Here is a 115343-nt window from a genome sequence, read left to right on the forward strand (position 1 = left end):
CCCAGCCTGGGCCTGAAGAAGGGCGCGGAGCCCGAGGGCTTCGACGTTGACGTGGCCAAGGCCGTGCTCAAGGAGATGGCCGGCGGCAAGGATGTCAAGATCGAATGGAAGGAGTCCGCCTCCTCCAATCGTGAACCCTTCCTGGCCAACGGCACGGTCGACATCATCTTCGCCACCTACTCCATCACTGACGAGCGCAAGCAGAAGGTGACCTTCGGCGGGCCTTACATCGTCGCCCACCAGGATGTGATGACGCGCGGTGACGACACCTCGATCAACGCGCCGACGGACCTGAAGGGCAAGAAGATCTGCAAGGCGTCCGGCTCGAACTCCTACAAGCGGATCACCGACCCGCCGCCGGACGGCAAGCTCGACATCGACGCCACGCCCGTCGACGCCGCCAACTACTCCGAGTGCATCCAGAAGCTGCAGGGCAGCAACCTTGACGCGGTGACCACCGACGACCTGATCCTGGCGGGCTTCGCCAAGCAGGCGGCGGCCTCCGGCGGCAAGTTCAAGGTCCTGGGCCAGGGCTTCACCGACGAGAAGTACGGCATCGGCCTGAAGAAGGGCGACACCAAGACCTGCGAGGCGGCCAACGCGGCCGTGGCCAAGCTCTGGCAGAACGGCACCATGAAGCAGCTGTTCGACAAGTGGTTCGGCGGCATTCAGGGGCTCAAGCTGGCGGACAGCGCGCCGCCTGCCGAGGGTTGCGCCTAGGAAGACACGACGCGGCGGCCGGTGACCCGGCCGCCGCTGTCATATCGACGGTGGAGCACGATGGACGAACTTATTACATACGGCCCTCAGCTGCTCGAGGGTTTCCTGGAGAACATCAAGCTCTCCCTCGTGGCCGGGGTGTTCGCACTCATCGTCGGCACACTGCTGGTGGCGATGCGCGTCTCGCCGACCCCCGTGCTGCGCGCGGCGGGCACGGTCTACGTCAACGTCGTACGGAACACGCCGCTGACGCTGGTGCTGGCCTTTTCCGCGCTGGGCCTGAGCGACACGCTCGGACTGGTCTTCTCCGATGTGCCGCGCACCAACTCGTTCTGGCTCGTGTCGCTGGGCCTGGGCGCCTACACCGCGGCCTTCGTCTGCGAGGCGCTGCGGGCCGGCATCAACACTGTGCCCACCGGGCAGGCCGAGGCGGCCAGGGCGATCGGGCTGACGTTCTTCCAGTCGCTCACGCTGATCATCCTGCCGCAGGCCTTCCGCGCGGTGGTGGCCCCGCTGGGCAGCGTGATGATCGCGATGATCAAGAACACCACGGTCGCCACGGCGGGCGGGCTCCTCACCGAGTCCGCGGCGAACATGAAGGAGATCTTTGACACCACCGGTGCCTCGATCCCGATCTTCCTGGGCATCGTGGCGGGCTTCATGATCCTGACCATGCCCATCGGCTTCTTCACTGGCTGGCTCTCCCAGCGCTTGGCGGTGGTTCGATGAGCACCTCGGTCCTGTTCGACACCCCTGGCCCGCGCGCCAGAGTCCGCAACGCGGTACTGACCGTCCTGGGCGTGGCGCTGGTCGCGACGGTCGTCTACCTCATCTACGCGGGCTTCGACGCCAAGAGCCAGTGGGACGGCCGCATCTGGGAGCCCTTCCTCAAGTACGAGACCTGGGACTTCTACATCATCCCCGGCCTGCTGGGGACGCTGAGGGCCGCCGCGGTCGCCGCGGTTCTCGCGCTGGTCTTCGGCGCGGTGTTCGGCCTGGCGAGACTCTCCGACCACCGCTGGATCAGGATCCCGGCAGGAGCGGTCGTCGAGATCTTCCGCAGCATCCCGTTGCTGCTGCTGATCTTCTTCATCTTCTACCTGGCGCCTTCCCTCTTCGGCGGCGGCGACTACGCATTCATCGCCCTGGTCACCGCGCTCATGCTCTACAACGGCTCGGTGCTGGCCGAGGTGGTCAGGGCGGGCGTGCGCGCCGTGCCGAAGGGGCAGTCGGAGGCGGCGTACTCCATCGGCATGCGCAAGAACCAGGTGATGCGGCTGGTGCTGCTGCCGCAGGCGGTCACCGCCATGATGCCGGCGATCGTCAGCCAGCTCGTGGTCCTGCTCAAGGACACCGCGCTCGGCTACATCATCGCCTACGTCGACCTGCTCAACACCGGCTTCAAGATCCTGCCCGCGGTCTTCTTCGGCTCGCTGATCCCGGCCGCGATCGTTATCGGCATCATCTACATCGGTCTCAACATGGCGCTGAGCGCTCTGGCCAACTGGCTGGAGAAGCGCAGCAGGCGCAGCCGCAAGACCGCGGCTCCGCCTGTCGTCCCGCCAGGCGCGTCGGTTCTCGGCGTCGGCCCAGGCGCGGGTGGCGGCGCGGGAGCCGAAGCCGTGGCGACGATGGAGTAAGGGCCACGGGAGGCACGGTTTTCGGGCAGGATGCCGCTATGCCTCTCTGGCCTTCTCCCATCTCCACCACCGATGTCGCGAGCTCGGGTCTGCGCCTGGCCTGGCCCACCGTCGTGGGCGACGAGGTCTGGTGGACCGAGGACCGGCCCGACGAGGGCGGCCGCACCACCATCGTGCACCGGGCCGCCGACGGCACCCGCACCCAGGTGCTGCCCGCCCCGTGGAACGCCCGCTCCAGGGTCCATGAGTACGGCGGGCAGCCCTATCTCGTCACCCCCCGTGGCGTGGTCTTCGTCAACTTCGCCGACCAGCGCCTCTACCTGGTCACCTCCGGCGAACCCGAGCCGCTGACCCCCGACGACGGCTCCCGCTACGCCGACCTGCACCTGGGCCGAGACCATCTGTGGTGCGTGCGCGAACGCCACGACGGCAAGGTCACCCGCGCCATCGTCTCGATCCCCCTCGACGGCGGCGAGCCGCGCGAGCTGGTGACCGGCAGCGACTTCTACGCCTTCCCCACCCTCTCCCCCGACGGCCTGCACCTGGCCTACATCTGCTGGAACCACCCGCGCATGCCGTGGAACGGCACCGAGCTGCGCATCACCCGCCTGTCCGACGGCAACTCCTGGACGGTCAAGGGCGGCTCCACCGAGTCGGTCCTCGCGCCGCAGTGGCGCGACGACAGCCACCTCTACCTGATCTCCGACTGGTCGGGCTGGTGGAACCTCTACCAGATCGGCATCTACGGCACCTCCTCCCAGGCGCTTCACCCCGCCGAGGAGGAGTTCGCCTGGCCGCTCTGGCAGCTGGGCGGCCGGCCGTACGTCGTGCTGGCCGACGGCCGGCTCGCGGTCCTGCACGGCCAGGGCGACCTGCGCCTCGGCCTCCTCGATCCCGGCACGGGCGAGCTGCGCGACCTCGATGTGCCGTACTCGGGGTGGGACCCGGCCCTGTCCGCCGACGGCACGACCCTGGTCGGGGTGGCGTACGGCGCGGCGATCCCCCGCTCGATCACCAGGCTCGACACGGTGACCGGCAGGGTCGAAGGACTGCGGCGCGACATCGGCGAACTGCCCGACGTGGCCTACCTGCCGTCGGCTCGGCCCGTGGAGTTCCTCAGCAGGTTCGGCCGGCACGTGCACGCGTTCCTCTACCCGCCCGCCAATCCCGAGGTCGCGGCCGAGGGGCCCGTGCCGTACGTGGTGTTCGTGCACGGCGGGCCCACCGGGCACAGCACCTCGGCGCTCGACCTGGAGAAGGCGTTCTTCACCTCGCGCGGCATCGGCGTGATCGACGTCAACTACGGCGGCTCCACCGGCTACGGCAGGGCCTACCGCGACCGGCTGCGCGGCCAGTGGGGCGTCGTCGACGTCGAGGACACGATCGCCGCCGCCGAATGGCTGGCCGCCGAGGGCCTGGCCGACCCGGCGCGCATCGCGGTCAGGGGCGGCAGCGCCGGCGGCTGGACGGTGATGGCCGCGTGCTGCAGGTCTTCCGTGTTCGCGGGCGGGGTCTCCTACTACGGGGTCAGCGCGCTCGCGCCGCTCAACGCGACGACCCACGACTTCGAGTCGCGCTACACCGAGTGGCTGGTCGGCCCCGAGGACCCGGCCCTCTACGCCAGCCGCGAGCCGCTCGCCCTGGCCGACGGCGTGACCTGCCCGATGCTGCTGCTCCAGGGGCTGGACGACCCGGTGGTACCGCCTGCGCAGTCGTCGGCTTTCGCGGACGCGCTGTCGGAACGCGGGGTCCCGTGCACGTACCTGTCCTTCGAGGGGGAGTCACACGGCTTCCGTCGCATGGAGACGAGAACCGCTGCCCTGGCCGCCGAACTGGCCTTCTACCAGCAGATCTTCGAACTGTACTGAGCTCGGCCAGCGGTTCGGCAGAACCCGGCGGAATGTATCGGGCGAGCTGACCACGGCCGGGGGTTTTCGAAGGACCCGGCGGAGTGGGGTGAGCGAGCTGACCACGGCCGGTCTGCCGCGAACCTCGGCCGGCGGTTTTCGAAGAACCCGGCCGACATGCCTGACGTAACGGCGGGGACCGAAGTCCCGCTGGAGTGGCGTGGCAGGACAGACGGGCACCGGTGACCCCGGTGGCCTTTCGTGGGCTGTGCCGTACAGGATGAAGAAAGGATCTAGCGGGCGAACTCTGTCGCGCGGGATTCGCGGACGACGGTGATGCGGATCTGGCCCGGGTAGGTGAGCTCCTCCTCCACCTGCTTGGCCACGTCGCGCGCGATCACCTGTGCCTGGATGTCGTCGATGGCGTCGGGCTTCACCATGACGCGGATCTCGCGCCCCGCCTGCATCGCGAAGACCTTCTCGACGCCCTCGTAGGAGGTGGCGATCTCCTCCAGTCGCTCCAGCCGTTTCACGTAGGCCTCCAGCGACTCGCGCCGCGCGCCCGGCCTCGAGCCGCTGATCGCGTCGGCCGCCTGGGTGAGCACGGCCTCCACGGTCCGCACCTCGACCTCGTTGTGGTGCGCCTCGATCGCGTGCACGACGTCCTCGTGTTCGCCGTAGCGCCTGGCGATCTCCGCGCCGATCAGCGCGTGGCTGCCCTCGACCTCGTGCGTCAGCGCCTTGCCGATGTCGTGCAGCAGCGCGCACCGCTTCATCAGCGGCTGGCTCATCTTGAGCTCCGCCGCCATGATCCCGGCGATGTGCGCGGACTCGATGAGGTGCTTCAGCACGTTCTGCCCGTAGCTGGTGCGATACCTCAGCTGTCCGAGCAGCAGCGTCAGCTCCGGGTGCATGTCCGTGATGCCGAGTTCCACCAGCGCGTCCTCGCCCGCCCGCGCGCACAGATCCTGCACCTCGGTCCGGCTGCGGTCGTAGGCCTCCTCGATGCGCTGGGGGTGGATGCGCCCGTCCAGCACGAGCTTCTCCAGCGTGAGCCGCGCGGTCTCCCTGCGCACCGGGTCGAAACAGGACAGCAGCACCGCCTCGGGCGTGTCATCGATGATCAGGTTGACGCCCGTCGTCGACTCGAACGCCCTGATGTTGCGTCCCTCACGACCGATGATCCGGCCCTTCATCTCGTCGCCGGGCAGATGCAGCACGCTCACCACGGACTCGGCGGTCTGCTCCGCCGCGATGCGCTGCACGGCCAGCGTCACGATCTTGGTGGCCCGCTTCTCGCCCTCCTTGCGGGCGGCGCCCTCGATCTCCCTGACGATCAGCGCCGCCTCACGCTTGGCCTGGTTCTCGATCTCCCTGACGAGCTCGTTCTTCGCCTGCTCGGCGGTCAGCCCCGACACCCGTTCGAGTATCGCCCTGCGCTCGCTCTCGACCTGCAGCAACTCCTCGCGCCTGTCGGCCAGCTCCGTCTCGGTCTCGGCCAGCTTCCTGCCGCGTTCGACCTGCCTGCGGGACTCCTCGTCGAGACGCTGCTCTCGCTCGGCCAGCCGGCTCTCCCTGCGTTCGAGGTCGGCGCGCAGCTCCTTGAGCTCGTTCTTGAGGATGCGGCTCTCTTCCTCGACCTCCTTGCGCATCTGCGCGGCAGTTTCGGCGGCCAACTCCGACCTGCGCAGGATCTCACCGGCGTCCGACTGCGCCTTGTCCCTGATCAGTACGGCTTCGCGGCGCGCCTCCTCCAACTCACCGTGCACCTCGGCAAGCTGATCGGCAGAGGGCTGGACGGCGGGAGAGGGCTGGGCGGCGGGCGACGGCGCCAGCGCGGCGGTTCGGCGCAGCAGTATGACAAACGCGACGATCATCACGCATGCCAGCAGGAGCACTGCCACCGCCAGCACCACGACAGGCGTCTCCATGTGCGCCCCGCCCTCCTCGCGTCATAGATAGGCCAAACGCTCCAGGAGGGGTCACGCGCGCAGCACAAATCGCCCGATCGGTGTCGCCACCAGGACAAATATCAAGCCAAGGCAGACGGGGCACCGACCTGAGTGGCCGGCACCTTCCCTTCCTCGGGTCAATCGAGCTCGCTCGTCCGTAGTTCACCGGTATGGCAATCCGCACTGCGCGGAGTAACTCCTCACTGCCGTCGAGGTTATGCGTCGAAGAGGTAACGGGCAAGCAAAGACGTGCTGTCAAGCACGTCTTACCGTCAATCGAACGCAAAACCGCGCGATCTTGTCGGACATAGCCGACACGCCCTCATTTACCCAGCTAACTCCCTCCTGACGCCACTTCCCGGGGTTATGTCGGAAACAGATTCCATCGTCCCCAGTTCTGACATGGCCCCGGCCCCAGCCAGCACCGTCGAGCACTGAAACAACGCCGACCCGACACGCCCGAAGACCGCCTCCCCCAACGAAGGCAGGCCATAGATCGACGACCACACGAGAGATCGACCACAGCCTGGCCGCATCACCGCACGCCGCCGAAGACCCACTACTACCTGGCGAGATCACCGCACCGCCGAGGGCCGACGGGCGAGATCACCGCACCGCACGAGGGATGAGCAGGAAGCCTCCGCCGCGCTCCGGTGCCGTCGCGAAGGCGCAACTAAGCTGGTAATTCGCATTAGCTTATTGACATGCTCATTCCGGCTGAGTGACCGTGTGCGCCATGCTCAATCGCCGCACCCTTCTGACCGGCGCCGGTGCCGCCGCCCTCTTCGCCGCCTTACCGCCCGGCCGGGCCGAGGCCCTCGCCCTGGCGCCACTGCCACCCGGAGCCCCCGACCGCCGGCTCTTCGCGCCCGCCGAGCAGCGCTTCGCGCCCTACCTGGTCACGCTCGCCCCGCTGGTCCACGACATGGACGCCTCCGGCTTCTTCGCCGGCGGCTGGTGGCGCAACCCGGCAGCGCCGTACAACGCGCGCGTGCAGGAGCACGCCTACACCCTGGCCTGGTTCCTTTCCCAGCAGCGGGCCTGGAACCCGTACTGGGGCGACCCCGCTCTCCTGGCCGCCCTGGACGCGGCACTCGGGCACTACCTCGGCCTGCAGCACGCCGACGGTTCGTTCCCCGAGTACGCCAGGGGCGAGCACGGGCTGGCGCCGACCGGCTTCGCGCTGGGGTACCTCAGCAAGACCCTCGCCCTGCTGCGCCCGGCCAACGTGCTGCCGACGCGCCAGGCTCAGCTGAGCGCGGCGTTGCGGGGCGCGGCAGGCTGGCTGCTCAATCCGGCCAACCGCTCGGCCTGGCAGAGCAGGCTGGCCTTCGCCAACCAGACCATGGCCGGCGTGGCCGGAGCGGCCCTCACCCTGCGGCTGGACCCGGACCCGGCGCTGCAGCAGCAGCTCACCGACGCCTTCGCCCGCATGGCGCAGACCGGCCAGAGCCCGGCGGGTTTCTTCTACGAGGAGTCCGGGCCGGACCTGAACTACAACTTCGAGGTCATGCTGCCGGAGATGGCCGACGCCTGGCGCCAGTCGGGCGATCCGCACATGGTGCAGATGGCCGCCAGGTACACGGACTGGCTCGGCTACAACCTGCTGCGAGAGCCCGACGGATCCGGCTGGCTGACCAACATCGCGTCGTCCTCGCGGACCAGCTCCCGCTCCTACGACGACACCCGGCCCGACCCGGAACGGACCGCGCTCAACAACCAGTTCGTGCCGGAGGTGCCCGCGCTGGCCGCTTTCCTGTCCGCACGGGAGGACCTGGCCGCAGCACGCGCCGCCTGGGCGGCGGATCCGACGCCGGTTCCGGTGCTGGCCAAGCAGGACACCTCGCCGCGCATCCTCACGCACGCCATCTACGGCGAGCGCTATCCGCTTCGCGCGGGCAAGGACGCGGCCATCGACGGCCTGCCGTACCTTCGATCCAATCGGTTCGAGGAGATCCGCAGCGACAACGGGCAGGAGTTCTTCTTCATCCGGCGGCCCAACCTGTACCTGGGCGGCTACTTCGGCACCAGGCGGGCAACCACTCTCACCCGTACCGGGCTGAGCTTCCTCTGGCATCCGGTCGCTGGGACGATCATCCAGTCGCTGAACAACAACAACCACGCCTGCTGGGCGACGGTCTTCCCCGGTCAGCGACCGGACGCCAACGGCCCCATGCCCGTGGAGTTCCTCGGCGGCAACCCCTACCGGCTGCGCTTCCATACGCCGGACTCCTCGGTGGTCACCGACGTACGGATCACCGGCGGCCAGATCCGCCGCTCGGTCCAGGCGGTCTCGGCGGCCACCGAGCAGATCCCGATCGTCGTGCACCCCACCGACCAGGTCACCTTCACCGACGGCACGGCGGCGCCGTACGGCGGATCGGTGACCGCGACCGCGGACGGGCTCGAGCTGCGCCGCGGCGGGGGCGTGGTCCGGTTCAGCTGGGGTACCCGACGCCCGGCCACGTTCGGCGTCACCTCGGTGTCCTATCTGCGGGACGGCAAGCGGCGCCTGCACGTGCTCCGGGTGCCGCACGAGGGCGCCATCGAGGTCACGATCACGTCCCACTTCTGAGCATCTGCTAATTCGTATTACTCCCGCGAACTCTATTGACGGGCCCGAAACACGTGCTTGACACTCTCTTCCACGACCCAGCGCTAATGCGCATTACATCAGGGAAGACGAGATGCGACCCCCAGAAGCCCCCCGCCGCATCACGCAGCGGGACATCGCCCGGCTCGCCGGCGTCAGCCAGACCACCGTCTCGCTGGTGCTGAACAACCGCGCGGGAGCCGAGACCCGGATCCCGGCGGAGACCAGGGACCGGGTGCTGCGCGTCATCAGGGAAACCGGCTACGTGGCCGACCCGCTGGCCCGACGGCTGGCGGCAGGCAGGAACCGGATCCTCGGCGTCTTCACCTACGAGCCGGTCTTCCCCAGTGCGACGGGGGACTTCTACCACCCGTTCCTCGTCGGCATCGAAGAGTCCGCCGAGCAGGTGGGCTGTGACCTGCTGCTGCTCACCAGCGCTCCGCTGGTGGACGGCCGCAAGCGCATCTACCACCAGGACCACCGCCTGCGCCTGGCCGACGGTTGCGTCCTGCTCGGCCGGGAGCTCGACCACGAGGAACTGGCCCGGCTGGTCGCCGAGGGCTACCCCTTCGTCTCGGTCGGCCGTCGCGACGACGCCGGGGGCCCGATCTCCTACGTCGGCGCCGACTACGGCAGCGCGGTGCGTGAGCTGGTGGAGCAGGCGCGCAGCCTGGGTCACGAAAAGTTCGCGTATGTCGGGTACGGCGCCGGTCCCGAGTCCTTCGCCGACCGGCACCGCGGATTCAGGGAGGGTACGGCGGGGCTGCAGACCGTCACCCTGCCACCGGCGAACGCCGAGGACGTGCTGCTCACCGGCGCCACTGCGATCTTCGTCGAGGAGTACGCCGACGGCGCGGTCATCCTCCAGACAGCCAGGCAGCGCGGCCTGGCCGTACCGGGAGACCATTCGATCGTCACGCTCGGCGATCCCACCAGGCCCGCGCCGACCGACATCGACTTCACCGGCTTCCGCATCCCCCGTGCCGAGATGGGCCGGCAGGCGGTGGAAGTCCTCACCGAACTCATCGAGGGCAGCGGCCGGGTCCAGCGGCTGCTCCCCTGCGAACTCGTCAAGGGCTCGACCCTGGGAAGGAACAACGTTGCATGAGCTGAGCACCGAGGTGCTGGTCGTCGGAGGCGGCCTCGGGGGGGTGGCAGCGGCGCTCGCGGCGCTCAGAGCCGGGAAACGAGTGGTACTGACCGAGGAATTCGACTGGCTCGGCGGCCAGCTGACCAGCCAGGCCGTGCCGCCGGACGAGCACACGTGGGTGGAGCGGTTCGGCGTCACGGCGAGCTACCGCGCGCTGCGCGACGGCATCCGCGACTACTACCGCCGGCACTTCCCCCTCACCGAGGCCGCGCGAGGATGGAGGGAGCTCAACCCCGGCGCGGGCTGGGTGAGCCCGATCTGCCACGAGCCCCGGGTGGCGCTGGCGGTCATCGAGTCCATGCTGGCTCCCTATCGCGGGGGTGGGCAGCTCACCGTGCTGCAGCCGTACAAACCCGTGGCCGCCGAGACCGACGGCGATCGAGTTCTTTCCGTACGGCTCAGCGGCCCGGGCGCGGACGACGTCGTGGTCACCGCGCCCTACATCCTGGACGCCACCGAGACCGGCGACCTGCTGCCGCTCACCGGCACGGAGTACGTCACCGGCTTCGAGTCGCAGACCGACACCGGCGAGCCGAGCGCCCCCGCCGAGGCGCAGCCGCTCAACATGCAGGCGGTCTCGGTCTGCTTCGCCATCGACCACGTGGACGGCGACCACACCATCGACCGGCCGGCCAACTACGGCTTCTGGCGCGACTTCGAGCTGCCCTTCTGGGGTGGCAAGTTGCTGGGCTGGCGCAGCCCGAACCCGCGCACGCTGGAGATCGGCGAACGCAGCTTCACTCCCAACCCGGACGACGATCCGCTGCTGGTCCGGGCCGACCAGCGGCGCAACCCCGGAGACGGCAATCTGTGGACCTTCCGCCGGATCGCCGCCCGCCGCCTGTTCACCTCGGGTGCGTATGCCAGCGACATCTGCCTCGTCAACTGGCCGATGATCGACTACGTGCTCGGCCCGGCCTTCGACGTGCCCGACGCCGCCGAGCACCTGGCCGCCGCCCGTGACCTGTCCCGTTCTGTCCTGTACTGGATGCAGACCGAGGCTCCACGGCCCGACGGCGGTACCGGCTGGCCGGGCCTCAGGCTGCGCGGCGACGTGACCGGTTCGGCCGACGGTCTGGCCCAGGCACCCTACATCCGCGAGTCGCGCCGGGTCCTGGCCGAACACACCATCATCGAGCAGGACGTGGTCAAGGGCGCCCGCTACCACGATTCGGTCGGCATCGGCATGTACCGCATCGACCTGCACCCCTCGACCGGCGGCGACAACTACATCGACGTGCCGAGCAGCCCCTTCGAGATCCCGCTGGGCGCACTCATTCCGCGCCGCGTGCAGAACCTGCTGCCGGCCGGTAAGAACCTCGGCACCACGCACATCACCAACGGCTGCTATCGGCTGCACCCTGTCGAGTGGAACATCGGCGAGGCCGCGGGCGCGCTGGCCGCCTTCTGTCTGGACCGGTCGGTGCCCCCGCAGGCCGTTCGGAACGATCCAGACCTTCTGGCTTGCTTCCAGGATCGGCTGGAAGCACAGGGGATCGAACTCCACTGGCCGGAAATCTCCGGATATTAACGCCCCCAAGGAGTAACGACATGCGCATCAAGGTGACCGCGCTCGGGCTGGCGGGTGTGCTCGCCCTCGCGGCCTGCGGATCCTCCGCAGAACCGAAGGACAGCCCCGTCTCGCTGCGGATGACGATCTGGACCGGCAACGAGGCCCATCTCAAGCTTTTCAACGACATCGGGGCCGAGTACAAGAAGACGCATCCAAACGTCTCGGTGAAGTTCGACACCCTGCCGGTGGAAACCTACACGACCACGCTGACCACCCAGATCGCCGGCGGCAACACCCCCGACCTGGCCTGGATCTTTGAGAACAGCGCACCCGACTTCGTCAGCTCCGGCGCGCTCGCCCCCCTGGACAACCTGGTCAAGCCCGAGGAGTTCGTGCCCAGCACCACCAGGCTGTGGCAGAAGGACGGCGCACTCTACGCCTACCCGTTCTCCACCTCGCCGTTCGGCGTCTTCGTCAACGCCGACCTGCTCAAGCAGGCTGGGCAGAGCGTGCCCGCGAAGGGCTGGACGTGGGACGAGGCCGTCAAGATCGCGTCAGCCGTACAGGAGAAGACCGGCAAGGCCGGGCTGGTCGTGCGCGACTTCGACTACAAGGGCTGGGACAACCTGGCCTCCGTCTGGGGCGGATGGGGAGCCGAGGCCTGGAGCGAGGACGGCAAGGTCTGCGGCTTCACCAAGCCCGAGATGATCGAGGCGATGAGCTTCTTGCACAAGGCGATCTTCACTGACAAGGCCATGCCCGCCCCCGGCACCACCGCCGACTTCTTCGCCGGTGAAGCCGGAATGACGATCACTCAGATCTCCCGCGCGTCGCTGCTCAAGGACGGTCCGTTCGACTGGGACCTGGTGTCGCTGCCCAGCGGTCCCAAGGGCGAGTACAGCGTGATCGGGCAGGCGGGCATCGGCGTGATCAAGAAGTCCAAGAACGCTCAGGCAGCCGCGGACTTCCTGTCCTTCTTCACCAACCCCGACAACTCCGCCAAGCTCGCCCAGTTCTTCCCGCCGCCCCGGCAGCCGCTGCTGACCGCCGAGTCGCTGGCCAAGAGCAACCCGCTGCTGAAGCCGGAGCAGCTCCAGGAGGTCATCGTCGACGGCATCGCCGACGGCCGCGTCAAGCCCAGCCACGCCGGGCAGGCCGAGCTCAGCCAGGCCGTTCGAGCCGGGCTTGACCAGCTGTGGCAGCCGAACGCCGACGTCGCGACGGTGATGAACGGCGTCTGCACCGCCATCCAGCCGATGCTGGCCAAACGATGACGGTCCAGTCCCAGTCCCAGTCCCAGTCCCTGGCCCGCACCGCGCGGCACACCGGCCGTGCGGGCTGGTGGACCACCCGGCGGCGCGACCACCTGCTCGGGTACCTGTTCATCGCGCCGCAGCTGGCCGGCAGCCTGCTCTTCGTCTTCCTGCCGCTGGCGCTCGTGTTCTACTACAGCCTCAACGAGTGGAACGTCCTGGCGGACACCTTCAGCTTCGTCGGGGCCGAGAACTACCAGCAGTTGCTGAGCGACCCCAACGTGCCATCGGTGCTGATGGCCACCGGGTTCTTCTCGATCGGCCTGGTCGTCTTCAACCTGTCGCTGGCGTTGCTGCTGGCCGTCCTGCTGAACCAGCGGCTGCGCGGGACCACGGTGTTCAGGACGCTGTTCTTCTCCCCGGTGGTCGTCTCGCTCGTGGCGTGGACGATCGTGTGGGGATTCCTGCTGCAGAAGAACGGTGGGATCAACGCGATCCTTCAGGTCTTCGGCATCGAAGGGCCCAACTGGCTGCGTACCGGCACGTGGGCGATGGTCTCGGTGATCGTGGTACAGGTCTTCAAGAACGTCGGCCTGAACATGGTGCTCTTCCTGGCCGCCCTGCAGGGCGTGCCTCGCGAGCTCTTCGAGGCGGCCCGGCTGGACGGCGCATCGGCGTGGACCCAGTTCCGGCGGATCACGCTGCCGATGATCAGCCCCACCGTGCTGCTCACCTCGATCATCACGGTCGCCGGGTCGCTGCAGGTGTTCGCCCAGATCGCGGTGCTCACCCAGGGCGGTCCCGGCACCTCGACCACCGTGCTCGTCTACTACCTGTACCAGCAGGCCTTCCAATTCCACCACTTCGGCTACGGGGCCACGCTGTCGGTGCTGCTGTTCGTGATCGTGCTCGCCCTCACCCTGCTGCAGTGGCGCATGCGCAGGAGGTGGGTGTTCCATGAGGCGTAAGACGCTGCTGTACGGCCTGCTGTGCGTGCTCTGCGTGCCGTTCGTCTTCCCGACCTGGTGGATGGCCACCTCCTCGCTGAAGCCGGTCAGCGAGGTCTTCGCCTTCCCGCCGTCGCTGTGGCCGGGTCGCCCGACCCTGGAGGCCTACCAACAGGTCTTCGAGTTGCAGCCGTTCGCGCAGCAGTACTGGAACAGCCTCTACATCGCGGTGGCCGTCACCCTCGGCACACTGGCCGTTTCCGCGCTGGCCGGCTACGCCTTCGCGCGCATCCGCTTCCGCGGCTCGAACGTGCTGTTCGTGATCGTGCTGACCGGCCTGCTGATCCCGAGCGAGGTCACGATCGTGCCGCTGTTCCAGCTCTTCCACGGCTGGGGGCTGACCGACACGCACTGGCCGCTCATCCTGGTGCCGGTGGTGGGCGCGCCGAGCGTGCTCGCCACCTTCATCATGCGGCAGTTCTTCCTTGTGCTGCCCCGCGAGCTCGAAGAGGCCGCGGCCGTCGACGGCCTGGGGCGGTTCGCCACGTTCCGGCGCATCGGCCTCCCGCTGGCTCGCCCCGCCCTCGGGGCCGTGGCCATCTTCACCTTCCTACACAGCTGGAACCTCTACCTTGAACCGATCGTGTTCCTCTCCAGCCCGGAGAAGTTCACCTTGCCCCAGGCTCTGACGCAGTTCGTCGACGCCTACGGCGGTCCCATGTGGAACGTCCAGCTCGCGGCGGCCTCCATGACGGCGCTGCCGGTGCTGGTTGTCTTCGTCCTGGCACAGAAGCAGTTTGTCGAGGGCCTGGCCCACACCGGCCTGAAGGGATGACGGGCGCTCACAGCAGCCTGTCCTGGGTGATGGCAGTCGTCGGCGTACTCGGAGAACGAGGCATGGGCCTCGGTGCACACGGCGGCCGACCAACAGCGAGAATCGCGCCCAAGGTCTCCCGGGGTCATCGCGGCACTACGGGAACTCGTCCTCCACCTCGACGCCCTCGTTCTCCAGTGCCTCGCGAACCACCCGATACGCCAGCCCGGCGCCGTAACCCTTGCGCGCCAGCATCCCGGCCAGGCGGCGGGTGCGGGCCTGCGGATCGAGCCCACGTGTCGAAGCCAGCTTGCGTTCCACGAGCCTGCGCGCCGTGTCCGCCTCCTGATCGGAGTCGACCCGCTCCACGGCCTCGTTGACCGTTTCACTGTCGACACCCCTGTGCCGCAACTCCGCCGCCAGCGCGCGCCTGGCGAGCCCGCGCCCGTGGTGGCGTGAATCCACCCAGGCCTCGGCGAACGCCTCGTCGTTGATCAGGCCCAACTCCGTGAACCGATCGAGTACGGCCTCGGCGACCTCGTCCGGCACATCTCGCTTACGCATCGCCTCGGCGAGTTGGCCCCTCGTCTTGGGCGCCATGGTGAGCAGCCTCAGGCAGATCGCCCTCGCGACCGACTCCGGATTCGCCGCAGGACCCGACCTCCCCGACTCCCGGTTCCCGCTGGAACCCGACTCCGCGGACTCCCTGTTGCCTGTAGAGCCTGACCCTGCGGACTCCCGGTTCCCCGCAGAACCCGGCCAGGTCGCCGAACCCTCGTCGGACCCATCCGACCAGCCCGAGGAACGCCGCCTCGCCGAACCTCGCCGCCCGCCCCCGCTACCGCGCCGCCCTCCCGAGCGTCGCCGCTCACCAGAACCACCCCCCGCCGAACCCACGTAACCCTCATCGCCATCCGGATCCGTCGAATCGCGACGGAGCCACTCACCAACGAAGCGTCCATTCGCCGAACCCGCGTCGGCCTCGTGAACCTCGTGGCCTTCGGGGTTTGCCGAACCGCTGCCGAGCGGATCCCTCGTGAGGGCGGTTTCGTCGTGGCCGTGGGAGGGGGCGGTGGGGTTGTCGTTCGGAGCAGTTTGGTCCCGCGCCCATTCGGGAGGCTCTCCGGCCGAGTCGAAGGGATCGGCCGGTCGGCCGGCGCCTGTCCAGCCGCGGGACGCGGCGGTGCGCCCTCTGGACGAGCGGTCCATGGAGGATCGCGCCTTGGATGAACGGTCCGTGGCGGAGTGGTCCGCTTGATGGGTTCCAGGGTTGTCGGGGCGAGACCTGGAGGGGCCGCCCTGCCAGGTAGAGCCTCTGACGCTCTGGGTGGGCTCGTTCGTGCCATCGAAGCCGCTGGCGCCTGGGGTGGGCTCGTTCGTGTCACGGAAGAAGGCGCCGGCACCGCGGGTGCGCTCCCTCCTGGCGGGGAAGATGTCACCGGAGTCTCGGGGAGAGGCGTTGGTGCGCCGGGTGTTTCGGCGCGTGCGGCGACGGCTTGTTGATCCGTCGTCACCAGAGGCCAAGCCGTGTTCTTGGACGTCGCCGTCATCGCCGGATGCCAGCCACGAGGACGGCATGCCGTCGTCACCTGAGTCGAGCCACCGGTGAGCTTGGACGCCGTCATCGCCTGAGCCGAGGCCTCCCTCAGGGATGGCCCACTCCGCCTCCGGGGCACGTTCACGCAGCCGACGCTTCGGACGAGTGGTGCGCCGGGGGACATCCGGCCACGCACCCCAGTCGTGCGCGGCCCCAGGATGCTCGGGCTCGGGCGCAGGCGCGGGCGCGACAGTTCGGAGCTCACGACCGTCGATGGGGCGTCCGGACTCGTCAATCAGGCGTTCGGATCCGTCGGAAACGCGAGAGTCAGCCTCGTCCCCGAGACGGTCAGACCCGTGGCGAGGAGGGTCTGTCGCAGCCCCAGGATCAGCCGCCACACCTTCCCTGCGGTCGGCGTTGTGTCCGAGATCGACGGCCACACGCTTCCTATGGTCGGCCTCGTATCCCGGATCGACAGCCACGTGCTGGCCCGCTCCGTGTCCGGACTCGGTGGTCGCAGCCTCCCGACGGTCGGCCTCGCGACCGGGATCGGTGGCCACACGCTCCCGGTGGTCGGCCTCGTGTCCCCATTCGTTGGTCGCACGGTTCCGGTGGTCGGCCTTGTGGCCGGTTCTGTCGCGGTGGTCGGTCGGACCGGAGGGGGTGGGGTCGTCCGTGGATCCGCTGGGCCTGGGTTGTGGATCTCGGGTGGCTGTCGGAGTCGCTGGCGGGTCTGCTGGTGCCGACCATGGCGGGCGGTGGGAGGGCTCGAAACGCCAGATGGGGCCGTCGTCCTCGGGCTCCCGTGACTGCGAGCGGTTCCTGCGGCGGGAGGCGGGGCGGGCGAGGTCGGCGACGCCGTTGGGGATGCGGGACCAGGCGCCCTGATCGTCGCCGCCCGTGCCCCAGCCGCCAGAGTTCCATCCACCGGAGTTCCACCCGCCGGAAGCCGGGCGGTCCGGGTTCCAGTCGTCGTCGGGCACGGCTCTGCCTTCGTCGGCTGGCGTGCCGTTCATGTCCCAGCTGCTCCTGGCCGCCGGGTCGTTCGTGGTCCAGCCGTTGTCGCCGGACGTGTCGTCCTGGCCCCAACGGACAGTGACCGCTGTGCCGTCCTGCTCCTGCGCGTCGGCATCCGACGCGCTGGCCGTCCCCCAAGCGCTCCGAGCCGACGAGCGATCCTGAAGTGACGGATTCTCCGCATCGCGGAGAGAGCCGTGCGGCTCGCGGGTGTTGCTGGGCTCCGGGGTGGGAGTGGGTGGGGCGGTGGGCCCGCCGTCCCTGTGGGGGGCGGCGGGGGTTGGGCGTCGAGCAGGGTCCGGCGACTTACTCATGCGTCAAAAGCCGGATCAGACGTCACCGGGCTTGGGGGTGGCGGCGGCCTTGGACCCGCGGCCGGAGGGCGCGGCGGCGGCGACCGGAGGAGTGGCGGGAGGCTCAGCGGGGGCGTCGACGCGCGGCCCCACACCCAGCTTCTCCTTGATCTTCTTCTCGATCTCGTTGGCCACGTCGGGGTGGTTGCGCAGGAAGTTACGCGCGTTCTCCTTGCCCTGGCCGAGCTGGTCGCCCTCGTAGGTGTACCAGGCGCCGGACTTGCGGACGAAGCCGTGCTCCACGCCCATGTCGATGAGGCCGCCCTCGCGGGAGATGCCCACGCCGTAGAGGATGTCGAAGTCGGCGACGCGGAAGGGCGGCGCCATCTTGTTCTTGACGACCTTGACGCGGGTGCGGTTGCCGACCGCCTCCGTGCCGTCCTTCAGCGTCTCGATGCGGCGGATGTCGAGACGGACCGAGGCGTAGAACTTCAGCGCCTTACCACCGGTCGTGGTCTCGGGCGAGCCGAACATGACGCCGATCTTCTCGCGCAGCTGGTTGATGAAGATGGCCGTGGTGCCGGTGTTGTTGAGCGCACCCGCGACCTTGCGCAGCGCCTGGGACATCAGGCGGGCCTGGAGGCCGACGTGGCTGTCGCCCATCTCGCCCTCGATTTCAGCCTTGGGCACCAGGGCCGCGACCGAGTCGATGACGATGATGTCGACGGCGCCCGAGCGGATCAGCATGTCGGCGATCTCGAGCGCCTGCTCACCGGTGTCGGGCTGGGAGACGAGCAGCGCGTCGGTGTCGACGCCGAGCTTCTTGGCGTACTCGGGGTCGAGGGCGTGCTCGGCGTCGATGAACGCCGCGATGCCGCCGGCCCGCTGCGCGTTGGCCACCGCGTGCAGCGCGACCGTGGTCTTACCGCTGGACTCGGGACCGTAGACCTCGATGATGCGGCCCCTGGGGAAGCCGCCGATGCCGAGCGCGACGTCGAGCGCGATCGAGCCGGTCGGGGTCACCTCGATGGGAGCCCTGACGTCATCGCCGAGGCGCATGACGGAGCCCTTGCCGAACTGCCGCTCGATCTGTGCGAGGGCAGTCTCAAGGGCCTTCTCGCGGTCGTTGATAGCCATGGGAACTCCCCTGGAGGGTCGTGTCTGGTCGGTCGAGTGAAAGCTACGCGGTGGGACCGACAATTTTCCGCCGAGCCGGGCAAGAAGCGGTTCGGCGAGTTTCATAGTAGCCGAACGGCTGTTCGATGGCGCCTCGAACACGCCGAGTCGCACGACATTCCCTGACAATACGCCGGGCGTGTTGCCAGGGCCGCTGAGCTGGGGAGATCCTGAGGAAAAGGTCGAGAGGCGGCGACGTGACGAGCACCTACACCGGGCAGCGGCGCACCCACCTGGAAGCGCTCGCCGAGCTGCTCCCCGGCCACGGGCTCGTCGGGCGCATGGTCGGAGGAGACGATCCCGTGCTGTGGGTCTGGCACCCGCGCACGGGCCGGCAGACCATCGTCTTCGCCACACCGTCGACGTCGGCGTGGGTCTTCCTGTGGTCGCCAGGCGGCCACGGCACGGCCGACGACCTCGAGGGGACGGTGCGGACGCTCGCGGCCACCCTAGCCGACGACGAATGAGCTCCGCAGCGCGGTCACCGTGGCGGCGAGGCCGTCCGAGGCGGCGCGGTCGAGGGCCGCGGTGAGCGTCTGCTCGTAGAGGTCACTCGCCCCGCCCTTCCGCTCCCTGCCCGCCTCGGTGATCACCGTGTAGACGCCGCGGCGGTCGTTGGCGCACAGGTCACGGCGGGTGAGCCCGGCCGCCTCCAGCCGTCCGACCAGGCGAGTGACCGAGCTCTGGTTGAGCCCGAGCAGGTCGGCCAGCTCCTGCATGCGCAGCTCCCCGTCCTTCGCCGTCGACAGGTGGCACAGCGCGCGGTACTCCGACAGCCCCAGGCCGTGCCGCTGCAACGCGGCGGCCAGCTCGTGCTCCACCCTCGCGTGCAGCCGTACCACCCCGACCCACATGTCGTCGTCGAGCGTCGCCATCTCTTCCTCCTCCTGTGTTGACACTCATCCTATTTGTATGCACAGAATATGTATGTGCATACAAGAACTCAAGCATGGTCCTATCTGCTCATCGCCGCCGTCTTCGAGGTCGTCTTCGCCCTGGGCACCAACGCCACCGAGGGCTTCACCCGGCTCGGCCCTTCCCTGCTCACCGTGGCCGCGGCCGGCGGCGGGATCTTCTTCCTGAGCCTGGCGCTCAAGACCCTCGACGTGGGCGTCGGCTACACCGTCTGGACCGGCATCGGCTCGGTCGGCACCGTCGTGTTCGGCACTTTGATCTTCGGCGAGTCGCTGAGCGCCTGGAAGGTGCTGGCCTTCGTGTTGATCATCGGCGGTGTCCTCGGCCTCAAGCTGGCCGACCGCCTCTCCCCCTCCACCACCGCCTGAGGAGCGACCATCATGGCCTGGATCTATCTCTCCATCGCGATCGTCTTCGAGATCGGCTTCGCGCTCGGCACCAACGCCACGCAGGGCTTCACGCGGCTGTGGCCGTCCGTCTTCACACTGCTCGCGGCGGCGGGCGGGATCTTCACCCTCAGCCTGGCGCTCAGGACCCTCGACGTGGGCGTCGGCTACACCGTCTGGACGGGCGTCGGCTCCATCGGCACCGTGCTCCTCGGCGCGCTGATCTACAAGGAGCGGATCACCGTCCCCAAGCTGGTCTCCTTCGCCGCGATCATCGGCGGGATCGTGCTGCTCAAGCTCTCCGCAGGTGTCTGAGCACGAAACCGGCCTCTTCCGTACGGCGGAAGCCCGCCGCCTCCAGCGCGTCGATCAACGTGCTCTTGCCCGCCCCCGGCCCGCCCGTGACCACGTGGAACGTCATCAGCGCAGGCGAGGGGACACGTTCTCGACCTGGCACACCGCCCGCCAGACCTCCTTCGCGCTGACGCCCTCGGCGAGAGCCTGTTCGACGGTTCGTCCGCCCAGGGGGGCGATCACGAAGTCGCGGGCCCACGACTCGGCGTACGGATCGCCGAAGTGGACGCGCATCCGTCTCCAGAACTCGGTCAGGCGCATGCCCCAAGTATGGAACCCGCTTCCGAGTGGGTAGGACCAACCTCATGGCGAAAACCCCCAAAACGGCTCCCAAGCCGTCAGCCACCGCCAGGACACACCGGGAGCGTCGCCGCAGCCTGCTCCTCCAGCTGCGCCTCGCCGTACAGAAGGACAAGGCCGACCGCGCCGAACGGCACGCGGGCCTGAAACGGCAACCACGGCAGGGCACGCCGCGTACCCGCAGGGCGTCGAGGAGATAGCCGCCTACAGCACGCGCGTGCCGTACATCTCTCCGAGATGGTCGGCGAGCAGCTCCAGCCTGGCGCCGTCGGGGTCCCTGAAGTAGATGGAGGCGCCGCTCTCGATCTGGTGCGGCACGCCGGCCATCTCGAGCTTGCCCCTCAGCCGTTCCCACGTGGCGGGGTCCACGGAGATCGCGATGTGGTGCAGCCCGCCGAGCACCTCCTGGTACGGCGCGAGGTCGAGGCCGGGGAAGTCGAAGAAGGCCAGCAGGTTGCCGTTGCCGATGTCGAAGAAGAAGTGGTTGGACCCCTTGTAGTCACGGTTCTCGAAGATCTCCGTGAGCGGGAACTCCAGGAGGTCCTGGTAGAAGCGGATGGTCTGCTCCACGTCGGAGGAGAGCAGCGCGAAGTGGTGCAGGCCGCGCGCGCTGCTCGAGGGACGGTGCGGGAGGAGGTACTGCCGCCTGATGCGCTCGCGATCAGCCTCGATCGCCGAATGGTCGATGGTCACGTCGCTCACCTCTCCCGCTCTATGTCCCCGCAATTCCCGCCTCAATCGCGCATGGTGGCGACAATCTCCTTCACGATCTCGATCGTGGTGCCCGGGTGCAGGAAGGCGAATCGCGCGACGGTCTCCCCCTCCCATCCGGTCGGGGTGACGAAGCCGACCTGTCCGGCGAGCAGGCGCTCGGACCAGTCGTAGTAGTTCTGGGAGGTCCATCCGCGGCGGCGGAACAGCACCGCCGACAGCTCGGGTTCGCGGATGAGCTCCAGGTGGTCGCTGCTCCTGATCAGCTCGGCGCTCTCCCTGGCCAGCGTGAGTCCTCGCTCGACGGCCTCGGTGTAGGCGTCGGTGCCGTTGACCGCCAGGGAGAACCACAGCGGCAGGCCGCGGGCGCGCCTGGTCAGGTGGTAGGCGTAGTCGGTGGGGTTCCACTCGCCGCCGCCGGTGTGCAGGACGTCCAGATACGAGGCGTCCTGTGTGTGTACGGCACGCGCCAGGTTCGGGTTGCGGTAGATCAGCGCGGCGCAGTCGAACGGGGCGAACAGCCACTTGTGCGGGTCCACGACGAACGAGTCGGCGTGCTCGATGCCCTCGTAGCGGTGGCGCACGGAGGGGGCGAACAGGCCCGCGCCGCCGTACGCGCCGTCGACGTGGAACCACAGGCCGCGCTCGCGGGCCACCTCGGCGACGCCCTTGAGGTCGTCGACGATGCCCGCGTTCGTGGTGCCCGAGGTGGCGACGACGCCGATGACGTTCTCCTGTCCTTCGAGGGCGCGCCGGAGGGCCGCGCCCGTGAGGCGGTGGTCCTCCGACGGCACGACCAGCGCCTCGACGCCGATGATGCGCAGGGTGTTGGAGATCGACGAGTGCGCCTGGTCGCTGACGGCGATCTTCGCGTTCGGCAGGCCGGCCGTGTCGCGGGCGACGACCAGGGCGGACAGGTTCGCCGCGCTGCCGCCCGAGACGAAGCAGCCCCCTGCGGTGGCCGGCATGCCGGCGCGGTCGGCGATGAGCCTCAGGACCTGGTTCTCCGCGGCGATGGCGCCCGAGGCCTCCAGCCAGCTGATGCCCTGCAGGGAGGCACAGGAGACGACCATGTCGAACAGCAGCGCGGCCTTCGTGGGGGCGGCGGGGATGAAGGACAGGAAGCGGTTGCTGTCGGCGGAGATGACCGCGCGGGAGAGCTGCTGGTCGTAGAGGTCCAGCACCTTGGCGGGATCGTTGCCCTCGGGCGTGATGAGCCCGGCGAGCGCCGCGTCCAGCTTGTCCTTCTCGCCGGGGTGGTCGAGGGGGACGGGGTCAAGGGCGAGGCGCTGCCTCATGTAGTCGAAGACCAGGTCGGTGAGGCGCTCGTCATAGCTGTGCACGCGTGCATTATGAGGATAAAAGCGAAAAAAAGGGTAATAGTGGGCAATGATCTCCCTTTTTGCCCGCCCGGGACGGCAGGGCGGGGTTTTGTCGGTGCGGCGAGGCACCATGGTGGGGTGAGCGCGCTCGACCACTTCAGCAGGATGACCCGCGACTGGTTCACCGGGGCCTTCCTGGCTCCCACGCAGGCCCAGGAGGGCGCGTGGGAGTCGATCGCGCGGGGCGACAACACGCTGGTCGTCGCGCCCACGGGGTCGGGCAAGACGCTGGCCGCCTTCCTGTGGTCGCTCGACCGCCTGGCGGCCGAGCGCGCCCTCGACGACGACGGAAGCCGCAGGTGCAGGGTCGTCTACGTCTCGCCGCTCAAGGCGCTGGCGGTCGACGTCGAGCGCAACCTGCGCGCGCCGCTGGCCGGGCTCAAGCAGACCGCGCGACGGCTCGGCCTGGCCGTGCCCGAGATCTCGGTGGCGATCCGCTCGGGCGACACCCCTGCCGAGGATCGCAGGAGGTTCGCCACCAAGCCGTCCGACATCCTCATCACCACGCCCGAGTCGCTGTTCCTGCTGCTCACCAGCCAGGCGCGCGAGGCGCTGCGCGGGGTCGAGACGGTGATCGTCGACGAGGTGCACGCGGTGGCCGCCACCAAGCGGGGCGCCCATCTCGCGCTCAGCCTGGAGCGGCTCGACGCCCTCCTCGACCGGCCCGCCCAGCGCATCGGGCTGTCGGCGACCGTACGGCCGGTGAGCGAGGTGGCCGCCTTCCTCGGCGGGGCCAGGCCGGCCGCCGTGGTGCAGCCGCCCTCCGACAAGCGCATCGAGGTGGAGGTCGTCGTCCCGATCGAGGACATGACCGAGCTGGAGACCACCACCGCGCCCGATCCCGAGGCGTTCGCGCCCGAGCCCGCGCGCCGGTCGATCTGGCCGCACGTGGAGGAGCGGCTGTTCGACCTGATCGAGGCGCACAGGTCGACGATCGTGTTCGCCAACTCGCGGCGGCTGGCCGAACGGCTGTGCACGCGGTTGAACGAGCTGGCCTACGAGCGGCGGCAGGGCGTGGAGGCGATCGACCTGTCGATCTGGGAGACCGCCCCCGAGGACCACGAGGACCTCGGTCCCGAAGACCCCCGTCTGACGGCCGATCCCGAGGCCCGCCGTCCGGATGGTCCGGAGGCGGGAGGGCCGGCTGGTTCAGAGGCGCGCGGGCCGGGTGGGCAGGCGCCCGAGGGATCTGCGGCGCGCCGGCCGGGTGGAGAGGTGACGGGTCCCGGAGCGCGGCGGGCGCCGGCGGAGATGATGGCGCAGGCCGGGGCGAGCAGCGGCGCCGTCCCCGAGGTGGTGCGCGCCCACCACGGGTCCGTCTCCAAGGAGGAGCGGGCGCAGATCGAGGAGGCGCTGAAGTCGGGACGGCTGCCCGCCGTGGTGGCGACCTCCAGCCTGGAGCTCGGCATCGACATGGGCGCCGTCGATCTGGTGGCGTGCGTGGAGGCGCCGCCCAGCGTGGCCAGCGGCCTGCAGCGCATCGGCAGGGCGGGCCACCAGGTGGGCGCGATCTCCAAGGGTGTCATCTTCCCCAAGTACCGCGGCGACCTGATCCAGACGGCGGTCGTAGCCGAGCGCATGCAGAGCGGCGAGATCGAGGAGATGCGCTACCCGCGCAACCCGCTCGACGTGCTCGCCCAGCAGATCGTCGCCATGACCGCGCTCGACGACTGGACCGTCGACGAGCTCGAGGAGGTCGTCAAGCGGGCCGCGCCGTACGCCACGCTGCCGAGGACCGCGCTGGAGGCGACGCTCGACATGCTCGCGGGGCGCTACCCGAGTGAGGAGTTCGCCGAGCTGCGTCCGCGCCTGGTGTGGGACAGGGTGACGGGCGTGCTGCAGGGCCGTCCCGGCGCGCAGCGGCTGGCGGTCACCAACGGCGGCACGATCCCCGACCGCGGGCTGTTCGGGGTGTTCCTGGTCGGCGAGAAGGGGTCGAGGGTCGGTGAGCTCGACGAGGAGATGGTCTACGAGTCGCGGGCCGGCGACGTCTTCGTCCTCGGCGCCACCTCCTGGCGGATCGAAGACATCACCTCCGACAGGGTGCTGGTCTCCCCCGCGCCCGGTCAGCCGGGCAAGCTGCCGTTCTGGCACGGCGACGCCCCCGGACGGCCGGCCGAGTTGGGCAGGGCGATCGGCGCGTTCCTGAGAGAGCTGTCGGCCGAGGCGACCGCCCCAGGCGCGACGCGCGCCGGATCCACCAAGACCGGGCCCACGAAGACCGGCTCTGCGAACACGATGTCTTCGAACAAGACGGCCGGATCCCCGAGCCGGACAGCCGGGTCCTCGAGCAAGGCGACCGTTTCCAGCAAGGCCGCCGTTTCGAGCGAGACGGGAATCGGTTCCGGCGAGCCGAAGGCCGGTGGGGCGATCGAGCGGATGCGGGCCGCCGGGCTCGACGAGTGGGCGGCGAGCAACCTGCTCTCCTACCTCGACGAGCAGCGCGAGGCGACCGGCTACGTCCCCGACGACCGCACGCTGCTGGTCGAGCGCTTCCACGACGAGCTGGGCGACTGGCGAGTGGTGATCCACTCCCCGTACGGCGCGCGCGTCCACGCCCCGTGGGCGCTGGCCATCAACCGGCGGCTGCGCGAGCGCTACGGCGTCGACGTGCAGGCCGTGCACTCCGACGACGGCATCGTGCTGCGCATCCCCGACACACTGTCCGAGCCGCCGAGCGACGTGGCCGCCTTCGACGCCGACGAGATCGAGCAGATCGTCACCGAGGAGCTGGGCGGCTCGGCGCTGTTCGCCTCGCGCTTCAGGGAGTGCGCGGGGCGCTCGCTGCTGCTGCCCCGCCGTACGCCGGGGAAGCGGACCCCGCTGTGGCAGCAGCGCCAGCGGGCCGCGCACCTGCTGGGGGTGGCCTCGCAGTACGCGAGCTTCCCCGTGGTACTGGAGACGATGCGCGAGTGCCTGCAGGACGTCTTCGACGTGCCGGGCCTGGTGCGCCTCATGCGTGACATCGCGGCGCGGCGGGTGCGGGTGGTGGAGGTGGAAACCTCACAGGCCTCGCCGTTCGCGGCGTCGTTGCTCTTCCACTACATCGGCGCGTTCATGTACGAGGGCGACGCGCCGCTGGCCGAGCGGCGGGCGCAGGCGCTCGCGCTCGACACCACGCTGCTGGCCGAGCTGCTCGGCCAGGCGGACCTGCGCGAGCTGCTCGACCCCGATGTGATCGCCGACGCCGAGCGGGAGCTGGCCAGGCTCGACCGGCCGTTGCGCGACGCCGAGGACCTCGCCGACCTGCTGCGCTCGCACGGGCCCCTGCTGGCGGCCGACGTGAGCGTACGCGGCGGCGACCCGGGCTGGCTGTCCGACCTCGAGCGGGCGCGCAGGGCGATCAGCGTGCGCGTCGCCGGTGAGGAGCAGTGGGCCGCGATCGAGGACTCCGCCAGGCTGCGTGACGCGCTCGGCGCGCCGCTACCCGTGGGCATCCCGCACACCTTCCTCGAGCCGGTCGCCGATCCGCTCGGCGACCTCGTGGCCAGGCACGCCCGTACCCGCGGCCCCTTCCACGCGAGCACGGCCGCCGCCAGGTTCGGGCTCGGCGTCGCGGTGGTCACCGACGCGCTGCGCAGGCTGGCGGCCTCAGGGCGGGTGGTGAACGGCGAGTTCAGGCCGGGAGGGCGCGGCGAGGAGTGGTGCGACGCCGGGATCCTCAGGATGCTGCGGCGCAGGTCGCTGGCCCGGCTGCGCAAGGAGGTCGAGCCGGTTCCGCCCGAGACGCTCGCCCTGTTCGCCCCGACCTGGCACGGCATCGCCGGTCGGGGCCAGGCAGGCTCGGCGGGTTCGGCGCGCTCCGCGCCGGGCGGCGTGGCAGGTTCGGCGCGCGGAGCGGCGATCAGCTCGGCCAGGTCGATGGACACGCTGGTCAACGCCATCGAGCAGCTCCAGGGCGCGGCGGTGCCCGCCTCCTCCCTCGAGACGCTGGTGCTGCCGTCCAGGGTGCCCGGCTACCACCCGGCGCTGCTCGACGAGCTCACCTCCTCCGGCGAGGTGATCTGGGCGGGGCAGGGGTCGCTGCCCGGCGGCGACGGCTGGGTCTCGCTCTTCTTCGCCGACACGGCCCCTCTCCTGCTCCCGGCTCCGGTCGAGATCACGATGACGCCGCTGCACGAGCAGGTGCTCGACGTGCTCGGCGGCGGTGGCGCGCTGTTCTTCCGGGGCCTGTCCGACCGGGTGGGCTCGATGGACGACCTGACGCTGACCACCGCGCTCTGGGACCTGGTCTGGTCGGGCAGGGTGTCGGGCGACACGCTCGCGCCGCTCAGGGCCACGCTCGGCTCGGGGCGTCCCGCCCATCGCCCCGCCACCACCAGGCGGCGGCGCGCGGTGCTGCCGAGCAGGAGCGGCTCGCCGCTGGTGGGCGGCAGGTGGTGGCTGCTGCCCTCGCCCTCGCCCGACAGCACCCAGCGCGCGCACGCGCAGGCCGAGGTCCTGCTCGAACGGCACGGCGTGGTGACCAGGGGCGCGGTCATGGCCGAACGGCTGCCCGGCGGGTTCGCGGCGGTGTACCAGGTGCTGAGGGCGTTCGAGGAGAGCGGGCGCTGCCGGCGCGGCTACTTCGTCGAAGGGCTCGGCGGCGCGCAGTTCGCCCTGCCGGGCGCCGTCGACCGCATGCGGGCGCTCTCCCCCGGCGCGTCGGGCTCCGTCGCCGACACGGGGTCGGGGCAGAGCGCGGTGGTGCTGGCCTCGGCCGACCCGGCCAACCCGTACGGCGCCGCGCTCCCCTGGCCGGCTCGCCCAGGCGACGCCGGGCACAAGCCGGGCCGCAAGGCGGGAGCGCTCGTCGTGCTGGTGGACGGGCACCTCGTGCTCTACGTCGAGCGGGGCGGCAAGACGCTGCTGTCGTTCGCCGACGACGGGCGGTTGCGGCCCGCGGTCGACGCGCTGGCGCTGGCCGTACGCGATGGGGCGCTCGGGAAGCTGACGGTCGAGCGGGCCGACGGCGGCTCGATCACCGACTCGCCGCTGGCGGCGGCGCTGGAGGCGGCCGGATTCCACCCCACGCCACGAGGTCTCCGCCTGCGCGCCTGACCGTCCTTGCCGGAATGTGAATGGGCGTTTACCTGCTCGCACTCGTCGAGATCAGCACGCACGACCGGTCGGCCCGTACGGCGACCAGCCCGAGGTCGCCATCGCCGATCTGGAGAAGATCCTGGTCTGGGGCCGGCGGAGCGGAGAGTTCCGCGACTTCGACACCAGGACCATGGCCATCGCGATCCGCGGCGCCATCGACGCCATACCAGCCCAGATCTCGAAATAGACCGTGCCTGATCTGCCCGGCGGAAGCTACGTGGGGCCTGGCGGGCCGTTCGAGGTGTGGGGGTATCCCAAGGTCGAGGCCACCGCCGCGCGATTGTGGGAAATTTCCGAACAGCTGACGAATGTCCGCTATTCATTCACGGCGTAGGGCAGACTGCCCGTGTGAGCGATCTTGACGTTGCGTCGGTCTGCGACAGGTTCGGGCTCGGACTGGCGGTGACGCCGGGATTGCGCGTCACGGGCTACTACCACAACCAGGTCTGGCGGCTCGACACGATCACCGGTGCTTACGCGGTGAAGCGGCTTAGCTGGAGGCCCTCCGACGAGGCGATCGAGATCGAGCGGAGGGCGCTGGCGGCCGGGGTGCCGCTCCCGCCGCCGGTGCCCGAGACGGCCACCGGACGCTACGCGGTCGAACTGGGCGGGGCGGTGGTGCGGGTGCACCGGTGGCTGGACGGCCGCGCGCCCGGAATCGATGACCTGACCCCTCCCCTGTGCCATCGCATGGGCACCCTGCTGGCCACCGTGCACCACGCAGGCTCTGCCGCCCAGCCCGGAGTCCGCAACCCGGGCACCGGCCAGCCCCGAACCGAAGACCCCACCCCTGGTCCAGGGGCGGCCGAAGACCAGGGACACGACACCGCCGCCGGCGAGCACGGCGCCTCCGAACCACGAGAGATCGCCGAAGACCGCAGCGCCGGCGAAGCAGGCGGCGCTGGCAACGGGCTCAGCGTTGGCGACGGGCTCAGCGTTGAGGAAGGTCGCGCCGTTAGCGACGGGCGCAGCATTGGCGAGGGGCGCCGCGTTGGCGAGCGGCGCCGCGTTGGGGAGCGGCGCGCCATCATCGACGGTCTCGGCGCCGGCGACGGGCGTCGCGCTGAGGAGAGCCCCGCCATCGCCGAAGGGCTCGGCGACGGAAGCGACGTCAGTGCAAGCCGGGGTGATGGCGAGGGACGTGCCGTTGGGGGTGCCCGGGAGGCGGCGGCGTATGGCGTTGAGTTCGAGGGGCTGTGGCGGGCGACTGAGCGGCCTGCGGGTTGGGGCACGACGGTGGGGTCCCATGGCGACCTGCATCCGAAGAACGCGCTCCTGCGTGCCGACGGGACACTGGCGCTCATCGACTGGGACACCGCGGGCGAGTACGTCGCCGAGCAGGAGGCCGCGGGCGTCGCGCTCGACTGGGCGGCACGGCTGGGCGGTGACGTCGATTCCGACAGGTTCGACGCGGTCATCGAGGGTTACCAGGCGGGCGGCGGCGTGATTCCTGCCGAGCCGTGGGTGTTCGGCGGGTGGGTCCGCGGCTATCTGGACTTCATGGAGCGCGCCGACCCCGACGACCGCGAGCAGATCCGCACGAGGCTGACCCTGCTCGCCACCGCCCTCCCCGACCTGGTCAAACGCCTGAGCTGACGAGCACCACACCTGACGGCCCAGGCCCACGGCGGACCCCTGAAGAAGACCAGACCCTTCCCGAAGGGGGCCAGCCCGCCGAGAACCCGGCCCTCCCCAAGGAAGCCAGGCCGCCGGGCTTACGGGGCCCGTTCGATGGTGGCGGTCGTCTGTCTGGCTGTGATCGTCTCCACGCCCACCAGGTCGTCCGGTAGCGCGTCCGGGACCTCCGTGTCGAAGCGGGCCAGCCGTCCCACCCGCAGTGCCCCCGCGACCACCAGCAGCATGCCCACCGCGCACACCAGGTACAGCAGCGCGATCCCCCGCCCAGGCCCGACCCCGATCACCGCGCCGACCGTCGAGGCGAGCGCGCCGCCCGGGGCCAGCATCGGGTCGAACAGCGCCGCGCCGAGCGGCGCGACCAGTCCCATCCCGATCGGCAGCGTCGACCAGGCGACCAGGGTGTTCAGCGCGAAAACCCGGCCGTGATAGCGATACGGCACCTTGATCTGCACGATCAGCGAGTAGATGCCGTTCATGAGGGTCAGGAAGTACGTGATCGCGAACGCCCCGGCGCCGATCAGCACCAGCGACGGCGCGAGTCCGGTGAGCACGCTGCCCGCCGCGATCGCCACGGTGGCCAGCAGGACGCCCCTGAACCTGCGCCTGGACGGCCCGCCCCACAGCGCCATCGTCAGCCCGCCGAGCAGCGCGCCGAGTCCGGTCACCACCGAGACCACGCTGACGTCGCGCAGCGTGGCGAAGGACAGCACCAGCGGCGAGACCAGCAGCAGGAGCGGCGACAGGAAGATGTTGAGCACGGCGAACCAGCCGAGCATCGCCCGCAGCCCGCCCGAGTGCCAGGTGTAGGCGAAGCCCTGGCGGATCTCGGTGGCCAGCGGCTCTCGCGGCTTCCACGGCAGCGTGCCGGGAAAGCGGACGAGCACGACGACGGCGATGGCGAAGGCGTAGCTGATCACGTCGATGACGACGATGCCGCCGAGCCCGATCCAGGCCAGCAGCCCCGCCGCCACGAGCGGCACGACCAGCTGGGCGACGCCGTTGGTCATCTGGGTGACGCCGACGGCGTGCCCGAGGTAGCGCTTGGGCACCAGCTGCGGCACGGCCGAGGTGTAGGCCAGGCGCTGGAAGGCGGTGGCGATGGAGAGGGCGACGATCAGCGCGTAGATCTGCCAGAGCCGCAGGTCGCCGAAGAAGATCAACCCGGCCAGCACCGCCTGGATGCCCGCGGCGCAGAGGTCGGCCGCGATCAGCACCCGCCTCCTGTCCCCTCTGTCGACGATCGCGCCCGCCAGCGGCGAGATGAGCAGTCCGGCCAGGTTGAGCACGGCGAGGATGGAGAACTGCGTGACCGAGCCCGAGTCGACCAGGATCGTGATCGGCAGCGCCCATCCGGTGAGCGCCGACCCGATCATCGACAGCTGCTGTCCCGAGGCGATGGTGAGGAAGCGCCGCATGCTGGGCGCGACCTCGCCGCGCGCGGGCGTGGCCGTCGGGGTGGAGCCCGCGGTCGAGACCGCGTGCACCCACCAGCTCCCCGTACGGTCACCCGCCTCCAGCCGCCGATGCGTACGGAGCACCGAGGCCAGCTCCTCGGCCCGGTAGCGCAGGAAGTAGTGGCCGCCCTCGTCGAGCACGACCAGCGCGGTGGTGTCGCTGAGGAAGCCCCACTCGGTGTAGCGCTCCTCGTAGTAGTCGGTGGCGGGATCGCGCTCGCCGATCACCGAGATGATCGGGGCGCGCAGCCTGGGCCGGTCCTCTGCGTGGAACAGCGAGGTGAAGTACTTCTCCGCGGCCTTGGAGTCGTGCCGCATGGTCGCGATGATGCGGTCGGCGACGCCGGGTTCGAGCTCCTCCAGGTCGACGCCGCGGGCCTTGAGCCGGTTGATGTCGGTCTGGCTGGAGCGCAGCCGGTCCATCAGCCCGAACCGCAGCCAGCCGCGAGGTCTGGCGAACGGGAAGATGGCGCCGATGTAGAGCGCCTCGACCGTGCGTCCCGCCGCCTCGACCCGTCTGGCCAGCTCGACGGCGAGCGCCGCGCCGACCCCGCAGTGCCCGTAGATCACCAGAGGTCCATCGATGCGGAGGATCTCCTCGGTGGTCCTGGCCGCCAGCTCGGCGAAGTCCATCGGCTCCTCGTCCAGGCCGATGTCGCGTCCGGGGATGGCCAGCGCGTAGAGGGCCTGGTCGGCGGGCAGCGCGTCGGCCAGCGGCTGGTAGACGATGGCGCTGCCCGACCCGTACGGCACGCAGACGTGGCTGACGGTCGCGCTCCTCGGCGGGGTCAGCCGCTGGAGCAGCGGCCGGGAGCCCGGTTCGGAGGAGGTCGCGAAGGCGGCGAGCTCCCGCACGGTCCTGTAGGTGAACACGTCCACCAGTCCGACGGGCCCGATCCCGGCCCTGCGCAGCTTGGCCACGACCTGGATGGCCAGCAGCGAGTGGCCGCCGAGGTCGAAGAAGTCGTCGTCGATCCCGACCCGTGCCGCGCCGAGCACCTCGGCCCACACCTCGGCCACGACCCGCTCGGCCTCGGTCGAGGGCGGGGCGTAGACCGCGTCGGCCGACAGGACGGGCTCGGGCAGCGCCCTGCGGTCGAGCTTGCCGTTCGGGGTGAGCGGCAGCGCCGCCATCCGGACGACGTGGGAGGGCAGCATGTACTCCGGAAGGAACCCTCTGATCGCGGCCCTGACCTGGGCGGGCTCGGACGGCCCGCCGACCAGGTAGGCGACCAGCTGCTCGGCGCGCACGACGACGACGGCCTCCGTGGCGCCCGCCTTCTCGCGCAGCGCGGTCTCGATCTCGCCCAGCTCGATCCGCAGGCCGCGCAGCTTGACCTGGTCGTCGAGGCGGCCGAGGAACTCGATGGTGCCGTCGGGCAGCCAGCGGGCGGCGTCGCCGGTGCGGTAGCGCCCCCCGGCGAACCTCTCCGCGGTCAGCGAGGGACGGTTGTGGTAGCCGAGGGCGACGCCGACGCCGCCGATGTGCAGCTCGCCGGGCACGCCGACGGGGACCTGCGCGCCGTGCCGGTCGAGGACGTGCAGGGTGATGTTCTGGATGGGCGCGCCGATCGGCACGCCGGCCCGGCCTTCGAGCGCTTCGAGCGTGCACTGCCAGGACGAGACGTCGATGGCCGCCTCCGTCGGGCCGTACAGGTTGTGCAGCTGGGCGGGCAGCGCGCGCAGGCAGCGGACGGCCAGGTCGACGGGCAGTTCCTCGCCGCTGCAGATGATCGTGCGCAGCGAGGTGCAGGTGGCCATGCCCTCCTCGGCCAGGAACAGCGCCAGCATGGAGGGCACGAAGTGCAGGGTGGTGACGTGCTCGGCGTTGATGAGGTCGCGCAGGTAGGCGGGGTCGCGGTGGCCGTCGGGCGCGGCCAGGACGAGGCGCGCGCCGGAGATCAGCGGCCAGAAGAACTCCCAGACCGAGACGTCGAAGCCCGCGGGCGTCTTCTGCAGCACCACGTCGTCGGCGGTGAGCCGGTAGCGCTTCTGCATCCAGTCGAGGCGGTTGACGATGCCGCGATGCCCGTTGGGCACACCCTTCGGCTTGCCGGTCGAGCCCGAGGTGTAGATCATGTACGCCGCCTCGCCCTGCTCGACCTCGGGTGGCGTGGTAGGAAGGCCGTCCCACACCTGGGGATTGTCGAGCGGCAGGATGGTCGCGCCGCCCGAGGCCAGCAGCGGGATCAGCGCGGTCTGGGTGAGCACGACCGGCGCGGCCGCGTCGGCCAGCATGAACGTCAGCCGGTCCGGCGGGTACGAGGGGTCGAGCGGCACGTAGGCCGCGCCTGCCTTGAGGATGCCGAGCAGGCCGGCGACGAGGTCGAGCGAGCGTTCGGCGCAGATGGCGACCAGCCCGCCCGCGCCGAGTCCCGCGAGCCGGTGCGCGATCTGGTTGGCGCGGTCGTCGAGCTGCCGGTAGGTCAGCGACTCGCCTTCGAAGGTGACGGCGACCGCGTCGGGTGTCCGTGCCACCTGCTCCTCGACCAGCGCGTGCAGCGTCCGATCGGGAAACTCGGCCTCCGTCGCGTTCCACGCCGGGATTTCGGAGACGTCGCCCAGCGAGAGGCGGCTCACCGGCAGGGCGGGATCGGCGACCGCCGCCCTCAGCAGCGCCTCGAAGTGCCGTGCCGTCCTGGCGATCGTCGGGGCCGCGAACAGCGTGGTCTTGTAGGTGAAGGCGCAGGCCATTCCCTCGCCGCTGGGCACGACGTACAGCTCGAGGTCGTGCCGGGCCGAGCCGGGCCGCAGCGGGAAGTCGTCCTCGCCCGCCGCCAGGTCGTGCACCGAGAACAGCGCGTCGACGAGCGGCTGCCTGCTCGGGACGCGCGGCACGCCGAGCGCCTCGACCAGCCTGGCGAAGGGCAGCTCCTGGTGGTCGAGCGCGTCCACCACCAGCTCCTTGGTCCTGCCGAGCAGGTCCGCGAAGCTCGGATCGTCCTCGAGATCGGCGCGCAGCACGAGCGTGTTGACGAACATGCCGACCACGTCGTCCAGCTCGGGCCGGGTCCGGCCCGCCACGGGGACGCCCACGGCCACGTCGTCCTGGGCCGAGAGCCTGGCCAGCAGCACGTGGAAGGCTGCCAGCAGGGTCATGAACGGCGTCGCGCCGTGCCGCCTGCCGAGCGCGGTGACCCGCTCGACCAGCTCGGCGTCGAGCTCGTGCACGTGGGTGGCACCGTCGAAGCACTGCGCGGCCGGTCGTGGCCGGTCGAGGGGCAGCTCGACGCGCGGGAGCCCGTCGAGCTGCCCCGTCCAGTAGGCCAGCTCCCGGTCGAAGGAGCGCTCACGCTGCCACAGCGCGACGTCGCCGTACCGGACGGCGGGCGCGTCCCGGCTCTCGCCCCGGTAGAGCGCCAGGACGTCCCGCATGAGGAGCTGCGCCGACTGCCCGTCGGCCACGATGTGGTGCCCGAGCAGCGTGAGCACGTGCAGGTCGGCGGCGGTGGACACCACGAGCGCCCGGAGCAGCGGTCCTTCCGCCAGGTCGAGCGGCACCGCGGCGGCCGCCTCGATCAGCGCCAGCGCCTCCTCGTCGTCCGCCGCCGCGTTGAGCGTGAGCGGCACCTCGCTGTCCTCCACCACGTGGACGGCGGGCAGGCCGTCCTCGCTCGTGGGAAAGCGGTGCCGCAGGCTCTCGTGCCGCCGCGGCAACTCGTCGAGCGCTCGGCGCAGGCGGTCCTCATCGAGCGGGCCGCGCAGCCGTACCGCGGTGGTGACGGTGTAGGTGGCGGTGCCCGGGGTGAGGTGCTCCATGAACCAGAGCGGCTCCTGGGCGGGGGCCAGCGGCGGCCGGCTGCCCTCGGGGCGGCGCGGGATGCTCCCTGCCGCCTTCGCGCCCTGCAGCCTGCGGCGCAGCAGCTCCCTCTTGGCTCCGGACAGATCCACGACGGACATCAGCTCAGCCCTTCGACGGCGGCCTTGAGTGCGTTCATGAAGAGGGCGGCGTCCCGTCCGTTGATCAGCCGGTGGTCGTAGGCCAGGCCGATGTCGGCGGCGCTCCCCTCCCGCGGGGCGGTGACGGCCAGCGCGCAGGTGGTGCCGGGAAAGACGAACGGGATCGCCATGACGACGCCGCCCTCGGTGTGCAGGGTGACCACGAAGGTGGCGCCGCTGAGGTCGGACGGCCTGAAGTCGCCGGTGGTGGCGGCCAGCCGGTACCGCATCAGCGCGCTCGCCAGCTCCTTGGTGGTACGGCGCGCCGCGTCGCGCAGCACCGGGACGTAGAGTCCTTCGCCGAGGTCGAGCGTGACGCCGATGTCGGCGGTCCTGGACAGGCGGACCTGGTCGCCGTCGAGCGTGGCGAAGAAGAGCGGGAAGCGCTCGTGCAGCCCCGCCACCGCCTGGACGAAGATCTCCGCCAGCCCGACGGGCCGCCTGACCGCCCTGGTCTCGGCCCTGGCGTGCTCGATCGCCCCCGCCAGGTCCATCCGGACGGCCAGGTAGGCGGCCGGGATGCTCCGGTGGGACAGCTCCACGGCCCTGGCCACGGCCCGCTGGACCTTGGGCAGGTCGCGGACGTGGCCGAGGAGCCGTTCGAGGTCGGCCTTCCTGACGACCTTGAGCCCGAGCTCCCGCAGCTGGTCGCCGGTGATGCCGTGCTCGTCGGCGAACGCCTGGGCGGGGGCGGTGACCAGCGGCGGGCCGTCCCGCCCGGCCGCGAGGCGGGGCGCGGGCGGTGCCGCCTGCGCGGCCGCCGCCTCGCCGCCGATCGTGGCGATCACCTGGTCGGGACGGCACCAGGCCCCCGCGACCACGCCGTGGCGGAGCACCCCCGTGGCGTCGGCGGCCAGCTCCTCCGCCGCCTTGGAGGTCTCGACCAGGGCGACCAGGTCGTCCTCGTGGACCTGGGCCCCGTCCTCGACGAGCCACTCCACCAGCAGGTACTCGCCGTCGTTGGTGTTCAGCTTCGGCACGCGCAGCTCAGCCACGGAGCGTCTCCATGATCACGCGGTGGACCGCCCGCTCCGATACCAGCACCGACTCCTCCAGATGGGCGGCGGTGGGAATCACGGAGTCGGCGGAGTGGACGAGGGTGACGGGGCCCGCCAGCCGCCCCCAGTGCCGCTGGTGGATCAGGTGGGCCACCTCGGCGCCCCAGGTCCCGCCCGCGGTGCTCTCCTCGACGACGAAGACGCGCCGGGTGTCGGGGAGCTCCACGTCGAAGGGGTACAGGCGGGAGGGCACCAGCAGCGTGCAGGCGATCTCCTCCTCGAGGAGCAGCGAGCGCATCGCCGCCAGCACCATGGGGGCGCTGCCGCCCGGCGCGACGACCACGCAGTCGGGGCGCTCGTCGAGGAAGATCCGCGCCACGCCGTTCTCGATCGCGAGGGAGAACGGCTCGGGCACGGCATGCATGGGCCTGGTGTAGAGGACCTTGTCCTCGAACAGGACGCACGGCCTGGCCCGCTCCAGCATCTCGGTGAAGACCGCGAGGTTGTCGTGGAAGGGCGACACCTCGTACAGCGCGAGGTCGGGGATCCCGACGAAGTGCTTCTGCAGGCTCTGGCTGTGCGTGGGGCCGTAACCTCTTCCGCCGCCGACCGGGCAGCGCACCACCATGCGCATCGGGACGCGGGAGCCGTACATGGAGACGGACTTGGCGGCGAAGTTCAGGAGCTGGTCGAAGGCGAGCGCGGCGAAGTCGCCGAACATGATCTCGACGATCGCCGCGTCGCCCGCGAGCGCGAGGCCCGCGGCGACGCCGGTGATGGCGTTCTCGCTGATCGGCGTGGACAGCACCCGGCCGGGGAAGCGCGTGGACAGCCCTCGGGTGATCTTGAAGGCGCCGCCGTACGGGTCGGCCACGTCCTCGCCGAGCAGGTAGAGGTCGTCCTCGGCGGCCATCAGCTCATGGAGCGCCGCGTTGAGGTTCTCCGCGACCCGCATCACGCCTCCCACCGTGAGAGGGGTCGGGCGATCACGTCCGCGGCGACCGCCTCGATCCGGGCCACGGCCGCGGCTTCGAGCCGGTCGAGCAGGGGTGAGGCGTACTTGTCGCGCCAGTCGACGCCGAGGGCGTGGGCGGGCCTGGTGTCGTCGCCCTTGCTGTGGGGGCCGAGCCTGTGGGTGACGAACTCGACCACGGCGGGCCTGCCCTCGCGCACGCCCGAGACGAGCGGGGCGAGCCGCGTCCTGATGTCGTCCACGTCGGCGCCCTCGACCAGCTCGTGCGGGAGGCCGAACGCCGCGGCGCGCCCCGCGATGGTGCCCGCGAGGTGCTCGCCGGTGGGCGTGGACTGGGCGATGCCGTTGTTCTCGACGACCACGAGCAGGGGCAGTGACCAGAGCGCGGCCAGGTTCAGCGCCTCGTAGACCGCGCCCTCGCCGAACGTGCCGTCGCCGATGTAGGCGCAGGCCAATCGGCCCGGCTCGACGCGCTTGAGATGCAGCGCGACGCCCGCCGCCACGGGCAGGCTCTCCCCCTGGACGCCGGTGGACAGGTAGCGGTCGCGGCGGATGTGCTGGCTGCCGCCCACGCCCGCGCAGACCGCGCCCTCGCGGCCCATGATCTCGGCCAGCAGGCCCTCGGGGTCGTCGAAGCGGGCCAGGTAGTGGCCGTGTCCCCGGTGGTTGCTGAAGACGTGGTCGGCGGGGTCGAGCAGGCCCTCCATCGCGACGGGGACGTACTCCTGGCCGAGGCAGGTGTGGGTGGTGCCGTTGAGCAGGCCCCTGCCGTACAGGTCGAGGAGGGTGCGCTCGAAGGCGCGGATCACGAGCATGCGGGAGAGGTCGGCGTCGATCACTGCCTGATCACTCCGATGACGCCCGCGATGGTCGGGTTGTCGAAGAAGTCGTCCAGGTCGACCTCGACGTCCAGGCGCTTGCGCATGCGGGCGATGATCTGGGTGATGGTGAGCGAGTGGCCGCCCAGGTCGAAGATGTCGTCGTGGGGCTCGATCGGCGACAGCTGGAGCACCTCCTCCCAGATCGCGGTGATCCCGGCCAGGAGCGAGTCGCCCTCGACCGGCCGGTCACGGCCGGCGACGACGGGAGCGGGAGCCGGAGCGAGAGGAGCCCGTGTGGTGCTCAGCGGACGGGAGAGCTCCCCCGACAGCCGGTCGCGCAGATCGGCGACGATCCGCTCGGGATCGGTCACTTCGACGGGGTCGTAGCGCAGGCTCGCGATCAGCCCGGTGGGCCGGTCGAGGAGCTGGAGCTGGAGGGCGCCCCGCACGGCCTGGTTGAAGGCCAGCCACTCCACCCTGTCGTCCGCGCCGCCGCGCCGATAGCTGACCGACACCGGAGCGAGCGCGGCGTGCGGCCGCAGCCCCGCAACCGCCCTGGCCAGCGGGACCCGCCGGTGCCGGTAGACCTCGCGTAGCTCGGCGCGCAGCGCCGCCGCGAACTCCGCGAAGGGCGCTCCCTCCGCCGGACGCGAGAAGACCGGCAGCTCGTTGACGAAGGGGCCGATCCGCCCTTCCTCGGCGGGTGTGCGGGTGGACAGGTCGATCGCGGTGACGGGCGCCGCGTTGCCGTAGGAGAAGAGCACCGCGTGCAGCGCGGCCAGCAGCACCTCGAACCTGGTGAGCCCGGCGATGGCCGGCACGTCGAGCGCGAACTCCAGCACGCGTCCAGGCCCCGCGCTCCGCGAGCGGAGCACTCCTCCCGGCACCACCACGTCCTCGGGCGCGCGCCACCTGGAGGCCCAGAACGCGCGCGCCTCCTCGAGGGGCGTCTCCCTGGAGGCGAGAGGGGCGAGAGGCGGCAGGACCTCGCCGCTGTAGAGGGCCATCAGGTCGGCGACGAGCACCTCCTTGGACTGGCCGTCGAAGACCGCGTGGTGCGCCTCGACCCTCAGCTCGTCGCCCGTCAGCGCGAACCTGACGAGCGGTCCTGTGGCGAGGTCGAAGGGGCCCTCCACCTCCTCGAGGGAGAGGAAGGGCGGCTCGGCGGCGGGCACCAGGACCGGGAGGCCGTCGCGTTCCTCGAAGACCGCGCCCAGCAGCGGGTGCCGTTCGACCAGGGCGGCGACCGCCTTGGCCAGCGCTCCCTCGTCGACGGGCGCGCCGAACCTGATCACCAGCGGCAGGTGGTACGCCGACCAGGCGCCGGCCCGTTCGTTGATCCAGATCCCATGCTGGGCGGGTGACACCTCAGTCATGCCTCAACCTCCGCTTGTCGACCTTGCCGCCTTGGTTGCGGGGCAAGGCGTCGAGGGTGACGAGCCTGGCGGGCAGCTCGTGCGGGGCCAACCGGCCCTTCAGGAAGATCCGCAGCTCCTCGTGGGCCACGGGACCGACCACCGCCACCTCGACGGCCTTGCCGAGCGTGGGGTGCGGCACGCCGTACGCGGCCGCCTCGACCACGTCGGGATGCTGGTGGACGATGTCCTCCACGTGGATCGTCGACACCTTGTAGGCGCCCGACTTGATCACGTCGCTCTCCCTGTCGACCAGGTAGAGGTAGCCGTCTTCGTCGAGGTAGCCGAGGTCGCCCATGCGCACCCAGCCGCCTCTGAACACCTCGCCGCTGGCGTGCGCGTCGCCGTAGTAGGTCCGGGTGACGGCCGGCGAGCGCATCCAGACCTCGCCCGTCACGCCCGGTGGCAGCGCGTCGCCCTTCGCCGTCGCGATCTTCACCGCGCCGCCGGAGGCGGGCCGCCCGACGCTCGCGGGCCGCTCGGGGTCGACGAGCATCACGGTCTGCGCGGGAGCGGCCTCGGTCGAGGTGTAGTAGTTGGTGATCGTGGCGTTGCGGAAGGCGGCGGCCAGGTCGACGGCGACCTGCGAGGGCAGCGGCGCCCCGGCCGAGCCGAGCAGCAGCACGCTCGACAGGTCGTGCCGGTCGTGGACCCTGGCGGCGAGCATCTCGATGGCCATGGCGGGGACCAGGAAGACCGTGCCGGCCCTGTGGTGCTCGATCAGCGCGGCGAACCTGCCGGGGGTGAACCTGGGTAACGTCACGACCTGCGGATGGGCGTCCACGGCGTTGACCAGCATCCACTGGCCCGCGTTCGTGCCGATCGGGAAGGCGTGCGCCAGGTGCGCGCTGTGCGCGAAGGGCCGGCGCCTGCCGCCGCAGCCGTAGGCCAGGTTGGCGTGGGTGGCGGCGACACCCTTGGGCGTGCCGGTGGTGCCCGAGGTGTAGAGGATCTGGGCGAGGTCGCGAGGGGGCGGCGGGTCGGGCGGCGGGCCCGCCGCGTAGGGTAACGCCCCTGGCCGCAGCACCCTGGTCGCGCCGCAGTGCGCCAGCATCGCCTCGACGTCGGCCCCGGCCAGCCGGTCCGAGAGGGGTACGGCCACGGCTCCCGCCTTGACGACGCCGAGGAAGGCGACCGCGTACTCCAGCCAGTCGCCGTTGCCGAACACCAGCCCCACGCGGTCGCCCGGCTCGGCGTCCAGCCCCGCGGCCACGGCGTCGGACTCGCGGTCCCACTCGCCGAAGGTCAGCGACCCGGCGCCGTGGACGGTCATCGCCACCCGCTCGGGCTCGGCTCTCGCCCTGTCCCGCAGCAGGCCGGGAAGGGTCACGCTCACGACAGACCCCCGAAATTACTGATAAGAAACTTTCCTTACAGCTCAGTCGGCCGCCAGTCTGGCACGGTCACGAGAAGGTGACAAGAGCGGAAACCCCGTGTTTATCGGGCCTTGCGGGCCGGTCAAGATCCGTGGTTGACTCCCCAACAGTTAAGAACCTTTCCAGATTCGGGGGAAGGGCCTGTGACGCTTTCCGACGCCCAGGAACGCCTGTGGTTCCTCCATCGGCTCGATCCTGACGACCCCTCGTACAACACCGCCTACGCCTACCGGCTGCGCGGTGAGCTCGACCTCACTCGGCTGGAGGCGGCCTTCACCGCCGTCGCCGCCAGGCACGACGCGCTGCGCACCCGCTTCCCCGAAGTGGACGGCCGGCCCGTGGCGGTCGTCGAGCCGCCGGGCCGCATCGCGTTCGAGGTCGTCGAGGGCGAGCCGGAGAAACTGGTCTCCGCGCGCACCAACGCCCCCTTCGACCTGGCCGCACAGCCGCCCTTCAGAGTGAGCGTCATCCCCCTCGGGCCGTGCGAGCACGTCCTGTGCGTGGTGCTGCACCACATCAACGGCGACGGCTGGTCGTTCAACGTGCTGCGCGAGGAGGTGGCCGCCCATTACGCGGGCAGGCCGCTCCCCGCCGCGCCTGCCCCGTTCAGCCCGCCCTCGCGCGACTTCGGGGCCGAGGAGGAGTGGTGGGCCGAGCGGCTGGCGGGGGCGCCGGTGCTGGAGCTGGCCACCGACCGGCCGCGTCCGCCGCAGCGCGGCACGGCAGGCGGCGAGGTGCTGTTCCGGCTGCCGCCCGAGCTCGTCGCGAAGGTGGGGGAGCTGGCCAGGAGCGCGCGGTGCACGCCGTACATGGTCCTGCTCGCGGCCTACCAGGTGCTGCTCGCGCGGCACAGCGGGCAGGACGACTTCTGCGTGGGCACGCCCGCGGCCGGGAGGACCAGCACCGAGCTGGAGCGGGTGGTCGGGTACCTGTCGACGATGCTGGTGCTCAGGTGCGACCTGTCGGGCGAGCCGAGCTTCGCCGAGCTGCTCCGCCGCACCAGGAAGACGGTCCTGGGGGCGCTGGCGCACCAGGAGGTGCCGTTCGAGCGGCTGGTGGGCGCGCTCGGCCTCCAGCGCGACCTGAGCAGGACCCCGCTGTTCCAGACCATGTTCGCGCTGCACACCCAGGGCGAGATCGCCGACCCGCTGCCCGGCCTGGAGGCCGAGCCGTTCCCGCTGGGCTGGCATCCCGCGCGCTGCGACCTGTCGCTCGACCTGTACACCGAGGACGACGGCGGCCTGCTCGGGGTGGCGATCTACAGCGAGGAGCTGTTCGATCGGGCCACCGCCGAGCGCATGATGGAGCGCTACGCCGTCCTGGTGTCGTCGGTCGTGGCCGGCCCCGGCCTGCCGATCGCCGAGCTGGACCTCACGCCGCCGGCCGAGCGGGCCCTGCTGGCCGCGTGGAACGACACGGCCGCCGAGCTGCCGCCGCTCACGCTCGTCGACCTGGTGCTGGACCGGGCCCGTGCGCACCCCGACGCGACGGCGGTGGTCTGCGGCGACACGACGCTAACCTACCGGGAGCTGACCGAGCGGGCCGCGGCCCTGGCGGGCGCGCTCGGCGAGCGGGGCGTCGGCACGGGCTCCCTGGTGGCCGTCCGGCTCTCGCGGGGGCCCGGCATGCTGGTCGCGCTGCTCGGCGTGGCCATGTCGGGCGCCGCCTACCTGCCGGTGGACCCCGACTACCCGCAGGCCCGCGTCTCCTACGTGCTGGAGGACTCGGGCGCGGCGCTCGTTCTGACCGACGACCTCCCCTCGGGCGCGCCGCGCGTCGTCAGGCCGCGGCCCGGAGACACCGCCTACGTGCTCTACACCTCGGGCTCCACCGGCCGTCCCAAGGGCGTGGTGGTCCCGCACCGGGCGCTGACGAACTTCCTGCTGGCGATGCGCTCGCTGGTCGGCTGCACGCCCTCCGACGTCTGGCTCGCGCTCACCTCGCTCTCCTTCGACATCTCCGCGCTGGAGCTATACCTGCCGCTCGTCACGGGCGGCACCGTGGTGATCGCCGACGCGGACACCGCTCGCGACGGCGCGGCCCTGTCGAGGCTGATCGCGGACACCGGCGTCACGCACGTCCAGGCCACCCCCTCGGGCTGGCGGGTGCTGCTCACCGGCGAGCTGCCGCCGCTGACCGCGCTGGCGGGCGGCGAGCCGCTGCCGCCGAAGCTCGCCGCCGAGCTGCGGGCGCGCGTCGGCAGGCTCGTCAACATGTACGGCCCGACCGAGACGACCATCTGGTCCACCGCGTGGGAGGTGCCCGCCGACCCCGCCAGGGTGAGCATCGGCCGCCCGATCGCCAACACGACCGTCCACGTCGACGCGCCCCTCGGCGTCCCCGGTGAGCTGCTGATCGGCGGGGCCGGCCTGGCCACCGGCTACCTGGGCCGCCCCGAGCTGACCGCCGAGCGCTTCGTCGAGCACGCGGGCGAGCGCGTCTACCGCACCGGCGACCTGGTCCGCCGGCTGCCCGACGGCACCCTCGAGTTCCTCGGCAGGACCGACAACCAGGTGAAGCTGCGCGGGCACCGCGTCGAGCTGGGCGAGATCGAGGCCGTCCTGGAGTCCTGTCCCGGCGTGACGCAGGCGGTCACCGCGGTCCGCGACGACCTGCTCGTCGCCTACGTCGTCGGCGCCGCCGAGGGGCTGCGCGAGCACGCCGCCGCCCAGCTGCCCGGGTACATGGTGCCCGCGGTGGTCGTCGAGCTCGACGCCCTGCCCCTCACGCCCAACGGCAAGGTGGACCGCACGGCGCTCCCGTCGCCCGGCGCCGCCGGCGCCCGCGCCTCCACTCCCCCACGGACGCCGCACGAGCGCCTGGTCGCCCAGGTCTTCGCCGACGTGCTCGGCGTCTCGGACGTCGGCGCGGAGGACGACTTCTTCGCGCTCGGCGGCCACTCGTTGCTGGCCACCGTGGTCACCTCCCGCCTGCCGGGGCGGGTTCCCGTCCGCGAACTCTTCGTGCGGCCGACGGTCGCGGCCCTGGCCGCCTTCCTCGACGCCGCGCCCGACGTCGCCACCGGGGAGGGGCCGCGCCCGCGCCCGCCCGGCGCGCCCGTCCCGCTCTCCCGCTCCCAGGCGCGGCTGTGGTTCCTGCACCGCCTCGACCCGGCCGACGCCGCCTACAACATGTGGATCGTGCGCCGCCTGCGCGGCCCGCTCGACGTCACGGCCCTGCGCCTGGCCGTGACCGCGCTGGCCGCCAGGCACGAGAGCCTGCGCACGCGTTTTCCCGAGGTGGACGGCGCGCCCGTGGTCGTCGTCGAGCCCCCGGGCGAGGTTCCCCTCGAGATCGTCACGGGCGATCCCGAGCGGCTGGTGGCCGAGCGCGTCAACGCTGCCTTCGACCTGGCGGGCGCCCCGCCGTTCCGGGTGACGCTCGTCCCGGTCGGGCCCGAGGACCACGTGCTGTGCGTGGTGCTGCACCACATCCTCGGCGACGGCTGGTCGCTCAACATCCTGATCGACGACCTGGCCCGCCTCTACTCGGGCGAGCGGCCGCCCGAGCCGCCCCTGCAGTTCGGCGACGTGGCCCGCTGGCAGCTCGGCCAGGACTCGACGGACGACTACTGGACGGAACGGCTCGCCGGGCAGCGGCCACTCAACCTGCCCACCGACCGCCCGCGCACGGACGCGCCGCGCCAGGCCGCCTTCCACTCGCTCAGGCTGCCGGTCGAGGCGGTCCGCCGCGTGCGGGGCGCCACCATGTTCATGACGCTGATGGCCGCCTACCAGGCCGTGCTCGCCGGTCAGGCCGGTGTGACGGACGTCTGTGTGGCCACCGTCACCTCGGGCCGCGACCGTCCGGGCGTGGAGGGCGTCGTCGGCTACTTCGCCGACACGCTCGTGATCCGCGGCGACCTGACGGGCGCGCCCACCTTCGGCGAGCTCGTGGAGCGCACCCGCGCGACGGTCATGGACGCCTTCGCCCACCAAGGAGCGCCGCTGGAGCGCGCGCCCTCGTTCGAGACCATGGCCATCCTGCACACCCAGGACGCGGACCGCGCGCCCGCCGCCTTCGCGGGCCTGGAGGCGGCGCCGTTCCCGCACGGGTTCGCGCAGGTCAAGTTCGACCTCATGCTGGAGGCCTGGCAGGACCCCGACGAGCTGCTGCTGGTCCTGTCCTACGACGCCGCGCTGTTCGACGCGGAGACCGTCGAAGCGCTCGGCCGCAGGCTGGAGCGCGTCCTGCGCCAAGACCCCGGCCTGCCGCCCCGGCTCCTGTCCCCCGCCGACCTCGACCTCCTGGGCGCGTGGGGGCGGGGGCCCGCGCCGAGCCGGCCCGCCCCCGACCTGCCGGCCGTTCCCGACCTGGTGGCCAGGGCCGTCCGCGAGCACGCCGGACGGCCCGCCGTCGGCGACCTCGACTACGCGGCGCTCGACCAGCGGGTCACCGAGCTGGCCGGGCTGCTGCAGGCCAAGGGGGTACGGCGGGGCGATCTGGTCGGCGTCTGCCTCGGCCGGGGCGGTGACGCCGTCGCCGCGCTCCTGGCGGTGTGGCGGGCGGGCGGCGCGTACCTGCCGCTCGACCCCGCCCACCCGCCCGCGCGCCTGGCGCACCTGCTCGCCGACAGCGGCGCGACGCTCGCGCTCACCTCGCTCGACCTCGCCGACCGGCTGCCGGAGGGCGTCCCGCTCGCCTACACCTGCGAGCCCGCGGCGCCCCTCACCCCCGTGCCGCCCGCCGAGACCGCCTACGTCCTGTACACCTCGGGCTCGACGGGCGAGCCCAAGGGCGTCGTCGTCGGCCACCGCAACCTGGCGGCCCGTGTCGACTGGATGGCCGAGGCGTACGAGCTGCGGCCGGACGACAGGGTGGTGCAGTTCGCCTCACTCGGCTTCGACACCCACGCCGAGGAGATCTATCCCGCGCTGTCTCGCGGCGCCCACGTCGTCGTGCTGCCGGACGGCCCGCTCACCCTGCCCGACCACCTCGATGATGTGACGGTCCTCGACCTGCCCACGGCCTACTGGCACCATCTCGTGGACCAGATCGACGCGATCGCCTGGCCCGCCACTCTGCGCCTGGTGATCCTGGGCGGCGAGCAGGCGCACGCCGCCGCGGTGTCGCGCTGGCACGCCCGCTTCGGCGACACCGTCAGGCTGGTCAACACCTACGGCCCGACCGAGACCACCGTGATCGCCACGGCGACCACGCTCGACGCTTCCCCCGGCCTGCCGCCCATCGGCCGCCCGATCGCCGCGACCACCGCTTACGTGGTGGACGCCGAGGGCCGCCTCGCCCCGCCCGGCGCCCCGGGCGAGTTGTGCGTCGGAGGGGAGGGCGTGGCCGGCGGCTACCTCGGCCGCCCCGACCTCACCGCGGCCCGCTTCGTCCCCTTCACCGGCGACAGGGCCCTCTTCGCCGAGGCCGACCGCCCGGCGGCCATCGGCACCGCCGAGCGGGTCTACCGGACGGGCGACAGGGTCAGATGGCGGCCCGACGGGCAACTGGAGTTCCTCGGCCGCCTCGACGACCAGCTGAAGATCAGGGGCCAGCGGGTCGAGCCGGGCGAGGTCGAGGCCAGGCTCACGAGCCACCCCGAGGTCGGCGCGGCGGCCGTGGCGGTCAGGAGCGAGGTGCTGGTCGGCTACGTCGTGGGCGCGGCCGACTTCGAGGACCTGCGCGACCACGCGGCCGCGGCGCTCCCGCCGCACCTGGTGCCGACCCGGTGGGTCCGCCTCGACGTGCTCCCCCTGACTCCCCACGGCAAGGTGGACAGGGCCGCGCTGCCCGAGCCGGGGGACGGGCGGGCCGCGTACCAGGCGCCGAACAGCGACGCCGAGCACCTGGTCGCCGCCGTCTTCGCCGAGGTCCTCGAGCTGGAGCGGGCGGGGGCGCACGACGACTTCTTCGCGCTGGGCGGGCACAGCCTGCTGGCCGTCCGCGTGGTGGCCAGGATCAGGGCCGCGATCGACCTGGACGTCCCGATCCGCGCGCTGTTCGCCAGGCCCACGGTCGCGGGACTTGCCAGGACGGTCGAGGACCTGCTGGTGGCCGAGCTCGACGAGATGTCCGACGAGGAGGCCGAACGCCTCGCGAGGGAGCTGACATGATCAAGGAAAGACTCGCCGAGCTGGTCGAGGAGTCCTCCGACGGCGCGCTGACCGCGAAGGAGGCTTTGGCGGCGAGCGTGCCGCTGTCGGCGCTCGGCCTGACCTCCGTGGGCCAGATGCGGCTCATCGACGCGATCGAGAGCGAGTTCGGCGTCGAGGTGGACCTCACGGAGGAGGGCCTGGCGTTACTCGACGACCTGGACCTGCTGGCCGGACGCCTGTCCGGCCGATGATCGTCGAGTTCGCCCGCCCCGACGAGGGCACCGCGCCGCTGACGTGGGGCCAGCGGGCGATCTGGGACGCGATCCTGCACACCGAGCCCGACGATCACTACTTCAACTTCGAGAGAGTGGTGAAGGTCCCCGGCGACAGGACCGTGCCCGAGGTGCTCGCGGCCGTGCGGGCGCTGGTCGAGCGGCACGGCTCGCTGCGGACCAGGCTGGGCGCGCGGCGGGAGCCGTACCAGAGGCTGGAGCGGGCGGGACGGCTGCCCGTCACGTTCGGCGCGCCGCCCGCCACCAGGTTCGACTACGAGCGCGAGTGGCCGCTGCGGGTCGGGCTGACGACGGACGGCGACCGGGTCACCCACGTCACGCTGCTGTTCTGCCACCTGGCCGCCGACGGCGCGGGGGCCGAGGTCGCCGTGCGGGACCTGCGCATGCTGCTGCTGGGCAGGCCGCCGGCCGCGCCCGCGCCCCGGGCGCTCGACCTGGCCCGCTGGCAGCGGGGCGAGGAGGGCCGGCGGGTCGCCACGGCCGCCGCCGCGCACTGGGAGCGCGAGCACCGGCGGATCCCGGCCACCATGTTCCCCGCCCCAGCCGAGGGCTCCGACCCGCCCATCTGGCGCGCCCTGCTGCGCTCGCCCGCGCTCGACCTGGCGGTCCGCTCGATCGCCGCCGCCCATGGCGCGTCCACCTCGACGGTCCTGCTCGCGGCGGTGGCCGAGCTGGCCGGCCGCCACACCGGCCAGGAGATCAGCTCCGTGCTGCCGATCGTGAGCAACAGGTTCAGACGCGACACCATGGCCGTCGTCAGCACGCTGGCCATGGAGGGCCTGTTCACGCAGGAGGTGGGCCGCCCCTTCGCCGAGACGCTGCGCGCGGCCGGACCCGCCGCCCTGCGCGCCTACCGCAGCGCCTACCACGACCCCGCCGACCGGGGCCGGATCGTCGAGGCGGAGAGCGCCAGGCGCGGCGAGCGGGTGCACCCGCACTGCTGCTTCAACGACCTGCGCTTCGCCGACCCGGGGCCCGCCGCGGGCGACCCCGCCGCGATCGAGAAGGCGCTCGGGGAGACCACGCTGACCTGGCCGCTGAGCCAGGACCGCCTCGACTGCCGCTTCTGCGTGCACGTCACCACCGAGGGCGTCTCGCTCACCGCCGACACCCGCTACCTGTCCAAGCCGGACATCGAGCGCTACCTGCTCGATCTGGAGTCCCTGCTAGTGGAGACGGCCATCGGATGACCGTGCGCGCCTACGCCCTGGCCACCTCCGTCGCCCAGGGCGAAACGCTGGAGTTCGTGCTCGACCGGCCCTCGCCCGTGGCCGTGACCGACGCCACCGACGACCGCGTCGTCCACACGGGCCAGGCGTCCGCCCGCTGGTCGCTGGAGATCCCCCGCGAGTGGCCGAGCTCCCTCTACGTGGCCCGCTTCGGCCCCGCCGAGCCGTGGCCGCGCTCGCTGCCGGGCGGCGGGCCCTGTCCCGACAACGAGGTCCACTTCGTCGTACGGCAGGCGGAGCCGACCGCGCCGATCCTGGTCAGCGTGCCGTTCACCACCTGGCAGGCCTACAACAGGGCGGGCGAACCCGACCAGAGCGTCTACTGGACCGAGTCGCCCACCCGCGCCGCCGCGGTGAGCTTCGACCGTCCCGGCGGCGGGCCGCCGCCCGAGCGCTGGGAGGAGGGCCTGATGCGCTGGTTGCGCCCCGCGGGCTACGAGGTGGCCTACTGCGCCAACCTCGACCTGCACGACGGGCTCGACCTGCTCTCCCGCCACCGGCTGCTGGTGGTCAACGGGCACGACGAGTACTGGTCGGCCGGCATGCGCGACGCCGTCGAGGAGTTCGTCCGGCGCGGCGGCAACGTGGCCTTCTTCTCCGGCAACACCGCCTGGTGGCAGATCCGCCTGGAGGACGGCGGGCGCACCATGGTCTGCCACCGCGACCCGCTCGCCGACCCCGTCGGGGACCCGCGCCTGGCCACCGTCGAGTGGTCGGCGGCGGGCCGCCCCGAGAACACGCTGACCGGCGTCAGCTTCAGGGCGGGCGCGGGGGCGTGGGGCGAGCACATGCCGCGCATGCTCGAGGAGTCGTACACCGCCCGCTTCGCGGCGCACTGGGCCTTCGAGGGCACCGGGCTGACCGACGGCGACAAGTTCGGCCAGGGCTGCCTGGGCTACGAGACCGACGCGGCCGAGTACCAGGAGGTGCGCGGCGTCCCCAGGGTGACCTGCGGGGACGGCACGCCGTCCAGCTTCGTCGTGCTCGCCACCGCCGACCTGCGGCACTGGAGCGCCTACGGGCAGGGCGGCGCGGCCACCATGGGCGTGTTCACCAGCGGCCTCGGCACCGTCTTCACCGCGGCCACCGTGAACTGGGGCAACACCCTGCACGACCCCGTGGTCTCGCGCGTCACCCGCAACGTCCTCGACCGGCTCTCAGGGGCGCCCGTCCCCGCCTGGGAGGCGATCGGGCCCGTCGCCGACGTGCGCGCGCTGGCGGTGCTGGGCCGCGCGCTCCACGCGGTGGACGGCTCGGGCGTGCTGCTGTGCCGCGAGCTGTGCGGGCAGAACCTGTCCTGGCAGCCGCTGTCGGGCTCCTCGGAGGTCCGCGCCTTGGCCGTTCCCAGGGAGGCGGCGGGCGGGATGGGTGTCGGCCTGTACGGCGTGACGTCCTCGGGCGCCCTGGTGTACAGGGAGGGCGAGGACTGGCGCGAGGTCGGCCCCGCGCCCTCGGACGCGGTGGGCCTCGCGGTCGCCGACTGCGCGTTCTACGTCGCGACCGCGGAAGGACGGCTGTGGCGGCTGCCCTTCGGCGCGCGGGCCTGGGAGCCCGACGGTCTCTCGGCGGGCGCCGTGTCGCTGGCCGGCATGAACGGCAGGCTGTTCTCCCTCGACGCCTCGGGCACGCTCCGCACCCGCGTGCCGGGACGCGACTGGGCGGCGTACATCACCGGCGTGCCGGGCCGTGCGCTCACCGCCCACGCCGGGCTCCTCGTCACCGCCGGGCCCGGCGACCCGCTCCGCCGGCACCGGATCCGCCCCACCGGTCACAAGCAGGAGCGGTCGCCGTAGGAGCAGTGGCGCCACTCGGCCGGGTTCTCACACGGTGTCAGAGAAGACCTGCTCACGTGCCTGCTCCAGCGCGGCGACCAGCGCCCCGCGCAGCACCGGGTTGCCCGCCACCGCCGTGGCGGCGACGCGCGGCTGGCTCGGGCACACCTTGGCGACGGCCTGCTCCACCCGCTCGGCCAGGGCGGGACCACCCGCGCGGCCGAGGTCGCCGCTCAGCACGATCAGCCCGGGGTCGAGCACCACGGCGATGGCGGCGACGCCGACGGCCAGCCGTCCTGCGACCTCCGTCAGGTAGGCGTCGTTGCCGGTGGCGATGGCCGTACGGACCTGGTCGGCGGCGGAGGCCCCGGTGACGCCGTAGGTGTCGGCCAGCCCTGCCAGCGCCTCCTGGCCGACCAGGCGTTGGAAGGAACCCGACTGCGGGTGCGAGACGTCGACGGGCAGTGGCTCGCCCGGCACCGGCAGCCAGCCGATCTCGCCCGCACCGCCGGTGAAGCCCCTGTGCAGACGCCCGCCGAGCATGACGCCCAGGCCCTGCCCCACACCCGCCCAGATGACGGCGAAGTCGTCGTGCCCGGCGGCGACGCCGTAGCGGTGTTCGGCCAGCGCCACCAGGTTGACGTCGTTCTCGATCGTGACGGAGGCGCCGAGCCGCTCGCGCAGGCTGGCCAGCACGCCGACGTGCCAGGACGGCAGGTCGTAGGAGAAGCGCACGTCGCCGGTGCGCGGGTCGACCACGCCCCTGGTGCCGATGACGAAGGCGCGCAGCTGGGACAGGCCGATGCGGGCGGTGTCGCAGGCCCGCTGGACGGCGTCGCGCACCGTCTTGACGGGATCGCGCCCGTCGGAGGGGTCGACGGTCACCTCGACCGCGATTTTACCTGTGATGTCGGCCACACCCACGGTGATGCTCTCGGGCAGCACCTCGAGTCCGGCGACGTACGCGCTCGAGGGAACGACGGTGTACAGCGCGGCGTGCGGACCCCTGCCGCCGGCCCGCTGACCGGCCACCTCGACCAGGCCCCTGTCCTCCAGTCGGGACAACAGCTGCCCCGCCGTTACCTTGGAGAGCCCGGTGCGTTCGCCCAGCTCAGCACGGGTGAGTGGCCCCTCCGACAGAAGGAGTTCAAGCGCCGTGCGGTCGTTCAGCCTGCGCAACAACTGCGGGGTTCCGGGGTTTCGCGCCATGGACGCCCCTCCTCTCGTCACGATCCGCTAACGCCCGTTTCTTTTAAGAAAGTTTCTTGTTAGTTTAGCAGCAGTCAACCGAGGCCGGCGATCAAGGCTTCGGTGATCTCTACGGCACCCAACGAGCGCAACCCCCGACGCGTTAGCCGGGAAGGGAGAACCCTAGTGAAGATCGCGAAGATCACGGCCGCCACGGCGACCACCGCCGCCCTGGCTCTGGGTCTGGCCGCCTGCGGCTCCAGTGAGCCGACCAAGACCGCCGAGCCCGCCGCCTCCGGCTCCGCCTCCGCCGCGGAGACCGGTCCCAAGTACGCGGGCAAGACACTCACCGTGTGGCGCCTCGGCGACAGCAACCCCGCCGCCGCCAAGTACATGGAAGAGCTGAACGCCGAGTTCAAGAAGCAGACCGGCGCGGACGTCAAGCTCGAGTGGATCCCGTGGCCGCAGGTGAACGACAAGTTCGCGGCCGCCGCGACCGGCACCGGCCCCGACGTCACCGAGATCGGCAACGACCAGGTGCCGCTGTGGCAGAGCCAGGACGCGCTCGCGCCGATCACCGACATCGCCCACGCCGGCGACCAGGCCGCGATCCCGAAGAACCTCTTCGGCCTCGAGACCATCGACAACGAGGTGTACGGCCTGCCCTGGGGCGCCGGTGCGCGCGCGGTCCTCTACCGCGCCGACTGGTTCAAGGAGCTCAAGATCGAGGTCCCGAAGACCTGGGACGAGCTCGTCGCCGCGGCCAAGAAGATCCAGGCCGAGAAGGGCGCGGACGTCGACGGCTTCGCCTTCAACGGCGGCTCCGACGCCAACCACCTGCTCGGCGCCTTCGCCTGGGCCGAGGGCGGCGAGTACGCCGTCAAGGAGGGCGACAAGTGGGTGGGCAAGGTCAGCGACCCCTCCTTCGCCAAGGGCTTCGAGACCTACACCAGCCTGGTCACCGAGGGTCTGTCCGGCAAGTCGCGCCTGACCCAGAACACCGTTGACATCCGCAAGCGCTTCGCCAACAACAAGGTCGGCATGTACCTCACCGCCGGCTGGGACCTGCCCGGCATCGAGGTCGACTCCAAGGGCAAGCTGAAGGGCGACAAGCTCGCCTTCTTCCCGCTCCCCTCGAAGTCCGGCGGCGAGGCCCCGTCCTTCTTCGGCGGCAACGACATCGCGCTCTGGGGCAGCACCCAGCAGGCCGATCTCGGCAAGGAGTACCTGAAGCTGGCCACGAGCAAGACCTGGGCCGACCGGTACGCCAAGGAAGGCGGTCTGCTTCCCATCTACCCCGACACGCTGGCCGCCCTCGCCGAGGACCCGGTGCAGGGCCCCTTCGCCCGCGCCTTCGCCAAGGCCAAGGCGTTCCCCGCCGACCCGAACTGGACCGAGGCCAACGAGACCAAGGCCGTGCTCCAGAACGCGGCCAGGGCCGTCATCGAGGGCAAGAAGGACGCCACCACCGCTCTCGCTGACGCCAACAAGGAAATCGAAGAGATCCTGAACCAGTAGTCATGGCGAACACGACCACGGTCGCCCGGGGCGGGGGCTCCTCCGCCCCGGGGCGCCGCCGAAAGAGGCCAGGCGGGCCCGCGCGGCCCAGCGGGCTTCCCAGCTGGGCCGTCCCTTACGTCCTGCTCGTGCCCGGCCTGCTGGTGATCGCCGGACTCCTGCTGTACCCCATGGTGCAGCTGGTCATCATCTCCTTCCAGAAGTTCGGCATCGCGCAGCAGCGCGGCAGGCCCGCCGACTGGGTCGGCTGGGCCAACTTCGAGAAGATCCTCTCCACCGAGCTCTTCTGGACGTCACTGCGCAACACCGTGGTGTTCGCCGTGGTCGCCGTCACCCTCACTCTGGTGGTCGGCACCGCGGTCGGCGTCCTGCTGCACAAGCTCGGCAAGAAGATGTCCCTGTTCGTGGTCATCGGCTGCATGTTCGCCTGGGCCATCCCGCCGGTCGCCCAGGCCGCCATCTGGCGGTCGCTGTTCGACGCCGACTCCGGCATCGTCAACTGGGCGCTGAACCTGCTGCCCGACTGGCTGTCCCAGGCGCTCTTCGGCCGGGCCGACTGGACCGGCGAGCCGTGGCTGAACGACGCGTTCACCGTCTACGTCGTACTGGTCTTCTGCGTGGTCTGGGCGGGCTTCCCGTTCATCGCGGTCTCCGTGCTGGCCGGGCTCAAGGGCATCCCCAACGAGCTGTACGAGGCCGCCAAGGTCGACGGCTCCGGCGCGTGGCGCACGTTCAGGAAGATCACCCTGCCGCTGCTGAAGCCCGTCTTCGCCGTGCTGACCGTGCTGTCCATCATCTGGGACTTCAAGGTCTACACACAGCTGCACATCCTGCTGAACGGCCCGACCAACCGCGAGGCGTTCAACCTGTCGATGTACGCCGTGGCCGAGGCCTTCAAGCCGCCGCCCAAGATGGGAACGGGCGCGGCCATCTCCATCGTGCTGACGATCATCCTGCTGATCATCACGGTGTTCTACGTCAGGCAGATCGTGAAGCAGGAGGAGATGTGAACCCGGCAAGGCGCAAGAGGCTCGGCAGGATCCTGCTGAACACCGCCGGCGTCGTCGTCTTCCTCTACGCGATCTTCCCCGTGTACTGGATGGTGTCGACCGGCTTCAAGGCCAACGACCAGATCTTCACCACCGAGTTCATCCCGTTCCCGACGAGCTTCACCCTCGAGCACTTCTCGCGGGTGCTGACGGAGGGCGTGGCCAACAACTCGATCTGGCTCTACCTGCGCAACAGCGCGATCGTGGCGCTCGGCACCGTGCTGATCGGCTCGCTGTTCGCGCTGCTGTCGGCGACGGCGATCGCCAGGTTCAGGTTCAGGGGCCGGGGGAGCTTCCTCATCACCCTGCTGGTCGTGCAGATGCTGCCCTCCGAGGCCATGCTCATCCCGCTCTCTGTGATGATCAGGCGCGTCGGCCTCGGCGACCAGCTGCTCGGCATCATCGTCGCCCAGGTGGCGGTGACCCTCCCCTTCGGCATCTGGATGCTGCGGACCTTCGTGGCCGCGGTGCCCAAGACGCTGGAGGAGGCGGCCTGGATCGACGGCGCCAGCCGGATGACCACCTTCTGGAAGGTGCTCTTCCCGCTCGTCGCCCCCGGTCTGGTGGCCACCAGCATCTTCTCCTTCATCACCGCCTGGAACGACCTGGTCTTCGCGCTGTACCTGATGTCCAGTTCAGAGGGCTACACGATGCCGGTCGCGCTGCAGTACTTCTTCGGCCAGAAGGGCGTCGACTGGGGCGCCATCATGGCCGGCTCGACGCTGATGACCATCCCGGTCGTCATCTTCTTCCTCCTGGTTCAGCGCCGCATGGTCTCCGGCCTGGTGGCCGGCGCCGTGAAGGGCTGACCGACACCCCAGGTGCTCGTACGGTCACCGCACACCCACGCGGTGGCCGTACCCGACCCTGCCCACCGGCGGGGGGTACGGCTCGCATCCCGGACAGCGGGCCCGCGAGCCGTACCGACTCCCCGCCCGCCCGACCGCCAACACTCACTCCGTCCCCGAAAGACCCCAGCCACCACCCCACGGAACCGGCCGGGACCCACGGGAAGGCGTGACCGCCACAAGGGAGTTTCCAGATGAGCCAGAGTGATCGGGGGCTGCGCCGTCTCGCGGCCGGCACGCTGCTCGTCGCCTTCCAGGGCACCACCGCCCCGGACTGGGTCCTGCGCGAGCTGGAGGCCGGGATCGCCGGCGTCACGCTCTTCGGCTTCAACGTCGCCGACCCCGCGCAGCTGAGCGCCCTCACCGCCGCGCTGAAGGCCGCCGGAGAGCCCGTCATCTCGCTGGACGAGGAGGGCGGCGACGTCACCCGCCTCGCCTACCACATCGGCAGCCCCTACCCGGGCAACGCCGCCCTCGGCGCCGTGGACGACGTCGAGCTGACCCACCGCGTCTACCGCGCGATCGGCTCCGAGCTGGCCGCATGCGGCGTGAACCTCGACATGGCGCCCGACGCCGACGTCAACACCGCCGACGACAACCCGGTGATCGGCACCCGTTCGTTCGGCAACGACGCCGCCCTGGTCGCCCGGCACACCGTCGCCGCACTCCAGGGCCTGCAGTCGGTGAACGTCGCCGCCTGCGTCAAGCACTTCCCCGGCCACGGCGCCACCCGCGTGGACTCCCACCTGGCGGTCCCTGTGGTCGACGTGCCGCTCGACGTGCTGCGCGAGCGCGAGCTGGTGCCGTTCCAGGCGGCGATCAAGGCGGGCGCGAAGTCCGTCATGACCGCGCATGTCGCGGTTCCCGTGATCACCGGCGACGACCCCGCCACGCTGTCGGCCGCCGCGGTGACCGGGCTCCTCAGGGATGAGCTCGGGTACGACGGCGTGGTCATCACCGACGCGCTCGACATGCACGCGATCACCAAGAGCGTCGGCCTCGCCGGCGGCGCCGTCCGCACCCTCGTCGCCGGCTCCGACCTGCTGTGCCTGGGCCCGCTGCCGACCTACGACGACGTCCAGCAGATCATCGCGGAGATCGTGACCGCGGTGGGCGACGGGCGGCTGCCGCTGTCCCGCCTGGAGGAGGCCGCCGCCAGGGTGGCCGACCTGCGCGCCTGGTTCGGCTCCGGTACGGCCGGCGCCGCCGAGGCGAGCGTCGTCGGCCTGGACGCGGCCCGCAGGGCGGTCACGGTCACCGGCGCCACCGCCGCGCTGCGCGACCCGCTGGTGATCGAGATCGACACCCCGCCCACGATCGCCGTCGGCGACGTCCCGTGGGGGCTGTCGCTGCCCTCGGCCGAGACCGTGCGGGTCAAGCCGTCGGACGCCGACGCCGACGCGCTGCTGGAACGCGCCATCGGACGCTCGCTGGTGGTGGTCGTGAAGGACGCCCATCGCTACGAGGAGAGCAGGACCCTCGTCTCCCGCCTGGTGGCGGCGCGGGCCGACACCACGGTGATCGAGATGGGCCTGCCGATCTGGCGTCCCGAGAGCGCCGCGTACATCGCGACGTACGGCGCCGCCCGCGCCAACGCCCAGGCCGCCGTCGAACTCCTCACCGCCTGACCAGGAATCCCCGAACCCCGGCCCCTCACTCCGAAAGTCTCGGAGGACCAAGGCGCTCAGAGAGACGGGAGTCTCGGAGGGCCGGAACTCGCGGAAGGCCGGGGCTCGCGGAAGGCCGGGGGCTCTCAGAAGGCCGGGGCTCTCGGGCGTCGATGGCTCTGAGTCTCCTGGGGTCAGGAGGCGAAGATCTCTTCGCGGGCCTGGTCGAGGGCGGCGAGGACGGCGCCGCGGAGCACCGGGTTGTCCTCCACCGCCGTCGTCACCACCTGGGGCCTGATCGGGCAGATCCGGGCGACGGCCTCCTCCACGCGGGTCGTGAGCGCCGCCCCGCCCGCCTTCCCCACGTCACCCGCCAGGACCACGAGCCCCGGGTCGAGCACCACGCAGACCGCCGCCACCCCGAGCGCGAGCCGGTGCGCGATCTCGTCGAGCAGCGGCTCACCCCGCGCGCCGTCGGCTACGGCCTCCGCGATGCCCGCGAAGCCGTAGCCTGAGGCGAGCTCGGCCACCGCCTCGGCGCTGACCAGCGACTGCAGCCCGCCCGCCAGCGACGGCAGCCGTCCTGGCACCGCCCTGATGTCCTCGGCCAGCGGCACCCCCGGCACCGGCAGGTAGCCGATCTCGCCCGCGCTGCCCGAACGCCCCCTGTGCAGTCTGCCGCCGAGCATCACCGCGAGGCCGAGCCCGCGACCAGCCCACAGCAGCACGAAGTCGTCGACGCCCTTGGCCGCGCCCGCCGCGCGCTCGGCCAGGGCCGCCAGGTTGACGTCGTTCTCGATCGTGACCTCGCGCTTGAGGTCACCGGCCAGCGCCTCATGGATGCCCTCGTGCCAGCCGGGCAGGTCGAAGGAGAAGCGCACGTCGCCGCTGCGGGGGTCGACCACGCCGGGCGTGCCGATCACCACGCCGCGCAGCTTGGCCAGGCTCACCTTGGCGCTGCGGCAAGCCTTGACGACCGCGCTGTGCACCACGGAGACCGGGTCGTCGTGCCCGTTGGGCGCGACCGTCACCTCGGCGATCGTCTTGCCGTGGATGTCGGCGATCGCCGTCGCGACCAGCTCGGGCCCGACGTCGAGCCCCGCGACGTAGGCGCTGGAGGCCACCACGGAGTAGAGCGCGGCATTCGGCCCCCGCCCACCGGCCTGCTCACCGACGACCTCGACCAGCCCGCGCTCCTCCAGCCTGGCCAGGGTCTGGGAGGCGGTCACCTTGGACAGACCCGTCAGATCGCCGATCTGCCCCCTCGTCATCGGCCCGGTGTCGAGCAGCAACTCCAGCGCGGCCCGGTCGTTGATCTCCCTCAGCAACCTGGGCACACCAGGACGTCGCTCCACGGGCAAAGCTTAGCCCTCCTGCCTGATGACTCGCAGGACGTGAGGATCACTCATACTCCCCTGACCTCGCGGTGGACGGCCGCGGCCGGCCCCGTCCCCTCGCGCTCGATGCGCCGGAGCAACGCATCGATCATGTGCTGGTCACCGGCGGGGTGCGGGCCGAATCGGCCGGCGTGCCGGTCTCCCCGCGCATAACCAGTGTTGACCAGGAGGGATAATTGACAACATGCGCCTTTCCGCTCGTGTCGACTATGCCCTCCGTGCCGCCGCCGAACTCGCCGCAGCAGGCGCCGGCCCGACCACAGTGGGCGAGCTGGCGAAGGAGCAGGACATGCCGCCCAAGTACCTCGAGAACATCCTGCTGCAGATGCGCCGGGCCGGGCTGGTGCGCGGGCAGCGCGGCCCCGAGGGCGGTTACGTGCTGGCGCGTCCAGCGGCGGAGATCTCGCTGGCCGACGTGATCCGCGCGGTCGACGGCCCGCTGGCCAACGTGCGGGGCGAGCGTCCCGAGCACGTCGGCTACCGGGGCCCGGCCGAGTCACTGCAGCAGGTCTGGATCGCGTTGCGCGCCACCGAGCGGGCCATCCTGGAGGAGGTCACGCTCGATCAGGTCGCCAGCGGCGCGCTGCCCGAGCGGGTCCGCTCACTCGCCGCCGACCCGGCCGCCTGGGACTGACGGCTCGCCCACCAGAACAGCGCCAGCGCCACCAGCTCGGCGACCGCGGCGCCCACCGGCAGGGCGCCGGGGCCGTACCCCTCGATCAGCAGCCCGCCCAGCGCGCCGCCCGCCGACACCTGCCAGGCGCGTCTCCATGCTTACCTCCATAAAGGTAACGAGTGTTACCCAGATAAGGTAACACTCGTGACCCATCAGGGGTGAAGGAGGAAGGCGTGGTGAGGACGGCCGACCCGCGGCGGCGAGCCGAGTTGCTCGACTCGATCGTCGACTACCTGGCCGACCACGGCCTGTCGACGCTGTCGATGCGTCCGCTGGCCGAGCACCTCGGCAAGAGCACCAGGGTCCTGACCCACCACTTCGCCGACAAGGAGGAGCTCCTGTCGGCCACCATGGAGCGCCTCGACGCCAGGCACCGGGCCTGGCTGCGCGAGCTGCCCGGCTGGGACGGCGACGACAGCGTGGGCACCATCGTCAGGCGCACCTGGGACTGGCAGCTCCGGGAGGACAACCTGCCCGTCGCCAGGCTCATCCGCGAGATCGAAGGGCTGGCCGCGGGCGGTCGCCTGGCGGGACACGTGCCGGGACTGCTCGCCGACAGGACGGCGTTCGTGGCGGAGCTGCTGCGCCGGCGCGGCGTCCCCGCCCCCGCCGCGCTGCGCCTGTCCACGCTGGTCAACGCCGCCTACGCGGGCCTCATGAACGACCTTCTCACCACCGGCGACCGGCCCAGGGTGGAGGCGGCCCTCGACGAGCTCACCACGCTCGTGGACACCTGGGTGGACGAGCATGCCCGAGGGTGACGCCGTCTACCGGACCGCGCGCCGCCTGCGGCAGGCGCTCGACGGCCGCGTGCTGACCAGGTCCGACTTCAGGGTGCCGCGCCACGCCACCGCCGACCTGACCGGGCGCGCGGTCCTGGAGACCGTCTCGTACGGCAAGCATCTGCTCACCCGGGTCGAAGGCGGCCTCACCGTCCATACGCACCTGCGCATGGACGGCCACTGGGACATCATGCCCGAGAGCCGCCGCCTGCCACGGGGTGATCTGGTCAGGCTCGTGCTGGCCAACGCCGAATGGCAGGCCGTGGGCGTCAGGCTGGGCATCGTCGATCTGCTCAGGACCGAGCACGAGAACACGGTGATCGGCCACCTCGGGCCCGACCTGCTCGGCCCCGGCTGGGATCAGGGGGAGGCGGTACGGCGGCTGCGGGCGCATCAGGACACGACGATCGGAGAGGCGCTGCTCGACCAGCGCAATCTCGCCGGGATCGGCACGATCTACCGTGCGGAGACGTTGTTTCTCAGGGGAGTGTCGCCCTGGCGTCCTGTGGGCGACATCGAGGACCTCGACGGCCTGGTCTCGCTGGCGCAACGGCTGCTGGAGGCCAACATCCCGCATGCGGGCACCGTCACCACCGGTGATCGCCGTCGTGGCTACGAGACGTGGGTTTATGGCAGGGCCGGCAGACCCTGCCGCCGATGCGGATCTCGCATCAGGCGAGGGGAGATGGGATCAGCACCGCAGGAACGCCTCATCCTGTGGTGTGACCACTGCCAACGGGACTGAGCCCCGTGCGGTCAGGCCGCGACCATGTCCTTGACTTCGGGGAAGACCGAGTCGGAGATCGATCCGGGGACCGTCTCGGACAACGGCAGTCGCTCGCGCTCCGGCACGTCCGCGAGCACAGGAGCGGCCTGCAGCTCCGCCAGCGCGAACTGGTCGGAAACCTCACGCAACACCTGGGACAGGGGGACACCCAAAGCACCACAGATCGAGGCGAGCAGCTCGGAGGAGGCCTCCTTCTGACCACGCTCAACCTCGGACAGGTAGCCCAAAGACACGCGCGCCAGCGTCGACACCTCGCGAAGGGTGCGTCCCTGCCGCACCCGCAGCCGCCTCAGAACGTCTCCAAGAAGCTGACGCAGCAGAATCATCTGTCGCTCCCTCCCCGGCGCGGTGTTCTTCACCGTGCCATGCGCGATCGGATCGTGCCGCCCGTTTTTCTTCTTCGCTTCGTACATACTCCTCGCCGTCATCATCGGGCGCCTGCGCGGATCGTTGGGCCCGCCAGCCTGGCTCGCGGGGCTTGCAGATGGCTCACGGACCTCACTCACAGCTCCACCGTACCTGTATCCACCGACACCGCGTCAGACCGTGGTTCGCATGTTCGCTCGGGACGTAACACGGTAATCACCCGGAATGTTCCCCCATGTTCGTCTTCAGCACACCTGCGAGGAGATCTACAGCCTCGTCCACAGTCCGCTGCCTGATGCGCCCGCGCGACCCTCCGCGGACCAGATCGCGGTGCCAGATCTTGCCCTCAGGGCCGCTCAGCGCGACGTGAACGGTGCCGACCGGCTTGCCGTCCTGCGGGTCGGGGCCCGCCACTCCGGTGACCGCCAGGCCGTACGTGGCGCCGCAGAGCCTCGCCACCCCCCGCGCCATCGCCGCGGCCACCTCGGGATGCACCGCCCCTTCCCTCTCGAGCAGATCCCCCGGTACGGCCAGCAGCTCGCGCTTCAGATCGGTGGCGTAGCAGATGATCCCGCCCCTGAAGGCGGCCGAGGCGCCGCCCATCGCGGTGAAGGTCGCACCGAGCAGCCCGCCGGTGAGCGACTCGGCCACGGCGAGCGTGGCGCCCTGGCGGATCAGGAGGTGAATGACGCCGGCGGCGCCGAGGACGTCGGTTCTCATCGGCTCACTCCGCCCTGGCCCGCTTGGCCACCTGCCTCAGCCTGATCGCGCGGATGACGTAGTCGGCCCCGGTTACGACGGTCACGACCAGCGCGGCCCCCATGACCACCCAACGCAGCACGCCGGGCACGCCCGGCAGGAGATAGAGCACGATCGCGGCGATCTGCAGGACGGTCTTGACCTTGCCGCCGTAGCTGGCCGGGATCACCCCGTGCCTGATCACCACGAACCGCAGCGCGGTGATGCCGAGCTCGCGACCGAGGATCACGATCGTGACCCACCAGGGCAGCTCCTGCAGCACCGACAGGCTCACCAGCGCCGCGCCGGTGAGCGCCTTGTCGGCGATCGGGTCGGCGATCTTCCCGAAGTCGGTGATCAGGTGGTAGCGCCTGGCCAGCTCGCCGTCCAGGTGATCGGTGAGCGAGGCCACGCCGAACACGACCAGGGCCGCGACCCGCCAGCCGTCGCCCGGCAGGAACAGGCAGACCACGAAGAAGGGGACGAGCGCCAACCGTAGGACCGTGAGGACGTTGGCGATGTTCCACGGACTTACCACGCGGCGCTCGTCCGGGGTCATGGACCGGCCTTGATCCGGGCGATCAGATCGACCCCCTCGGCGTCCACCACGACCGCCCTGACGATCTGGCCGGGAACCAGACCGATGCCCTGCACGGTGACGGAGCCGTCGACCTCGGGCCCCTGGTGGGCCGCCCTGCCCTCGTAGCCGCCGTCGCCGAGGTCCTCGTCGATCAGCACGTCGACCTCGGTGCCGATGCGCTCCTCCGCGCGCTGGGAGGTCAGCTCCTCGGCCAACTCGGTCAGGATGCGCACCCGCTCGTCGACGACCTCCTGGGCGACCTTCGACTCGAAGGTCGCCGCTTCGGTGCCGTCCTCGTCGGAGTAGCCGAAGACGCCGATGACGTCGAGCCTGGCCGCCTCGAGGAAGCCGACCAGCTCGCCGAACTCCTCGTCGGTCTCGCCGGGGAAGCCCACGATGAAGTTGGAGCGCACGCCCGCCTCGGGCGCCTTGGCCCTGATCTGCTCCAGCAGGCCGAGGAAGCGCTCGGGGTCGCCGAAGCGCCGCATCCTGCGCAGCACGGTGCCGCTGGCGTGCTGGAAGGACAGGTCGAAGTAGGGGGCGATGCCCTCGGTGGCGGCGATGACGTCGAGCAGCCCGGGGCGCAGCTCGGCGGGCTGCAGGTAGCTGGCCCGCACCCGCTCGATGCCCTCGACGGCGGCCAGCTGCGGCAGCAGCTTCTCCAGGGCGCGCAGGTCGCCCAGGTCTTTTCCGTAGGAGGTGGAGTTCTCGCTCACCAGGACCAGCTCCCTGACCCCGCGGTGGGCCAGCCAGTCGGCCTCGGCGAGCAGTTCCTCCGGCGCGCGTGAGACGTATGCGCCACGGAAGGCCGGGATGGCGCAGAACGAGCAGCGGCGGTCGCAGCCCGAGGCCAGCTTCAGCGAGGCGACGGGACTCTCGTCAAGCCGCTTGCGCAGCACGCGCGGGCCGCTGGCGGGCGCGAGGCCCGTCGGCAGGTCGCCGTGGCCGGGGATGCCGGCCTTCGCGGCGGAGGCCCGCTCGACGGGCGAGATGGGCAGCAGCAGGCGACGGTCGCGCGGCGTGTGCGGCTTCAGCGACCGGCCGGCGAGCACGTCGTCGAGGCGCTCCCCGATCTCGGTGTAGTCGTCGAAGGAGATGACCGCGCTGGCCTCGGGCAGTGCCTCGGCCAGCTCGTTGCCATAGCGCTCGGCCATGCAACCCGCGGCGACCACCTTGGCCCCCGAGTCGGCCGCGGCCAGCAGCGTGTCGATGGAGTCCTTCTTCGCCGAGTCGATGAAGCCGCACGTGTTGACGACGACGACGTCTGGGTCGTCGTCACCCAGCTGCCAACCGGCAGCGTCGAGTCGCGCGGCGAGCTCCTCGGAGTCGACCTCGTTGCGCGCGCAGCCCAGAGTGATCAGCGATACGGTTCGGCGGGATGACATGGTGGACACTACGGTATCGGCACTTGGCCACTACCGTCGCACGTCCCCCGCACTAGTCACCTCTGAGGAGGCGTCTCCGGGCCGAAGGTGCGCCTGACCTGTTCGCCGCTGGCCCCCAGCGTGCCCAGGTTCTTGCCGTTGACCTGGAGCGAGACCGCACCCGCGTCGCGCAGCAGGAGATTGACCCCCGCCCTGGCCGTCCAGGTGTCGCTCTTGCCCGCCCGCAGCGTGCCGGCGAAGAGCTTCTTGCCCTTGGAGTCGCGCACGTTGATATAGGACGAGCGCTTCGCCTTCGCCTTCACCACGACCAGATCGCTGTCCTTCTGCGTCGACTGCGCCGCCGTACGGCGGGGCTCAGCCGGTGAGGCCGGCGCGTTCGGCGGCACGGTCGGCCCCGTGGAGGACACGGGGGTGATCCCGGCCGTGGGGACCTGCCCCGCGCCGCCCATGACCCTGACCACCCCGAAGACCACCACGATGGCGAGCGCCACGCCCAGCGCCATCGTCCAGTTGGGCCGGCCGCGCTCGCGCAGCTTCACGCCCTTGCTGCTCTGGAAGACCGTGGCGGCCCGCACCGGCTGTGGCAGCCCGCCGTGCTGCTCGTCGTAGAGGTGGACCATGGCCTCGGGGTCGAGCCCGACGGCCTTGGCGATGGCCTTGACGTGCCCCCTGGTGTAGAAGTCGCCCCCGCACAGGGAGAAGTCGTCACGCTCGATGGCGTACAGGAGCGCCTCGCGGATCTTCGTGATCGCGCTCAGCTGCCCGACTGTCAGCCCTGCCGCCCGCCTGGCCTCGGCCAGCACCACTCCGATGGTCTGTTCGTTCACGACGAACGCCTCCCCGCCCCCGACGTTGCGTAGTTACCCATATTCAATCAGTAACCGGGGGCAAGGGTGCGCAGGGGTCACTCCCCGCGCAAGTCGGCCAGCAATCCGGGCAGATCGTCGGGCTTCAACAGCACCTCGCGAGCCTTCGAGCCCTCGCTCGGCCCGACCACGCCACGCGACTCCAGCAGGTCCATCAGCCGGCCCGCCTTGGCGAAGCCGACCCTGAGCTTGCGCTGCAGCATCGAGGTGGAGCCGAACTGGGTCGTGACGATGAGCTCGGCGGCCTGGATGAGCACGTCGAGGTCGTCGCCGATCTCCTCGTCGATCTCCTTCTTGACCGCGACCGCCGCGACGTCGTCGCGGTACTCGGCCTGCATCTGCGCCTTGCAGTGCGCGACGATCCCGGCGATCTCCTTCTCGGAGACGAAGGCGTTCTGCAGGCGGATCGGCTTGCTTGCGCCCATCGGCAGGAACAGCGCGTCGCCCTGGCCGATCAGCTTGTCGGCGCCGGGCTGGTCGAGGATGACCCGCGAGTCGGTGAGGCTGGAGACGGCGAAGGCCAGGCGGGAGGGCACGTTGGCCTTGATCAGGCCGGTGACCACGTCCACCGAGGGCCGCTGGGTGGCGATCACCAGGTGGATGCCGGCCGCGCGGGCCAGCTGGGTGATGCGGACGATGGAGTCTTCGACGTCGCGCGGGGCGACCATCATCAGGTCGGACAGCTCGTCGACGATCACCAGCAGGTAGGGGTAGGGCTGGTAGACCCGCTCGCTGCCGGGCGGCGGCACCAGCTTGCCCGCGCGCACCGCCTTGTTGAACTCGTCCACGTGCCTGAAGCCGCTGGCGGCCAGGTCGTCGTAGCGGCGGTCCATCTCCCCCACCACCCACTCGAGGGCCTCGGCGGCCTTCTTCGGGTTGGTGATGATCGGGGTGATCAGGTGCGGGATGCCCTCGTAGACCGACAGCTCCACGCGCTTCGGGTCGACGAGCACCATGCGCACCTCGTCGGGCGTGGCGCGCAGCAGGATCGAGGTGATCAGCCCGTTGACGCAGACGGACTTGCCCGCGCCCGTCGCGCCCGCGATGAGCAGGTGCGGCATCTTGGCCAGGTTCGCCACGATCGTGCGGCCCTCGACGTCCTTGCCGAGTCCGACGATCATCGGATGGTGGTCGGCCTGGGCCACCTGCGAGCGCAGCACGTCGCCGAGCGCGACCAGGTCCTTGTCGGCGTTCGGGATCTCGACGCCGATGGCCGACTTGCCGGGGATCGGGGACAGGATGCGGACGTCCGCCGACTTCACGGCGTAGGCGATGTTCTTGGTGAGCGCGGTGACCTTCTCCACCTTCACGGCGGGGCCGAGCTCGATCTCGTAGCGCGTGACGGTCGGCCCCCTGGTGAAGCCGATCACCTGCGCGTCGATGGTGAACTGCTCCAGCACGCTGGTCAGCGCGTTGACGACCGTCTTGTTCGCCTTGGTCTCCTGCTTGGGCGCGCTGCCGGCGCTCAGCGACTGCAGGTCGGGCAGGACGTACGGTCCCGCCTGCGGCGACAGCACCAGCTGCTCGACCTTGCGCGGCGCGGGAGTCGGCTCGGGCGCCGCGGCCACGACGGGCCTCGGCGGCTCGGGAGCTTCCTGCGGCTCGTCATCGACCAGGCCGGGCACGATCTCGGGAGAGTGCTTGTCCTTCTCGGCGATCACCGGGCTGTCGTACGGCTTGACCCCGTCGGGCAGGTCGGGCTTCTTGGTCCTGACCCGCTTCCTGGTCTGGTCGCCCGGCTTCGGCGGGCCGCTCTTCTCGAACAGCATGTGCCGCAGCTCGCCCAGCCGCTCGGGGATCCGGTGCACCGGCGTGGCGGTGATCACCAGGACGCCGAACCCGGACAGGAGCAGCAGCAGCGGGATCGTCACCCAGGCGGGCAGGATGCTGGCGGGCGGGGCCGAGACGATGAAGCCGACCATGCCGCCGGCCGCCGACACCTTGTCCATGCCGTCGGTGGCGTCACCCGCCGGGTACGGCACGTCGTTGACCACGTGGATGACCCCGAGCACGCCGGTCAGCAGCGCGCCCCAGCCGATCACCATGCGCCCCGTGTCGGCGTTCTGGTCGGGATGGCGCAGGAAGCGCCAGGCCAGCAGGCCTAGCAGCAGCGGGATGGCCCAGGCCAGCGCGCCGAACACGCCGTGCGCGACGGCGGCGACGACCTCGGAGACCGCGCCCTTCGACTGGCGCCAGGTCATCGCGGCCAGCACGATGGCGGCCGCCAGCACCGCCAGGCCCACGCCGTCGCGCCGGTGCGCGGGGTCGAGCTCGCGCGCCTGGTTGCCCAGCGCTCTGGCGGCGCCGCCGATGCCGTTGGCCACCAGCATCCACAGCCCGACGATCAGCTTGCCGATCATGGTGAAGACCCAGCTGATCGGGTCCTGGTGGGTGGCGGGGGGTCTGCGGGCCGACGCCGACGTCTTCGCCTTTGATCGCGCGGAGGACTGCGCGGTCGTCCGCTTGGCCGGAGTCGGGCGTGACGAGGTCGACCGCTTCGCCGGCCCCTTCGATGAGCTTTTCGGCGTACGGGTGGCCATGATGCCAAAGGTACGTCGGAGACCCGGGCGATGGCGTGGAGGCTCGCCGATATCCCTTATGTCGGGGTGGAGAGGAGACGCTCAGTGACGGGCGGGCGCGGCGGTGGACTCGCGGACGACCAGGTGGGTCTCCAGCCTGGCGAGCGTCGGCGTGCCGGCGTCGCCCGCGTTGACGGCGGCCAGCAGCAGGTCGACGGCCATGCGACCGGCGGCGGCCGTGGGCATCGTGATCGTCGTGAGCTTCGGCCTGGTGAGCCGGCCCGGCAGGCTGTCGTCCACGCCGATGACGCTCACGTCCTCGGGAATCCGCAGACCGCGCTCCCTCAGCCCCTCGATCAGGCCGAGCGCGACCAGGTCGTTGTAACAGAGCACGGCCGTCGCCCCCGAAGCCGCCACCGCTCCGGCCGCCGCCAGGCCACCGTGCTCGGTCGGCTCGTTCGGCCCCAGCACCGACAGGTCGACCCCGTACTCACCCGCGGCCAGCGTGGCGGCGGCCTGCATCTCCTCACTGGTCCAGGAGGACGCGGGACCCGAGAGCAGGGCGACCCGGCGATGACCCAGCCCCGCCACATGCTCCACCGCCGCCCTCGCCCCCTGCCCCACATCCATCAACACCGTCGTCAACCCCTTCAACCGACGATTCACCACCACGAACGGCACCTGCGCCCGCAACCGCTCGATCACCCGATTCGACAACCGCGGACTACACAACAACACCCCATCCACCTGCTTGCACAACGTCTCGATCAACTCCTGCTCCAACAACGGATCCTCATCCGTGTCCGCCACGAACACGTGATAATCCCGCTCCCGAGCCTGAGCCTGCGCAGCCTTGATCAACGGCGGAAAAAACGGATTCGCGATATCCGCCACGATCAACCCCAAATTATGCGTACGCCCCGTCGTCAACGCCCGCGCCGCCCGATTCGGCCGATACCCCAACCCCTCAGCCACCGCCAACACCCGCGTACGCGTCTCCGCATTCACCAGATGCGGAGCCGAGAACGTCCGCGACACCGTCGAGACATGCACCCCCGACTCCCGCGCCACATCCCTGATCGTCACCGCCACGCCGTACCTCCGTCTGCTTCCAAGTGGCGGGCGAGCCAGCCGAAGACCCGCTCCTGCGCGGCGCGGCCGAAGCTGTGCCCCGCGTCGGCGAAGATCCCCGTGTACCCGGCCTGGACCTGCCGATAGTGTGCCGCGATCATCGCATGCGCCCGGCGCATCCCGCTCAGTGGCAGGATCTCGTCCCGCTCGCCGTACCAGACGAGCAACGGCCTGGGCGCGCCGCTGGCGACCAGGTCGGGCAGGTCGCACAGCCGGGACAGCCCGGGAGGATACAACATCCAGGTGTGGCGGGCCACGAACCCGTCCAGCAGGTCGCGGTAGGAGGAGATCATGGCCACCACGGCGACCGCGTCGACGTCGCGGTCGAAGGCGCCGAGCAGGGCCGCGCGCAGGCCACCGCCCGACAGGCCGGCGCAGCCGACCGCCCCCACGTCGGCGCGCGAGCGCAGGTAGGCCGCCGCGGCGAGGTCCTCTCCCGCGACGACGCCCGCGTACGACGTGCCCAGCACCGTGCAGTACTTGGCCAGCACGTGCTCGTGGCGGGCGGCGGCCAGGTCGTAGCGGTCGGCCTCGCTGAGGGGCACGCCGGACTCGCCCGGCGCGCCGTCCGGCATGTCGGCGGGCGGGAACCGGCGGCTGCCCCAGCCCAGCACGTCGGGCACCAGCACGGTGAACCCGCGCCGGGCCAGTTCCGCCGCCCACGCCCGTCCGTCGTAGAGCGCGGCTCTCAGCCTGGCCACTTCGGGCGAAGGGCCCTCGGGTCCGTCGGCGATCTTCTCCTTGCCCGCCCACTTCATTCCCGCGTGGCAGTGCAGCGCGACGACGCCGGGGAGCACGCCGTCCCCCGCGCGATCGGGACGCAGCACGTAGGCGTGGGTCCGCGGGCCGAATCCGACGTCCCACGAGACTTCCTCTCCCGACAGCCCGTCCGCCGTCCAGGTCCGCTCGGTGCGCACGTCGGCCGCGGTCAGTTCGAGCACGCCCAGGACCTCACGGGCGCTGTCGCGCAGGCCGAGGCCCGGCGGAGGGAACAGCTCTCGCTGCGTCATGGCGAGCTCGGCCAGCCCGGAGAAGTCGCCGAGGTGCCGCAGGCGGCGCGGGTCGAGTGGATCGGGCACGGCTCAGCTGTCGGCCATGCGCGTGCCGCCGTCGGCCAGCTGGATCGCCCGGCCCGAACGGATCGACTCGTTGGCCGCCGCGCCCACCATGACGCTGCGGATCCCGTCGACGTAGCCCGCCTGCCTTGCCAGCGGGTCGTCGTCGGGGCCGCGGAAGACGTCGTTCAGCAGGAGCCGGTCACCGCCGCCGTGTCCGCCCTCGCCCCGCTCGATCGGGATCTCCCTCGTCTGCTGCCAGTGCTGGTGCAGGGTGAGCCGCTCCCACGAGCCCGCGGCGTGCTCCTTCGCGGCGGCGCTCGGGTCGATCGCGGCGTGCGCAGGCGTCCACGACCGCTCGCACACCTCCAGCTCGATCCGGCCGGCGGTGCCGTTGAAGACGACGCGGTACCCCTCGTGCGGAGCGTGCGCGTTCAGCGAGTAGGTGAGCATGGCGCCGTTGTCGTAGCGCACCAGGACGGCCAGGTTGTCCTCGATGGTGATGCCTTCGCTGAAGGCGTCCCTGTCGCGCAGGTACCCGTCCTCGTGTTCGGCGTCCAGGTAGAGCCGCTTGAGTCTCGGGTCGGCGGAGATGTCGAGGATGAAGGGGTCGGTGCCCAGCCCCGGGGCGCCCTGACCGCGCTCGGGACGCGCGGCCAGCCCGCGGGCCCTGGCGTTCTCCGCACCGTAGAAGCGCAGCTCGCCCTGGGCGTACACGCTGCGCGCCGCGGCGGCCAGCCACCAGTTCACCAGGTCGAAGTGATGCGTGGACTTGTGCACGAGCAGGCCGCCCGAGTTCGCCTTCTCGCGGTGCCAGCGGCGGAAGTAGTCGGCGCCGTGGATGGTGTCCAGCGCCCACTCGAAGTGGACGGAGGTGACCTCGCCGATCGCGCCGTCCATGATGAGGCGCCGCACCGCGGAGTTGCGCGGCGAGTAGCGGTAGTTGAAGGTGACGATCAGGGACGCCGTGCTCCGCTCGGCGGCGGCGGCGATCGCGGCGCACCCTTCGGCGTCGGTCGTGAGCGGCTTCTCCACGATCACGTGCTTGCCGGCGTCCAGCGCGGCACAGACGTAGGCGGCGTGGGTGGCGTCCACCGTGGTGATGATCACCGCGTCGCACAGCTCCAGCAGCGCGGCGAACTCGCCGGGCGCGAAGCACGGGACCGGCGTGCCCAGGAGCTCGTTGTAGTAGTCCATCCTGGTCTGGTTGGTGTCGCAGAAGGCGACGATCTCGCCGGTGTCACGCCAGTCGCCGGTCAGCGCGCCGACGTACATCTGGGCACGGTGCCCGAGTCCTGCGATGCCGTATTTCATCTGTCTCCCCGATGGATGTGCCGTACGGCTCGCGAGAGCCGTACGGCGGTGGAAGTGGTCGTCAGCCGGCCAGTGCCGCGTTGGCCTCTTCGAGCAGCTTGGTGGCCGCCTCGTCGGGGCTCTGCTGGCCGGAGGTCACGGCCTCGGAGTAGCGCTTGAGGATGTCCTCCATCTTCGAGCCGCCCTTGGGCGGCACGATCACCGGCGACAGCTCGCTCTTCACCGAGTCGAGGAAGGTCAGCGTCTGCTGGTCGGCGGGGGGCAGCTTGCCCTTGATCGCCTCGAGGACCTTCGAGTTGATCGGCAGTCCCCTGTCGCTCAGGAGCAGGCCGCCCGCCTCCGGGTCGTTGATCAGGAAGTCGATGAACTTCGTGGCCTCGGCCTGGTGCTCGCTCTTGCTGGAGGCGGTCCAGTGCATGGCCGGCTGGAGGAACATGCCGGCGTTCGCCGCCTCGGGCAGCTTCGGCAGGCGCAGCAGGGTCAGCTCCTGGCCCGACGACTTGGCCATCGCGCCGAGCTGGTTGCTCCACCACATGCCGAAGGCGCCCTTGTTGGTGGCGATCAGCGACTGCTCCTGACCCGCCGCGGCGATCTCACCCATCTTCGCGGCGTCGGGCGAGCCCTTGGTCTCGATGAGTTTGCTGAACGTCGCCCACCAGGCCTTGAGCGTCTCGGGCGTGACGCCGATCTTGCCGTTGTCGTAGAACTTCTCGCCGCGCTGCGCCGCGAAGATGGTCAGGTACGCGGGGTTGAAGTTGTACTCGGCGCCGTAGACCGTCCCGTCTCCCTTTTCGGTGATCTTCTGGGCGAGGCCGACGAAGTCGTCCCAGGTCCAGGTCTTGTCGTCGGGCAGCTTCTGTCCCGCCTTCTCGATGATGGCCTTGTTGGCCAGCATGGAGAACACGTTGACGCCGGTGGGGATGGCGTACTGCTTGCCGTCGACGCTGCCGGAGGCGAGCACCTGCTGGTCGAGGTCGGCCGTGTTGACCTTGCCCGTCAGGTCGGCGAGTGCGCCGCGGCCCGCGTACTCGGCCAGGCCGCGGATCTCGATGGTCATGACGTCGGGGGCGTCGCCGGCCGCCACCTTGGTGGCCAGCGACTCGTAGTAGCTGGGCCAGTCCGAGAACTCTCCGACCACGTCGATGGTCGGGTTCTTCTTCTCGAACGCGGCGATGACCTGCTCGGTGAGCTTCTGCCTGGAGTCGCTGCCCCAGTAGGAGAAGCGCAGCTTGACCTTGTCGCCACCGGAGGCCTCGCCACCGCTGCCGCCGCCGCAGGCCGCCAGGGCCATCGCGGCGGCGGCGAGCAGAGCCGCGGTCTTGAGAGAGCGCATCTCTCCGTCCTTCCTCTTGATCATGGGCAGGGGGTGAAGAGGACTACTTGAGACCCGTGGTGGCCACACCACGGATCAGGTACTTCTGGCCGGCCAGGAAGAAGCCGAAGATCGGGCCGAGCGCGATGATCGACATGGCGAACATCGGTCCCCACGACGACTCGCCGCTGGAGTCCAGGAAGGTGCGCAGCGCCACGGGAACGGTGAAGTTGTCCGGGTTGTTGAGATAGAGCAGCTGGCTCAGGAAGTCGTTCCAGGTCCAGATGAAGGTGAAGATCGCCGTGGTGGCCAGCGCGGGGGTGCAGAGCGGCATGATGACGCGGAAGAACGTGCGCCAGTAACCCGCTCCGTCGATGGAGGCCGCCTCGTCCAGCTCGCGCGGCAGGGTCCTGATGAACTGGACCATCAGGAAGATGAAGAACGAGTCGTGGGCCAGGAACTTAGGCAGGATCAGCGGCCACACCGTGTTGATCATGTCGAGCTTGGAGAACATGATGTACTGCGGGACGATCACCACGTGCAGCGGCAGCATGATCGAGCCCAGCATGATGGCGAACCAGAACTTCTTCATCGGGAAGTTCAGCCTGGCGAAGGCGTAGGCCGCCATCGAGCACGCGGCCAGGTTGGCGACGATCGACAGCGCGGTGACGACGGCGGAGTTCCACATGTAGTAGCCGAACGGGTGGGCCAGCGCCGTCCAGCCCTCGGTGAAGTTGTCGAAGGTGACCTCGCTCGGGATCAGTCCCGGCTCCCTGAAGATCAGCTCTTCGGGCTTGAGCGCGCTGGAGATCATCCACAGCAGCGGGTAGAGCATGACCAGGCCGAAGCCGATGAGCATCAGGTGCTTGGCACCCCTGCTGACGCGGCGCCGGTAGAGGACCGGCAGCCGCCTACTTGCTGTCGCCATAGAAGACCCAATACTTGGACGCGAGGAAGTTGACCCCGGTCAGACCGGCGATGATGAGGACGAGCACCCAGGCCAGCGCCGCGGCGTAGCCCATCTCGTACTCCTTGAACCCGTTGACGTAGAGGTAGAGCGTGTAGAAGAGCGTCGAGTCGTTCGGCCCGCCCGAGCCGTTGCTTACGATGAACGACTGCGTGAACGACTGGAACGACTTGATCACTTCGAGCACCAGGTTGAAGAAGATGATCGGCGTGAGCAGCGGGAGGGTGATGGTTCTGAACTGCCGGAGCGGGGTCGCGCCGTCCACTGCGGCGGCCTCGTAATAGCTGCGTGGGATCTGGCGCAGGCCGGCCAGGAAGATGACCATCGGGGCGCCGAACGTCCACACGTGCAGGAGGATCAGCGTGCCCAGCGCGGTGTCGGGGTTGTTCACGTAGCTGGTGCCCTGGATGCCGAAGAGGCCGAGCACCGAGTTCACCAGGCCGTCGGCGCCGAAGATCTTCCGCCAGAGGATCGCGATCGCGACGCTGCCGCCCAGCAGCGAGGGCAGGTAGTAGATCGAGCGGTAGAACGACAGGCCCCGCAGCCCGCGGTCCAGCAGCAGGGCCAGCCCGAGAGCGAAGCCGAGCTGGAGGGGCACGGAGACCACCACGTAGATCGTGGTCACCTTCAGCGAGGTCCAGAACCTGGGGTCCTCGTTGAACATCTTCGTGTAATTGTCCAGCCCGACCCACTTCGCCTCGTCGAGCAGGCTGTAGTCGGTGAAGGACAGGTAGAGCGAGGCGGCGATGGGGCCGATCGTGATCAGGAACAGGCCCACGAACCACGGCGCCAGGAAGACGTAGGCCGTCAGCGCCTTACGCCGGGAGCGCTCCCAGGCGGCGGGCCTCCGCCGCCTGGGAGCAGAGGGCTCAGCCGCGACCTCGGACTTCAACGACAGCGAATCAACCACGGCGGGACCCCTGGATGGATGGATCGAGCCCGGACATTTCTTGACTCAGTCGTCATCACGGGACCTCCCGATGTGACGTGAATGGATGGCGCTTTCCTATAGCGCCGGGGAAAGTTACGTCAACCCTTTGCAGGCGTTACCGCGCTGTTATCGATATATCGCCTGTGACATATTCGCAGGTGAGCGCGTTACCACGAGATGAAGACGCTCTAACAATCTTGGCAAATGAGACTTCATTGCTACAAGCGGTTGCAGTCGCGGGCGGCGCATGGCGAAGCGGGGAATCGTGCGACACGATTCCCCGGGACGGACGGGTCTAGCTCAGCCGGTGAACCTGTAGGTGGTGGTCGACTGGTGTTCCTCCCCCGGCCTGAGCACGGCCGAGGGGAAGTCCGGGCGGTTCGGCGCGTCGGGGAAGCGCTGCGTCTCCAGGCACAGCCCGGCGAACCTGCCATACGGCGTGCCGACGCCGTCCAGCATGTGGCCGGTGTAGAACTGCACACCGGGCTCTGTCGTCGTCACCTCCATCGCGCGCCCGCTCAGCGGCTCCTCCACCCGCATCACCCCGCCGGGCCGCAGGACGTAGCAGTGGTCGTAGCAACCGTCCAACCGCTCCCCCACGGGCGTGGGGCGGGTGAAGTCGTACGGCGTGCCCTCCACCGGCTCCGGCGCGCCGGGCAGGGGGATCTTGCCCTCGTCGACCGGCAGGTAGTGGTCGGCCTCGATCGTGACGACGTGCCCTCGCACGTCCGCGGGGCGGGCGAGGTTGAAGTACGAGTGGTTGGTCAGGTTGAGGACGGTCGGCGCGTCGGTGCGCGCACGGTAGTCGATGCGCAGTTCGTCACGGTCGGTGAGGGTGTAGGTGACCGACACGGTCAGTGTGCCCGGATAGCCCTCCTCGCCGTCCTTGCTGACGTAGGTCAGCACGACGGCCCGCTCGCCGTCCGGTTCGGCCCGCCAGATCCGCTTGTCGAAGCCGCGCTCCCCGCCGTGCAGGCTGTGGCCGTTGTTGTTGAGCGCCAGCTGGTAGGTGACGCCGTCCAGGGTGAACCTGCCGTTGGCGATGCGGTTGCCGTACCTGCCGACCACGGCGCCGAAGTAGCGGCTGCGCTCGAGGTAGTCGGCCACGGTGGGCAGACCGAGGACGACGTCGGTTCCATCGGGCAGTTCGATCGACTGGACGATGGCGCCGAGCGTCAGGATCGACGCGCGCGTCCTGCCGTTCGACAGGACGTGCCGGTCCACCGTCTCTCCAGCCGGCGTGGACCCAAATCTCACGGTGAGCTCACTCTCTGAGTCGATTCTCTGATCACCAGGCCCGTTTCCAGCCTGGCGGTGGTGTGTGGAGCGGGCCCTGCCGTGCCGGCGGAGCCCGAAATCGTGGCGAGGAGCAGGTCGACGGCCATGCGACCGGCGGCGGCCGTGGGCATCGTGATCGTCGTGAGCTTCGGCCTGCTGAGCCGGCCCGGCAGGCTGTCGTCCACACCGATGACGCTCACGTCGTCGGGGACCCCGAGGCCCCGCTGCCGCAGTCCCTCGATCAATCCCAGCGCGACCAGGTCGTTGTAGCAGAGCACGGCCGTCACCCCCGAAGCCGCCACCGCTCCGGCCGCCGCCAGGCCACCGTGCTCGGTCGGCTCGTTCGGCCCCAGCACCGAGAGCTCCATGTGGTGTTCGGCGGCGGTGTCGGTGGCGGCCTGGCGCATCTCGCCGCTGGTCCACGATCCGGCCGGTCCCGAGAGCAGGGCCATCCGGCGATGACCCAGCCCCGCCACATGCTCCACCGCCGCCCTCGCCCCCTGCCCCACATCCATCAACACCGTCGTCAACCCCTTCAACCGACGATTCACCACCACGAACGGCACCTGCGCCCGCAACCGCTCGATCACCCGATTCGACAACCGCGGACTACACAACAACACCCCATCCACCTGCTTGCACAACGTCTCGATCAACTCCTGCTCCAACAACGGATCCTCATCCGTGTCCGCCACGAACACGTGATAATCCCGCTCCCGAGCCTGAGCCTGCGCAGCCTTGATCAACGGCGGAAAAAACGGATTCGCGATATCCGCCACGATCAACCCCAAATTATGCGTACGCCCCGTCGTCAACGCCCGCGCCGCCCGATTCGGCCGATACCCCAACCCCTCAGCCACCGCCAACACCCGCGTACGCGTCTCCGCATTCACCAGATGCGGAGCCGAGAACGTCCGCGACACCGTCGAGACATGCACCCCCGACTCCCGCGCCACATCCCTGATCGTCACCGCCATGGCGCCTCCCAGCCCTCCGCCGCACACTAACGCAAACGGTTGCATCGTCGCCAGGGCCGACACTTCCCACCTTGCGACCGGTTGCGTCCCGCGGCTCGAACGCAACGGAGGCAAACCTCCAGGTCATCGCCGTCAGGCGAAAATGCGCTCTTGACGTTTCTCGTGGATGCCGACAGTGTTTCATGCAACTGGTTGCAGTCCCGAGCATGCTCGCGACTGCCAGAAGGGAAAGACAACCCGTGAGCAGAACTCTTGTCACCGGGAGCGCGGGGCGCCTCGGGCGCAGCGTCGTGTGCGCCCTGGCCGCCGCAGGGCACGAGGTGATCGGCGTGGACCGCGCGCACGGCAGCCCCGCCGTCGCCGCCGCCGAGCTACCCGCCGACCTGACGGACCTCGGCGAGGCGTACGAGGTGATCGCCCGCTTCCGGCCGGACGCCGTCGTCCATCTGGCCGCGATCGCCACCCCGTTCAGCCGGAGCGACGTGGTGACCTTCCGCACCAACACGCAGCTCGCCTTCAACGTGTGCGATGCCGCCGTCGCCCTCGGCGTGGGCAAGGTGATCGTGGCCAGCAGCCCGACCGTCATCGGATACGGCTCGCCGAACGGCTGGACGCCCGGCTACCTGCCCATCGACGAGGCGCATCCGACCCGGCCGTGGAACGCCTACAGCCTGTCCAAACTGGTGGCCGAGGAGACCATGCGCTCCTTCGCCCGCACGGCCACCACCACGCGGCTGGCCGCCCTCCGCCCCTGTTTCGTGATCGCTCCCGAGGAGTGGGACGGAGCTCCCACCCAGTCGGGCCACACCGTGGCCGAGCGGCTGGATCGGCCCGACATCGCCGGGGTCTCGCTGTTCAACTACATCGACGCCCGCGACGCGGCCGAGCTGGTGATCGCCCTGCTCGACCGGCTGCCCGGCCTGCCCAACGGCGAGGTCTTCTTCGCCGGCGCCGCGGACGCCCTGGCCCGCGAGCCGCTGGCCGACCTGCTGCCGAGGGTCATCCCCTCGACGGCGGAGTTCGCGGCCGCCCTCACCGGATCGGCTCCCGCCTTCTCCTCCGTCAAGGCCGAACGGCTGCTCGGCTGGCAGGCCAAGCGCAGCTGGCGCACCGAACTCTCCGAAGGGACCATCTGACCGTGAATCTCAGCGGCGTCCTGTTCTTCCCCGTGACTCCGTTCGCCGCCGACGGCGCGCTGGCTGAGGACGTGCTCGCCGAGCACATCGGCAAGGGGCTGGCCGGCGACCCCGGCGCGGTCTTCGTGGCCTGCGGCACCGGCGAGTTCTCCGCCCTGTCGCAGGGCGAGCACGCCCGTGCCGTGCGCGTGGCCACCGACACCGTCCAGGGCAGGGTGCCGGTGCTGGCAGGGGCGGGCGGACCGCTCGGCGCGGCGCTGGAGCAGGCGCGGGCCGCGCGCGCGGCCGGCGCCGACGGGTTGTTGCTCATGCCGCCCTATCTGGCGCAGGGCACCAGGGCGGGCTTCGTCGAGTACGTGCGGGCCGTGGCCGCCGAGCTTCCGGTGATCGTCTATCAGCGCGGCTCGGTGGTGCTCGACCCCGACGTGGTGGTGGAGCTCGCCCGCGTCCCCGGCGTGATCGGTCTCAAGGACGGGCTGGGCGACGTCGACCGGCTGCAGCGCACGGTGCTGGCGGTGCGGAGGGAGGTCGGCCGGGAGTTCACCTTCTTCAACGGCCTGCCGACCGCGGAGCTGACCATGCCCGCCTATCGGGGCCTCGGCGTCGAGCTCTACTCCTCGGCGGTGTTCGCCTTCGCCCCCGAGATCGCCGTCGCCTACTTCCACGGCGACGACCGGTTGCTGGACGCGTTCTACGCGCCACTGGTCGAGCTGCGCAGCAAGGCTCCCGGATACGCGGTCTCCCTGGTCAAGGCGGGCCTGCGGCTGCGCGGCCTGGATGTCGGCAAGGTCAGGGCGCCGCTGACCGACCTCACCCCCGAGCACGTGGACGAGCTCGACGCGCTGATCGAGACTGGCCTCAGGCTGGTGACCAGATGATCGCGGACCTGCGGACCACGCTCCGATCGGCCCCGCTCCGCCGTCCGTGGGGCGATGACGTGCGGCACAACCACGTGATCGTCTGTGAGATCACGCTGGACGACGGGCGGAAGGGCACCGGGTTCTCCTGGACGCCGCAGATCGGCGCGCACGCCGTCAAGGCCCTGCTCGACCATGACGTCCGCGAGGCGCTGATCGGCCTGCCCGCCCACCCCGAGCTGGTCTGGGACCGGCTGTGGCGGCACCTGCGGGAGGCCGGGCCAGGCGGGATCACCACGGTCGCCCTGGCGGGGGTCGATCTGGCGCTCTGGGACCTGCGCTGCGGCGAGGAGAGCCTCGTGGACGTGCTCGGGCCCCGCCGCGAGAGCGTCCCCGTCTACGGCAGCGGCGTCAACCTGCACTACTCGCACGACGAGCTCGCCGCGCAGGCCGGGCGCTGGGCGGCCGCGGGACTGCCGGCGGTCAAGATCAAGGTTGGGCGGCCGGAGCTGGCCGAGGACGTCGAACGGGTCGCGACGGTGCGCGAGATCGTCGGGCCGGGGACGATCCTGATGATCGACGCCAACCAGCGCTGGGACCTGCACAGAGCCAGGCGCGCGATCGCCGCGCTCGAGCCGTACGGCCTGCACTGGATCGAGGAGCCGCTCCCGGCCGACGACATCGCCGCCCACGTGGAGCTACGCCGCAGCATCGACGTCCCGGTGGCCGTGGGCGAGAACGTCTACACCACGTACGGCTTCCGCGACCTGCTGATCGCGGGCGCGTGCGACGTGATCCAGCCCAACGTGGTCAGGGTCGGCGGGATCACCCCCTTCCTGCGCATCGCCGAGCTGGCCCGCACCTTCGACGTCCCCGTCTACCCGCATCTGCTGACCGAGCTGTCGGGCCAGCTGGCGCTCTCGCTCCACCATCCCGCCATGGTGGAGCTGGTCGAGGACGCGTCGCTGGCCGACCTGGGCCTGCTCGCCGAGCCGCACCCCGTGCGGATCAAGGGCGCCGAGCTGCGGTCGGCGGGCCGTCCGGGGCTGGGGCTGACATGGGCGGGGTGACGAAGGTCGTGCTCGCGGGCGCGTACGGCCACGGCCGTTCGCACCTGGAGAACCTGCGCAGGCTGACCGGGCGGGGCCTGGTCGAGCTGGCGGGGATCTGCGACGTGCGTCCCGTGGACGCCGGCACGCTGGACGGCCTGGGCACCCCCGACCAGGCGGGCCCGGACGGCCTCGCCGCGCTGATCGAACGCACCGGCGCCGCGATCACGATCGTGTGCACGCCCATCAACACCCATGCCGACCTCGCCGTCACCGCCCTGCGCGCCGGCTCGCACGTCCTGCTGGAGAAGCCCCCCGCCGCTTCGCTCGCCGATTTCGAGCTGATCGCCTCGGCCCAGCGGGAGAGCGGTCTAGGCTGCCAGGTCGGCTTCCAGAGCCTCGGTTCCTCCGCCGTGCCCGCGCTGCGCAAGCTGATCTCCTCGGGAGAGCTCGGCGACATCCACGGCATCGGGGTGGCGGGCGCGTGGGAGCGTCCCGCCGGCTACTTCACCCGTTCGGCCTGGTCGGGCCGGCGCCGGCTGAACGGCCGAGACGTGGTCGACGGCGCGCTCACCAACCCGTTCGCCCACGCGACCGCCACCGCGCTCGCGGTCGCGGGCGCCGAGGAGCTCGGCTCCGTCGCCTCGGTCGAGCTCGAGCTCTTCCACGCCAACCCGATCGAGGCCGACGACACCTCCGCCGCCAGGATCAGGCTGGCCGACGGCCGGGTGATCACGGTGGCGGTGACGCTGTGCGCGACGGGACGCACCGAGCCGTACCTGGTCGTGCACGGCACCGGCGGCACGGCACGGCTCGTCTACACCACCGACGAGCTCAACGGCGTCGTCCATCCACGTGCCGACCTGCTGGAGAACCTGGTCGAGCACGTCACGACCGGCGCCGAGCTCCTGGCCCCGCTGGCCAGGACGGGCGCGTTCATGGAGTTCCTCGAGGCGGTACGGCTGGCCCCCGACCCGCTGCCGATCGCCGAGGAGCACCAGCGGATCCATCCCGACCGGCGCGAGGTGCCGGGCGTGCGGGAGCTGACCGACCTGAGCGCCGGACGCCTGGCGCTGTTCTCCGAGCTCGGCGCGCCGTGGGCGGGCAGGCGCGAGCTGCGGGTCGAAGGGACCCCGGTCGCCTCCTACGTCTGGCGTCCCGCTCTGCCCGCCACCGACGCCCCGAGGCCCTACCTGTATCCCGTGCGGACGCGCGGGGGCGTGGAGGTGAGCGAGTTCCACCCCGCCGACCACGTCCACCACCTCGGGGTGAGCCTGGCCATCGCGGACGTGGGCGGGGTCAACTTCTGGGGCGGAAGGACCTTCGTCGAGGGCAGCGGACCCGCGTGGCTGGGCGACCACGGGCACCAGCGGCACGACGTCTTCGAGGAGCTGGACGAGGGGTTCAGGGAGGCGCTGACCTGGGTGGGCCCCGATGGCGCGGCCCTCGCGCGCGAGCAGCGGACCGTGCTGGCCCGCCCGGCGAGGCAGGCGTGGGCGCTCGACTTCGGTTTCACGCTCACCGTGGCCGAGCCGCTGGAGATCAGGAGCTCGGCGTGCAAGGGACGGCCCGGCGCGGGCTACGGCGGGTTCTTCTGGCGAGCGCCCATGGCCTCCGCGCACCTGGACGTGTTCACCGCCGAGGCCGAGGGCGAGCACGCCGTGCACGGCAGCGCGACGCGGTGGCTGGCCATGGTGTCCGGCGCGTGGAGCCTCGTCTTCGTCCAGGTCGGCCCGCCCGACCCGTGGTTCGTGCGGGTGGCGGAGTACCCCGGCGCGGGCCCCGCACTGGCCTGGGACCGGCCGCTGAAGGTCGCCAGGACGCTGAGCAGACGCGTGGTCACCGTGGTGGCCGACGGCCGGCTCGGCAGGACGGCCGCGGCGGAGCTGGCGGCCGGGATCGGGTGAAGGGCTGTGCGCGGCCGAGGGGCCGGTGATCGCGATGATCACCGGCCCCTCGCCGTCACCACCGGCCGCCGAGCTCGCGCAGGGTGAACACCCCACCGGCCCGATCGTGCAGCGGCTCGGTCAGGTCGGGTTCGCCCTGCTCGGCGAGGATGGGGCCCGCGTGCGCCTCCGAGTCGTCCAGCGACTCGTACCCGATCGCCTTCGCCTCCTCCAGCGACCACCACCGCCGCGTGTTGTCCGACACCCCCCACACCACGTGGTAGCCGGTCGCCGTCATCGCCGCCTCCATCAGGCGGGCGCAGTCGTCGGGTGACATCCAGGTGGCCAGGCCCCTGGTGTCGGCCGAGCCCTCGTTGCAGGTGCCGAGCCTGACCACCGTCACGTTCATGCCGAACCTGTCGTGGTACAGGCTGCCCAGCGCCTCCATCACGACCTTGCTCACGCCGTACAGGGTGTCGGGCCGCGGGAAGGCGTAGTCGGGCAGGTCGCCGCCGTCGGCGGGCCGGGTGTGGAAGCCCGCCGCGTGGTGGCTGCCCATGAGGACGACGTGCCGCACGCCCTCCTGCCGGGCCGCCTCCATGAGCACGTACGTGCCGTCCATGTTGGCGCGCACGATGTCGGCCCACGGGTGCTCGCGGCTCTGCCCGCCCAGGTGGATCACGGCGTCGACACCCTTCATGGCCGCGGCCATGGCGTCGGCGTCGGTGAGGTCGGCGATCACGACCTCCTCGCCTGGGCCCGCCTCCAGCGGGACCACGTCGGACAGGCGGACGATCCGCCCCTCCCTGGCGAGCCGGGGGCGAAGGAGGGTGCCGACTTTGCCGGCGGCGCCGGTGACAAGGATTCGCATGGGGACTGTTGTACACGCATATGACGCGAATTCACATCCATGGAATATTGACGTGATCCAGGCCACTCGTTACGTTCACATGAACGCGAAACACATCCGCGAAACACGTCCACGTATGTGAACAAGGAGGCGGTCTGATGCCACGTCATCTGTTCGGGGCCGCGATTGCCACGGCGCTCGCCGTCACCCTGTCCGGCTGCGGCTCCGGCGGAGGTTCGGGCGACGACGCCCTGGAGATCTGGATCCGGCAGGCTCCCGACTCCGACTCCGCCAAGACCGCCGTGAAGCTGGCCGACGCCTTCACCAAGGCGAGCGGCGTCAAGACCAAGGTCGTCGCGCTCTTCGACGACTTCGAGACCAAACTGCAGCAGCAGGCCGCGCAGAAGAACCTGCCCGACATCGTCATCAACGACACCGCGCAGCTCGGCAACATGCAGTCGCAGGGCTGGCTGCGCGAGGTCGACAGGGCCAAGCTCAAGGGCGGCGACCAGCTGGCCGACCGGGCCTGGCAGGCGGCCGCGGCCGGCAACGGCAAGTACTACGCGGCGCCGTTCTCCGCCCAGGCGTTCGCCCTGATCATCAGGAAGGACTGGCGGGAGAAGGTCGGCCTGCAGCCCCCGCAGACCTGGGACGACCTGGGCAAGCTGGCCAAGGCCTTCACCGAGGAGGACCCCGACGGCAACGGGCAGAAGGACACCTTCGGATTCGTCGCCCCCGCGGGCACCAAGCGCGGCTACGCCTCCTGGTACGCCTCCTCCCTGATCTACGCCAACGGCGGCAACTTCCTCACCGACGCGGGCGGCGGCAAGTTCACCCCGGCGGTCTCCGACCCCAAGACCGTCGAGGCGGTCAAGTGGCTGCAGGACCAGTTCTGCGTCGCCAAGACCGTCAACCCCGGCGCGGTCAGCAACGACACCACCGTCACCCACGAGGTCTTCGAGAAGGGCCAGGGCGGCGTCTACCTGGTCGGCCCGTACGTGCTGGCCAGGTTCGTCAAGAGCATCGGGACCGACAAGCTCGAGGTCGTCAAGGTGCCCAAGGGCCCCTCGGGCGGTCCCGGCACGCTCGGCGAGGGCGAGAACGTCTACCTCATGGCCGGTTCGGCCAACGAGGAGGGCCAGCAGAAGTTCGCCGAGTTCGCCGTCTCCCCCGAGGGCCAGCGCATCGGCATGAACAAGGACGCGCCCGGCGCGATCGTCCGCCTGCCCGTGCACAAGGGCGTGGACATGACGGCCGAGCGGTCCGACCCCCGCTGGAAGGTCTTCCAGGAGGCCTACGCCGACGCGGTCTACAGCTCCCCCGTGCCGAACTGGGCGCCGATCAGGCAGACCACCGCCGACGCCATCAACGCCGTCTGGGCCGACTGCGGCGCCGACGTCAAGACGGCCATGGACGGCCTGGCCACCAAGCTGACCGCGGAACTGCAGGCGCAGAAGGCGTCGTGACCACCACCCTCGCGCGGCCGCCGCAGCGGACGGAACCGCGCCGCCGCCCCAGCACGGGGCGGTGGCGCGGCACCGCCGTCGCGTGGCTCTTCCTGGCACCCGCGCTGATCCTCTTCCTGTACTTCAAGTTCATCCCCATGTTCGAGGGCCTGCGGATGAGCTTCTTCAAGGTCCAGCCGTTCCTCGGCGACGAGTGGGTCGGGCTGGACAACTACCGCACGATCATGTCGGACGACGCGTTCGTCAGCGCCGTCTGGCACAGCGTGCTGCTGGCCGTGGGCACCACGGTGGGCTCGCTGGTCCTCGGCCTCGCGCTCGCCCTGCTGATCGAGGGCCCCGCCCGCTACCTGTGGTTCGTCAGGACGGCCGCCTTCCTGCCGGTGGTCACCACCATGGCGGCGGTGGCCGAGGTGTGGCGGATCATGTACCACCCGGGCGACACCGGCCTGATCAACTCCATCCTCGGCTGGGTCGCGATCGACCCCCAGCCCTTCCTGGCCAGCGAGGACACCTCGCTCTGGTCGATCATGGGCATGAGCATCTGGCGCGGCACGCCGTACGACATGATGATCTTCCTGGCCGGGCTGGTGGGCATCGACAGGACCCTGTACGAGGCGGCGGCGGTCGACGGGGCCAGCACCTGGTCCAGGCTGCGGCACATCACGCTGCCCGCGCTGCGGCCGGTCTTCTGGATCCTGTTCACGCTGGCGGCCATCAGGGGTCTGCGCGTGTTCGTCGAGGTCTACGTGCTGACCAACGGCGGGCCCAACGGCTCGTCCGAGGTGCTCATGACCCTCATCTACAAGCTCGGGTTCCAGCGGAGCGAGCTGGGCATCGCGGCGGCAGGCGGCATCGTGCTGTTCGTCGCCACACTCGTGCTCACGGTCGCGGTCCAGCTGATGCGCAGGAGGCAGGCGGCATGAGATTCGACAGCGCGCTGGGCCTGGAGTCGAAGAGGGGCCCGCTGGCGACGACCGGGAAGATCCTCGTCTACTCGGTGATGGTGCTGGTCTTCACGGGTCCGCTGGTGGGCCTGCTGGTCAGCGCGTTCAGCAAGACGCTCGACCCGACCAGCTTCTCGCTGTGGCCGGACGAGTTCACGCTGGAGAACTTCACGCAGGCGGCCGACAAGAACGTCTACCTCTACCTGTTCAACTCCTTCGTGGTCGTCGGGTTCGGCCTCGCCCTGCAGATGGTGGTGAGCGTCTTCGCCGCCTACTCGCTGGCGCGCAAGAAGTTCAGGGGCATGACGTTCGTGCTGCTGATCATGCTGGCCACGATGATGCTGCCCGAGGAGATCATCGCCATCCCGCTCTCGCTGGTGCTGGCCGATCTGCCGCTCATCCACGCGAACCTGATCGACACCTACGCGGGCATGATCCTGCCGGTCGGCGCGTGGGGGTTCTCGATCCTCGTCATGACCGAGTTCATGAAGGAGGTGCCGGTCGAGCTGGAGGAGGCGGCGCGGATCGACGGCGCGGGCGAGCTGCGCACGTTCTTCACGATCATCCTGCCGCTGTGCAAGCCCGCGCTCGGCGCGATCGGCGTCTTCGGCTTCACCATGATCTGGGACCAGTACCTGCTGCCACTGATCGTCGCCAACGAGTCGAGCCACTGGACCCTGCCCATCGCGCTGCGCTCGCTCCGCTCGGACGAGGAGGTGGGCATCGGCATCCTGCTGGCCGCCTCGCTCCTCGCGCTGCTGCCCTCGGTGATCGCCTTCCTGGCCTTCCAGCGGCAGTTCATGCGGGGTCTGACCAGCGGCGCTGTCAAGGGTTAGATGTCCATGTACATGGATGGCATCCATTATTCTGGCACCCATGGAGCCCTCGATGGTCAAGTCAGCGGAGCGGACGGTCCGAATCCTCGAGGCCCTGGCCGCCTCACCGGAGCGCCTGACGCTGTCGGAGCTTCAGAAGCGCACCGGCTTCCCGCGCAGCAGCCTGCACGCCCTGATGCGCACGCTGGTCGAGCTGAAGTGGATCGAGGCCGACGCGGGCAGCTCGGCCTACGGGATCGGGCCGCACGCGCTGCTGACCGGGACCGCCTACCTCGACAAGGACCCGGCGCTGCCGCTGGCCAACGACGCTCTGGAGGACCTCCGCGAGGAGATCGGGCACACGGTGCACTTCGCCCGGCGCGACGACGGGCACGTGCTCTACCTGGCGACGAGGGAGTCGCGCGACAGGCACGCGATCTCCAGGGTGGGCCGCAGGCTGCCTGCCAGTGTCACGGCGCTCGGCCAGGCGCTGCTGGCGCAGCTGACCGACGACGAGGTGGCCGCACTGCTGCCGGATCCGCTGCCAGCGCTCACCGAGCGGTCGATCACCGACCTTGCCAAGTTCACCGACGAGCTCGACCAGGTCAGGGCGCGCGGCTACGCGCTCGAACGCGAGCAGGGCACCCCGGGCGTCGCCTGCGTGGCCGTGGCCGTCGACTACCGCATTCCCGCCACCGACGCCATCAGCTGCTCGATGCCCGCGGACCTGCCCCAGGAGGAGATCGAGCGGATCGCCGAGGCGGTCATCAGGCATACCCGCAGGTTCGCTGCCACTCTGCGCCGGGAGGGCATCCGATAATTCATCATCCGGCGCATTTTTGGAGGAAAAATGCGTCTTGATGGTGTTCTCTTCTTTCCGGTGACCCCCTTCGCCGCCGACGGCTCCGTGAACAGCCAGGCCTTGGCCACGCATGTGGCCAAGGGGGTGGCCGCGGGGGCCGGAGGGGTGTTCGCCGCCTGCGGCACCGGCGAGTTCAACGCCCTGAGCCTGGACGAGTACGCCACCGTGGTCGCCACCTCGGTCGCCGCCGCCGCCGGCCGGACGCCCGTGCTCTCGGGAGCGGGCGGATCGCTCCCGTTCGCGCAGTCGTGCGCGCGGGCCGCCGCCGAGGCCGGCGCCGACGGCCTGCTGCTGATGCCGCCCTACCTGGTCTCCGCCCCCGCGACGGGCCTGGTCGAGTACGTACGGCAGGTCGCCGCCGTCACCGAGCTGCCGATCATCGTCTACCAGCGCGGCACGGCCCGGTTCACCCCGTCGGCGGCGGTCGCCCTCACCAAGCTGCCCAGCGTCATCGGCCTCAAGGACGGTCTCGGCGACTTCGACCTGCTCCAGCGGATCATCCTCCGCGTCCGGCAGGCGACCGACCGCGAGTTCACCTTCTTCAACGGCCTGCCGACGGCCGAGCTGACGGTGCCCGCCTACCGGGGGCTCGGTGTGCCGCTGTACTCCAGCGCGGTGTTCGCCTTCGCCCCCGAGATCGCGCTGGCCTTCTACAAGGCGGTGACGGGTGGGGACGAGGTGCTGGTCCAGCGCCTGCTGACCGGGTTCTACCTGCCGCTGGTCGAGCTGCGCGACCTCGTGCCCGGGTATGCGGTGTCGCTGGTGAAGGCCGGTGTCCGGCTGCGCGGGCTCGACCCGGGCAGCGTGCGCGCCCCGCTGGTGGACGCGGCGCCCGAGCACGTCGCCGCGTTGGAACGCATCATCGCCACGGGCATGGAGATCGCCGGGTAACCCGAGACCCGGCTCGTGCGGAAGGGGCCGGGCCGGTTCGTGCGGGAGAACCGGACCCGGCTCTCCCGCACGGAACCGGTTCAGCCGTCGATGCGTTGCGGGACGCCCAGCGGGTTGTCGTCGCGCAGCTCGGCCGGCAGGAGCTCGGCCGGCCAGCCCTGGTAGGCCGTCGGCCGGAGCCACCGCCTGATCGCCATCGCCCCGACCGAGGTGTGCGCGGGCGCCGTGCTGGCCGGCCACGGTCCGCCGTGGTGCATCGCCCAGCACACCGCGACCCCCGTCGGCCAGCCGTTCCAGATCAGCCGTCCCGCCCTGCGCGACAGCACCTCGGCGACGGGACGCGCCTCGTCGACGTCGGTGGCGTGCACGGTGGCCGTGAGCGAGCCCTCCAGCCGCTCCAGCACCGCGGGAAGCTCCGCGGCGTCGCCATAGGTCACCACGATCGACGAGGGGCCGAAGCACTCCTCCGCGATCGAGGGCAACTGGTCGGCGAACGCCGCGAGGTCGATGGTGAAGACGCGCGGCGCGACGGCCCACGACCCATCGCCCTGCGCGCCCTCGGCCAGCAGGGTGAGCTTGGCGAGCCGCTCGACGCCGTCCAGGTAGCCCTGCCTGATCCGCTCGCTGAGCATGGCCGAGCCGCTGCTGCCCGCCACCGCCGTACCCAGCGAGGTCACGAGGTCGGCGTCGTCCGGCACGAAGACCAGCCCCGGGTTGGTGCAGAACTGCCCCGTGCCGAGCGTGAGGGAGGCGGCGAAGCCGGCGGCGAGCCCGTCGCGGGCGGCCGAGGGCAGCACGACGACCGGGTTCACGCTGCCCAGCTCGCCGAAGAACGGGATCGGGTCGGGACGCTCGTCGATGAGCGCCTGGATCGCCTTGCCGCCGGGGATCGAGCCGGTGAACCCCACCGCGACCACGCGGGGGTGCTGGACCAGGCGCTTGCCCGCGGCCAGGCCGTGGACCAGGCCGAGCAGCGCGGGGTCGGGCAGCGCAGATCTGATCACCCTGGCCGACAACTCGGAGGTCAGCGGGTGCGCCGGGTGCGCCTTGACCACGACGGGACAGCCCGCGGCCAGCGCCGAGGCGGTGTCGCCGCCGGCGACGGAGAAGGCGAAGGGGAAGTTCGAGGCCGAGAAGACGCCCACGACGCCGGGCAGCGGCTGGTTCATGCGGCGCACGTCCGCCTGCCGGGAGATGACCGCCTCCAGGTGGCCGCCGTCCCTCAGCACCTCGGCGAACAGCCTGAACTGACTGGCCGCGCGGGCCACCTCGCCGCGCAGCCTGGTCTCGCCGAGCGCGGTCTCCCTGTCGGCGACCGCCCAGAGCTCGTCGACGTTGGCCTCCAGCGCGGCGGCGATCGCTTCGAGTGCCTCCGGCCTGGCGGTCGAGCGCCAGGCGGGGCCGGCCGCGTGAGCCGCCTCGACGGCGGCGTCCACCTCCGCGTCGGTGCTCTCGGGAATCGCCTCGCCGAAGGTCTCGCCGGTACGCGGGTCGTATGCGTAGATCATCGCTTCACCCCTGTGCAATATCACACTTCACTTTAGCCTGCTATTGACACTCACTGTGCCCGATTCTTACAGTTACCGACAGTCGTCCACAATTCTGGCGGTTGTTCACATATATGAACATTAGAGAGATCACTGTCACCCCCGTCGCGTTCCGCGACCCTCCCCTGCTCAACGCCGCCGGGGTCCACGAACCGTGGGCGCTGCGCACCGTCGTCGAGGTCGTCACCGACGACGGACTGTCGGGACTCGGCGAGACCTACGGCGACCTGGCCCACCTGGAGAAGGTGCGCACGGTGGCCAAGGCGCTGGTCGGGCTCGACGTCCACGCCCAGAACGAGATCTACACCCGCGTCTCGGCCCTCGTCGGCGACGTGGTGTCCGACCTGCACGGCCTGACGGGCGCGGCCACCAAGGAGAAGAGCGTCGACCGGGTCTACTCCCCGTTCGAGGTGGCCTGCCTGGACATCCGCGGCAAGGCGCTCGGCCGTCCGGTCAGCGACCTGCTCGGCGGCGCCGTGCGCGACGCCGTGCCGTACAGCGCCTATCTCTTCTACAAGTGGGCGGGGCACCCCGGCGAGGCCGACGACAGGTTCGGCGCGGCGCTCGATCCCGAAGGGATCGTGGCGCAGGCGCGCCTGCTCATCGAGGAGTACGGCTTCCGCTCCATCAAGCTCAAGGGCGGCGTCTTCGAGCCCTCGCAGGAGGTCGACGCCATCCTGGCGCTGCGCGAGGCGTTCCCCTCGCTCCCGCTGCGCCTCGACCCCAACGCGGTCTGGTCGGTCGAGACCTCGATCGAGGTGGCGCGGGCGCTCGAGGGCACGCTGGAGTACCTGGAGGATCCCACGGCGGGCATCGAGGGCATGGCGGCGGTCGCCGCGCGGTCGCCGATGCCGCTGGCCACGAACATGTGCGTGGTGACGTTCGAGCACCTGCCGCCGGCCATCAGGCAGGGGGCGATCGGGGTGCTCCTGTCCGACCACCACTACTGGGGCGGGCTGGCGCGCTCGGTGCAGCTGGCGAGGCTGTGCGAGACGTTCGGGATCTCGCTGTCGATGCACTCCAACTCACACCTCGGCATCAGCCTGGCCGCGATGACCCACCTGGCGGCCGCCGTCCCGAACGTCGCCACCGCCTGCGACACGCACACGCCCTGGCAGGACGGGCAGGACGTGGTCGCGCCAGGGGCGCTGCGGTTCGTCGACGGCGCCGTGCCGGTGCCGAAGGGGCCCGGGCTCGGGGTGGAGCTGGACCGGGACGCGCTGGCGAAGATGCACGAGCAGTACCTGACGTGCGGCTTCACCGCTCGTGACGACACGTCGTACATGCGCAGGTTCAACCCCTCCTTCTCCAACACCCGCCCACGCTGGTGACTCCGGGGTGCCCGCCATCCGTCCGAGGACGGGCACCCCCGCCTTCTCCGGAAACCCTCCTTCCAGAGAAGACGGCTCCCGGGGGAGCGGGCTGTCGGGCAAGAGAACCACTCGGAAGACATCCCCCGTAGGAGAAACACCCGTCCCGAGAGACGACGCCCCTTCCCAAGAGACGCTCCCTCCCGAGAGACGGCTCCTTCCCGAGAGATGGTCACCCCCGGAAGACACCGCCTTCCGAGAGGCGGTCCCTTCCGAGAGGCGGTCCCTTCCGAGAGACGGTCATCTCCCGGGAGACGGTCATCTTCCGGGGTGGGCCGCTTTCGGGAAACGCATCTCACGATCCTTGGAGAATCGGCCCCCATGAACATCGCTTACGTCTACCCCTGGGACGTCGTCGGCGACCCCGCCGCGCCCGAGAGGATCGCCGCGCTCGGGGTGGACGCGGTCGCGCTGGCCGCCTCCTACCACTCCACCCGCGCCGCCACCCCCTTCCACCCCGCGCACAGGGTCCTCGACGTGCCCTACTCCGCCTTCTACCTCCCCGTACGGCAGGCGGCATGGGGCCGGCTCGTCCCCCCGAACCCCACCTGGACCGCCGCCGACGCCTTCCTCCAGGCCCGTGACGCCCTGCGCGCCGTCGGCCTGCCCGTGCACGCGTGGATCGTCCTGACCCACAGCAGCCACCTCGGCGCCGCCCACCCCGACGTGGTCGTCCGCAACGCCTTCGGCGACGCCTACCCCTACGCGCTGTGCCCGTCGCACGAGGACGTCGCCGAGTACTGCGAGCGGATGGTCAGGGAGATCGTCTCGGTGGGCGCGCCCGACGGGTTGATCCTGGAGGCGTGCGGGCCGATGGGGTTCGGTCACCAGAGCGTCCACGAGAAGACCGGCGGCGCCGACTGGACCTCCGTCCACTCGGCCCTGCTCTCCCTCTGCTTCTGTACGGCCTGCCGCCCCGGCTACACCGACGCCGACGAGCTGCAAGCCCGAGTCCGCACCGCCATCGACGGCCCGGCGAGTCCAGACACAGCCTCGACCATCCCTCTCGGAACCTCTGGCACGACGCCGGCCCACACCGTCGAAGGCGGGGTGGCGGGTCGTGGGCCCGTGGAGCCGGGGTCGGTGGAGGAGGCGCTCGGGGAGTCGGCCGGGCCCGTGCAGGAGCGCAGGGGTCGCCTGGCGAGCTCGCTGCGCGCCCGGCTGGTCGCGGCGGCCAGAGAGCTGGCGCCCGGTCTGCCCATCAGGACCCACGCCAACCCCGATCCCTGGGCGGCGGGCCCCTTCGCCACCCTGCCCGACGCCGATCCCACGCTCGACGGGCTGGTGGGCATGTGCTGGGGCAGCCACGAGGAGGCCACCTCGAACCTCACCAGGCTGTCCGCACTCGCCTCCCCGGGCCAGCGCCTCGGCGCCTACGTGCTGTTCCTGCCGCCCAAGCCCGCCGACGAGGCCCGGCTCGCCGAGTCGTTCACCGCCTACACCAAGGCGGGAGCCGACGAACTGCACCTCTACCACGTCGGCCTCGCCTCACCCAGCCGCCTGAACGCCCTGACGAAAGCCTTGCGGATCTTCCAGTCCTAGGGTGCTGAAGGGCTGTCATGCGGGTCGAGGGTGTCAGGCAGGTGGAAGCGCGGGAGAGCTCGGGGCCGAACTGCGCCAGTTCGGTGAGAAGGCCGTCGCTGATGGCGACGACGGACAGACCGGTTCGGTCCCGTAGTGGCCGCCGACGCCTGGTTCCCGTGACTGTCCTCGCATCAGGGTTCGGAGCCGGCGGGCCGGTCCCGGCGGAAGGCGCGTCGGTAGCCGGTAGGGGTCACTCCGATGTGGAGGCTGAAATGCCGGCGTAGATTCGCCGCCGAGCCGAGCCCACTGTGCTCCCCGACCAGATCAATCGGCAGATCGGTTGTTTCCAGCAGTTGTCGCGCACGGATGAGGCGCTGGTTGAGCAGCCACTGCAGCGGCGTGGCACCGGTCGCGGCGTGAAAGCGCCGTGCGAACGTCCGCGAACTCATCCCGGCCCGGCGAGCCAGTACATCGACGGTCAGCGGCTGGTCGAGATGGGCGCCGACCCACTGCAGCAACGGTCCGAGACTGTCGTCATCGGTGTCCGGCATGGACAGGTCGACGTACTGCGACTGGCCGCCTGCGCGGTGCGCGGGCATCACCATACGGCGGGCGACCTGGTTGGAGACCTCGGCACCGAGATCCTTGCGCACCACGTGCAGACACAGGTCCAGCGCCGCGCCTCTGCCCGCACTGGTCAGCACGTCCCCGTCGTCCACGTACAGCACCGACGCGTCCACCCGCACGTCCGGATGCAGCAGGGAGAGCGTGCCCGCGTACAGCCAGTGAGTGGCCGCCCGTCTGCCGTCGAGAAGCCCGGCGGCGGCCAGGGCGAAGGCACCGGTGCACAAGGAGATGATGCGCGCGCCCGCGGCCCTGGCCTCCCTGAGGGCTTCGACCAGCGCCCGGGGAACGGGTCGGCCGGACTGCACGCAAGCGTACGGCAGCGCGGGCACGATCACCGTCTCCGCCGCCGCCAGTGCGTCCAGGCCATGGCGCGCGTGCTGGAGGAAACCGAACTCGCTCCGGGTGCCGGCCGGGTTCTCCGCACACAGCCGGAAGTCGTACCACGGCTCGGCGAGGTCGGTCCGTTCCGGGCCGAACACCTCACAGGCGATCGCCACCTCGAACAGGGGCATGTCGTCGACCAGAGCCAGTGCGACGGAACCAGCGCTCATGGCCCTCAGCGTACGGCAGGAATTTTGCGAACAGTGGCACTCCTGCCACTCGTGGAGCACCTGCCGGTGTTGGCATCGTTCGTGGGGTGAACATCATCGAACTCAGGCAGTACACCCTGCGCCCAGGGCAGCGGGACCTTCTGATCGATCTCTTCGACAGGCAGTTCGTGGAGAGCCAGGAGGCTTTGGGAATGCGGGTCGTCGGGCAGTTTCGTGACGAGGACAACCCCGACCGTTTCGTCTGGATGCGGAGCTTCTCCACCATGCAGGCTCGACGTGAGGCGCTGACCGCGTTCTATGTCGAAGGAAGCGCCTGGAAGACGCACGGACCTGCCGCCAACGCCACGATGCTGGACTCCTCGAACGCCCTTCTGCTGCGTCCGGCCGGCCCGGACTCGGGTTTCCCCGAACCCGCTTCAGCGCGGCCTCCGATAGGCGCGACGGCCCTTCCCGACTCCCGTGTCGTGGCAACGATCTACCACGTGAACGCATCGGCTGATCAGGAGTTCATCGGGTTCTTCTCCGACCGTGTGGCACCGCTGATGGTCGAGACGGCAGCGCCACCACTGGCCAGTTTCCAGACCGAGCATGCCGAGAACACCTTTCCCCGCTTGCCGGTCAGAGCCGGAGAGAACGTCTTCGTCTGGTTCTCCTTGTTCGCTGATTCCGATCGGCGGCGCGAGCACGTCGAGCGCCTGGGGCGGTCGGAGGAGTGGAACGAGCGCGTGCTGCCCGAGTTGTCGGCGCGACTGAGCGCTCCGCCTCAACACCTGCGGCTGGCTCCGACGGCGAGGTCGCAGCTGCGCTGACTCCCAAGACGGGCCCTTGGCGCGGTCGCGGGTGACGGTGGACGCGGGGGAAGCGGAGGCTCTGGTCCACACGCTGAACAGGCCCTGGTTCGCCCCTTGCGCCATCGTCGGCGGCATGGAGTGCGCCGTGTCCCCGGCAAGCGCTGCTGGACGCGCTGGCCCACCTGCTCGACGTCCAGGTCGCCATCCCCGACACCGGCTCACTCGCCGGCGACCTGCGGCAGGTGGTCGTCGACACGCCGGCCATCTGGCAGGACGACCGGCTCGCCGCGCTGAGGGCGATGTGACGGCGGGGGCCGGAGTCCTGCTGGAGTGGCGTGATGGATGGACGGTCACCGGTGACTGCGGTGGGCTCGACCCGGCTTGCCGTACAGGAAAGGTAGATAAGCAGCGGGGAGTCAGCGGACCTGGGAGAGATAGGGCAGGTGGGTGGCGCCGTCGAAGGGCGGGAGGCGGTCGGTGACCGCTTTGACCAGGTCGCGCGCCGCCGCCTCCGCCTGGTTGATCACCTCCGGTGGGTACCCCAGCAGCACCTGGTGCTCGGCGAACTCGTCCTCGTCGTCGACGAACACCCGCCCCTCCTTGGTCCGCACCACGTCGAGGTCGAGGTCGACCATCGTGACCTCACCGTCCCGCCACTCGGGAACCGTGGTGACGTCGACGTAGATGTCGAGTTTGTGGCCCTGGTCGTTGAACAGCGCCACCCACCACTCGTCACGCGGGAAGAGCATCACGAACGCGCGCTCCCACACCACCGGCGGCCCGTCGCCCTTGGCGCCCGTCGTGCCCGCCGCACAGCCCACCCACACGCCATGCGCGTCCTCGCCCAGCAGCCTGGCGGGGTGGTGCCAGTGGAGGGAGCCGCCATATTTGCGGAAAACGACCTTCATGCACCTGACCGTACAACGAGCCCGCTCTCGTATGCCGCGATCACCAGCTGGGCCCGGTCGCGGGCGCCGAGCTTGGTCAGCAGGCGGCCGATGTGCGTCTTGACGGTCGCCATGCTGAGGTGCAGGTGTTCGGTGATCTCGGTGTTGGACAGGCCCCGCGCGATCAGCGTGAGGACCTCGCGCTCCCTGTCGGTGATCCCCTCCAGTCCTCGTACGGCAGGCCGGGCGAACTCCTCGATCAGCCGGCGCGTGACCGTGGGCGCGAGCAGCGCCTCCCCCTGGGCGACCAGCCTGATCGCGGCCAGCAGGTCGGCCGGCGGGGTGTCCTTGAGCAGGAAGCCCGACGCGCCCGCCCGCAGCGCCGAGTAGACGTAGGCGTCGAGGTCGAACATGGTCACGATCAGCACCCTGGACGTGTCGCCGATCCTGCGGGTGGCCTCGATGCCGTCCATCTCCGGCATCCGGACGTCCATGAGCACCACGTCTGGGCGTGTGGCCAGCGCCAGCTCCACCGCCCTCGCGCCGGTGCCCGCCTCGCCGACCACGCCGAGGTCGGGCTCGCTGTCGACGAGCACCCTGAAGCTGTCGCGGAGCATCGCCTGGTCGTCGGCGATCAGCACGCGGATCATGGATAAGGAAGGGTCGCCGCCACCCTGAAGCCGCCCGAGGGGCCAGGCCCAGCCGAGAACGTCCCGCCGTACATCATGACCCTCTCTCTCATCCCGATCAGCCCGTGACCTTCCACCGGGCCGGGTGACGTGCGCCGTGCCGGCCCTTCGTCGATCACCTCGACGTACGCCTGCCCGCTCTCGGCCGCCACCGTCACCCTGCAGGGCGCGGGGGCGGCGTGTTTGACGACGTTCGTGAGCGCCTCCTGCACGATCCTGTGCACCGCCAGCCGTACGCCCTCGGGCAGCTCGTCCACCCCCGAGGCCCGCAGCTCGACGCCCACCCCCGCCAGCCTGGCGCGCGCGGCAAGCTCCGCCAACTCGGGCACGGGACGCAGGTCGGGCGGTTCGGTGCGCAGCACGCCGAGCAGGTGGCGCATCTCGGTCAGCGCGTCGCGGCTGGCGCTCTCGATCACCTTCAGCGCGGCGTGCGCCTCCTCGGGCCTGCTGCGCATGACGTGGTTGGCCACGCCCGCCTTGACGGCGATGAGCCCCATGCTGTGCGCGACCACGTCGTGCAGCTCGCGGGCGATGCGCAGCCGCTCCTCGGTGACCAGCCGCTCGGCCGCCCGCGCCGCGTAGATCCTTCTCTCGTGCACGGCTCGCCCGACCGTCCAGGCCCCGCCCATCGCGGCCAGCCCGAACAGCACGTCGCCGACGCCTTGCAGCCACCCGGCGGGCGCTCCCGCCACGGCCAGCGTCAGCGCCGTGACCACGGTCACGATCGCGACCACGCTGCTGGGCACCCTGCCGGGCCGCTCCAGCGCCACCAGGTAGAGCGCGTAGGTCGGCGACAGGTAGGCCATGCTCACCACGCCCGAGCCGCTCGCCACCACCGACACCGTCAGGACGAGCGCGAAGACGCTCACCGGCCACAGCCTGCGGACCGCCAGGGGGGCGCCGAGCCCGAGGGCGAGGGCGACCTTGACCGGGGCGGGCGCCTGCGTGCCGGCGGCGGAGGTCAGGCTGACCATCGCGATCGCCCATCCGGCCAGGCAGTCGAGGCCGATGAGCTGGCCTCGGGTGAGCCGCCTGGTGAAGTCCACGGGCTGAACGCTATCCGGCGGCACCGACAGTCGGCGTCATACCGGGGTCCGATGTGCGGGGCGCCCGCCGTACCCGACCGTGAAGGGGTGATCGAAGTGAAACAGCTGACCAAGCGCTACGGCTCGGCCCGCGCCGTGGACGACCTGTCGTTCACTGTCGAGCCAGGCCACGTCACCGGCTTCCTCGGCCCGAACGGCGCGGGCAAGTCCACCACGATGCGGCTGATCCTCGGCCTCGACACCCCGGCCTCGGGCGAGGCGCTGGTCAACGGCCGCCGCTACACCACGCTCGCCAGACCGCTGCACGAGGTGGGCGCGCTCCTGGACGCCAACGCCCTGCATCCCGGCCGCTCGGCCGACAACCACCTGCTCTGCCTGGCCCGCAGCAACGGCATCGGACCCGTGCGCGTCGCCGAGGTGCTCGAGCAGGTGGGGCTCGCGGGAGTGGCGCGCAAGAAGGCCGGCGGTTTCTCCCTCGGCATGAAGCAGCGCCTCGGCATCGCCGCCGCCCTGCTAGGGGACCCCGGCGTGCTGATGTTCGACGAGCCCGTCAACGGGCTCGACCCCGACGGCGTCCGGTGGATCCGCGACCTGATGCGCGCGCTGGCCACCGAGGGCAGGACCATTCTGCTGTCCAGCCACCTGATGAGCGAGATGGCGCTGACCGCCGACCGGATCGTCATCGTCGGCAGGGGCCGCCTGATCGTCGAGACGTCCATGAAGGACCTCACCGAGCGGTACGACTCCCTGGAGTCTGCCTACCTCGCCCTCACCGCCGACAGCGTCGAGTACGGAGTGACCCGGTGATCGCCTCGGAATGGCTGAAGCTGCGCTCGGTCGCCGCCACCCACTACGCCGTCGGCGCCGCCGCGCTCACGATCGTTCTGGGCTTGGTCTGGAGCTACTACGTCGGGACGCTGGCCGACGCGCGCGGCTCCATCAGGGCCGCCGCGCCGGAGGAGGGGTTCCTGCCGCTGATCCAGATCAGCCTGGCCGTGGTCGGCGTGCTGGCCATCACCGCCGAGTACGGCACGGGCACCATCCGCTCCAGCCTCACCGCGGTGCCGCGCCGCAGGGCGCTGCTCGCGGCGAAGGCGGTGGTCGTGACGGCCGCCACGTCCCTCGCGGCGGCCTTCGTGATCTTCACCACCTACGCCGTCAGCCATCTGATCGCCGGAGAGCGCGCGGTCGGCTACAACGCGGGCTCCCTCGGCGACGACCTGCCGCTGCTGCTCGGCTCGGTGCTGTCGGTGACCGTCCTCGCGCTGGTGGGTCTCGGCCTCGGCGTGGTCACCCGCTCGACCGCGGCGGCCGTCGGTTCGGTCGTGGGGCTGCTGTTCGTGCTGCCGGGCATCGCGCCCTACCTGCCGCAGCCGTGGAACGTGCGGCTCGGCGCCTGGATGCTGCCGAACCTCGTGCCGCAGATCGCGGGCGAGCGGATCTCCACGCGTCTGGACGGCCTGCTGCCTCCCGCCGCGGCGGTCGCCGTCCTGGCCGGGTACGCGGTCGTGGCGCTGGCGGCGGCCTTCCTGGTGTTCGAGAGGAGGGACGCGTGAACGTGCTGGCCGCCGAGTGGCTGAAGATCCGCTCGATCCGCTCCAGCCATCTCATCCTGGCGATCTCCCTCGGCGCGATCCCGCTCGCGGTGGCGGTGGCCCTGTCGGCGATCGCGATGTACGACAGCGCACCCGCGTCGATGCGCGCCAGCGCCCGCATCGCCGAGCTGGAGGAGGTGGTGCTGATCGTGCCGCAGCTGGCCATGGGCGTCATGGGCGTCCTCGCGATCACCTCCGAGTACGCCACGGGACTCATCAGGACGAGCCTCGCCCTGGTGCCCAGGCGCTGGCCGGTGCTGGCGGCCAAGTCCGTGGTCGTGGGCGGGCTGGGGCTGGTCGTCGGGCCCGTCGTGGTGTTCACCACGTACGTCGTCTCCCGGCGGATGCTGGAGAGCCGCTACCCGATCGCCGACTTCGCCGACCGGCTGCCCACGCTCGTCACCTCCAGCCTCACGGTCGCGGTCTTCGCGCTGCTCGGGCTGGGCCTCGGCGCGGTGCTGCGCTCGGCGGCCGGGGCCATCGCGATCCTGGTGGGGCTGGTCTACGTGATCCCGATGATCGTCGGGAACCTGCCGGAGCCGTGGAGCGAACGGCTCGGCTCGGTGATGATCGGCGCGCTCCCTCGCGAGATCACCGGCGACGACCTCACGTCGTCGGTCTACGGCGCGCTGCTCTCGCCGGTGGCGGCCGCGGTGGTGCTGGCGCTGTACGCGGTGCTACCGCCGGCCGCCGGCCTGCTCCTCCTCCGCGAACGAGACGCCTGACGCCACGCCGTACGGCACCCGCGGCCGTGCCGTCCCTCGCCTCGAAGGACCCCAGCCCGAGATCACCCGCGCGGGCCGTGCCGTACCAACCCGAAAGACCCCAGCCCCAGGATCACCCGCGCGATCGTGCGCACGGGGCCAGGGCGGGGGTCTTTCGAAGGACTCAGACCTCGACGACCACCGGGATGATCATCGGACGGCGGCGGTAGGTGTCGCTCACCCAGCGCCCCATCGTGCGGCGGACCACACGGCGGATCTGCTGCATGTCGACCACCCCGTCGGCGGCGCTCTGCTCGATCGCCTTCTCCAGCGCCGGGATGATCTCCTCGAACCGCGTGGAGTCTATGCCCGAACCGCGCGCGTGGATCTCGGGACCCGCGGTGAGCTTGCCGGTGTTGGAGTCGACCACCACGACGACCGAGATGAATCCCTCGTCGCCGAGAATGCGCCGGTCCTTCAGCGAGACGTCGGTGATCTCGCCGACCGAGGTGCCGTCGACGTAGACGTACCCCGCCTGGACCGCGCCGGTGATCTTCGCGACGCCGTCGACCAGGTCCACCACGACGCCGTCCTCGGCGATCACGATGTGGTCGTCCGGCACGCCGGTCAGCGCGGCCAGCTTGGCGTGCGCCCGCAGGTGCCGCCACTCGCCGTGCACCGGCATGAAGTTGGACGGCCTGGTCAGGTTCAGGACGTACAGCAGCTCACCTGCCGCCGCGTGCCCCGACACGTGCACCTTCGCGTTGCCCTTGTGGATGACGCGCGCGCCCCACCTGGTCAGCCCGTTGATGACCTTGTTGACCGCGGTCTCGTTGCCCGGCACCAGCGAGGAGGCCAGCAGCACGGTGTCGCCGGACGCGATGCGGATCGCGTGGTCGCGGTTGGCCATGCGCGACAGCGCGGCCATCGGCTCGCCCTGGGAACCGGTGCAGATCAGCAGCACCTCCTCCGGCGGCCACTCCTCGATGTCACGCGAGTCGACGACCAAGCCCGGCGGAATGCGCAGGTAGCCCAGGTCGCGGGCGACACCCATGTTGCGCACCATCGACCGGCCGACCAGCGCGATCTTGCGGCCGTGCTTCTCCGCCGCGTCGATCACCTGCTGCACGCGGTGGACGTGGGAGGCGAAGCTCGCCACGATCACCCGCTTGGACGAGGTGCGGATCACCTCGTCGACGACGGGGCCGATCTCCCGCTCCGAGGTGACGAACCCGGCCACCTCGGCGTTGGTCGAGTCGGACATCAGCAGGTCGACGCCCTCGGAGCCGAGCCTGGCGAACCCGCCGAGGTCGGTGAGCCGCCCGTCGCTGGGCAGCTGGTCCATCTTGAAGTCACCGGTGTGCAGGACGATGCCCGCCGGGGTCCTGATCGCGACCGCGAGCGCGTCGGGGATCGAGTGGTTGACCGCGAAGAACTCGCACTCGAACGGCCCGAAGTGGTGCCGGTCCCCCTCGACGACGAGCCGCTTCTCCGGCTGGATGCGGTGCTCGGTGAGCTTGGCCTCGATGAAGGCCAGCGTCAGCTTCGACCCGACGAGCGGGATGTCGCGCCGCTCCCGCAGGAGGTACGGCACGGCGCCGATGTGGTCCTCGTGGCCGTGCGTCAGGATCAGCGCCTCGACGTCGTCGAGCCTGCCCCTGATGTACTCGAAGTCGGGCAGGATCAGGTCGACGCCCGGCTGGTCGGACTCGGGGAACAGCACCCCGCAGTCGACGATGAGCAGCCGGCCTTCGTACTCGAAGACCGCCATGTTCCTGCCGATCTCGCCCAGGCCGCCGAGCGCCACGATGCGCAGCCCGCCATCGGGCAGTGGCGGCGGGGGGCCGAGTTCCGGATGCGGATGGCTCATGCGGCGCCCCCATACCGGTCAGATCGTGTTCTCAATATCTCCGTTCCTCCCCGTTTTCATCAGTCAGCCAACTTCACCCCGCCGGCCACGAGGCACGCCCGCAGCTCGGCGATCTGTCCTTCGGTGGCCTCCACCAGCGGAGGCCGCATCGGGCCGACAGGCCGGCCCATCAGCTTCAGCGCCGCCTTCGCCATGATCGCGCCACCCGCGCGGTTCATGACCCCGTCGACCACGGGCAGCAGCTGCCGGTGCACGGCGGTCGCCTGCGCGACGTCGCCCGCCCGGTACAGCTCGATCATCCTGGCCAGCTCCGCGCCGACCACGTGGCCGACGACGCTGACGAACCCCGCCGCGCCCACCGACAACCACGGCAGGTTGAGCGCGTCGTCGCCCGAGTAGAACACCAGGTCGGTCGCCGTCATCACCATGGAGCCCGCGAACAGGTCGCCCTTGGCGTCCTTCACGGCCACGATCCGGTCGTGCTGGGCCAGCCTGATCAGCGTCTCGGTCTGGATCGGCACGCCACTTCGACCGGGAATGTCATAGAGCATGACGGGCAGCCCCGTCACGTCGGCCACGGCCGCGAAGTGCCGGTAAAGGCCCTCCTGCGGGGGCTTGTTGTAGTACGGCGTCACCACGAGCAGCCCGTGCGCGCCCGCGCGAGCGGCCTGCCTGGCCAGTTCGATGCTGTGGTGCGTGTCGTTCGTCCCCACGCCCGCGACGACGGTGGCCCGGTCGCCGACCGCCTCCAGCACGACCCGCAGCAGGCGCTCCTTCTCGGCGTCGCTGGTGGTCGGGGACTCCCCCGTCGTGCCGCTCACGATCAGACCGTCGTTGCGCTGCTCGTCCACCAGGTAGGTGGCGAGTTCGCGCGCGTTGTCGTAATCGACGGCGCCGTCGTCCGTGAACGGCGTGACCATGGCGGTCAGCATGCGCCCGAAGGGAGCTTCGGAGGTTCGAGTGGGCGATCCCATAGTGCGAACGCTACCCGGATTCCCCTACCTCCCGAACCCCGCCACCCCCATAACGCCATTTCCGGGCCTTATCACGCCGCTTTCCGCTCCAGAAACCCCTGCCGTACGGCGGGCACCCGCGCCCCTCACCTAGAGCGCACCCGCGGTCGCAGAGCGTCACGAATGACCCGGGGCATGGAAGAGGTCGCCGATATGTGCTCGGGGGTACACACATCGACGACCTCTATCGAAGAATCGCAGCCCCTTACGCCCGCGTTACAGAGTTCCCGGAATATTTTTACGACCCTCCAAAGTTGGAGCTCCAATTCCGCTCGATGACGGTGGGTTACCTGCCGAATACGGCAACATGGGGCAACGCCTCACAGCAACCTCAGGGATGGACTAGTGGCAAGTTCCGATCCGGTCTACCTGCGCGTCGTCGAAGACATTCGGCGGCAGATCAACGACGGCACCCTTCCCCCCGGCGCGCCGATCCCCTCACGCGCGCAGCTCACCCGCAAGTATCAGGTCGGCGAGACCGCCGCCCGCCACGCGCTGCGCGTACTGGCGGGCGAAGGGCTCATCTTCGGCCGGGTGGGTTCGGGGCACTACGTCAGGGACCGTCCCGACCTCGCTCCCCTGCATCGATGGCGCTTCCACGACCATCAGGCCCCGTTCGCCGCCGACCTGCACAGCCAGGGCCGCCGCGTGACCTGGGACTGGCACAGCGAACCCGTCGAAGCCACGGCCGACATCGCCCAGCGCCTGCGTGTGGAGGAGTCGGCCACCCTCACCCGAACCCACTACGTGTTCCGCGGCGACGGAAAGCCCCTCCAGCTCGCCACCTCCTACGAGCCGCTGGAGTTCGCCCCGCACTCCGACGAGGAGCGGCGCAGCCTCATCGGCCGCCTGTCCTCCTACGGGATCAAGGTGACCGAGATCGTGGAGAGCGTGCACACCCGCGTGCCGCGCCCCGCCGAGATCGACGCCCTCGACCTGGCGGCGGGCGTGCACGTGCTGCATCTCAAACGGACGCACTGGGCGGGCGAGCGTCCGGTGGAAACGAGCGACATCGTCGTTCCAGGCGACCGCTTTGAAATCGTCTACAGCATGCCCGTCCACCTCTAAACCCGCACGAACCCCTTTTCAGCCCACCCGGGCGGCGCCGCCTCGCGCCGCCCGGCCGCGAATCCACCTCCCTGCGAACGAGCCTCTCCGCCGGCCGCGAGCCGGCTCCCCCTCCGCCCCGGATTTGTCGGTGCCCGTTGATACAACCGGCAAGGTGCCGATCCGGAGGTGTCCATTGCGAGTCAAGGACCTGCCCGCCGCCGACCGCCCCCGCGAGCGCCTGCTCGCCAGCGGTGCGGGAGCGCTGGCCGACAGGGAGCTCCTCGCCCTCCTCCTGGGCCAGGGCACCAGAGGCAGCGACGCGGTCGACCTGGCCGCCCAGCTCATCGAGCACTGCGGCGACCTGGGCGAACTGGCCCGCTCCGACGCCCACCGCCTGCTCGCCGTCCGCGGTGTCGGCCCCGCCAAGGCCGCCCGCATCGCCGCCGCCTTCCATCTCGTACGGCGAGCGCAGGAGGGCCCGGCCAGGGCCCGGATCACCTCGTCGAGCGAGCTGGCCACCCAGGCCGCCCCGTTCCTGCGCGGACACCCCCGCGAACGCCTCGTGGTCATCGTCTGCGATCCGCGCGGCGCCGTCCTGCGCCGCGCCCTGATGACCGAGGGCGGCGCCGACCACACCCCGGCCCCGATCCGCGAGATCATCACCACCGTCCTCACCTCGGGCGGCGCGGCGTTCGGCGTCGCGCACAACCACCCGAGCGGCTCCCTCGACCCGAGCGAGGCCGACCTCGCCACCACGCACCGCCTGGCCGAGGCCGCCGAAACGGTGGGCCTGCGCTTCCTCGACCACGTGATCGTCACCGACACCGCCTGGCGCCGCATCCCCCACACCTCAGCAGGCCACCCAGAGTCCGCAATCCCCTCCCCCGTCGTACCTTCGTCTCCGAACCCCACCGACACCCGCCCTCGCCGACCACCAAAGCGTCGAACCGACCCCTGAGGACCGCAGGCTCGCCGTGACGGCAGACGGCCCCGCTCTGCCACAAAGAGCGGGGCCGCCACTCCAGCCAAGGGGGTAAGGGGCTCCCCGACTGGAAGCTGTGGAACCTTGCCAGACACCCAAACGACACCAGCGCTCAACATCGAGAGCAGACGCCCGGCGAGCCTCCGACTCGCATCCCCAGTCACACGGAGACCCGCCGGGCGTCCATTTTCTAGACGGTTCTCAGCTCCACCCGGAGGAGCGACCCCGTCTATCCAGCGAAAGCTTCCGCGCTGCGCAGAGCGGAAGCTCCACACCTCCGCTCCCTCCGGCGGGCCGGGCAATGCCCGCCGGAGGGACGGCTCCGCAGGCAGGCTGGGATGAGAATGCCTGCGAAGGCAGAGCGCCCCGTCGCTGGTCAGCGATCACGGTGGGCGCCACGTTCGTGCCACTCCCCAACCATCGGCACCCACCAGCCCCACGTCTGCGAGCCCGACCGATGCCGGGCGATCCGCGCGGCGGCGCGCGCTTTCCAGCGGGTCTGCCCGCTCCTCAGAACGGCCCGCCAACCCGCGATCCTGCGCATCACGATCACCGCGCCGCCCCTTCGAGCAGAAGCCACCACAACGGCTCCGTCTCGGCACGTCGCAGCCATGGAGACTCGTGCACCACCGTCGCTCCTGCCCCTCTGCTCGTGCGCCGGATGAACATCAACCCTCCCGCGTGACACAGCTCGTACGACACAGGCAGGCACTCGCACGTGTGCGCCCGCACTCGTACTCGATCAGCTCTGGGCGTCGCCAACGCCCAATCGATCGGTACATACGTGTCGACCAAGCCAGAGACGTGCCGAGTGATGCACTGCTCTTGCACCAGGTCCCGATCACCGCCATCCACAGATGAAATATACGTCTGCTTGTATCTCACCGTCTAGTCAGGCGCGAACATTGGCCTATACAGGCAGAGCGTTATGCAGAGCCTAGTACCCGTTCGCCTAGCTTTCGTATGTGCTCGACTACGACGGAGACACCCACCTCTATCTACAGATCGCCGAGATCATGAGGCAGCGGATCGACGGCCTCGCCGCCGGTCATCCGGTGCCGAGCGAGGCCGACATCCAGAAGGAGTTCGGCGTGGCGAGGACCACGGCCCGTCGGGCCATCCACGTCCTGCGCGAAGAAGGGCTCATCTACACGGTCCAGGGCGAGGGAACGTTCGTCGGCCATCCAGGAGAAGCGCCACGCAGCCCACGCAAGACCCCGCTCTTCCGGCAGATCGCGGGCGACATCGAGCAACGGATCAGGACGGGACAACTCCAGCCCCGCCGCCCCATTCCGGGCGAGTCCACTCTGGTACAGGAGTACGAAGTGGCCCGCGAGACCGTACGGCGGGCCATGGCGCTGCTGCGGGAGCAGGGCTGGATCTATACGGTGCCGGCCCGTGGCAGCTTCGTCTCACCTAAAGAGTCGTGGCCCCAGGCCTGAATTCACCTAAAGAGTCGTGGCCCCAGGCCTGAATCCGCTCCACTGCTTGTATCGCCACGTCTAAGATACGTTCATGCTCGACCGAGACGGCCCCATACCGCTCTACCGGCAGATCGCGGAACGCATCCGTGAGCGAATCCTCAGCGGCGCACTCAAGCCTGGCGATCCCGTCCTCAGCGAGGCCGAGATCGAGGCCGAGTTCGACGTCGCTCGCGCGACAGCTCGACGGGTCGCGCGGCAGCTCAGGGATTGGGGGTTGGTCCATACCGTGCAGGGCGAGGGCACCTATGTCGGGGAGCCTGGCGTGCCGCGCAACCGCCGGGGCACGCCGAAGTACCACATGATCGCCGAGGAGATCGGCAGGCGGATCCACAACCACGAGTTCCTCCCCAACCGACCGATCCCCAGTGAGAAAGAGCTCATGCGTGAGTACGGCGTCGCCAAGGTGACCGCGCGGGAGGCCGTCGCGCGCCTTCGCGAGCAGGGGCTGGTCTTCACCGTGCCCTATCGGGGCAGCTACGTCTCTCCACGGGGGTCGACGTCAGCTCCCTGAGAGCCGGCCAAGCGGAAGGAGACGCAGACGACGTCCGTGGTGTCGTCGACGTCGTAGCCCAGTCCGTTCCAGAAGCGGCGGTGGCTGGTCGCCCAGTGTTCCACCGAGCGGTAGCCCTCCCCCTCCGAGTCCGCGAACTCCCACGTCACCGAGTCGAACGGCACCACCTCGACCGCCGTCACCTCGATCACCGCGATCCGTGCCCGGTCGTCGTCGACCAGAGCGAGCCGTTCGCCGACCCGCTCCGGTTCCTCGCCCTCCGCCCGGTAGTCGTGCTCCAGCAACCCGGCCGTGCCGGTCTTGGCGCCGGACAGCACCAGGCCGTTCAGCTCGGCGCACAGCTCACCCGGTGTTCCGAGCTCCAGAATCCGGAGCCCGTCGATCCGTCCCCACATGAGCCGAAAGGGTACGTCAGAAGACCGGGATGATCTCCTCGGGGTCGAGGAAGTCGACGGTGACGCCCTCGATGTCCAGCTCCGGGATCGCCGGGAACTCGATCCCCCACCGTTCGACGATCGCGCGGATCCGCGCCATCGCCACCCGCCAGTTCTCCGCCTGCTCCTCGTACGACAGCACCCCGAGCCCGGCCGACCTAGCGTGGTCCATGAGCACCCGGTGGTTGTCCAGGAAGTACGGCGGAAGCTCCCAGAACCCCTCCGGCGGCTCCCAGAGGATCATCGACAGGAACACGAACCCGGCCCGGAGCTGCCGGGTGATGAGCGAGCGGACGTCGTCGGTGAGTCCCGGCCACTCGTTCTCCAGAATCGTCATGCAAATCTGTAGATGTCGGGACTCGTCGCGGCCGATGCGCTGGAACATCTCGCTGAACACCGGATGCCGGGTCCCCGACGCCATCCCCCTGAACAGGGTGGACGCCGCCATCTCGCCCATCATGAACGAGGTGAAGAGCACGGGCAGCGAGTACTTCCCCACCGCCGAGGTGTAGCCCGTCCAGTACCGCCCGCCGTTGTGGTACAGCCAGCCGATGTTGTTGTGCGCCGCCTTCTCCAGGTCGGTGACGGGCGTCCAGTCGAGCGGCCCGCCCGGCCACAGCTTGGCGATGGTCCGCTGGCAGCACTCCTCGTGGTTCATCTCGTCCCTGGTGATCGAGAAGAAGCACTTGCGGACGGGATCCTCCTCGTGCTTCTCGAACGCCTGGATGGTGGCCCGGGCGAAGACCGCGGGCCCCGAGGCGTCGAAGTTGGCCAGGACGGCGAACCAGTACATGATCCCCAGACGCTGCTCGACCGTGAAGTCGTCGGGGGAGAGTCCGTCCCACGGCAGGTCGGCCGGGTTCCAGACCATGCGCTTGGACTTCTCGTAGATCGCCGCCAGCTTCTCGGTCTCGACCCGCCACTCCATCGGATAGATGTTCGGCTGGGGGATCTCGGGCGCTGGCCAGAATCCGCCTTCGGGGATCGTGAGGTCGGCCATGTTTGTGACACCTCCTGCCCCCATCCTGCGCTGAGGTGTCACGTCTTTCAAGGACTACGTACGGCTTCGCTGCGTCACGGCCACGCAAACCAGGACGGCGAGCGCGCCGAGCACCGTGGCGATGCCGTACCTCTCGCCCATGAGCAGCCACGCCCACACCAGCGTGAGCAGCGGCTGGGTGAGCTGGGTCTGTCCCGCGCGGGCGATGCCGCCCTGCGCGAGGCCCGCGTACCAGGGGATGAATCCGAGGAACATCGAGATGAGCCCGACGTAGAGGAAGCCGCCTACGGAGGCCGGGGTGAAGGTGAGCGGGGTCATGACGCCGAGCGCCACCGAGACGGGCAGCGTCACGGGGAGCGACAGCACCAGGGCGTACGAGATGACGTGCCAGCCCGGCGTCGAACGGGCCAGGCGGCCGCCCTCGGTGTAGCCGAGCGCCGCCGAGAGGAGGGCGGCCACGAGCAGCAGGTCGGCCAGGGAGAGGCTGCCGCCGCCCTGCGAGACGGTGAAGACGGTGATCGCGACGGCTCCGGCCGTACAGGCGGCCCAGAACAGCGGGCGCGGGCGCTCGCCCGCGCGCAGGACGGCGAAGGCGGCGGTCGCGGCGGGCAGCAGCCCGATCACGACCGCCGAGTGGGCCGTGCTCGCGCCCAGGTGCAGGGCCAGACCGCTGAAGACGGGGAAGCCGAAGACCACCCCGAGCGAGATGAGGGCGTAGGAGCCCCATTGCGAGCGCGGCGGCAGGAGCGGTACCCGCGCCGCGCGGAGACAGACCAGCGCGACGATCCCGGCCAGGAGGGCACGGCCGACGGCCACCAGCCACGGGTCGAATCCGCGCATCGCGAAAACGGTGGCAGGAAAGGAGCCGGAGAAGGCCAGCACGCCGACGAAGGCGAGAGCGGAGCCCTTCAGCTCGTCGCTCCTGATCGCGAGGGGAACCGCTACTCCGCCAGTGGCGATAGCGCTATTCTTGTCTCTCATGAAAGACGATAGCAGTATCGTCCTGCTCGCCGCGACGCTGCGTCAGGAGATCGCCGGGAAACGGCCGGGCGACCGGCTGCCCTCCAGCAGGGAGCTCATGCGCCGTCATGGGGTCAGCCCGGTCACCGTGTCGCGGGCGATCGGGCAGCTCGCCGCCGAGGGCAGGGTGGTCACCAGGCCCGGCAGCGGCGCCTTCGTCGCCGCCGCGACGCCCTCCCTCGCGGAGGTGGCCGACCTCTCGTGGCAGACCGTCGCGCTCGGCGACCGCGTCGTCGACGACTCGGGGGTGACGGCGCTGCTCACCGCGCCGCCCGACGACGTCATCCCGTTGACGGGCGGCTACCTCAACCCCGCCATGCGTCCCGACAGGCAGCTGGCCGCGGCGGCCGTACGGGCCGTCAAACGCCCCGACGCCTGGGCGATGCCCCCGCTGACCGGGCTCAAGGAGCTGCGCGGCTGGTTCGCCAGGCAGGCGGGCGGCGACGTGACGGCGGCCGACGCCCTCATCGTCAGCGGCGGTCAGGCCGCGCTCAGCCACGCCTTCCGCGCGCTGGCCGCGCCCGGCACGCACGTGCTGGTCGAGACACCGACCTATCCGGGGGCGCTGGCGGCGGCCAAGGCCGCGGGCCTGCGCACGACGGCGGTACCGATGGATCGCGACGGCGTGCTGCCCGACCTGCTGGCCGAGGCGTTCGCGGTGACCGGCGCGCGGGTCTTCTACAGCCAGCCCGCGCTGCACAACCCCACGGGCGCCACCCTTTCCGCCGAGCGCAGACAGCAGGTGCTCCAGATCGCCAGGGCCAACAACGCGTTCGTGATCGAGGACGACTACGCCCGCTTCCTCACCGCCCAGGCGCCCACCCCGATGGTGGCGCTCGACCGGTACGGCACGGTCGTCCACATCAGCTCCCTCACCAAGATCCTCGCCCCGAGCCTGCGGCTGGCCGCCGTGATCGCCCGCGGCCCCGCCGCGCACCGGCTGCGGGCCAGCCAGCTGGTGGAGTCGTTCTTCGTGGCCAGGCCGTTGCAGGAGACGGCGCTGGAGTTCGTCGGCTCGCCGTCGTGGCCCCGTCACCTGTCCTCCGTCCACGCCGAGCTGACCACCCGCCGCGACGCACTGGCGGCCGCGCTGCTCTCCCTGCTGCCCGGCGCCGAGCCGCACCTGATCCCGCGCGGCGGCCTGCACCTGTGGGTACGGCTGCCGCCGCACGTCGACGAGGCGGCGCTGGTGGAGGCGGCGCGCGGGAACGGCGTCCAGGTCAGCCCGGGGCGGATCTACTACCCCTCCGAGCCACCGGGGCCGCGCGTCCGCGTCACGCACAGCGCCGCCACGCACCTCGCCGAGCTCGCCGAAGGCGTACGGCGGCTGGCCGAGGCGTACGCTGGTCTCAGCGAAGCGCCCACCACCTGAGCAGGCCCACGACCCGCGCGGGAAACCGGACGAAGACCCTTCGTTATCGAGCCAGGCGTCATCGCGAGCCCCCAATCACCGATACGGTGTAACACGTGCCCCCGAGATCCTCCGGTCGCGGGCACAACGGCAGGCGAAGGAGCGGGCCGAGATGGCAGACGTAGGCGTCCGGGCGGCCCGGCGCGAGGATGTGCTCCAGGTTGCGAACACTCAGGTCCGCGCCTGGCGCTACGGCTACAGGGAGTTCCTCCCCGAGGGGCCCCTTGAGCAGATGACCGGCCCCGCGGCCGAGAAGATGTGGCTGCGCCAGTGGGACGAGGCGATCGTCGCGCCTCCCACGCGCATGCACCGCGTGCTGGTGGCCGTGGAGACGATCCTCGACACCGAGGGTTTTCCCGCGCTCGGCCAGGGCGGCGTCAACGTCACGGCGACGCCGCGCGGTGGTGAGCGGGTGGTCGGCCTGGCCTCCCACGCTCCCGCCGAAGACCCCGACCTCGACCCCACGGTGACGGCCGAGATGCTGACACTGCTGGTCGACCCCGACTTCGTCCGGCGCGGGCACGGCAGCCGCCTGCTCAACGCCACCGTCGACTACCTGCGCGAAGACGGCTTCCGCCAGATCGTCACGTGGGTGTTCGCCGAGAACTACGCGGTGCTCGGATTCCTCGAGTCGGCGGGCTGGGGCGAGGACATGGCCGAACGCGTGCTCGACATGGGCCGTCCGATCCGGATGGTCAGGCTCACGACGGACATCAGCTGATGGCCGCACTGAACCAGTGGGTGGCCGGTGCGCGCCCGCGCACCCTGCCCAATGCGATCGTGCCCGTGATGGTCGGCACCGGGCTGGCGATCGGCGAGGGCGGCGCCATCTGGTGGCGGGCCGTGGTGGCCCTGCTGGTGGCGCTGCTGCTGCAGATCGGCGTCAACTACGCCAACGACTACAGCGACGGCATCCGCGGCACCGACGACGCGCGGGTCGGCCCGATGCGCCTGGTCGGCTCCGGCGCCGCCGCGCCCCGCGAGGTGCTGGCCGCCGCGCTCGGCAGCTTCGCCGCCGCCGCGGTCCTCGGCCTGATCCTGGTGGTCGCCACGCAGGCCTGGTGGATCCTCCTGGTCGGCGCGGCGGCGATCGCCGCCGCCTGGTTCTACACCGGCGGCAAGAGCCCGTACGGCTACCGCGCGCTCGGCGAACTGGCGGTCTTCGTCTTCTTCGGCGTCGTCCCCGTCGTCGGCACCGCCTTCGTGCAGACCGAACAGCTCTCGTGGACGGCACTGGCCGCCTCGGTCCCGATCGGCCTGCTGTCGTGCTCGATGCTGGTCGTCAACAACCTGCGCGACGTCGTCACCGACGCCCCCGCGGGCAAGCGCACGCTGGCCGTGGTGCTCGGCGCCACCAGGACCCGCACGCTCTACACCGCCTGCCTCACCCTGCCCTTCGTGATCGCGCTGCTGCTGATCCCCGTCACGCCGTTCGCCGCGCTGGCCGTGCTCGCGGCCCCGCTGGCGATCGGCCCGATCAAGACGGTGCTGGCGGGCGCCACGGGCCCCGCGCTGATCGGCGTGCTCCAGGCGACGGGCAAGCTCCAGATGGCCTACGGCCTGCTGTTCGCCATCGGCTTGGCGATCACCTTGTAGGCGGATACAAACCGGCGCCCCGATCTCGTATGCGCGAATAAACGGCCTGGTCAGCCCCCTCTGCTTCACTGAGTCCAGATATCTGGTGACAGTGAGGGGACCCCCATGGAGCAACGCGGGATCGAGCTGGTTCCTGCGAGCGAGCGGTACGGCCGCCCGCGCGACCTGCTCTTCCTCTGGGCCGGCACGACCACCACGGTCTTCACGGTCGTCTACGGCACGATCGTGGTCGCCATGGGGCTCAGCTTCTGGCAGGCCGTCGCCGCCATCGTGATCGGCAACCTGCTGGCCTTCCCCCTGGTCGGGTTCAGCAGCATCCAGGGCATGCAGCACGGCACCTCGACGATGGCCATCTCCCGCGCCGCCTACGGCAACAAGGGTGCCCGTGTGCTCGGCTTCTTCGGCTGGCTGAACATGGTCGGCTTCGAGGCCGGCGGCATGGTGATGATCACCCTGGCCGGTCTCACGCTGCTGAAGCAGGCGGGCGTGGAGGGCGAGGGCCTCGGGCTGAAGGTGGCGATCGTGCTGATCGCCGCGGTCATCCAGCTGATCCTGCCGCTGATCGGGCACGCCGCGGTGATGAAGGCGCAGAAGTACCTGACCTGGGTGTTCGTGGCGATGTTCGTCGTCATGGCGGTACTGGTCACGCCCAAGGCCGACCTGTCGGCGGGCGGCTCGGCCGACTTCGCCACATTCACGCTGGCGGTCATGCTGGTGATGTCGGGCGGCGGCCTGTCGTGGGCGCCCCTCGGCGGTGACTACTCGCGCTACCTGCCCGTCGACTCCTCCAGGAAGGCCGTCTTCGGCTGGGCCTTCCTCGGCGGCTTCGTCCCGTACATCGTGCTGATGATCCTGGGCGCGGCGGTCGCGACCGTCGTCACCAACGCCAGCGACCCGATCTCCGGCCTGCCCGAGGCGCTGCCCTCCTGGTTCGTGGTGCCCTACCTGCTGCTGACCGTGGTCACCCTGTTCGCTGCCAACACCACCGACCTGTACTCCTCGGGGCTGAACCTGCAGGCCGCGGGCATCAGGATCAAGCGCTGGGCCGCGGTCGTCCTCGACCTGATCTTCTGCGTGATCATCACGTTCGTCGCCATCACCTCCGACTCGTTCAACACGATGCTCAACGCCTTCCTCGGGCTGGTCGTCGTCTGGCTGGCGCCCTGGGCGGGCATCTACGTCACCGACTGGCTGCGCCGCAAGGGCGTCTACGACGCCGCCGCGCTGTTCGACGAGAGCGGTCCCGGCCAGATCCGCTGGGCGGGCCTGATCGCGCAGGCGGTCGGCATGGTGGCCGCCGGGCTCTGGCTCAACTCCAGCGTCTACGTCGGCTGGCTGTCCAGCGCCACCGGAGGCTCCGACTTCAGCATCTTCGCCGGCTTCGTCGTCGCCGGCCTCGTCTACGCCGCCCTGGACCGTCGCCCGGTCCCCGTCAAGGAGCTCGCCCATGCATGACCTGCTCGACGTGGCCTACGGCCGCAGGCCCGCCGACACGATCATCACGAACGGGGTGCTGGTCAACGTCCTGACCGGCGAGACCTACCCGGCCGAGATCGGCCTCAGCGGCGACCGGATCGCGGCGGTCGGGCCCGCCCTGGAGCGCGGCCCGGCCACACGGATCATCGACGCGCGCGGCGGCTACCTCGTGCCCGGCCTCATCGACGGTCACCTGCACATCGAGTGCAGCAAGCTGTCCGTGACCAGCTTCGCCAACCTGGTCGTCCCCTTCGGCACCACCAGCGTGGTCTCCGGCCTGGACCAGATCCTGGTGGCCGAGGGGCTGCCGGGCGTCCGCCAGGCCCTCGACGAGGCGGCCGCGACCAGCATGCGCATCTGGTGGGGCGCCCCCGCCAAGGCTCCCTACACCGTGCCACAGTCGACCGTCGGCCACACCTTCGGCCCCGACGAGCACCGCGTCGCCCACGAGTGGCCCGAGTGCGTGGGCATCTGGGAGACCGTCCAGGAGATGGTCGAGCACGGCGACCCCGCCGTGATGGAGGCGCTGGACCTCGCCCACCGTAGGCGGCTGCCGATCTTCGGCTGCGCGCCCCTGTCGGACGCCCGCCGCATCGCGGGCCTGGCCGCCGCCGGCATCAGGCTTGACCACGAATCCTACTCCCACGAGGAGATGCTGGAGAAGCTGCGCCAGGGCATCTACGCGATCATCCGTGAGTCGTCGGTCGCGCACTTCCTGCAGGAGAACATCCAGGTCGTGGCCAAGGTCGGCGCCCGCAGGGTGGCCTTCTGCACCGACGACGTGCACGCTGCCGACGTGCTGGCGGGCGGGCACATGGACAAGCTGGTCCGGATGGCGATCAAGGCGGGCGTCGACCCGGTCACGGCGATCCAGATGGCCACCGTCAACTGCGCCGAGATGTACCGCATCGACGACCTGGTCGGCAGCATCGCCCCCGGCCGATTCGCCGACATCCTGATCGTCGAATCGTTGAACGATTTCATCGTTCGCGAGGTCATCGCGGGCGGCCGCCTGGTCGCCCGCGACGGCGCCATGGTCGCGCCCGCCGTACCGCCGGCCAGGGGTGAGGTGCGGCCATTCCCCGTCCGCGAGATCACCGCCGACGACCTGGCGCTCCGCTCGGACGCCGACGAGGTCACCGTCCTCTCGCTGAACTTCACCGAGCAGGTCTTCGTCCGCAAGCGGCGCGACGTCCGGCTTCCCGTCATTGACGGGATCGTCGAGCCGTCCGTCGCCGACGACGCGCTGCTGGTCACCGTGGTCGAGAGGTACGGCAAGACGGGCAACAGGCCCGTCGCCGTCGTCAGCGGCATGGGCCTGCGGAAGGGCGCCATCGCCACCAGCGCCGCGCCCGACGACAACAACATCATCTGCGTCGGCGCCTCCCGCTCGGACATGGCGCTGGCGGTCAACGCCGTCTCCGCCATGGGCGGCGGTCAGGTCATCGTGGTGGACGGCGTCGTCGTGGAGTCGCTGCCGCTGCCTGTCGCCGGCATCGTCTCCGACCTGCCCGCGGCCGAGATGGCGGTGCTGGAGGAGCGGCTCGACGAGGTGGCCCGCTCGCTCGGCTGCACGCTGCCGGCGCCGCTCATGTACCTGTTCTTCCTGTCCATCACCGCGATCCCCGACTACGCCGTCACCGACCTCGGTCTGGTCGACTGCGTGCGGTTGGAGGTCGTCGACCCGATCCTCACGGAGGCCTGATCATGAAGGACTTCATCGCAGGGCTGCCCAAGTGCGAGCTCCACCTGCACATCGAGGGGACCCTCGAGCCCGAGCTCAAGTTCGAGCTGGCCCAGCGCAACGGCATCGCGCTGCCGTACGCCACGGTCGAGGAGATGCGGGCCGCCTATGCCTTCGACGACCTGCCGTCCTTCCTCGGGGTCTATTACGAGGGCATGCGGGTGCTGCGCACCGAGCCCGACTTCTACGACCTGGCCATGGCCTACCTGCGCAAGGCCGCCTCGCAGAACGTCCGCTACGCGGAGATCTTCTTCGACCCGCAGGCGCACACCTCGCGCGGCGTGCCGTTCGACGTGGTGATCCGCGGTCTGCGCAGGGCGCTCATGGACGCCCACACCCAGCTCGGCGTCCGCGCGCAGCTCATCATGTGCTTCCTGCGCGACTTCCAGGCCGAGTACGCCATGGCGACGCTGCTGGAGTCGCTGCCGTACAAGGAGTGGATCGTCGGCGTCGGACTCGACTCCGACGAGAAGGGCAACCCTCCGGCGAAGTTCGCCGCCGTGTACGAGCGGGCCAGGCAGGAGGGCTACCTGCTGACCATGCACTGCGACGTCGACCAGGAGAACTCCGTCGAGCACATCCGCCAGTGCATCGAGGACATCCAGGTCAACAGGATCGACCACGGCGTGAACATCCTGGAGGACCCCGCCCTGGTGCAGCAGATCCTGGACAAGGGCATCGGCCTGACCTGCTGCCCGATCTCCAACTCCTACGTCACGGACTCGATGAAGGCCGAGGGGATCCGCAAGCTGCTCGACCTGGGGGTGCGGGTCACGATCAACTCCGACGACCCCGCTTACTTCCCCGGGTACGTCCAGGAGAACCTGGAGGCTCTGGAGCTTTCCCGGGAGGAACTGCTACAGGTCCAGCGCAACGCCTTCGAGATCACCTGGCTCCCCCGCCACCTGAAGGACGCCTACCTGGCCGAACTGGAGACCTACGCCAAACAGTAAACCTCCAGAAACAGCAAGGCCCTCGCAGGGCGCTCCGCGCGTGAGGGTTCGGACAGCCCCGGTTGGGGGCTCGGCGCCCCCCACGCCCCCACAACGGCGCGGCCCTCGCCGTGGGGCGCTTCGCGCCTGAGAGCTCGGACTGTGTCCAGCGGGGGCACGCCCCCGCACCCCCCGGCGAGGGGGCCGCCCCCTCGCGCTCCCCGACGCTTGGCCGGTTCCGCACATTCACCAAAGATGAGGACTGCCCCATCCCGGCCCGCAAGACCACCTCTCGCGGAGCGCGTCTTCCCTCAAGCGCTGAATCCCTTCCTGATATACTAATTTCAATTCGTATATATGGGCGAGGTGAGGTCATGACCAAGACCCTGATCGATCTTGACGACGAAGCGTTGGCCGAGGCCGCGAAGCTGCTCGGCACCTCGTCCAAGAAGGACACGGTCAACGCTGCCCTACGAGAGATCATCGATCGACGCAGACGGGCAGCGGCTGTGGCTCGTATGCGTGAGATGGTGGCCGAGGGGCAGATCGACTTCTCGGCTACAGAGAAGGGCGATGCCACGCATCAGGACGTCGCGTGACCGAACGCTATCTCGTAGACACCAGCGCCTTGGTCCGCTTCTATCGCGGCCAGGTCGGCGCCGAATGGGATCAGACTGTTTCCGCAGGACTGGTGGGCATCTGTGAGCCGATCAGGCAGGAATACCTCCGCGCCGCCGGCGGCCGTCCCGCCTTCTACGAGGCCGACAGCCTGCTTCAGGAGACCTTTCCGTACTTCGTCCTCCCTGAATCGGCCTGGCATGAGACCGGCGAACTGCAGCGCGAGCTTGCCGACAAGGGATGGCACCAGTGCGTCTCTCCTGTCGATCTGCTGGTGGCGGTGACTGCTCGACACCACAAACTCACCGTGCTGCACGCGGACAACGACTTCGACACCATCTCCCGCCTCACCGGGCAGCCAGTTCGCTGGATCAGCTGAAAGCCGCGCCTCCGGTAACGCGGCTCAGCTCGCTCGCGCTCCCCGGCGCCTCACCCCGATCGTCTCCACCTGAGGCCGCCCAGCGCCCGCGTTCTGCTGCGACTGGGTACGTTCACCGGGTCCTGACATAGGTTCTCGCGTGTGTCAGCGCATGCGGAGCGCCAGCAGGAAGTCCACCCGCTCGTCCCAGGAGTTCAGGGACCGCCCGGTCAGCTCCTCGATCCGTTTCAACCGGTACCGCAACGTGTTCACGTGCACGTGGAGCCGGTCCGCGGTCGCCGACCACGACCCCGACTCCTCCAGGAACGTCTCCAGCGTCTCCAGCAGCTCCGTCTGGTTCGTCGCGTCGTAGGCCTCCAGCCGTCCCAGCAGTCTCGACCTGAACGAGCGGCGCAGCGGGTCGGGGATGGCCGCCAGCAGCGTGCGGTGGGAGCTGACGTCGTCGCCCGTCACCACGCTGACCTTGCCGGTGCCGAGGGAGGCGAGGGAGCGGGCGTGCCTGGCCTCCTCGATCAGGCTGTTCAGCCCCGCCGGGCCGGTCGTCACGCTGCTGACGCCGAGCGAGATACGTTCCTCGCCGAGCCCCGCCTCCAGGATGCGGGCGCCCCTCACCAGGTGCTCGGCCAGTTCGGCCGCGCTGTTCCCGGCCAGCGGAACCAGCGCGACCGCCTCACCAGCCGAAGGCGCAGACGCCGTCACGATGCCCGGCGCCAGGGGGCGCAGCAGTTCGTCCAGGACCGCGACGCTCACCTCGGGCCCGCCCGCCGTCAACGCCACGACGAGGAGCCCGTGCTCGGTCTCCACGTGCAGCGTGTGCAGGCGGGAGACCAGCCCGGGCAGGGCCGCGTCGCCCGACTCCAGCAGGTGCAGCAACTGGTCCAGGACGCGGCGCTCGATCCGCTGGGCCGCCTCCAGTCGCGAGCGTTCCAGCGCC

The 115343-nt window shown here is 70.6% G+C and carries 97 protein-coding genes and 1 pseudogene (2 of these 98 running past the window's edge); 55 read left to right on the top strand and 43 right to left on the bottom strand.

Annotated elements, in window-relative coordinates:
• The 4 genes in view from H4W81_RS25680 to H4W81_RS25695 are tightly spaced (at most 60 nt apart) and all read left to right on the top strand, a layout consistent with a single transcriptional unit that may run on beyond the window.
• Positions 1-720: the 3' portion of a glutamate ABC transporter substrate-binding protein gene (locus H4W81_RS25680; RefSeq protein WP_192777157.1), read on the top strand. 156 nt of this gene lie to the left of the window's left edge; 720 of the gene's 876 nt are visible here — the last part of the coding sequence; the start codon falls outside the window, past its left edge; its stop codon occupies positions 718-720.
• A 60-nt stretch (positions 721-780) separates the two neighbouring features.
• Entirely contained in the window at positions 781-1449 is a 669-nt protein-coding gene (locus H4W81_RS25685) for an amino acid ABC transporter permease (protein ID WP_192777158.1), read from the top strand.
• Positions 1446-2360, top strand: a complete 915-nt coding sequence (locus H4W81_RS25690) for an amino acid ABC transporter permease (protein WP_192777159.1) — start codon at positions 1446-1448, stop codon at positions 2358-2360. Before H4W81_RS25685 ends, H4W81_RS25690 begins: the two co-directional genes overlap by 4 nt.
• A 38-nt stretch (positions 2361-2398) precedes the next feature.
• Complete coding sequence (locus H4W81_RS25695) at positions 2399-4228, top strand: S9 family peptidase (RefSeq protein ID WP_192777160.1); 1830 nt, start codon at positions 2399-2401, stop codon at positions 4226-4228.
• Positions 4229-4500: 272 nt separating this feature from the next.
• Here H4W81_RS25695 and rny read toward each other — a convergent pair whose 3' ends face one another.
• Positions 4501-6138 (bottom strand): ribonuclease Y, encoded by a 1638-nt coding sequence (gene rny, locus H4W81_RS25700; RefSeq protein ID WP_192777161.1) that lies wholly within the window; start codon positions 6136-6138, stop codon positions 4501-4503.
• A gap of 757 nt (positions 6139-6895) precedes the next feature.
• Here rny and H4W81_RS25705 point away from each other — a divergent pair.
• The 6 genes from H4W81_RS25705 to H4W81_RS25730 all read left to right on the top strand — a co-directional run bounded on the left by H4W81_RS25705 (position 6896) and on the right by H4W81_RS25730 (position 14450).
• Entirely contained in the window at positions 6896-8734 is a 1839-nt protein-coding gene (locus H4W81_RS25705; RefSeq protein WP_192777162.1) for a hypothetical protein, read from the top strand.
• A 112-nt stretch (positions 8735-8846) separates the two neighbouring features.
• Positions 8847-9860: a LacI family DNA-binding transcriptional regulator gene (locus tag H4W81_RS25710; protein WP_192777163.1), complete on the top strand. Its 1014-nt coding sequence runs from the start codon at positions 8847-8849 to the stop codon at positions 9858-9860.
• The gene (locus H4W81_RS25715) at positions 9853-11433 is read left to right on the top strand and encodes an FAD-dependent oxidoreductase (RefSeq protein ID WP_225958796.1); all 1581 of its coding nucleotides are present in this window, start codon (positions 9853-9855) and stop codon (positions 11431-11433) included. Before H4W81_RS25710 ends, H4W81_RS25715 begins: the two co-directional genes overlap by 8 nt.
• A 20-nt stretch (positions 11434-11453) precedes the next feature.
• Positions 11454-12689, top strand: coding sequence for an ABC transporter substrate-binding protein (locus tag H4W81_RS25720; RefSeq protein ID WP_192777164.1), 1236 nt, complete (start codon positions 11454-11456; stop codon positions 12687-12689).
• On the top strand, positions 12686-13636 hold the full coding sequence (locus tag H4W81_RS25725) for a carbohydrate ABC transporter permease (protein WP_192777165.1): 951 nt from the start codon (positions 12686-12688) through the stop codon (positions 13634-13636). Before H4W81_RS25720 ends, H4W81_RS25725 begins: the two co-directional genes overlap by 4 nt.
• Positions 13626-14450: a carbohydrate ABC transporter permease gene (locus H4W81_RS25730; protein WP_192777166.1), complete on the top strand. Its 825-nt coding sequence runs from the start codon at positions 13626-13628 to the stop codon at positions 14448-14450. Before H4W81_RS25725 ends, H4W81_RS25730 begins: the two co-directional genes overlap by 11 nt.
• A gap of 135 nt (positions 14451-14585) precedes the next feature.
• On the opposite strand, the gene recX is transcribed toward H4W81_RS25730, so the two are convergent.
• Positions 14586-17297, bottom strand: coding sequence for a recombination regulator RecX (recX, locus tag H4W81_RS49470; protein ID WP_318781951.1), 2712 nt, complete (start codon positions 17295-17297; stop codon positions 14586-14588).
• 15 nt (positions 17298-17312) lie between these two features.
• A complete protein-coding gene (gene recA / locus H4W81_RS25740) occupies positions 17313-18413 on the bottom strand; it encodes a recombinase RecA (RefSeq protein ID WP_192777168.1) in 1101 nt (366 codons plus the stop codon).
• Between the two features lie 236 nt (positions 18414-18649).
• Between recA and H4W81_RS25745 the strand changes: the two genes are divergently transcribed.
• Complete coding sequence (locus tag H4W81_RS25745; protein WP_192777169.1) at positions 18650-18919, top strand: hypothetical protein; 270 nt, start codon at positions 18650-18652, stop codon at positions 18917-18919.
• Here the strand turns inward: H4W81_RS25745 and H4W81_RS25750 are convergent.
• A complete protein-coding gene (locus tag H4W81_RS25750; protein ID WP_192777170.1) occupies positions 18902-19327 on the bottom strand; it encodes a MarR family winged helix-turn-helix transcriptional regulator in 426 nt (141 codons plus the stop codon). The genes H4W81_RS25745 and H4W81_RS25750 overlap by 18 nt on opposite strands.
• Before the next feature lie 54 nt (positions 19328-19381).
• Here H4W81_RS25750 and H4W81_RS25755 point away from each other — a divergent pair, with 54 nt between their 5' ends.
• Positions 19382-19735 carry a DMT family transporter gene (locus H4W81_RS25755; protein ID WP_318781952.1) on the top strand — a complete coding sequence of 118 codons (354 nt, stop codon included), beginning with the start codon at positions 19382-19384 and terminating at the stop codon, positions 19733-19735.
• 12 nt (positions 19736-19747) lie between these two features.
• Positions 19748-20068: a DMT family transporter gene (locus tag H4W81_RS25760; RefSeq protein WP_192777172.1), complete on the top strand. Its 321-nt coding sequence runs from the start codon at positions 19748-19750 to the stop codon at positions 20066-20068.
• Between the two features lie 7 nt (positions 20069-20075).
• On the opposite strand, the pseudogene H4W81_RS25765 reads toward H4W81_RS25760, so the two are convergent.
• Positions 20076-20174 (bottom strand): annotated as a pseudogene (locus H4W81_RS25765) (AAA family ATPase); the annotation flags it as partial.
• Positions 20174-20368, bottom strand: a complete 195-nt coding sequence (locus H4W81_RS25770) for a DUF3046 domain-containing protein (protein WP_192777173.1) — start codon at positions 20366-20368, stop codon at positions 20174-20176. The pseudogene H4W81_RS25765 and the gene H4W81_RS25770, both read right to left, overlap by 1 nt.
• Before the next feature lie 44 nt (positions 20369-20412).
• On the opposite strand from H4W81_RS25770, the gene H4W81_RS25775 reads away from it, so the two are divergent.
• Positions 20413-20607 (top strand): hypothetical protein, encoded by a 195-nt coding sequence (locus H4W81_RS25775; protein ID WP_192777174.1) that lies wholly within the window; start codon positions 20413-20415, stop codon positions 20605-20607.
• A gap of 4 nt (positions 20608-20611) precedes the next feature.
• On the opposite strand, the gene H4W81_RS25780 is transcribed toward H4W81_RS25775, so the two are convergent.
• Both H4W81_RS25780 and H4W81_RS25785 read right to left on the bottom strand, forming a co-directional pair.
• Entirely contained in the window at positions 20612-21100 is a 489-nt protein-coding gene (locus tag H4W81_RS25780) for a VOC family protein (RefSeq protein WP_318781953.1), read from the bottom strand.
• 41 nt (positions 21101-21141) lie between these two features.
• Entirely contained in the window at positions 21142-22461 is a 1320-nt protein-coding gene (locus H4W81_RS25785) for a pyridoxal phosphate-dependent decarboxylase family protein (RefSeq protein ID WP_318781954.1), read from the bottom strand.
• Positions 22462-22605: 144 nt separating this feature from the next.
• On the opposite strand from H4W81_RS25785, the gene H4W81_RS25790 reads away from it, so the two are divergent.
• The 3 genes from H4W81_RS25790 (at position 22606) to H4W81_RS25800 (ending at position 29178) form a co-directional block, all read left to right on the top strand.
• Positions 22606-27540: an Lhr family helicase gene (locus H4W81_RS25790; protein ID WP_225960149.1), complete on the top strand. Its 4935-nt coding sequence runs from the start codon at positions 22606-22608 to the stop codon at positions 27538-27540.
• 16 nt (positions 27541-27556) lie between these two features.
• On the top strand, positions 27557-27769 hold the full coding sequence (locus H4W81_RS25795) for a hypothetical protein (RefSeq protein WP_192777177.1): 213 nt from the start codon (positions 27557-27559) through the stop codon (positions 27767-27769).
• Positions 27770-27930: 161 nt separating this feature from the next.
• Positions 27931-29178: a phosphotransferase gene (locus tag H4W81_RS25800; protein ID WP_192777178.1), complete on the top strand. Its 1248-nt coding sequence runs from the start codon at positions 27931-27933 to the stop codon at positions 29176-29178.
• A gap of 119 nt (positions 29179-29297) precedes the next feature.
• Here the strand turns inward: H4W81_RS25800 and H4W81_RS25805 are convergent, their stop codons facing one another.
• From H4W81_RS25805 to H4W81_RS25830, 6 genes are read right to left on the bottom strand one after another with little or no spacing between them, the layout of a single operon-like run.
• Positions 29298-34574: a non-ribosomal peptide synthetase/MFS transporter gene (locus H4W81_RS25805; protein WP_192777179.1), complete on the bottom strand. Its 5277-nt coding sequence runs from the start codon at positions 34572-34574 to the stop codon at positions 29298-29300.
• Positions 34574-35608 (bottom strand): 2-oxo acid dehydrogenase subunit E2, encoded by a 1035-nt coding sequence (locus H4W81_RS25810; RefSeq protein WP_192777180.1) that lies wholly within the window; start codon positions 35606-35608, stop codon positions 34574-34576. The genes H4W81_RS25805 and H4W81_RS25810 overlap by 1 nt, the downstream gene beginning before the upstream one ends.
• A complete protein-coding gene (locus H4W81_RS25815) occupies positions 35601-36566 on the bottom strand; it encodes an alpha-ketoacid dehydrogenase subunit beta (protein WP_192781041.1) in 966 nt (321 codons plus the stop codon). Before H4W81_RS25815 ends, H4W81_RS25810 begins: the two co-directional genes overlap by 8 nt.
• Complete coding sequence (locus tag H4W81_RS25820; RefSeq protein WP_318781955.1) at positions 36566-37423, bottom strand: thiamine pyrophosphate-dependent dehydrogenase E1 component subunit alpha; 858 nt, start codon at positions 37421-37423, stop codon at positions 36566-36568. Before H4W81_RS25820 ends, H4W81_RS25815 begins: the two co-directional genes overlap by 1 nt.
• On the bottom strand, positions 37420-38781 hold the full coding sequence (locus H4W81_RS25825; protein ID WP_192777181.1) for a condensation domain-containing protein: 1362 nt from the start codon (positions 38779-38781) through the stop codon (positions 37420-37422). Before H4W81_RS25825 ends, H4W81_RS25820 begins: the two co-directional genes overlap by 4 nt.
• Complete coding sequence (locus tag H4W81_RS25830) at positions 38774-40156, bottom strand: class I adenylate-forming enzyme family protein (RefSeq protein ID WP_318781956.1); 1383 nt, start codon at positions 40154-40156, stop codon at positions 38774-38776. The genes H4W81_RS25825 and H4W81_RS25830 overlap by 8 nt, the downstream gene beginning before the upstream one ends.
• Before the next feature lie 183 nt (positions 40157-40339).
• On the opposite strand from H4W81_RS25830, the gene H4W81_RS25835 reads away from it, so the two are divergent.
• Genes H4W81_RS25835 through H4W81_RS25850 form a run of 4 tightly spaced genes read left to right on the top strand, consistent with a single transcriptional unit; the run spans position 40340 to position 49552 of the window.
• Positions 40340-46255, top strand: coding sequence for a non-ribosomal peptide synthetase (locus H4W81_RS25835; protein WP_192777182.1), 5916 nt, complete (start codon positions 40340-40342; stop codon positions 46253-46255).
• Entirely contained in the window at positions 46252-46488 is a 237-nt protein-coding gene (locus H4W81_RS25840) for an acyl carrier protein (protein WP_192777183.1), read from the top strand. The genes H4W81_RS25835 and H4W81_RS25840 overlap by 4 nt, the downstream gene beginning before the upstream one ends.
• Entirely contained in the window at positions 46485-47720 is a 1236-nt protein-coding gene (locus tag H4W81_RS25845; protein WP_192777184.1) for a condensation domain-containing protein, read from the top strand. The genes H4W81_RS25840 and H4W81_RS25845 overlap by 4 nt, the downstream gene beginning before the upstream one ends.
• Positions 47717-49552, top strand: a complete 1836-nt coding sequence (locus H4W81_RS25850; RefSeq protein WP_192777185.1) for a N,N-dimethylformamidase beta subunit family domain-containing protein — start codon at positions 47717-47719, stop codon at positions 49550-49552. Before H4W81_RS25845 ends, H4W81_RS25850 begins: the two co-directional genes overlap by 4 nt.
• A gap of 27 nt (positions 49553-49579) precedes the next feature.
• Here H4W81_RS25850 and H4W81_RS25855 read toward each other — a convergent pair whose 3' ends face one another.
• Complete coding sequence (locus H4W81_RS25855) at positions 49580-50740, bottom strand: ROK family transcriptional regulator (protein WP_192777186.1); 1161 nt, start codon at positions 50738-50740, stop codon at positions 49580-49582.
• 165 nt (positions 50741-50905) lie between these two features.
• Here H4W81_RS25855 and H4W81_RS25860 point away from each other — a divergent pair, with 165 nt between their 5' ends.
• From H4W81_RS25860 to H4W81_RS25875, 4 genes are all read left to right on the top strand, one after another.
• Entirely contained in the window at positions 50906-52237 is a 1332-nt protein-coding gene (locus H4W81_RS25860) for an extracellular solute-binding protein (protein WP_192777187.1), read from the top strand.
• Between the two features lie 2 nt (positions 52238-52239).
• Positions 52240-53247, top strand: coding sequence for a carbohydrate ABC transporter permease (locus H4W81_RS25865; RefSeq protein ID WP_192777188.1), 1008 nt, complete (start codon positions 52240-52242; stop codon positions 53245-53247).
• Positions 53244-54095: a carbohydrate ABC transporter permease gene (locus tag H4W81_RS25870; RefSeq protein ID WP_192777189.1), complete on the top strand. Its 852-nt coding sequence runs from the start codon at positions 53244-53246 to the stop codon at positions 54093-54095. Before H4W81_RS25865 ends, H4W81_RS25870 begins: the two co-directional genes overlap by 4 nt.
• A 233-nt stretch (positions 54096-54328) precedes the next feature.
• Positions 54329-55762, top strand: coding sequence for a glycoside hydrolase family 3 protein (locus tag H4W81_RS25875; RefSeq protein ID WP_192777190.1), 1434 nt, complete (start codon positions 54329-54331; stop codon positions 55760-55762).
• A 173-nt stretch (positions 55763-55935) separates the two neighbouring features.
• Here H4W81_RS25875 and H4W81_RS25880 read toward each other — a convergent pair whose 3' ends face one another.
• Complete coding sequence (locus H4W81_RS25880; protein WP_192777191.1) at positions 55936-57096, bottom strand: ROK family transcriptional regulator; 1161 nt, start codon at positions 57094-57096, stop codon at positions 55936-55938.
• Between the two features lie 226 nt (positions 57097-57322).
• On the opposite strand from H4W81_RS25880, the gene H4W81_RS25885 reads away from it, so the two are divergent.
• Positions 57323-57772 carry an RrF2 family transcriptional regulator gene (locus H4W81_RS25885; RefSeq protein WP_192777192.1) on the top strand — a complete coding sequence of 150 codons (450 nt, stop codon included), beginning with the start codon at positions 57323-57325 and terminating at the stop codon, positions 57770-57772.
• On the opposite strand, the gene H4W81_RS25890 is transcribed toward H4W81_RS25885, so the two are convergent.
• A complete protein-coding gene (locus tag H4W81_RS25890) occupies positions 57703-57891 on the bottom strand; it encodes a hypothetical protein (protein WP_192777193.1) in 189 nt (62 codons plus the stop codon). The genes H4W81_RS25885 and H4W81_RS25890 overlap by 70 nt on opposite strands.
• Before the next feature lie 96 nt (positions 57892-57987).
• On the opposite strand from H4W81_RS25890, the gene H4W81_RS25895 reads away from it, so the two are divergent.
• Together H4W81_RS25895 and H4W81_RS25900 are read left to right on the top strand one after the other, a co-directional pair.
• The gene (locus tag H4W81_RS25895; RefSeq protein WP_192777194.1) at positions 57988-58575 is read left to right on the top strand and encodes a TetR/AcrR family transcriptional regulator; all 588 of its coding nucleotides are present in this window, start codon (positions 57988-57990) and stop codon (positions 58573-58575) included.
• Positions 58562-59341, top strand: coding sequence for an Fpg/Nei family DNA glycosylase (locus H4W81_RS25900; protein WP_192777195.1), 780 nt, complete (start codon positions 58562-58564; stop codon positions 59339-59341). The genes H4W81_RS25895 and H4W81_RS25900 overlap by 14 nt, the downstream gene beginning before the upstream one ends.
• Before the next feature lie 11 nt (positions 59342-59352).
• On the opposite strand, the gene H4W81_RS25905 is transcribed toward H4W81_RS25900, so the two are convergent.
• The 14 genes from H4W81_RS25905 to H4W81_RS25970 form a co-directional block, all read right to left on the bottom strand.
• Positions 59353-59709 (bottom strand): helix-turn-helix domain-containing protein, encoded by a 357-nt coding sequence (locus tag H4W81_RS25905; protein ID WP_183660494.1) that lies wholly within the window; start codon positions 59707-59709, stop codon positions 59353-59355.
• A 256-nt stretch (positions 59710-59965) separates the two neighbouring features.
• Positions 59966-60469 carry a CinA family protein gene (locus tag H4W81_RS25910; protein WP_192777196.1) on the bottom strand — a complete coding sequence of 168 codons (504 nt, stop codon included), beginning with the start codon at positions 60467-60469 and terminating at the stop codon, positions 59966-59968.
• Positions 60470-60473: 4 nt separating this feature from the next.
• On the bottom strand, positions 60474-61046 hold the full coding sequence (pgsA, locus tag H4W81_RS25915) for a CDP-diacylglycerol--glycerol-3-phosphate 3-phosphatidyltransferase (protein WP_192777197.1): 573 nt from the start codon (positions 61044-61046) through the stop codon (positions 60474-60476).
• Positions 61043-62452: a 30S ribosomal protein S12 methylthiotransferase RimO gene (gene rimO, locus H4W81_RS25920; RefSeq protein WP_192777198.1), complete on the bottom strand. Its 1410-nt coding sequence runs from the start codon at positions 62450-62452 to the stop codon at positions 61043-61045. Before rimO ends, pgsA begins: the two co-directional genes overlap by 4 nt.
• 56 nt (positions 62453-62508) lie before the next feature.
• Positions 62509-63279, bottom strand: a complete 771-nt coding sequence (locus H4W81_RS25925) for a helix-turn-helix domain-containing protein (protein WP_192777199.1) — start codon at positions 63277-63279, stop codon at positions 62509-62511.
• Positions 63280-63356: 77 nt separating this feature from the next.
• Entirely contained in the window at positions 63357-65858 is a 2502-nt protein-coding gene (locus H4W81_RS25930) for an FtsK/SpoIIIE family DNA translocase (protein ID WP_192777200.1), read from the bottom strand.
• Positions 65859-65939: 81 nt separating this feature from the next.
• Positions 65940-66929, bottom strand: a complete 990-nt coding sequence (locus H4W81_RS25935; RefSeq protein ID WP_192777201.1) for a LacI family DNA-binding transcriptional regulator — start codon at positions 66927-66929, stop codon at positions 65940-65942.
• Complete coding sequence (locus H4W81_RS25940; RefSeq protein ID WP_192777202.1) at positions 66920-68047, bottom strand: alpha/beta hydrolase family protein; 1128 nt, start codon at positions 68045-68047, stop codon at positions 66920-66922. The genes H4W81_RS25935 and H4W81_RS25940 overlap by 10 nt, the downstream gene beginning before the upstream one ends.
• Before the next feature lie 3 nt (positions 68048-68050).
• Positions 68051-69337 (bottom strand): Gfo/Idh/MocA family protein, encoded by a 1287-nt coding sequence (locus H4W81_RS25945; RefSeq protein ID WP_192777203.1) that lies wholly within the window; start codon positions 69335-69337, stop codon positions 68051-68053.
• 61 nt (positions 69338-69398) lie between these two features.
• A complete protein-coding gene (locus H4W81_RS25950) occupies positions 69399-70670 on the bottom strand; it encodes an ABC transporter substrate-binding protein (protein WP_192777204.1) in 1272 nt (423 codons plus the stop codon).
• Positions 70671-70713: 43 nt separating this feature from the next.
• Positions 70714-71577, bottom strand: coding sequence for a carbohydrate ABC transporter permease (locus H4W81_RS25955; RefSeq protein ID WP_192777205.1), 864 nt, complete (start codon positions 71575-71577; stop codon positions 70714-70716).
• Positions 71561-72526: a carbohydrate ABC transporter permease gene (locus H4W81_RS25960; RefSeq protein ID WP_192777206.1), complete on the bottom strand. Its 966-nt coding sequence runs from the start codon at positions 72524-72526 to the stop codon at positions 71561-71563. The genes H4W81_RS25955 and H4W81_RS25960 overlap by 17 nt, the downstream gene beginning before the upstream one ends.
• A 321-nt stretch (positions 72527-72847) precedes the next feature.
• On the bottom strand, positions 72848-73771 hold the full coding sequence (locus tag H4W81_RS25965; protein WP_318781957.1) for an aldose epimerase family protein: 924 nt from the start codon (positions 73769-73771) through the stop codon (positions 72848-72850).
• 29 nt (positions 73772-73800) lie between these two features.
• Positions 73801-74802, bottom strand: a complete 1002-nt coding sequence (locus H4W81_RS25970; RefSeq protein WP_192777208.1) for a LacI family DNA-binding transcriptional regulator — start codon at positions 74800-74802, stop codon at positions 73801-73803.
• Between the two features lie 239 nt (positions 74803-75041).
• On the opposite strand from H4W81_RS25970, the gene H4W81_RS25975 reads away from it, so the two are divergent.
• From H4W81_RS25975 to H4W81_RS25990, 4 genes are read left to right on the top strand one after another with little or no spacing between them, the layout of a single operon-like run.
• Complete coding sequence (locus tag H4W81_RS25975) at positions 75042-75938, top strand: NAD-dependent epimerase/dehydratase family protein (RefSeq protein ID WP_192777209.1); 897 nt, start codon at positions 75042-75044, stop codon at positions 75936-75938.
• 2 nt (positions 75939-75940) lie between these two features.
• The gene (locus H4W81_RS25980) at positions 75941-76816 is read left to right on the top strand and encodes a 5-dehydro-4-deoxyglucarate dehydratase (RefSeq protein ID WP_192777210.1); all 876 of its coding nucleotides are present in this window, start codon (positions 75941-75943) and stop codon (positions 76814-76816) included.
• Positions 76813-77865 carry a mandelate racemase/muconate lactonizing enzyme family protein gene (locus H4W81_RS25985; RefSeq protein ID WP_192777211.1) on the top strand — a complete coding sequence of 351 codons (1053 nt, stop codon included), beginning with the start codon at positions 76813-76815 and terminating at the stop codon, positions 77863-77865. Before H4W81_RS25980 ends, H4W81_RS25985 begins: the two co-directional genes overlap by 4 nt.
• Positions 77853-79751, top strand: coding sequence for a DUF6807 family protein (locus H4W81_RS25990; protein WP_225958799.1), 1899 nt, complete (start codon positions 77853-77855; stop codon positions 79749-79751). Before H4W81_RS25985 ends, H4W81_RS25990 begins: the two co-directional genes overlap by 13 nt.
• Positions 79752-79806: 55 nt before the next feature.
• Here the strand turns inward: H4W81_RS25990 and H4W81_RS25995 are convergent, their stop codons facing one another.
• Entirely contained in the window at positions 79807-80601 is a 795-nt protein-coding gene (locus tag H4W81_RS25995; RefSeq protein ID WP_192777212.1) for an NAD-dependent epimerase/dehydratase family protein, read from the bottom strand.
• Between the two features lie 137 nt (positions 80602-80738).
• Here H4W81_RS25995 and H4W81_RS26000 point away from each other — a divergent pair, with 137 nt between their 5' ends.
• From H4W81_RS26000 to H4W81_RS26020, 5 genes are read left to right on the top strand one after another with little or no spacing between them, the layout of a single operon-like run.
• Positions 80739-82046: an ABC transporter substrate-binding protein gene (locus tag H4W81_RS26000; RefSeq protein ID WP_192777213.1), complete on the top strand. Its 1308-nt coding sequence runs from the start codon at positions 80739-80741 to the stop codon at positions 82044-82046.
• Entirely contained in the window at positions 82043-82969 is a 927-nt protein-coding gene (locus H4W81_RS26005) for a carbohydrate ABC transporter permease (RefSeq protein ID WP_318781958.1), read from the top strand. The genes H4W81_RS26000 and H4W81_RS26005 overlap by 4 nt, the downstream gene beginning before the upstream one ends.
• Entirely contained in the window at positions 82966-83826 is an 861-nt protein-coding gene (locus H4W81_RS26010; protein WP_192777214.1) for a carbohydrate ABC transporter permease, read from the top strand. The genes H4W81_RS26005 and H4W81_RS26010 overlap by 4 nt, the downstream gene beginning before the upstream one ends.
• Positions 83827-83878: 52 nt before the next feature.
• On the top strand, positions 83879-84625 hold the full coding sequence (locus H4W81_RS26015) for an IclR family transcriptional regulator (RefSeq protein WP_225958800.1): 747 nt from the start codon (positions 83879-83881) through the stop codon (positions 84623-84625).
• A gap of 30 nt (positions 84626-84655) precedes the next feature.
• Positions 84656-85558 (top strand): 5-dehydro-4-deoxyglucarate dehydratase, encoded by a 903-nt coding sequence (locus H4W81_RS26020; protein ID WP_192777216.1) that lies wholly within the window; start codon positions 84656-84658, stop codon positions 85556-85558.
• 80 nt (positions 85559-85638) lie between these two features.
• On the opposite strand, the gene H4W81_RS26025 is transcribed toward H4W81_RS26020, so the two are convergent.
• Complete coding sequence (locus H4W81_RS26025; RefSeq protein WP_192777217.1) at positions 85639-87066, bottom strand: aldehyde dehydrogenase (NADP(+)); 1428 nt, start codon at positions 87064-87066, stop codon at positions 85639-85641.
• Positions 87067-87179: 113 nt separating this feature from the next.
• Here H4W81_RS26025 and H4W81_RS26030 point away from each other — a divergent pair, with 113 nt between their 5' ends.
• A complete protein-coding gene (locus H4W81_RS26030; RefSeq protein ID WP_192777218.1) occupies positions 87180-88436 on the top strand; it encodes a glucarate dehydratase family protein in 1257 nt (418 codons plus the stop codon).
• 360 nt (positions 88437-88796) lie between these two features.
• Positions 88797-90017 carry a hypothetical protein gene (locus H4W81_RS26035; protein WP_192777219.1) on the top strand — a complete coding sequence of 407 codons (1221 nt, stop codon included), beginning with the start codon at positions 88797-88799 and terminating at the stop codon, positions 90015-90017.
• 173 nt (positions 90018-90190) lie between these two features.
• Here H4W81_RS26035 and H4W81_RS26040 read toward each other — a convergent pair whose 3' ends face one another.
• Positions 90191-91177, bottom strand: a complete 987-nt coding sequence (locus H4W81_RS26040; RefSeq protein WP_192777220.1) for a helix-turn-helix domain-containing protein — start codon at positions 91175-91177, stop codon at positions 90191-90193.
• Between the two features lie 86 nt (positions 91178-91263).
• Here H4W81_RS26040 and H4W81_RS26045 point away from each other — a divergent pair, with 86 nt between their 5' ends.
• On the top strand, positions 91264-91986 hold the full coding sequence (locus H4W81_RS26045) for an NIPSNAP family protein (RefSeq protein WP_318781959.1): 723 nt from the start codon (positions 91264-91266) through the stop codon (positions 91984-91986).
• Between the two features lie 398 nt (positions 91987-92384).
• Here H4W81_RS26045 and H4W81_RS26050 read toward each other — a convergent pair whose 3' ends face one another.
• Genes H4W81_RS26050 through H4W81_RS49475 form a run of 3 tightly spaced genes read right to left on the bottom strand, consistent with a single transcriptional unit; the run spans position 92385 to position 94590 of the window.
• Positions 92385-92876 (bottom strand): DUF402 domain-containing protein, encoded by a 492-nt coding sequence (locus H4W81_RS26050; protein ID WP_192777221.1) that lies wholly within the window; start codon positions 92874-92876, stop codon positions 92385-92387.
• Complete coding sequence (locus H4W81_RS26055) at positions 92873-93505, bottom strand: response regulator (RefSeq protein WP_192777222.1); 633 nt, start codon at positions 93503-93505, stop codon at positions 92873-92875. Before H4W81_RS26055 ends, H4W81_RS26050 begins: the two co-directional genes overlap by 4 nt.
• Positions 93502-94590 carry a sensor histidine kinase gene (locus H4W81_RS49475; protein WP_318781960.1) on the bottom strand — a complete coding sequence of 363 codons (1089 nt, stop codon included), beginning with the start codon at positions 94588-94590 and terminating at the stop codon, positions 93502-93504. Before H4W81_RS49475 ends, H4W81_RS26055 begins: the two co-directional genes overlap by 4 nt.
• 87 nt (positions 94591-94677) lie before the next feature.
• On the opposite strand from H4W81_RS49475, the gene H4W81_RS26065 reads away from it, so the two are divergent.
• The 3 genes from H4W81_RS26065 to H4W81_RS26075 are packed head-to-tail and all read left to right on the top strand — an operon-like array spanning position 94678 to position 96910.
• Complete coding sequence (locus H4W81_RS26065) at positions 94678-95397, top strand: ABC transporter ATP-binding protein (RefSeq protein ID WP_192777223.1); 720 nt, start codon at positions 94678-94680, stop codon at positions 95395-95397.
• The gene (locus H4W81_RS26070) at positions 95394-96146 is read left to right on the top strand and encodes an ABC transporter permease (protein ID WP_192777224.1); all 753 of its coding nucleotides are present in this window, start codon (positions 95394-95396) and stop codon (positions 96144-96146) included. The genes H4W81_RS26065 and H4W81_RS26070 overlap by 4 nt, the downstream gene beginning before the upstream one ends.
• Positions 96143-96910 carry an ABC transporter permease gene (locus H4W81_RS26075; RefSeq protein WP_192777225.1) on the top strand — a complete coding sequence of 256 codons (768 nt, stop codon included), beginning with the start codon at positions 96143-96145 and terminating at the stop codon, positions 96908-96910. Before H4W81_RS26070 ends, H4W81_RS26075 begins: the two co-directional genes overlap by 4 nt.
• A 163-nt stretch (positions 96911-97073) precedes the next feature.
• Here H4W81_RS26075 and H4W81_RS26080 read toward each other — a convergent pair whose 3' ends face one another.
• Both H4W81_RS26080 and dapA read right to left on the bottom strand, forming a co-directional pair.
• The gene (locus H4W81_RS26080; RefSeq protein WP_192777226.1) at positions 97074-98759 is read right to left on the bottom strand and encodes a ribonuclease J; all 1686 of its coding nucleotides are present in this window, start codon (positions 98757-98759) and stop codon (positions 97074-97076) included.
• Between the two features lie 59 nt (positions 98760-98818).
• On the bottom strand, positions 98819-99733 hold the full coding sequence (dapA, locus tag H4W81_RS26085) for a 4-hydroxy-tetrahydrodipicolinate synthase (RefSeq protein WP_192777227.1): 915 nt from the start codon (positions 99731-99733) through the stop codon (positions 98819-98821).
• 384 nt (positions 99734-100117) lie between these two features.
• Between dapA and H4W81_RS26090 the strand changes: the two genes are divergently transcribed.
• From H4W81_RS26090 to H4W81_RS26105, 4 genes are all read left to right on the top strand, one after another.
• Entirely contained in the window at positions 100118-100840 is a 723-nt protein-coding gene (locus tag H4W81_RS26090) for a GntR family transcriptional regulator (protein ID WP_192777228.1), read from the top strand.
• Between the two features lie 175 nt (positions 100841-101015).
• Entirely contained in the window at positions 101016-101780 is a 765-nt protein-coding gene (locus tag H4W81_RS26095) for a JAB domain-containing protein (protein ID WP_192777229.1), read from the top strand.
• Positions 101781-102769: 989 nt separating this feature from the next.
• The gene (locus H4W81_RS26100) at positions 102770-103246 is read left to right on the top strand and encodes a GntR family transcriptional regulator (RefSeq protein WP_192777230.1); all 477 of its coding nucleotides are present in this window, start codon (positions 102770-102772) and stop codon (positions 103244-103246) included.
• A gap of 73 nt (positions 103247-103319) precedes the next feature.
• Positions 103320-103799, top strand: a complete 480-nt coding sequence (locus H4W81_RS26105) for a GntR family transcriptional regulator (RefSeq protein WP_192777231.1) — start codon at positions 103320-103322, stop codon at positions 103797-103799.
• Here the strand turns inward: H4W81_RS26105 and H4W81_RS26110 are convergent.
• From H4W81_RS26110 to H4W81_RS26120, 3 genes are read right to left on the bottom strand one after another with little or no spacing between them, the layout of a single operon-like run.
• On the bottom strand, positions 103763-104194 hold the full coding sequence (locus H4W81_RS26110) for an ASCH domain-containing protein (RefSeq protein ID WP_192777232.1): 432 nt from the start codon (positions 104192-104194) through the stop codon (positions 103763-103765). The genes H4W81_RS26105 and H4W81_RS26110 overlap by 37 nt on opposite strands.
• A 16-nt stretch (positions 104195-104210) precedes the next feature.
• Positions 104211-105233 (bottom strand): hypothetical protein, encoded by a 1023-nt coding sequence (locus H4W81_RS26115; protein ID WP_192777233.1) that lies wholly within the window; start codon positions 105231-105233, stop codon positions 104211-104213.
• 54 nt (positions 105234-105287) lie between these two features.
• A complete protein-coding gene (locus tag H4W81_RS26120) occupies positions 105288-106214 on the bottom strand; it encodes a DMT family transporter (RefSeq protein WP_192777234.1) in 927 nt (308 codons plus the stop codon).
• Between H4W81_RS26120 and H4W81_RS26125 the strand changes: the two genes are divergently transcribed.
• The 8 genes from H4W81_RS26125 (at position 106213) to H4W81_RS26160 (ending at position 114409) form a co-directional block, all read left to right on the top strand.
• Positions 106213-107625: an aminotransferase-like domain-containing protein gene (locus H4W81_RS26125; RefSeq protein ID WP_192777235.1), complete on the top strand. Its 1413-nt coding sequence runs from the start codon at positions 106213-106215 to the stop codon at positions 107623-107625. The two genes, H4W81_RS26120 and H4W81_RS26125, sit on opposite strands and share 2 nt — an antisense overlap.
• Before the next feature lie 151 nt (positions 107626-107776).
• Positions 107777-108385, top strand: a complete 609-nt coding sequence (locus tag H4W81_RS26130) for a GNAT family N-acetyltransferase (protein WP_183657399.1) — start codon at positions 107777-107779, stop codon at positions 108383-108385.
• Complete coding sequence (locus tag H4W81_RS26135; RefSeq protein WP_192777236.1) at positions 108385-109260, top strand: 1,4-dihydroxy-2-naphthoate polyprenyltransferase; 876 nt, start codon at positions 108385-108387, stop codon at positions 109258-109260. The genes H4W81_RS26130 and H4W81_RS26135 overlap by 1 nt, the downstream gene beginning before the upstream one ends.
• A 105-nt stretch (positions 109261-109365) precedes the next feature.
• Entirely contained in the window at positions 109366-110715 is a 1350-nt protein-coding gene (locus tag H4W81_RS26140) for a purine-cytosine permease family protein (RefSeq protein WP_192777237.1), read from the top strand.
• Positions 110708-112441: an adenine deaminase C-terminal domain-containing protein gene (locus tag H4W81_RS26145; RefSeq protein WP_192777238.1), complete on the top strand. Its 1734-nt coding sequence runs from the start codon at positions 110708-110710 to the stop codon at positions 112439-112441. The genes H4W81_RS26140 and H4W81_RS26145 overlap by 8 nt, the downstream gene beginning before the upstream one ends.
• Before the next feature lie 2 nt (positions 112442-112443).
• Entirely contained in the window at positions 112444-113433 is a 990-nt protein-coding gene (locus H4W81_RS26150) for an adenosine deaminase (protein ID WP_192777239.1), read from the top strand.
• A gap of 353 nt (positions 113434-113786) precedes the next feature.
• Positions 113787-114011: a type II toxin-antitoxin system VapB family antitoxin gene (locus H4W81_RS26155; protein WP_192777240.1), complete on the top strand. Its 225-nt coding sequence runs from the start codon at positions 113787-113789 to the stop codon at positions 114009-114011.
• Positions 114008-114409 (top strand): PIN domain nuclease, encoded by a 402-nt coding sequence (locus H4W81_RS26160; protein ID WP_192777241.1) that lies wholly within the window; start codon positions 114008-114010, stop codon positions 114407-114409. The genes H4W81_RS26155 and H4W81_RS26160 overlap by 4 nt, the downstream gene beginning before the upstream one ends.
• Before the next feature lie 144 nt (positions 114410-114553).
• On the opposite strand, the gene H4W81_RS26165 is transcribed toward H4W81_RS26160, so the two are convergent.
• Positions 114554-115343: the 3' portion of a PucR family transcriptional regulator gene (locus tag H4W81_RS26165; protein WP_192777242.1), read on the bottom strand. It continues 725 nt past the right edge of the window; only the last 790 of its 1515 coding nucleotides appear in the window; its start codon lies beyond the right edge, outside the window; its stop codon occupies positions 114554-114556.

The sequence above is a fragment of the Nonomuraea africana genome (assembly GCF_014873535.1).
Taxonomy (GTDB): Bacteria; Actinomycetota; Actinomycetes; order Streptosporangiales; family Streptosporangiaceae; genus Nonomuraea; species Nonomuraea africana.

What these genes read in the sequence shown, in the direction of transcription:
- H4W81_RS25685 (WP_192777158.1), top strand. Translation starts at nt 781, where the DNA reads ATGGACGAACTTATTACATACGGCCCTCAGCTGCTCGAGGGTTTCCTG.
- H4W81_RS25690 (WP_192777159.1), top strand. Translation starts at nt 1,446, where the DNA reads ATGAGCACCTCGGTCCTGTTCGACACCCCTGGCCCGCGCGCCAGAGTC.
- H4W81_RS25695 (WP_192777160.1), top strand. Translation starts at nt 2,399, where the DNA reads ATGCCTCTCTGGCCTTCTCCCATCTCCACCACCGATGTCGCGAGCTCG.
- rny (WP_192777161.1), bottom strand. Translation starts at nt 6,138, where the DNA reads ATGGAGACGCCTGTCGTGGTGCTGGCGGTGGCAGTGCTCCTGCTGGCA.
- H4W81_RS25705 (WP_192777162.1), top strand. Translation starts at nt 6,896, where the DNA reads ATGCTCAATCGCCGCACCCTTCTGACCGGCGCCGGTGCCGCCGCCCTC.
- H4W81_RS25710 (WP_192777163.1), top strand. Translation starts at nt 8,847, where the DNA reads ATGCGACCCCCAGAAGCCCCCCGCCGCATCACGCAGCGGGACATCGCC.
- H4W81_RS25720 (WP_192777164.1), top strand. Translation starts at nt 11,454, where the DNA reads ATGCGCATCAAGGTGACCGCGCTCGGGCTGGCGGGTGTGCTCGCCCTC.
- H4W81_RS25725 (WP_192777165.1), top strand. Translation starts at nt 12,686, where the DNA reads ATGACGGTCCAGTCCCAGTCCCAGTCCCAGTCCCTGGCCCGCACCGCG.
- H4W81_RS25730 (WP_192777166.1), top strand. Translation starts at nt 13,626, where the DNA reads ATGAGGCGTAAGACGCTGCTGTACGGCCTGCTGTGCGTGCTCTGCGTG.
- recX (WP_318781951.1), bottom strand. Translation starts at nt 17,297, where the DNA reads ATGAGTAAGTCGCCGGACCCTGCTCGACGCCCAACCCCCGCCGCCCCC.
- recA (WP_192777168.1), bottom strand. Translation starts at nt 18,413, where the DNA reads ATGGCTATCAACGACCGCGAGAAGGCCCTTGAGACTGCCCTCGCACAG.
- H4W81_RS25750 (WP_192777170.1), bottom strand. Translation starts at nt 19,327, where the DNA reads ATGGCGACGCTCGACGACGACATGTGGGTCGGGGTGGTACGGCTGCAC.
- H4W81_RS25760 (WP_192777172.1), top strand. Translation starts at nt 19,748, where the DNA reads ATGGCCTGGATCTATCTCTCCATCGCGATCGTCTTCGAGATCGGCTTC.
- H4W81_RS25770 (WP_192777173.1), bottom strand. Translation starts at nt 20,368, where the DNA reads ATGCGCCTGACCGAGTTCTGGAGACGGATGCGCGTCCACTTCGGCGAT.
- H4W81_RS25775 (WP_192777174.1), top strand. Translation starts at nt 20,413, where the DNA reads ATGGCGAAAACCCCCAAAACGGCTCCCAAGCCGTCAGCCACCGCCAGG.
- H4W81_RS25790 (WP_225960149.1), top strand. Translation starts at nt 22,606, where the DNA reads ATGACCCGCGACTGGTTCACCGGGGCCTTCCTGGCTCCCACGCAGGCC.
- H4W81_RS25805 (WP_192777179.1), bottom strand. Translation starts at nt 34,574, where the DNA reads ATGTCCGTCGTGGATCTGTCCGGAGCCAAGAGGGAGCTGCTGCGCCGC.
- H4W81_RS25815 (WP_192781041.1), bottom strand. Translation starts at nt 36,566, where the DNA reads ATGCGGGTCGCGGAGAACCTCAACGCGGCGCTCCATGAGCTGATGGCC.
- H4W81_RS25825 (WP_192777181.1), bottom strand. Translation starts at nt 38,781, where the DNA reads ATGACTGAGGTGTCACCCGCCCAGCATGGGATCTGGATCAACGAACGG.
- H4W81_RS25840 (WP_192777183.1), top strand. Translation starts at nt 46,252, where the DNA reads ATGATCAAGGAAAGACTCGCCGAGCTGGTCGAGGAGTCCTCCGACGGC.
- H4W81_RS25845 (WP_192777184.1), top strand. Translation starts at nt 46,485, where the DNA reads ATGATCGTCGAGTTCGCCCGCCCCGACGAGGGCACCGCGCCGCTGACG.
- H4W81_RS25850 (WP_192777185.1), top strand. Translation starts at nt 47,717, where the DNA reads ATGACCGTGCGCGCCTACGCCCTGGCCACCTCCGTCGCCCAGGGCGAA.
- H4W81_RS25855 (WP_192777186.1), bottom strand. Translation starts at nt 50,740, where the DNA reads ATGGCGCGAAACCCCGGAACCCCGCAGTTGTTGCGCAGGCTGAACGAC.
- H4W81_RS25865 (WP_192777188.1), top strand. Translation starts at nt 52,240, where the DNA reads ATGGCGAACACGACCACGGTCGCCCGGGGCGGGGGCTCCTCCGCCCCG.
- H4W81_RS25875 (WP_192777190.1), top strand. Translation starts at nt 54,329, where the DNA reads ATGAGCCAGAGTGATCGGGGGCTGCGCCGTCTCGCGGCCGGCACGCTG.
- H4W81_RS25885 (WP_192777192.1), top strand. Translation starts at nt 57,323, where the DNA reads ATGCGCCTTTCCGCTCGTGTCGACTATGCCCTCCGTGCCGCCGCCGAA.
- H4W81_RS25900 (WP_192777195.1), top strand. Translation starts at nt 58,562, where the DNA reads ATGCCCGAGGGTGACGCCGTCTACCGGACCGCGCGCCGCCTGCGGCAG.
- H4W81_RS25905 (WP_183660494.1), bottom strand. Translation starts at nt 59,709, where the DNA reads ATGATTCTGCTGCGTCAGCTTCTTGGAGACGTTCTGAGGCGGCTGCGG.
- H4W81_RS25910 (WP_192777196.1), bottom strand. Translation starts at nt 60,469, where the DNA reads ATGAGAACCGACGTCCTCGGCGCCGCCGGCGTCATTCACCTCCTGATC.
- pgsA (WP_192777197.1), bottom strand. Translation starts at nt 61,046, where the DNA reads ATGACCCCGGACGAGCGCCGCGTGGTAAGTCCGTGGAACATCGCCAAC.
- rimO (WP_192777198.1), bottom strand. Translation starts at nt 62,452, where the DNA reads ATGTCATCCCGCCGAACCGTATCGCTGATCACTCTGGGCTGCGCGCGC.
- H4W81_RS25930 (WP_192777200.1), bottom strand. Translation starts at nt 65,858, where the DNA reads ATGGCCACCCGTACGCCGAAAAGCTCATCGAAGGGGCCGGCGAAGCGG.
- H4W81_RS25945 (WP_192777203.1), bottom strand. Translation starts at nt 69,337, where the DNA reads ATGAAATACGGCATCGCAGGACTCGGGCACCGTGCCCAGATGTACGTC.
- H4W81_RS25950 (WP_192777204.1), bottom strand. Translation starts at nt 70,670, where the DNA reads ATGCGCTCTCTCAAGACCGCGGCTCTGCTCGCCGCCGCCGCGATGGCC.
- H4W81_RS25955 (WP_192777205.1), bottom strand. Translation starts at nt 71,577, where the DNA reads ATGGCGACAGCAAGTAGGCGGCTGCCGGTCCTCTACCGGCGCCGCGTC.
- H4W81_RS25970 (WP_192777208.1), bottom strand. Translation starts at nt 74,802, where the DNA reads ATGGCGGTGACGATCAGGGATGTGGCGCGGGAGTCGGGGGTGCATGTC.
- H4W81_RS25985 (WP_192777211.1), top strand. Translation starts at nt 76,813, where the DNA reads ATGATCGCGGACCTGCGGACCACGCTCCGATCGGCCCCGCTCCGCCGT.
- H4W81_RS25990 (WP_225958799.1), top strand. Translation starts at nt 77,853, where the DNA reads ATGGGCGGGGTGACGAAGGTCGTGCTCGCGGGCGCGTACGGCCACGGC.
- H4W81_RS25995 (WP_192777212.1), bottom strand. Translation starts at nt 80,601, where the DNA reads ATGCGAATCCTTGTCACCGGCGCCGCCGGCAAAGTCGGCACCCTCCTT.
- H4W81_RS26000 (WP_192777213.1), top strand. Translation starts at nt 80,739, where the DNA reads ATGCCACGTCATCTGTTCGGGGCCGCGATTGCCACGGCGCTCGCCGTC.
- H4W81_RS26010 (WP_192777214.1), top strand. Translation starts at nt 82,966, where the DNA reads ATGAGATTCGACAGCGCGCTGGGCCTGGAGTCGAAGAGGGGCCCGCTG.
- H4W81_RS26015 (WP_225958800.1), top strand. Translation starts at nt 83,879, where the DNA reads ATGGTCAAGTCAGCGGAGCGGACGGTCCGAATCCTCGAGGCCCTGGCC.
- H4W81_RS26020 (WP_192777216.1), top strand. Translation starts at nt 84,656, where the DNA reads ATGCGTCTTGATGGTGTTCTCTTCTTTCCGGTGACCCCCTTCGCCGCC.
- H4W81_RS26025 (WP_192777217.1), bottom strand. Translation starts at nt 87,066, where the DNA reads ATGATCTACGCATACGACCCGCGTACCGGCGAGACCTTCGGCGAGGCG.
- H4W81_RS26030 (WP_192777218.1), top strand. Translation starts at nt 87,180, where the DNA reads ATGAACATTAGAGAGATCACTGTCACCCCCGTCGCGTTCCGCGACCCT.
- H4W81_RS26035 (WP_192777219.1), top strand. Translation starts at nt 88,797, where the DNA reads ATGAACATCGCTTACGTCTACCCCTGGGACGTCGTCGGCGACCCCGCC.
- H4W81_RS26040 (WP_192777220.1), bottom strand. Translation starts at nt 91,177, where the DNA reads ATGAGCGCTGGTTCCGTCGCACTGGCTCTGGTCGACGACATGCCCCTG.
- H4W81_RS26050 (WP_192777221.1), bottom strand. Translation starts at nt 92,876, where the DNA reads ATGAAGGTCGTTTTCCGCAAATATGGCGGCTCCCTCCACTGGCACCAC.
- H4W81_RS26055 (WP_192777222.1), bottom strand. Translation starts at nt 93,505, where the DNA reads ATGATCCGCGTGCTGATCGCCGACGACCAGGCGATGCTCCGCGACAGC.
- H4W81_RS26080 (WP_192777226.1), bottom strand. Translation starts at nt 98,759, where the DNA reads ATGAGCCATCCGCATCCGGAACTCGGCCCCCCGCCGCCACTGCCCGAT.
- dapA (WP_192777227.1), bottom strand. Translation starts at nt 99,733, where the DNA reads ATGGGATCGCCCACTCGAACCTCCGAAGCTCCCTTCGGGCGCATGCTG.
- H4W81_RS26105 (WP_192777231.1), top strand. Translation starts at nt 103,320, where the DNA reads ATGCTCGACCGAGACGGCCCCATACCGCTCTACCGGCAGATCGCGGAA.
- H4W81_RS26110 (WP_192777232.1), bottom strand. Translation starts at nt 104,194, where the DNA reads ATGTGGGGACGGATCGACGGGCTCCGGATTCTGGAGCTCGGAACACCG.
- H4W81_RS26115 (WP_192777233.1), bottom strand. Translation starts at nt 105,233, where the DNA reads ATGGCCGACCTCACGATCCCCGAAGGCGGATTCTGGCCAGCGCCCGAG.
- H4W81_RS26125 (WP_192777235.1), top strand. Translation starts at nt 106,213, where the DNA reads ATGAAAGACGATAGCAGTATCGTCCTGCTCGCCGCGACGCTGCGTCAG.
- H4W81_RS26120 (WP_192777234.1), bottom strand. Translation starts at nt 106,214, where the DNA reads ATGAGAGACAAGAATAGCGCTATCGCCACTGGCGGAGTAGCGGTTCCC.
- H4W81_RS26130 (WP_183657399.1), top strand. Translation starts at nt 107,777, where the DNA reads ATGGCAGACGTAGGCGTCCGGGCGGCCCGGCGCGAGGATGTGCTCCAG.
- H4W81_RS26135 (WP_192777236.1), top strand. Translation starts at nt 108,385, where the DNA reads ATGGCCGCACTGAACCAGTGGGTGGCCGGTGCGCGCCCGCGCACCCTG.
- H4W81_RS26140 (WP_192777237.1), top strand. Translation starts at nt 109,366, where the DNA reads ATGGAGCAACGCGGGATCGAGCTGGTTCCTGCGAGCGAGCGGTACGGC.
- H4W81_RS26145 (WP_192777238.1), top strand. Translation starts at nt 110,708, where the DNA reads ATGCATGACCTGCTCGACGTGGCCTACGGCCGCAGGCCCGCCGACACG.
- H4W81_RS26150 (WP_192777239.1), top strand. Translation starts at nt 112,444, where the DNA reads ATGAAGGACTTCATCGCAGGGCTGCCCAAGTGCGAGCTCCACCTGCAC.
- H4W81_RS26155 (WP_192777240.1), top strand. Translation starts at nt 113,787, where the DNA reads ATGACCAAGACCCTGATCGATCTTGACGACGAAGCGTTGGCCGAGGCC.